The organism is Paucibacter sp. M5-1 (assembly GCF_027498415.2).
GTDB lineage: Bacteria > Pseudomonadota > Gammaproteobacteria > Burkholderiales > Burkholderiaceae_C > Roseateles_E.
Genome location: NZ_JAPZLM020000001.1, coordinates 4,355,633 through 4,465,619 on the forward strand (window position 1 = coordinate 4,355,633; position 109,987 = coordinate 4,465,619).

Below are 109,987 nucleotides of genomic sequence, written 5' to 3' on the forward strand. Positions count from 1 at the left end.
CAGCAGCGCGGCGCGCTGCGACAGCAGGCGCGGGATGCACAGCACGCCCAGCAGATAGCCCAGCACCATGAAGCCCATGGTGTAGGAAGTCAGCACCGCGAAGTTGGGCACGCCCAGCTGCTGGCCGTACAGGCCTATGGTGTCGCCGGCGATCACCTCGACGCCGACATAGGCGAACAGTGCCAGCGCGCCCAGCACCACCTGGGGGAACTGGAACACGCCGCGCTGCACCCGGGCCGGCTCGTCGCGACCCTCGTCCAGCACCGGCTCGCGCAGCGCCGAGAAGTGGATGATGGCGGTGAACAGCGCCAGCGCGCCGGCCATCACCAGATAGGGCCGCAGCAGGCGGGCGGACAGCTCCACCCGCAGCGCCTCGCGCCCGGCCTCGTCCAGTGCGGCCAGGGCTGCGTCGGAGTACTGGCCGACGCCGGACAGCACCAGGGCCGAGAACACCAGCGGCACGATGATGCCGGCGCCCTTGTTGAACAGGCCCATGATGCTGATGCGCATGGCCGCGCTCTCGCGCGGGCCGATGCAGACGATGTAGGGGTTGATCGCGGTCTGCATCAGCGTCATGCCGCTGGCCAGCGTGAACAGGGCCGCGAGGAAGACGCCGTAATGGCGGCTTTGCGCCGCCGGGATGAATAGCAGCGCGCCCAGCGCCATCACGGCCAGGCCCAGGCTCATGCCGTTCTTGTAGCCGATGCGGCCCAGGATGGCGGCCGAGGGCAGGGCCATCACCGTGTAGGCGATGTAGAAGGCGAAGGTGACCCACAGGGCCTGGAAGTTGTTGAGATCGCAGACCAGCTTCAGAAACGGGATCAGCGAGCCGTTCAGCCAGGTGACGAAACCGAGGACGAAGAACATCAGGCCGATGAAGAGCATGGGCAGCAGCACCTGGCCGCGCGAGGCGGCCGCTGCAGGAATGGGTCGGTTCATGGTGTGTGTCATCCCGGCTCTCAGAACTTCGCGCGCAGGCCGATGCTGTAGCGGGCCCCGTTCTCGTAGACGCCGATCGGCAGGCCGTCGGCGGTGTTGGCGCGTATCACCTCGTTGTTGATGTTGACGGCCGAGGCGTACAGCGCGAGCTTGGGGCTAATGTCCCAGCTGGCCGAGGCGTCCCACTGGCCATAGTCGCCGTTGACGACCTGGCCGCCCATCTGCACATCGCCATAGCTCTTGGAGCGATAGTTGTAAGAGACGCGCAGGCTGATGCCGTGGCGCTCGTAGTAGCCGCTGATATTGAACTGGTCGCGCGAGTTGCCCAGCACGTTCAGGCGCGGCTGGCCCGCCACTGCGCCGGCCTTGGCATCGGTGAAGGTGTAGTTGACGACCGTGCCGAAGCCGCTCTGGCCGAAGGGCTGCTGCCACTGCAGCTCGATGCCCTTGATGTCGGCGCCGTTGTCGGCGTTGTAGGGGCGCTCCACCGTCAGGGTCTCGCCGCCGACCTGCTCCTGCTTCGAGGCCTTGTAGGTGAAGGTGTCGAGCCGCTTGACGAAGAAGGTGGCCGAGGCCAGCGCGGCGTCGGCGTAGTACCACTCGGCGCCAATCTCGGCCTGCTTGGCATGCACCGGCTTGAGCAGCGGGTTGCCGGCATAGGCACGGCTCAGCACGGTGCCGTCGCGGCGCATGCCGGGGCTCAGCAGGTCGAAGGTCTGGCGCGCCATCGTCCGGGCCACGGCGCCGCGCAGCATCACATCCTTGCGCAGCTGGTAGACCAGGTTCAGATTGGGCAAGGCGTCGGTGTAGTTGTGCTCGACCCGGGTCGGCGTGAAGCTGCCGCCGGCGCCGCCGAGAAAGCCTTCCGAGCTCTGCGCGGTGCGGACCAGGCGCAGGCCCACGTCGCCGCGCCATTTGTCCAGGCCGAAATCCGCCTTCACATAGGCCGCGCTGATGCGCTCATGGATCTTGTAGTTCTCATTGGGTACGTCCTTGTAGACCATGGCCTTGTCGAACATCGGGATGCCCTTGCTCGCCACCAGGCCGTCGTCATACCAGGCGTACTGGGTCAGCGCGCCAGGGTGGCCGGCCTGCTGGCTCAGGTGCGGCGAGGCGCCGCTGGACAGCTCGGCCAGCGAGAACGACTGCCAGCCGGCCGAGCCCGGCCCGGCCGTGCCCTGGATGCGGCTGTTGCGCAGCGTGTTGTCGCGCAGCTTCAGGCCCACTTTGATGGTGTGCAGCAGGCTGTTGTCGAACTCCCAGCTCAGATCTCCCTGGGCATAGTTCTCCTTGCTCTCCATGCGGCGGATTCGGTCGTCGCCGGCCTTCAGGGTCAGCGCCTTCGGATCCAGCGGATTGATGTCCAGGTACTTGACGCCGTATTTGTCGGGGCCCAGATCGAGCTGCACCCGGGTGTCGCCCTCCATCCAGAAGTGGCGGTCATGCGAGCTGCCGCCTTCGCTGGAGGTCGTGCCGAGCTGGCCGTGCAGCTTCCAGTTGCCGCCCTGGTAGTTGCCGTCGAGATCGGCCACGCGCGACTTGATATAGGACTTGCGATAGATAGGCTCGAACGAAACGCCGGTCTTCGGCCCCACCGTGCCGCCCACCAGGGCCTTGGAGCCGTCCGACACGCTGATGAACTTCGGGTCGGTGACGGCGATGCGGCCGTTCACCGCCAGGCCGCCGGCCTGCCACAGATAGTTCTGGTTGTTGTTGTCCATCTTCATGTCTGAATCCATCAGATTCAGCACCAGATCGGTGGCCGGGTTGGGCCGGAACTGCAGCGACAGATTGGTGGTGGTGCGGCGGCGATCCTGGCGGAAGATGGCCGAGCCGCCGCCCCAGGGCGCGTAGGCGGTGGTGATGGCGCCGTTCTGGTCGACCACCTCGTACTTGCCGTCGGGGAACATCTCCAGGCCGTCGCGGCGCATATGGCGGCGCTGGCTGCTGATGGCCAGCAGCACGCCGAAGCTGCGGTCCTCGTTCTGCCAGTTCAAGAGGCCGGACAGCTGCGGATCGGTCTTGCCCGGCAGCTTGCTGTGCATGGCCTCGGCGGCGGCCTGCAGCGTCAGGCGCTGCTTGAAGTCCAGCGGACGGCGCGTCTTGACGATCACCAGGCCGCCGATGCTGCCCTCGTCGAGGTCGGCCGAGGGGCTTTTGTAGACATCGAGGCTGCCGACGATCTCGGACGGCAGCACGTCGTAGTTGAAGCTGCGGGTCTGTGGTTCATTGAGCCACCACTCGGACGAGGCGACGGCCTGCCCGTTGAGCTGGGTCATATTGAGATTCTTGTCGGTGCCGCGCACGAAGATGGCCTTGCCCTCGCCCCAGATGCGGTCCACCGAGATGCCGGGCACGCGCTGCAGCGAATCGGCCACGTTCTTGTCGGGGAACTTGCCGACATCCTCGGCACTGATCGAGTCGACGATATTGAGCGACTCGCGCTTCTCGGCCAGATTGCGCTTGAGCGTCGCGCGCACGCCGGTGATCTCCACCGTGTCCAGCTTCTCCTTGGCCTCGGTGCCGGCCGGCTCCTGGCTCTGGGCAGTGGCTGTGGCGGCCAGCGTGCCGAGGACCAGGGTGATCAGCGTGGGGAGGACTTGCCGACGGAACTGCGGCTTGACGATGGCTTGGGACACGGGCTTGCTCCTGATGTTTTCATTGGGGGCGGTTCGGAGCGGCCAATCTAACGGCGCCAGCCCGCTTCGGCGCACGGCGTTGCCTTTTGTTGGACTACATTGCGGCGGGCTTACAAAGACGCAAGATGAAGTCTTGTGACCGAGGAGCAGCGCCGGCGGCGCCGGCTAGCCAGCGCTGGCGGCGGTCTGCGCGGCGAAGAGCTGCCGGCCGATCTCGTGCGCCAGGCTGAGCCGGACGCCGGCGTCCTCGCCCGCGTTCGGCAGCAGCAGTTCGGAGCGAGTCACGGTGGCACCGCAGTAGTCGAAGATGCCGTGCTCGATCTGTGTCTTCATCGCTTCGGCATAGCCATGGCGTGCATAGGTGCGCGCATCGGCACCGCCAAGCGCAACCAGATGTACCGGCAGGCGCTGCAGCAGCTTGCTGACCCCGCCTTGCGGGTCGGCATCGTAGGCCCAGCCGTTCGCGAACACCCGATCGATCCAGCCCTTCAGCAGCGCCGGCATCGACCACCAGAACACCGGATAGACCAGCACCAGTGCGTCCGCCCTGTCGATGCGCCGCTGTTCGGCCGCCACATCGGCGGGCGGCGCGGCTTCGCGGTCATGCACCGCGAAGTCCGCCGCGCCGAAGCGCGGATCGAAACCCTCGATCACAAGGTCGGCCACCTCGGCCGTGTCAGCCGGGTCTGCGGCGCGGATGCCCTGGGCAATGCGGGCCGCCACCGCGTGGGTCAGCGAGCCGGGTTTGGGATGGGCGGTCACAATCAAGGCGTGCATCAGTTTTATATACTACTGGTATGTACCAATGGTATGTTACTGATGGTAGGTTTCATGTCAAGCACAGTGAAGAAAGCAGTCCCGCCCGTGTCACCTGAGGAGCCGCGCCGACGCCTGGCGCGCGAGGAACGCTATCGTCAGCTGATGGACGCGGCCCGGCAACTGGTCCGGGAGGAGGGCACGCAGGCGCTGACCCTGGGTCGCCTCGCGGAGCGATCGGGGGTGACGAAGCCGGTGGTCTACGACCATTTCGGCGCGCTCCCCGGGCTGCTGAGTGCACTCTATCTGGAGTTTGCGGCCCGCCAGACCGCGTTGATGAATGCAGCGCTGGCGGCGAGCCGGCCGACCTTGCGGGACAAGGCGGCCGTTATCGCGGCCTCCTATGTGGGTTGCTTCATCGGCCAGGGCCGTGAGCTTCCCGGCGTGATTGCCGCCCTCGACAGCACGCCGGAGCTGCAGAAGGTCAAGCGCGAGTGCGAGCTGGCCTTCATGAGCGTCTGCGAGTCGGAGCTGGCGCCGTTCGCTGCGCCGCGCACGATAGCTGCCGCCAGCCTGTGGGGTGTGCTCGGCGCCGCCGAAGCCCTGTCGACCGCCGCCACCGAAGGCGTGCTGAGCGCCGCGCAGGCCGAGGATGAGTTGCGCCAGTTGCTGGTCGACATCGTTGGACGCAGTCGGCGGTCGACGGGCTAGCGCAACCGCTTTAGCGTGTTCTTGTCGAGCGGCGTGTCGCGCCGCTCCTCGACGCGGTGGTCCACCAGCTTCTCGTAGGTGTGCAACTGATGCTGGTCGGTCTTCTTCAGCGCGCGGGTCAGCTGGCCCTCGGTCGCCTCGATCAAGGTCGTGACCGTGTTGCGGTCCTGGATCTTGTTGAGGTCGTAGTTGCCGCTTCGGGTGTCCAGCATGCCGCCGGTGCGCGATTTCTTGGCATGCGCATCCAGCTTCTCACTCTGCGTCTGGGTGATGGACCTGTCGTCGGCGGCGCCGTGTCGGCGCAGCGTGGTCTTCTGGCTGAGCTGGTAGTCGGCGCGACCGGCCTCGGTGACGGCGCCCGCCGGGTTGCTTCTCTCGAAGTCGCCGCCGAAACTGGCCTGGAAATCCATCAAGCCGCTGAGCAGGGGCTGCACCTGCCGCTCCAGCGCCGGGCTCAAGGCCTCGGCCCGGGACGCCACCTGGCTGGGTGGCTGCGCATGCAGCTGGGTGAAAGCGTTCTTGAACAGGGCTACCAGCGCGGCGTCGGCGCGGCTGCGCTGCGCGGCGGCATCGAACTGCTGCAGATGCTGCTGAATCGCGGACTGCCGCTGCTGCGCGCTGCCCCGACCCACGGGCGTGTTCATATCGAGATCCACTGCGATCTCGCCCGCCTTGCCCGCCAGCGCCAGCGTCTTGCGGTCCGTCCCCAGATGCAGCGCGAACGAAGCCAGGGCTTGCGAGGGCTTGGGGTTGCTGACCCTGAGATCCACGCTGGTCAGCGCGCTGCTGTCGTAGTCCATCAGCCCGGCCAGATCCAGCTTGAGCGCGCCGGCTTGGCCCAGGCCGTCCAGCGCCTTGTCCAGACCCTCGGCGAGCCGGGCCAAGGCCTCGCGCTCCGCCTTGCTCAGCGGGCCCGAGCTGCCGATCTCGACCTGAAGGCCGCTGCGGCCTTCATGCTCGCTCGTGGCGATCTTCAGCGCCACGGTCTGCCCCGAGAGGGTCCGTATCTTCAGGCTGACCTGGGCTGCGTCTGCGCCATCCAGCGCCGGGGCCGCGAGGGCGCTCGTGCGATCTGTGGCCATCGCGTCGGCCGCAGGCGGTGCCGAATCATCGACCAGGGTCTGGCGATAGTCCGACTGCGTGCTGGCGAGGTGTGACAGCAGTGCGCCGCCCAGCCCGCTCCAGCGCCCGGCCAATCCGCCGGCACTGCCATTGCGCGCCATCAGGCTGCTGATGGCGTCTTGCTGCGGCGAAGCCCAGGACCGGGTCGTCGCGAACGGCGCTTCGTCGACAGCCCTGGGTTTGGCATAGACCACCGTGGCGGCGGCCGCAGCGTCCAGTGTCACCCGTGTGGACGCTGGCGAGGCACTGCTCTCTACCGCCACGGCGGTGGGCCGGGCCGGCGTTGTCGTGCGCACGGGGCTGAGGTGTTGCGTCGGCAGGCTCAAGCCCGCTGAGCTGATGCGTGTCATTCGAGTCGGAGTCTCCCTGATTGTTATGGGTCTGCGGCGCGGCGCGGACCTTGTCTGCTGTATCGGCAGCGCTTTGCAAATCTGGAGTACCGCGCCGGCTCGGTCGCCAGGGTATCCCCCAGCAACGCTGCCTTTGCAAAGTTGTAGGATGACCTGATGAATTTCAGCTTCTTCCCATCGTGTCACTGAACGCCGCAGCGCACAGTGCGCCACGGCTGCAGGCCAGCCGCCTGTCCGACCGCCTCGCCGCCTTGCTGGCCGGGCAGATCGAGGCTGGCAGCCTGGCGCCAGGCGCCCGGCTGCCGACCGAGCAGCAGCTCAGCGAACTGCATGGCGTGTCGCGCACCGTGGTGCGCGAGGCGGTGCATCAGCTGAAGTCGCAGGGTCTCCTGATCTCGCGCCAGGGCTCGGGCGTCTATGTCGCGCCGCCGGCCGCCAACAAGCCGCTGGCCTTTGATCCGACGGTGCTGGAGTCGCTGCAGGCGGTGGCACAGATCGTCGAGGTGCGACGCGCGCTGGAAGGCGAGATCGCGGCGCTGGCGGCCGAGCGGGCCTCGCGGGCCCAGATTGCGGCGATACGCAAGGCCTTGCAGGCCATCGAGGTGGCCGTGGCCGCCGGTGGTGACGGGGTCGATCAAGACCTGGCCCTGCACCGCGCGATCGCCGAGGCCTCGGGCAATCCGCAGTTCGGCCGCCTGCTCGGCTTTCTGGAGCAGTATCTGCGCGAGGCGATGCGGGTCACGCGCGGCAATGAGGCGCGCCACCGCGGCTTTGCCGAGGCAGTGCGCCAGGAGCACAGCGCCCTGGTCGAGGCAATCGCGGCGCGCGATGCGCTGACGGCGCGGCGCGTGGCCACCGGCCATATGGAACAGGCGGCGAGGCGACTCGAGATCGCCGGCGTGCTGAAAGCCGGCAAGTCAACAAAGGCAAAGCAATGACGGCAGCACAGACAACAAGCGCGAAGACCCTGGGTGTGATCGGTCTGGGCTCGATGGGCTTCGGCGCGGCCGTATCGGCGCTGCGGCGCGGCGTGCCGACCTGGGGCCTGGATCTGACCGCCGCCGCGCGCGAGCGCTTCGCGGCCGAGGGCGGCTCGGCCACCGAGTCGCTGGCCGAGCTGGCCGCGCACTGCGATGTGGTCGTGGTGCTGGTGGTCAACGCCGTGCAGACCGAGCAGCTGCTGTTCGGCCATGGGACGGCCAAGGGCTTGAGCGAGCTGCTGAAGCCTGGCTCGGTGGTGGTCAGCTCGGCCACGGTCGACCCGACGCTGCCGCCGCTGTGGGAAGCACGCCTGGCCGAGCGCGGCCTGTGGCTGATCGACGGCCCGGTCTCGGGCGGCGCGAAGAAGGCGGCCGAGGGCCAGATGACGGTGATGGCCTCGGGCAAGCCCGAGGCTTTTGCGGCGGCCGGCGCGGCGCTGGACGCGATCGCCGGCAAGGTCTACCGGCTCGGCGACAAGGCCGGCGTCGGCTCCACCGTCAAGATGGTCAATCAGCATCTGGCCGGCGTGCATATCGCGGCGGCCTGCGAGGCGATGGCGCTGGGCATGCGGGCCGGCGCCGATCCGCGCCAGCTCTACGAAGTGATCTGCAACTCGGCCGGCAGCAGCTGGATGTTCCAGAACCGCGTGCCCCATATCCTCGATGGTGACTACCGGCCACTGTCGGCCGTCAATATCTTCATCAAGGACCTGGGCATCGTGCTGGACGCGGCGCGCAAGCTGCACTTCCCGCTGCCGCTGGCGGCCCAGGCCCACCAGCTCTATCTGGCCACCGCCGCCGCCGGCCATGGCGCCGAGGACGATGCGGCGGTGATCAAGTTCTATGCCGAACTGGCCGATATCGAGCTGCCGAAGGCGAGCGCATGAGGGCGCAACGCAGCAGCATCGTGCTCGGTGTGATCGCCGATGACTTCACCGGTGCGACCGATGTGGCCAGCATGCTGGTGCGCGCCGGCATGCGCACGCTGCAGCTGATCGGCGTGCCGGGCGAGGGCGATGCTCTGCCCGAGGCGGATGCGGTGGTCATCGCGCTGAAGTCGCGCACCACGCCGGCCGCCGAGGCGGTGGCCGAGTCGCTGGCGGCCTTGCGCTGGTTGCAGGCCGCCGGCGCGCGCCAGTTCTATTTCAAATACTGCTCCACTTTCGACTCCACCGCGGCCGGCAATATCGGCCCGGTGACCGAGGCGCTGATGGCGGCGCTGGGCACCGACTTCGCGATCGCCTGCCCGGCCTTCCCGGAGAACGGCCGCACGGTGTTCCGTGGCCATCTCTTCGTGGCCGACCAGCTACTCAGCGACTCGGCCATGCGCGATCACCCGTTGACGCCGATGCGGGATGCGAACCTGGTGCGCGTGCTGCAGCAGCAGGCGCCGCAGTCCCGCGTGGGCCTGCTGCGCTACGACAGCATCGCCCGGGGCGTGGCCGCGACGCGCGAGCGCATCGCGGCGCTGCGCGGCGAGGGCGTGCGCCTGGCCGTCGCCGATGCGATCGGCAACGAGGACCTGCGCGTGCTGGCCCAGGCCTGCGACGATCTGCCCTTGATCACCGCCGGCTCCGGCGTCGCGCTGGGCTTGCCCGAGGTCTATGCCGCGCGTGGCTGGCTCCAGCCCGATGCCGGCGCGGCCGTGTTGCCGGCGGTCGGCGGCGCGGCGGCGGTGCTGTCGGGCTCCTGCTCGGCGGCGACTAATGCGCAAGTCTGTCACTGGCTTGGTGATGGACGTCCGGGCTTCCAGATCGATGCGCTGGCATTGGCTGCCGGCGAAGCGCAAGCCGAGCAAGCCCTGGCCTGGGCGGCCCGGCAACCCGATCCGGTGCTGATCTATGCGACGGCGGAGCCCGCCGATGTGAAGGCGGTGCAAGAGGCCCTGGGCGTGGCGCGGGCCGGTCAGCTGGTCGAGCACTGTCTGGCCCAGATCGCGCAGGGCCTGGTCGAGCGTGGCGGCGTGCGCCGCCTGGTGGTGGCCGGCGGCGAGACCTCGGGCGCGGTGGTGCAGGCCCTGGGTGTGCGCTCGCTGCGCATCGGCGCGACGATTGATCCGGGCGTGCCCTGGACGCAGGCCGAGGGCCGGGCGCTGTTGCTGGCGCTGAAGTCCGGCAATTTCGGCAGCGTCGATTTCTTTGCCAAGGCGCTGGGGATGGTGAGCTGATGATGGACAGCTTGCGCACCGAGATCTGCCGCGTCGGCCGCTCGCTGTTTGAGCGCGGCTATGTGCATGCGACGGCCGGCAATATCAGCGTGCGCCTGCCCGATGAGCAGGGCTTTCTGATCACACCCACCGACGCCTGCCTGGGCTTTCTGAATCCGCAAGACCTGGCCCTGGTGGCGCTGGATGGTCAGCAGCTGTCCGGCGCGCGTGCCAGCAAGACCCTGGCGCTGCACCGGCGCATCTATGAGGCCGAGCCGCAGGCAGGCTGCGTGATCCACACGCACAGCAGCCATCTGGTGGCGCTGAGCCTGGCCGGCGTCTGGCGCGAGCAGGACATCCTGCCGCCGATCACGCCTTATTACGTGATGAAGGTCGGCCATGTGCCGCTGATCCGCTACCACCGGCCCGGCGACCCGGCCGCAGCCGAGGCCGCCGCCGCCGCGATCCTGCGGGCCCAGCGCAGCGGTGCACCGATTCGCGCACTGCTGATGGATCGGCTGGGTCCCAATGTCTGGCACGACTCGCCGGCCCAGGCGATGGCGGTGCTGGAAGAGCTGGAAGAGACCGCCCGGCTGTGGCTGATCAGTGATCCGAAGCCGGCACCGCTGAGCGATCAGCAGATCGACGAGCTGCGCCAGCATTTCGGCGCGCGCTGGTAAGAAGGAAAAACACATGCCCCGTTTCGCCGCCAATCTATCGATGATGTACACGGAGCATGATTTTCTCGACCGCTTCGCGGCGGCCGCGCACGATGGCTTCAAGGCGGTCGAGTACCTGTTTCCCTATGCCTTCGAGCGCGCCGAGCTGGCCGCGCGGCTGCGCGATGCCGGCTTGCGCCAGGTGCTGTTCAATGCCCCGCCCGGCGACTTCGAGGCCGGCGAACGCGGCATCGCGGCGCTGCCCGGCCGTGAGGACGAATTCCGGCGCGGCTTTGTCGAGCAGGCCCTGCCCTATGCCGAGGCCCTGGCCTGTCCGCGCATCCATGTGATGGCCGGCCTGCGCTCGGCCGGTGCCGTGCGCGAGACCTATCTGGCCAATCTGGCCTGGGCGGCCGGGCAGGCGAGGGCGCAAGGCCTTGAGGTGCTGATCGAGCCGATCAACACCCGCGACATTCCCGGCTATTTTTTGAACCGCCAGGACGAGGCCCATGCGCTGATCGCCGAGATCGGCGCGCCGAATCTGAAGCTGCAGATGGACCTCTATCACTGCCAGATCGTCGAGGGTGATCTGGCGACGAAGCTGCGCCGGTACCTGGTGCCCGGCGGTGCGGTGGGCCACATCCAGATCGCCGGCGTGCCGGATCGACACGAGCCCGATCTCGGCGAGCTGAACTATCCCTGGCTGTTCGCGCTGCTCGACGAGCTGGGCTACGCCGGCCATGTCGGCGCCGAGTACCGGCCGCGGGCAGGGACCTCGGCGGGCCTCGGCTGGTTCGCCCCCTACAAGGATTCCCAATCATGAAGCTCTTGATCACCGGCGGCGCCGGCTTCCTCGGCGCGCGCCTGGCGCGCACGCTGCTGGCGCGCGGCAGCCTGGCCGGCCAGCCCATCAGCGCGTTGGTGCTGGCCGATCTGTTCCCGCCGCCGGCCGATCTACTGGCCGATGCGCGCGTGCAGGCCCGCACCGGTGCCTTGCTCGATCAGTGCGCGGCGCTGGGTGCGGAGGGCTTCGACGGTGTGTTCCATCTGGCCTCGGCCGTGTCGGCCGAGTGCGAGGCCGATTTCGAGCTGGGCCTGCGCTCCAATCTCGACACGACCCGGGCCCTGCTCGACGCGCTGCGGGCGGCGCAGAAGCCGGCGCGCCTGGTGTTCGCCAGCTCGGTCGCGGTGTTCGGCTCCGACCCGGCGCTGCCGCTGCCGGCCGTGGTGCGCGACGACACCCTGCCGACGCCGCAGTCTTCTTATGGCATCCACAAATTCATCTGCGAGCAGCTGGTGGCCGACTACAGCCGCAAGGGCTTCATCGATGGCCGCACGGCGCGGCTGATGACGGTGTCGGTGCGGCCGGGCCGGCCCAATGGGGCGGCTTCCGGCTTTCTGTCGGCCATCATCCGCGAGCCCTTGGCGGGCCTGGACGCGGTCTGCCCGGTGGCGCCGGACACGGCGATTGCGCTGGCCTCGCCGGCCACCACCATTGACGGGCTGATCAAGGTCTATGAAGCCAGCCGCGAGGATTTCGGCGGCCGCACCGCCTTGAACCTGCCGGCGCTGACCGTCACCGTGCAGCAGATGCTGGACGCGCTGGCCACGGTGGCCGGGCCCGAGGCGGTGGCCCGCGTCAGCTTCCGGCCCGATGCCGGCGTGGCCCGCATGGTGGGCGGTTGGCCGGCCCGCTTCGAGTCGCCGCGCCAGGCGCGGCTGGGGCTCGCCCCCGACAGCGATTTTCTCAGCATCGTCAGGCAGTACCTGCAGGACAACCCCGCCGCCGTCAGCGTGCCGCTGCGGCTCTGACTTCCATTTCTTCAACCCTTCGCCATAGAAAAACAGGAGACAAACCATGACAAAGAACGCTATCCAAGGGGCCGCCCTGGCCCTCATCGCCATGACCGCCCTCACCGGCGCGGCCTCGGCCCAGACCGTGCTGAAGATCGGCTACGCGACCAGCAAGGAATCGCATTACGGCGTCGGCTCGACCGCCTTCTGCGACGAGATCGAGAAGGGCACGCAGGGTCGCTACAAATGCCAGCAGTTCCCCAGCTCGGCGCTGGGCGGCGAGCGTGAGCAGATCGAGGCGGTGCAGCTGGGCACGCAGGACCTGACCAACACCTCGACCGGCCCGCTGGGCAACTTCCTGCCCGAGGCCAAGATCTTCGACATCCCCTTCCTGTTCCGCGACTACAACCACGCGCGCCACACGATGGACGGACCCATCGGCCAGGACGTGCTGAAGAAGCTGCAGGGCAAGGGCCTGATCGGCCTGGCCTGGACCGAGAACGGCTTCCGCCACATGACCAATAGCAAGCGCGCCATCGTGCAGGCCAGCGACGCGTCGGGCCTGAAGCTGCGCACGATGGAGAACAAGGTGCATATGGAGGGCTACAAGACCTTCGGCCTGCTGCCCACGCCGATGCCCTTCCCGGAGCTGTTCACCGCGCTGCAGCAGGGCACGGTCGACGGTCAGGAGAACCCGATCCCGGTGATCCTGTCGTCCAAGTTCTCGCAGGTGCAAAAGCATCTGTCGCTGACCGGCCACGTCTACTCGCCGGCCGTGCTGCTGCTGTCGCCGACGGTCTGGAACAAGCTCAACGACGCTGACAAGAAGGTCTTCATGGAAGCGGCCGCCAAGGGCGCTGCGGCGCAGCGCAAAAAGGTCAACGACGACGAGAACAGCGGCATCGCCCAGCTGAAGAAGGACGGCATGCAGGTGGTCGAGAAGGTCGATGGCGACAGCTTCCGCAAGGCGGTGGCCCCGGCCTATGCCGGCTTCGCCAAGGAATTCGGCGCCGACAAGATCGCCGCCATCCAGGCCGTCAAGTAAATCCTCAGCCCGGCGCGCCCACACGGGCGCGCCCCAGGAGTCGTGATGCGTGAAATCTTGTTGGCGGTGGACCGCCGGCTGAGCAATCTGTCCCTGCATGTGGCCTGTGTGCTGCTGGCCGTGATCAGCTGCCTGGGGATGTGGCAGGTGGTGTCGCGTTTCGTGCTGTCCCAGCCCTCGACCTGGACCGAGGAGGCCATGCGCCGCCTCTTGATCTGGTGCGTGATGCTGGGCGTGGTCGTGGCCTTCCGGCGCGGCGCGCTGGTGTCGGTGGACCTGATGCTGCGCCTGAGCAAGGGAGCCTGGCGGCATGTCGTGCGCGTGGTGATCACCGTCAGCTCGCTGACCTTTCTGGGCGTGCTGCTGTGGTTCGGTATCGATCTGGCCTGGCGTGTGCGCTTCCAGACCTTTGCCAGCATGGAGATCTCGATGGCCTGGGCCTATGCGGCGCTGCCGGTGGGCGCCGCGCTGGCCATCGTCGCGGTGCTGGCCCAGCACCTGGATCCGATCAATGAAGAGCTGGAATTGGCTCAATAAGACTACAGGTTCCGCATCATGTCCCTGACTCTGATGATCACGATGCTGCTGGCCTTTGCCTTCAGCATCTCCATTGCCGTGGCCATCGGCGGCTCGGCGATGCTGGGCATCGCGCTGTTCGATCCCGACAAGCTGGTGCTCGCACCGAAGGAGATGTTCACCGCGATCGACAAGTTCCCGCTGGCGGCCGTGCCCTTCTTCATCCTGGCCGGCAATCTGATGGAGAACGGCGGCATCTCGCGCCGCCTGGTCGAGTTCGCCAAGTCGCTGGTGGGCGGCGTGCAGGGCGGCCTGCCGATGACCTGCGTGCTGACCTGCATGATCTTCGCGGCGGTGTCGGGCTCCTCGGTGGCCACCACCTTCGCGATCGGCGCCATCCTGATTCCGGCGCTGATCAAGCATGGCTATCCGCGCGAGTACGCGGCGGCGCTGCAGGCCACCTCGGCCGAGCTGGGCGTCATCATCCCGCCCTCGATTCCGATGATTCTGTTCGGCGTCTCGGCCGAGGTCTCGATCGGCGAGCTCTTCATTGCCGGCATCGGCCCGGGCCTGCTGATCGGCGGCGTGCTGATGCTGTTTGTGCATCTGTACTGCCGCTGGAAGGGCTGGGGCCTGCAGGACGGCGATGGCCGGCTGGGCGTCGGCGCGGCCACCTTGCAGGCCGGCTGGGCGCTCCTGATGCCCGTCATCATCCTGGGCGGCATCTATGGCGGCATCTTCACGCCCACCGAGGCCTCGGTGGTGGCGGTGTTCTATGCGCTGATCGTCGGCCTGCTGATCCACCGCGAGCTCAGCCTGAAGGACCTGATCCCGGTGTTCCGCAAATCGGTGATCTCCAGCGCGGTGATCATGTTCATCATCGCCAACGCCGGCCTGTTCGCCTATCTGGTCACGCGCGCCGGCATTCCCGAGGCGCTGGGCACCTGGCTGACCGAGGTGCTGAAGTCGCCGATGTGGTTCCTCTTGGGCGTCAATGCCGCGTTGTTCGTGATCGGCATGTTCATCGAGACCTCGGCCGCCATCATCGTGCTGGCGCCCATCCTGGTGCCGGTGGCCGTGCACTTCGGCGTGGACCCGGTGCACTTCGGGATGATCATGGTCGTCAACCTGGCACTCGGCATGATCACGCCGCCCTTCGGCGTCAATCTGTTCGCGGCCTGCACGGTGGCCAGGATCTCGCTGGACCGCATCGTCAAGTACCTGCTGCCCTTTGTGCTGGTCATCATCGGCTGCCTGATGCTGATCACCTATCTACCGCCGATCAGCCTGGCGCTGCGCGATCTGGTCTATGCGCCGGCGGCCGTCGTGGCGCCGCAGCCGGCACCGGCCATCGGGCCGCAGTAGGCGGCAAGGGTTTTCCACGGTGTTGCGATGATGTGCTCATCATACCATCAGGCCACAACAAGCCTGGAGACATGAGATGAGCACTGGCACCACCATCGCGCTGTTCGGCGCCGGCGGCAAGATGGGCTACCGCCTGAGCCGCAATCTGATCGGCTCGGCCTACGAGGTGCGCCATGTCGAGCCCGGCGCCGGCGGTCGCCAGCGGCTCAAGGACGAACTGGGCATCGCCTGCGTCTCGGCCGAGGCCGCGCTGGACGGGGCCGAGGTCGTGATCCTGGCCGTGCCCGACACCTTGATCGGCAAGCTCTCGCACGAGATCGCGCCGCTGCTCAAGCCCGGCACGATGGTGATGACCTTGGACGCCGCCGCGCCCTTCGCCGGCCATCTGCCCGAGCGGCCCGATCTGGTCTATTTCGTCGCCCATCCCTGCCATCCCCCGATCTTCAACGACGAGAGCACGCCCGAGGGCCGGCGCGATTTCTTCGGCGGCCTGCATGCCAAGCAGTCGGTGGTCAGCGCGCTGATGCAGGGGACCGATGGTGACTTCGCGCTGGGCGAGGACATCGCCAAGACCATTTACGCCCCCATCCTGCGCTCCTACCGGCTGAGCGTCGAGCAAATGGCGCTGCTGGAGCCGGGCCTGTCCGAGACCGTCTGCGCGACCCTGCTGGACGTGATGCGCGAGGGCATGGACGAGGTCGTCAAGCGCGGCGTGCCGGCCGAGGCGGCGCGCGACTTCCTTTTGGGCCATATGACCATCCTCGCGGCAGTGATCTTCAAGGAGATCCCGGGCCAGTTCTCCGACGCCTGCAACAAGGCCATCGCCTTCGGCAAGCCGCGATTGATGCGCGAGGACTGGAAGGGCGTGTTCGATCGCCCCGAGATCGCCGACAGCATCCAGCGCATCACCTGATGACGCCACGCCCCTACACAACGGAGACAGCCATGCAAACAAAGCAACACCGTCTTTGCCGCGCCACCCTGCTGGCGGCCCTCGCCGTCCTGACTGGCACGGCCGGTGCACAAACCGTGCTGAAGATCGGCTACACGCCGGCCAAGGATTCGCACTACTGGGTCGGCTCGGTGGCCTTCTGCGACGAGGTCGAGAAGGGCACGCAGGGCCGCTACAAATGCCAGCAGTTTCCGAACTCGGCGCTGGGCGGCGAGCGCGAGCAGATCGAGGCGGTGCAACTGGGCACGCAGGATCTCGTGAACGCCTCGACTGGCGCACTCGGCAACTTCGTGCCCGAGACCAAGATCGTTGACATCCCCTTTCTGTTTCGCGACTACGAGCATGCGCGGCACACGATGGACGGCCCCATCGGCCAGGACCTGCTGAAGAAGATGCAGGCCAAGGGCTTGATCGGCCTGGCCTGGACCGAAAACGGCTTCCGCCACATGACCAATAACAAGCGCCCCATCATGACGGCCGGCGACGCGGCCGGCCTGAAGGTGCGCACGATGGAGAACAAGGTCCATATGGACGGCTACAAGACCTTCGGTCTGCTGCCCACGCCGATGGCCTTTCCCGAGCTGTTCACCGCGCTGCAGCAGGGCACGGTCGACGGGCAGGAGAACCCGATCCCGGTGATCCTGTCGGCCAAGTTCGCCCAGGTGCAGAAGTACCTGTCGCTGACCGGCCATGTCTACTCGCCGGCCGTGATCATCGTGTCGCCCAATGTCTGGAACAAGCTCTCCGAGGCCGACAAGAAGGTCTTCGTCGCGGCCGCCCAGGTGGGTGCGATCGCGCAGCGCAAAAAGGTCAACGAGGACGAGGCCACCGGCATCGCCCAGCTGCGCAAGGACGGCATGCAGGTGATCGAGAAGGTCGATGGCGAGAGCTTCCGCAAGGCGGTGGCGCCGGCCTATGCGGCCTTCGCGAAAGAGTTCGGTGCCGACAAGATCGCAGCGATCCAGGCGGTGCGTTGATGATGGACCTGAAGCCCCAACTCAATCTGATCGCCGGCGAGCATGGCGCCGCCTTCTCGGGTCTGCGCATCGACGTGCTGGACCCGTCCGATGGCCGGGTCTTCACCAGCCTGCCGCGCAGCGATGCGCGCGATATCGATGCCGCAGTGCAGGCGGCGCGCGCCGCCTTCCACGGCGCCTGGGGCCGCTGCACGGCTACCGAGCGCGGCCGCATCCTGACGAAGCTGTCGGCACTGATCCTGCAGCACCATGAGGAGTTGTCGCTGCTGGAGTGCGCCGACACCGGCAAGCCTATCCAGCAGGCCAAGGCCGACATCACCGCCTGCGCGCGCTACTTCGAGTACTACGGCGGCGCGGCCGACAAGCTGCATGGCGAGAGCATTCCCTATGCGGCCGGCAGCACCGTGATCGCCGTGCGCGTGCCGCATGGCGTGACCGGCCACATCATCCCCTGGAACTACCCGGCGCAGATCTTCGGTCGCTCGGTCGGCGGCGCGCTGGCGGCCGGCAATGCCTGCGTCGTCAAGCCGGCCGAGGATGCCTGCCTGAGCCCGCTGCGCATTGCCGCGCTGGCGCTGCAGGCTGGCCTGCCGGCTGGTGCCCTGAACATCGTCTGCGGGCTGGGCGTCGAGGCCGGCGCCGCGCTGGCCGCCCATACCGGCATCAACCACATCTCCTTCACCGGCTCGCCGCAGACCGGCACCGCAGTGGCCCAGGCCGCTGCGGCCAACCATGTGCCGGTGACCCTGGAGCTGGGCGGCAAGTCGCCGCAACTCCTGTTCGCCGATGCCGATCTGGACAAGGCCCTGCCGGTGGTGGTCAACGCCATCGTGCAGAACGCCGGCCAGACCTGCGCGGCCGGCAGCCGCGTGCTGATCGAGCGCAGCATCTACGACACGGTGATCGCGCAGCTGAAGGCGCGCTTCGAGGCGCTGACGACCGGTGCCGGCAAGACCGGCCCCGACTGCGGCCCGCTGATCAACCGCCGCCAGCTGGACCGCGTGTCCGCGATGATCGATGCGGCGCTGGCCGACGGCATCCAGCTCGCGGCCCGCGCCAAGCTGGCCGCCGATGCGCCGGCCGGCGGTTTCTACTTCCCGCCCATGCTCTTGAACGCCGTGCCCAGCGAACACCCGGTCGCGCAGATGGAGGTTTTCGGTCCGGTGCTGGCGGCCTTTGCCTTCGACAGCGAGGACGAGGCGATTGAGTTGGCCAACGGCACGCCCTTCGGCCTGACCGCCGCGGTCTGGACCCGCGACGGCGCGCGCCAGCTGCGTGCCGCGCACCGCATCGAGGCCGGCCAGGTCTTTGTCAACAACTACGGCGCCGGCGGCGGCATCGAGCTGCCCTTCGGCGGCATGAAGCATTCGGGTTATGGCCGCGAGAAAGCCTTTGAGGGGCTGCGCAGCTTCACGACCATCAAGACCATTGCCATCCAACACGGCTGAGGAGACTTAGAGATGAGCGAAACCAAGAAACTGCAGGACCGCGTGGCCATCGTGACCGGGGCCGGCGGCGGCTTCGGCGAGGGCATTGCCAAGCTCTTCGCCGAGCTGGGTGCCAAGGTGGTCGTGGCCGACTGGCGCTTCGATGCGGCCGAGAAGGTGGCCGCGGAGATCGAGGCGGCCGGTGGCAAGGCCATCCCCGTGCATGCCGATGTGACGAAGAACGAGTCGGTCGCTGCGATGGTGGCCGCCACCGTCCAGCACTATGGCCGCGTCGACATCCTGATCAACAACGCCGGCACCACGCACAAGAACCAGCCGATGCTGGAGGTCGACGAGGCGACCTTCGACCGCGTCTACGCGACCAATGTGAAAAGCATCTATCTGGGCGCGATCCACACCGTGCCGCTGTTCAAGAAGCAGCGCCGCGGCGTCATCATCAATATCGCGTCGACCGCAGGCCTGCGCCCGCGGCCAGGCCTGTCCTGGTACAGCGGTACCAAGGGCGCGGCGATCACGCTGACCAAGGGCATGGCGATCGAGCTGGCGCCCGAGGGCATACGCGTCTGCGCGATCAATCCGGTGATGGGGGCGACCGGCCTGATCCAGGACTTCCTGCCCGGCGAGGACAGCGAGGCCACGCGGGCCAAGATCATCGCGACCATCCCAATGGGCCGCATGTCGACCCCGCTGGACATCGCCAAGGCCACGGCCTTTCTGGCCAGCGACGACGCGGAGTTCATCACCGGCGTCGCGCTCGAAGTGGATGGCGGCCGCTGCATCTGATGAGCGGTGAACGCATCCACGCCAGCTACTGGCTGGAGACCGGCGATGACCCGCGCCGCGCGGCCGAGGTCATCGCCGGCGAGCAGTCCAGCGGCACTTTTCTCGCGCTGGCGGCCGAGACGCCGGCGCTGAAGGCGCGGGCCGGCGCGCGAGTCGAGCAGCTGGAGGTCATCGATACCAGCGATCAGCCCAGCCTGCCCGGCGGCATGCCGAGCAAGCGCTACACCCGCTGCAAGCTGGAACTGTCTTGGCCGCTGGAGAACCTCGGCCCCTCGCTGCCGAATCTGATCGCGACGATTGCCGGCAATCTGTTCGAGCTGCGCCAGGTCTCGGGTCTGCGCATCACCGATCTGCGGCTGCCGCCGGCCTTTGCCGCCGCCTATGCCGGCCCGGCCTTCGGCATCGCCGGCACGCGGGCGCTGGCCGGGGTGCCGACCGGGCCGCTGATCGGCACCATCATCAAGCCCAGCGTGGGGCTGAACCCCGAGGAGACGGCCGAGCAGGTGCGCCAGCTGGTGGCCGGCGGCATCGACTTCATCAAGGACGACGAGCTGCAGGCCGATGGCCCGCATTGCCCCTTCGAGGAGCGGGTGCGCGCGGTGATGGCCGTCGTCAACGCGGCCGCCGACAAGCTCGGCCGCAAGCCCATGGTGGCCTTCAATCTGAGCGGTGATCTGGACCAGATGCGGCGCCGCCATGATCTCGTGCAATCGCTCGGCGGCAGCTGCGTGATGGTCAGCCTCAATGCGGTGGGCCTGGTCGGCCTGACCGAGCTGCGCCGCCATGCCCAGCTGCCAATCCACGGCCACCGCGCCGGCTGGGGCTGGCTGAGCCGCTGCCCGGCGCTGGGCTGGGACTATGCGCCCTGGCAGCAGATCCAGCGCTTGGCCGGTGCCGACCATCTGCATGTCAACGGCCTGGCCAACAAGTTCAGCGAGCCCGACGACAGCGTGATCGCGGCCGCGCGCGCGGTGCTGCAGCCGCTGTTTGAGCGGGCGGCTATGGCCGCGATGCCGGTCTTCAGCTCGGGCCAGACCGGGCTGCAGGCACCCGGCACCTATGCGGCGCTGGGCACGGCCGATCTGATCCACGCCGCCGGCGGCGGCATCTTCGGCCATCCCGGCGGCATCGCGGCCGGCGTCACCGCCTTCCGCCAGGCCTGGGCCGCGGCGATGGCCGGCACGCCCTTGCAGGACCATGCCCGCGAGCACGCCGAGCTGCGCGAGGCGCTGGGCTTCTGGTGAGCGTGATGGATGCAGGCAAGACCTGGCCCCCGGGCCTGCTGCTGAGCTATTACGGCGACGATTTCACCGGCTCCACCGATGTGATGGAGGCCTTCACCGCCGCCGGTGTGCCGACGCTGCTGTTCCTGCGCCCGCCCACGCACGAGTGGCTGCAGCGCTTTCCGGGCCTGCGCTGCGTGGGCCTGGCCGGCCAGTCGCGCGGGCAGAGCCCCTCCTGGATGAATGCGAACCTGCCGGCCGCTTTCGCCAGCCTGGCCGCGCTCGGTGCACCGCTGCTGCAGTACAAGATCTGCTCGACCTTCGACTCCTCGCCCGCGGTCGGCTCGATAGGCCGCGCGATCGATCTCGGTGTGCCGCTGATGCCCCAGGGCCGCTGGTCGCCGATGGTGGTCGGTGCGCCGCGTCTGGCGCGCTACCAGGTCTTCGGGAATCTGTTCGCGGCCGTCAACGGTGTCGGCCACCGGCTGGACCGCCACCCGACCATGTCGCGCCATCCGGTCACGCCGATGGCCGAGTCCGATCTGCGCTTGCATCTGAGCGCGCAGACGCCCCGACGCATCGAGCTGGTCGATATGGTGCGGCTGCGCCAGGGGGCGGATCTGCAAAGCCTGCTGGGAGAGGACGTGCCGGTCGTGCTGATCGATGTGCTGGATGAGGAGACCCTGGCCGAGGCCGGCCGGCTGATCTGGCAGCGGCGCGGCGCGGGGCTGTTCAGTGCCTCGTCCTCGGGCCTGCAGTACGCGCTGGCCGCGCACTGGCGCCGCGAGGGCTTGCTGCCGGCCCAGCCAGGGCTGCCGGTGGCCGCGCCGGTGGACCGCATCGCGGTGGTCAGCGGCAGCTGCTCGCCGGTCACCGCGGCGCAGATCGCGCGGGCCGCTCAGCAGGGCTTTGCCTGCGAGCGGCTGGACCTGCCGCGCCTGCTGGCCTGGCCCGAGGCCGAGATCGAGCGCGCCGTGGCCGCCGCGCTCACGGCACTGGCCGAGGGGCAGAGCCCGCTGGTCTATTCGGCCACCGGCCCGGACGATCCGGCCGTGCTCAGCTCCGATGCCACAGCCGCCGAGCAGGTGGGCCGCGGCCTGGCCGCGCTGATGCGCCGGCTGCTGGACCGCGCGCCCCAGCGCCTGACGCGCATCGCGGTGGCCGGCGGCGACAGCTCGGGCGCGGTGGCCAGCGCGCTGGATATCGCGGCCTTGAGCGTGGTGGCAGGTCTTGCCCCCGGTGCGCCGCTGTGCCGCGCCTGGTCGGACCACAGCGCACGCGATGGCTTGGAGATCGTGCTGAAGGGCGGCCAGATGGGCGGCGCCGACTTCTTCGCCGATGTGCGGCAGGGCAAGAGCAGGCATGTGTTAACTTCCGCCGCGCCATGACAGCCGCCGAATCCCCCATCCACCGTCGAAAGCTCTATCAGGAGGTGCTGGACCGCCTGATGGAGCGCATCCGCAGCGGCGAGATCGCGCCCGGTGCGCAGCTGCCGGCCGAGCGCGAGCTGATGGAGTTCTACGGCGTCGGCCGGCCGGCGGTGCGCGAGGCCCTGCAGGCGCTGGAGCGCTCGGGCATTGTCGAGATCAGCCATGGCGAGCGGGCTCGCGTTGTCGTGCCGACGGCCGGCAGCCTGATCGAGCAGATCGCCGGCGGCGCCCGTCACCTGCTGCATATGCAGCCGGACAGCCTGGAACATCTGAAGGAAGCGCGCATCTTTCTGGAGACCGGCATGGCCCGCCTGGCCGCCGAGCGGGCGACCGAGGACGACATCGCCCGGCTGCGCCAGCGCCTGGACGAGCACCGCGCCTCGATGGCCAATCTCGGCAAGTTTCTCGAGTTCGATATGGCCTTTCATCGCGAGATCGCCCGCATCAGCGGCAACCCGATCTTCCCGGCGATTGTCGAGGCCTTGTTTGGTTGGGCCAGCGAGTACTACCAGCCCCTGGTGCGCGCGCCGGGTGCCGAGGAGCTGACCTTGAGCGAGCACCGGCGCATCGTCGAGGCGATTGCCGCCCGCCAACCGGCCGCCGCCGAGCAGGCGATGCGCGAGCACCTGACGCGGGCCAATGCGCTGTATCGCCAGCTTGGCGTGGCCGGCAAGCCGCAGCGATGAGCATGATGTCGCCGCTGCAACAAGAATGGACCCTGCTGCAAACGCAGCACGAGCAATACGAACGCGGCGCGCTGCTGATCAAGCTGGCCGGCGTCGCGCTGTTCGCGCTCGGTCTGGCCTGGCGGATCGGCCCGCATTGGCTGGGCCTGGTGGCGCTGCTGCTGTGGGGGCAGGAGGCGATGCTGAAGACCTACCAGGCCCGTATCGGCGCGCGCCTGCTGCGCGTCGAGCAAGGCCTGCTGCCGGCTGCCGCGGCGGATCGGCAAGCGCTGGCGGCCTTCCAACTGCACAGTGAGTGGGCCGCGTCCCGGCCCGGCGGGCTGGCCCTGCTGGGCGGCTATGCGCGCAGCGCCTGCAAGCCGACCGTGGCCTTTCCGCACGCGCTGCTGCTGCTGGCCAGCCTCGCGCTGAGCCTGCGCTGAAAGCCTGCTGCCCGCTTGCGGGCCTGTTGCATGATGGTGGCCTCGTGTCCTGGAGCCTCCTCATGCCCCGATCCCGCAGCGCCAATGCCGTCCGCCTGGAATTTGCCTCGGCCTCCCTGGTCCACACCAATCTCTCCGGCGCGGCCTTCAGCGGCGATTTTCTGTGGGTCGCCGGCGATGAGGCCTGCGGGGTGGACCGGCTGCGTCGGCTCGAGCCGGTCGGGGCCGAGCGGCTGCGCTTCGGCGAGGCCCGCGATTTTCCGCTGGCCGACTTGCTGGACCTGCCCGGCGCTGCCGACGAGGAGGCCGATCTGGAGGGCCTGGCCGTGGTGGACGACTGGCTCTGGCTGGTCGGCTCGCACGGGCTCAAGCGCAAGAACATCAAACCCGGGCGCGACGATGCCGAAAATGCCAAGCGCCTGGCCAAGCTCTCGCTCGACGGCAACCGGCGCCTGCTGGCCCGGGTGCCTATCGAGGCGGGTGCCGATGGCTCGCCCTGCCTGGTGCGCGAGGCTCGCGATGGCCGTCGCGCGCAGCGCCTGAAGGGCGATGCCGAAGGCAATCAGCTGAGCCGGCTGCTGGCCGATGACCCGCATATCGGCCCTTTCATGGCCATTCCGGGCAAGGACAACGGCTTCGATATCGAGGGCCTGGCGATTGCCGGCCAGCGCCTGCTGCTGGGCCTGCGCGGCCCGGTGCTGCGCGGCTGGTCGGCGCTGCTGGAGATCGAGGTCGAGGCGCGTGGCGAGCAGCTGCGGCTGCTGCCCCTGGACGAGCAGGGCAGACTGTACCGCAAGCACTTCCTGCAGTTGCAGGGGCTGGGCGTGCGCGATCTGCATTTCAGCGGCGACGACCTCTACATCCTCGCCGGGCCGACCATGGTGCTGGACGGGGAGATCCGCCTGTTTCTATGGCCCAGCGCGCGCGTCGCGCTGGCGGCCAACAGTGCGCCGGTACGCTTCGAGGCGACCGCGCTGAGCGAAGCCATCACCTTGCCCCATGGCCAGGGCTGCAACCGTGCCGAAGCGCTGTGCGCCGTGCCGCCGGAGCTGCTGGCGGGCAAGCCCGGCTGGCTGGTGCTCTACGACGCGCCGGGCGAGGACCGCCGCGACGGCGAGCTGACGGTGTTCGGCGACCTGCTGCGGCGCGCCTGAACCGCTCAGGCCTTGGGGTAGAGAATCATCTGCGTGCAGCGGAAGACCGCCAGGGTCTTGCCGCTGTCGCGATGCTTGACGACGGCGTCCCAGACCTGGGTCGTGCGGCCCAGGTGCACGCCGGTGGCCTGGCAGTCCAGCATGCCCTCGCGCGCCGTGCCCAGATGGTTGGACTTCAGCTCGACGGTGGTGAAGTTCTGCGCGCCCTCGGGCAGGCTGGCGATGCAGCCATAGCCACAGGCGGTGTCGGCCAGGGTCACGAGGCTGCCTGCATGCAGATAGCCGTTGGGCGCCATCAGGTGCGGGGCCACGGCCAGCTCGGCGCTGACCGCGCCCGGCGCGACGGCGGTGATCACGATGCCCAGATGGCCGGGCAGCTTGCCTTCGCCGCGTTGATTGAAGTGCTCGGGGGTGGGCGTCATCGCAGAGTGATCCTGTGGGCGGTCGGGAGCGCCATTGTGCCGCCCGACCGGTCTTTTTACTTGGCGCCCACCGTCACCCAGCGCACTTCCAGCCAGTTGTCAGGGCGGTGTACCACCGAGACATGGCTGCGCGCTGCCCACGGGATGAACTGGCGGTGCAGCGGGATGTAGTGGACCTGCTCGGCCTGGCGCTTGAAGACCTGCTTGATCAGGGCCTTGCGCTTGTCGGCGTCGGGTTCGACGCTGGAGGCGGCGGCCAGCGCGTCGAGTTCGTCGTCCTTGAAGTTGCCGCGGTTGTACTCGCCGACGCCCTTCTCGCCGCGGTTGCGGTAGTGCGAGGTGAAGATGCTCTCGGGGTCGGTGATCGAGCCGCCCCAGCCGAACAGATAGATCGAGGTGTCGAGCTTCTCGACCTTGTTGAAGAACTGTGCCTTCGGTTGGGCCAGCACCTTGGTCTTGATGCCGATCTTGGCCCATTGCGAGGCCAGGGTCACGCAGATGCGCTCGTCGTTGACATAGCGGTTGTTGGGGCAATCGAGCTGCACCTCGAAGCCCTGCGGGTAGCCGGCCTCGGCCAGCAGCTTCTTCGCGGCCTCGGCGTCAAAGGGCAGGCGGCGCTCGATCTCGGGGTCGTTGAAGCTGCCCAGCGGCGAGGGCACGACCGCGCCGGTGGGCGCGGCCTGGCCGTTCATCAGCTTGGTCTTGATGGTCTCGATGTCGATGGCCTGATAGAGCGCGCGCCGCACGCGCTGGTCCTTCAGCGGGTTCTTGCCCTTGACGCTGCTGTAGAGCAGCTCGTCGCGGCCCTGGTCCAGGCCGAGAAAGATGATGCGGTTCTCGGGGCCGTTGATGACCTTGACGCCGGGCGTGACGGCCAGCTTCTCCAGATCGCGCGGCGAGGGGTCGAGCACGAAATCGACCTCGCCCGAGACCAGCGCGGCGGTGCGGGTCGCGTCGCTCTTGATCGGCGTGTAGACGATCTCCTGCACATTGCCCTCGATCTTGCCCCAGTAGGCCGGGTTGCGCTTGTAGACCGTCTTGTTGTCCGGCGCGCGGCTGACCAGCTGGAAAGGGCCGGTGCCATTGGTGTTGAAGGCGGCGTAGCTCTCTTCCTTGTTCGCGAAGTCCTGGGTCTTGGTGGCCTTGTTGGCCTCGGCCCAGCCCTTGCTCATGATGTAGAGCGTGTTGATGTGCTCCAGAAAGATCGGGTTGACCTTGGGCAGATTGAATTCGACGGTCAGCTCATCGATCTTGCGGGCCGTGCCCAGCGTATTGGCATAGACGGCGATCTGCGAGCTGGGCTGCTTGGCCCGCTCCAGCGAGAACACCACATCGTCGGCCGTCAGTGCCCGGCCGTCATGGAACTTGACGCCCGGGCGCAGCTTGAAGGTCCATTTCAGCGGGCCGTTCTGCTTCCATTCGGTGGCCAGTTGGGGCACCAGGTTCAGCTGCTTGTCGCGCGCGATCAGGAATTCATAGACCTGGCCGTTGAACACATTGGTCAGCGACTCGTTCTGCGCATAGGGGTCCAGGGTCAGCGGATCGCCAGCGCCGGCCCAGCGCAGGGTCTGGGCCTGGGACAGCAGGGCGGCGCTCAGCAGGCTCAGCGCCAGCAAGGTCTTCTTGGTCAACACAGCTCCTATGAATATCGGTCAGCCAGTCTACGCAGAGCCGCCGGCCCGCATGCGCGCAATGCCTATTTGCTTATTCGCATAGCGCGCAAAGCGGCTTGGCGGGGCGTCATCGGCCGGTCGAGAAGCTCACCGATACTCGGGGTCTTCCGTCATACCCTAGAGTGCAAGGAATCCCATTGCGCTCCGACAGACCCTGCATGACCTTTGCTGTCCGCCTCCTTTTCTCCAGGCTTGTGCTGAGTGTTTCGGCCTTGTTGTTCCCCCTGCTGGCCGCCGCCCAGGGGGCGGTCGTCACCACCGAGCAGGTGCGCGCCGAATTGGTGGCCCATGCGCCCGAGGGCCTGGAGCCCGGCAAGCCGGCCTGGCTGGGCCTCTTGATCAAGCATCAGCCGCACTGGCACACCTACTGGCGCAATCCCGGCGACTCCGGCCTGCCGACGCGGATGGACTGGCAACTGCCGGCCGGGGTCACGGTCGGCGAGATCCAGTGGCCGACGCCGCAGCGCCTGCCGGTCGGCCCGCTGGTCAATTACGGCTACGAGGGCGAGCTGCTGCTGGCCGTGCCGCTGACCATAGGCCCCGAGTTCAAGGGCGGCAGCCTGAAGCTGCAGATGCTGGCCGATTGGCTGGTCTGCAAGGAGGTGTGCATTCCGGAGTCGGGCGAGTTTTCGCTGGAGCTGCCGGCCGCCGCCGCGACGGCCGGCCATGCGGCGCAGTTCGAGCGCGCCCGCGCCGGTCTGCCGCAGGCGCTGCAGGCGCGCATCGCGGCCGCGGTCGAGGGGCCGCAGCTAGCCCTGCGCATCGACGGTCTGCCGGCCGCCTGGCGCGGCCGCGAGCTGCAGGCCTTCCCCGAGGAGGCCGGTGTGTTCGACCACGCCGCCGCGCCGACCCTGCAATGGGAGGGCGAAGTGCTGAAGCTGCGCCTGCCGCTGTCGGCCCAGCGCAGCGAAAGCCCGGCGGCTCTGCAACTGGTGCTGCGTCCGGCCGGTGAACCTGGCGCGCGCTTGGCCTATGCCGTCGCGGCCTGGCCGGCCGGCGTGGCCGCCGCGCCCGCGCCGGCGCTGCAGCCGGTCACGGCCGTGCCCGAAGAGGAGCCCAAGTCGGTCGGCCTGGCCCTGCTGCTGGCCTTTGCCGGCGGCCTGCTGCTGAATCTGATGCCTTGCGTGTTCCCGGTGCTGTCGCTGAAGGTGCTGGGCTTTGCCCAGCATGCGACAGATCGGCGGGTGCTGGTGGCCGGGGGCCTGGCCTACACGGCTGGCGTGGTCCTGAGTTTTCTGGCGCTGGCCGGCCTGCTGCTGGCGCTGCGCGCCGGCGGGGCCCAGCTGGGCTGGGGCTTTCAGCTGCAGTCGCCTGGCTTTGTCGCGGCGTTGGCCCTGCTGTTCGGCGTGATCGGGCTGAACCTGCTGGGCGTGTTCGAGTTCCGCGCCGTGCTGCCGGGCAATCTGGCCGGCCTGCGCGCCGCCAACCCGGTGCTGGACCATGGCCTGACCGGCGTGCTGGCGGTGGCTGTGGCCTCGCCCTGCACCGCGCCCTTCATGGGCGTGGCGCTGGGCGCAGCGCTGACCCTGCCGACCTGGCAGGCGCTGGCCGTGTTTGCCGCGCTGGGCCTGGGCATGGCCGCGCCCTATCTGGCCGCCAGCCTGTGGCCGGGCCTGGCGCGTGCGCTGCCGCGGCCGGGCGCCTGGATGCGGCATTTCAAGGTGCTGATGGCCTTCCCGATGTTCGCCACCGTGCTGTGGCTGCTGTGGGTGCTGGGCCAGCAGGTCGGCATCGACGGTGCGGTGGCCCTGCTGGGCGTGCTGCTGGCGCTGGCGCTGGCGGCCTGGGTGTTCAGTGCGCCGGACCTGGCACGGCGCGGCCGCCAGATCCTCGGCACGCTGTCGCTGGCCCTGGTGGCCGCGACCGCGCTGTGGGCCTGGCCGGCGCTGCGCGAGCCGCCGCCTGCGGCCTCGGCCGAGGCGGCTGCGCAGGGTTGGCAGGCCTGGTCGCCGGAGCGGGTGCAGGCCGCCCAGGCGGCCGGTCAGCCCGTGCTGGTGGACTTCACCGCCGCCTGGTGTGTGACCTGCCAGTTCAACAAGCGCACCACGCTGGCCGACAGCCAGCTGCTGGCCGATATGCAGGCCAAGAATGTGCTGCTGCTGCGCGCCGACTGGACCCGCCGCGATGCCGCGATCACGCAGGCGCTGCGCAGCCTGGGCCGCAGCGGCGTGCCGGTCTACGCCGTCTATCTGCCGGGCGCGGCCGCGCCGCAGCTGCTGCCCGAGATCCTCAGCCTCGCGACTGTTCGTGAGGCGCTTTCACTCTGACCCTCAACCCTTGATGGAGGTTTGCATGATGATGAAGATCTCGAGAAAGACCTGGATCGCCACTTTGCTGAGCGCTGCCTCGCTGGCCCAGGCCGCGGCCGTGGTCGGCCAGCCGGCGCCGGCCTTCAGCATCAGCGACAGCCAGGGCAAGACGGTCAGCCTGGCCGACTACAAGGGCAAGCATGTGGTGCTGGAATGGATCAACCCCGGCTGCCCCTTCGTCAAGAAGCATTACGACAGCGGCAATATGCCGGCCACGCAGAAGAGCGCGGCCGACAAGGGCGTGGTCTGGCTGGCGGTCAGCTCGACCGCCAAATCGGCCAGCGACTATCTGCCGCCGCCGCAGCTGGAGGCCTGGCTGACGAGCAAGCAGGCGGCGCCCAAGGCCACCTTGATGGATGACGACGGCAAGCTGGGCCGTGCCTACGGTGCCCGCACGACACCGCATATGTACGTCATCGATCCGGCCGGCACCCTGGTCTACGCCGGCGCGATCGACAGCAAGCCCACGGCCAACCCGGCCGATATCAAGACCGCGACCAACTACGTCAGCCAGGCCCTCGGCGAGACCCTGGCCGGCAAGCCAGTCAGCCGGCCGAACTCGACGGCCTACGGCTGCACGATCAAGTACGCCAGCTGATCAGGCCTTGTCGGCGCGCGGGCCGCGCGGACGCTCGCCACGCGGCGGCCCACGGCGGTCGCCGGGGCGTTGGTTCGGACGCTGATCCGGGCGTTGGCCGGGGCGAGCCTCGGGGCGACCCTCGGAACGATTGGCGCGCCGCGCCTGGTCTTCGATGGCCTCTTGCCTGGCGATCTCCAGCAGCCCGTCCAGCTCCTCGTCGGCCACGCCCTTGAGCGCGCAGAAGTTGGCGCGGGTCAGCGTGGTGATCTGGAAGTCGTGCAGCAGGCCGGCGCGGTTGCGGCGCTGCTGCAGCTCGAGCTCGCGGCGCTCCTCATTGAGGCTGCGGCGGCGCGCCAGCTCGGTGATGGCGGCCTCGCGGTGCTCGTCGGCCAGTTCGCCGGCCGGTTGGCCGTCGAGGTCGAAGCGGTGCGTGGCCTTGCTCAGCGCGATCAGATAGGCGGTGCCGCCGGTATAGCGGCGCAGAAAGGCCGACAGCAGCTGCTTGCTGAACTGGCCCGGCGCGCGCTCCTGGATGTCGGCCTGGATGCGCAGCTTCAGCGGCTTGACCGGACCGTCGAACAGCGCCGGGAACTGGGTCTTCAGCGCCTGGGCGCAGGCGGCCGGGGACATGGTGCCGGCTTCGGCGGGCTGAGGTGACGGGGTGGACGACATAGAGCGGTCAGCAATCAACAGGAAAGGGCTGGATTGTGCCTGCTGCGCGGCCGCTCAGGCGCAAACGCGGTTGCGACCACTTTGCTTGGCCTGGTAGAGCAGGGTGTCGGCCTGCTTCATGCCGGCGCTCCACTGCGGATGCTGGGCGATATCGCAGACGCCCAGACTGGCCGTGACCGCCAGCCCGGGTGCGATCAGGGCCCAGTCATGGTTGGCGATGGCCTGGCGCAGACGCTCGCAGATCAGCACGGCATCGTCCAGGCCGACCCCGTCCAGCGCGATCAGGAATTCCTCGCCGCCATAGCGGGCGGCCAGGTCCTGGCTGCGGCAGTGCGCCTGCAACAGCCGGCTCAGCTGGCGCAGCACCTGATCGCCGATGCTGTGCGAGAAGGCATCGTTGACCCGCTTGAAATGGTCGAGGTCGATCAGGGCCACGCACAGCGCACTGCCGGCACGGCGCGCGGCTTCGTGGCGCAGGTTCAGATAGGCATCGAGGCGGCGCCGGTTCGCCAGGCCGGTCAGCGCGTCTTCCATCGCGTCGCGGCCCAGGGCCTCGGCCCGCTGCGTCAGCTCCTGATTGGCCTGCAGCAAGGCCTGGGCGTTCTGGCGCGCCGTCGCGGCCTCGGCCAGCGCGCGCTCGGTCTCCAGCCGCACCGACAGCACGCGGGCGCGCTGCTGAGCGCTGTCCAGCGCCATTTCGCCACGCAGCGCATGAAAGCGCTTGTAAAGCCGCAGCGCCTCGGCGAACTCCTGCTGCTGCTCGGCCATCGCCGAGGCCAGCTCGTACAAGCTCACCAGCTGATTCTTGGCGCCGGCCGCCTCGCCGATCTCCAGGCCCTCGGCGGCAAGCCGGCGCGCCAGCGTCAGCTCGCCGGCCTCGCGGTACATGCGCGCCAGATACTGGGCCCGCTGCACCTTGCCGGCCTGGTCCTTGCGCGCGGCCGCCAGCTGCTGCTGCAGCTCGAAGGCCTCGATGGCCTGCTGCTGCCGGCCCAGCAAGGCCAGCGCGGAGCCCTGGTTGCTGCGTATCACCACCTGCACATGCTGCATGCCGGCCGCGACGGCAATCTGCAAGGCCTGCTCATTGAGCACCAGCGAGCGTTCCAGCGCGGCCCGCGCGGCCTCGGTCTGCTGTTTGTTCAGCAGGGTCTCGCCATGCTCGAGCTCGCGCCCGGCCAGATTGGTGCGCGAAATCGCGCGCATGCGTGGCACGCCGCTGTGCTCGGCCAGGGCCATCGCGCGCTGATGCCACGCGATCGAGGCCTCGTCATTGCCCAGCTCGCCATAGACGATGCCCAGCTGGTTGTGGGCGTCGAACAGCAGCTCGCTATCGCCGCCCTGGGCCAGCGAGCGCATCGCCTCTTCGAGATCGACCAGGGCCTGGTTGTTGTCGCCGACGCTCCAGCTGACCCGTGCCGCCGCGATCCGGGCGCGCGCCTGCAGCTGCGCGTCGTCCAGGCCCTGGCTCAAGGTCAGCGCGCTGACGGCATGGGCGGCGGCGAGGTTGTGCTCACCCTGGCGCTGGGCTGCATGGGCCAGCCAGACATGGGCCTGCGCCTCGGCCGGCAGGTCGGCGGCGGCCGTAGCGTGGCTCAGCAGCTCCGCGGCCAGCTGACGGCATTGCTCCCAGTTCTCGGCCGTGTAGGCGGCCTGCGTCGAGCGCAGCAAGGCATACAGGGCAGGGTCCGGCGCGGCCATGGGCAAAAGAGTCGGCGAAGTGGACGCTGATGATAGGCGCCGCCGGCGCAGCGCCGGGGCGGCGCGGCCGTCAAAAAGTCTCAGGCCGTGTCATCTTTGGGTTTGACGCAGGCCGGTTTGCAGACCAGCTCGGTGCGGCCCAGCACACGCTTGGATTGCAGGCTGCTGGGCGGGCGGTGTTTGCCGCATTTGAAGCAGGAGCGTGTATGACCGCTGCCGAGGAAGGGCGAACCGCCCAGTTTGGACTCATAGCGCAGCCCGTTGTCGCTGACGCTGGTGTAGGTGTCTTTGCTCATCTGTGGTGGCCCGCTCCAAGCCGGCCAGGTCCATGGTGGATCCTGGCTTGATTACCTCTGACTTCTCACAACCCTCCAGCACATAGTAGGGCCCGGCGAGCCCGGCGGCTACCTCGCTTGCCCAGGGGTGATGTCATAAACCACCAATATCTGTGCGATTGGCGGCGGTGCCTGGGCGGATTTCGGGACAATCGGCGCTCCCAGAATGCGAGAGTCATGGCCAAACTGTTTTTCCGATATGCGGCGATGAACGCCGGCAAGTCCACCGCGCTGCTGCAGGTGGCGCACAACTACGAGGAGCGCGGCCACCGCGTGCGCATCTTCACCTCGCAGGTGGATGACCGCTACGGGCGGGGTTTCGTGACCTCGCGGCTGGGGCCGCAGCGCGCGGCCGAGCTGTTCGGCGCCGAGACCGACTTCCTGGCCGAGAACGCGGCGCAGCCGGGCGTGGCCTGTCTGCTGGTCGATGAGGCGCAGTTCCTCGCCAAGGCCCAGGTCTGGGCCCTGCACGAGTTGGCCCATGTCCACAATGTGCCGGTGATCTGCTACGGCTTGCGGACCGATTTCCGCGGCGAGCTGTTCAGCGGTTCGGCGGCGCTGCTGGCGCTGGCCGACGAGATGGACGAGATGAAGACGATTTGCGACTGCGGTCGCAAGGCGACGATGAATGCGCGGCTCGACGCCGAGAACCGCCGCATCACCGAGGGCGCGCAGGTCGAGATCGGCGGCAACGCCCGCTACCGGGCGGTCTGCGGGCGCTGCTTCCGGCTGACGGCGTGAGCGCGGGGCTCAGCCCTTGCTGAGTTGCTCGTCCAGTTCCTTGCAGCTGGGCGCGCAGACCGGCTGCGACTTGCCGAGGAGCTTCTTGGATTTCAGCATCGCCCGAGGGCGGTGCTTGCCGCACAGAAAGCACGACATGGTGGCCGCGCCGAAGGAGGAGGTCGCCGCAAACGGCGAGCCCGGTGCTTTAGAGCGGTAACGCAGACCATCTGCTTCGATGGTCGTTTTAGTACTGTCCTTGGCCACGCTGGTCCTGGGTAGTAAGAGAAAGGAATGCTCGCGACGGCGGGCGGCAAGCCGCTATTTTCGTCGATCTGGCCGTCACGCCCTGAGGGCGCTATTTTCCATCATGTGCGGGCCCTCCGGTGAAGAGTCGGGAAAGCACGGTATCGGCGCGGTGGCGGCTGCCTAGAATCGCGCCGATGGCCGCCCCCGACGATGCTCCCGCCACGACCACCGGCCCGACCGCCAGCGACTGCCTGGCCCAGGCCCAGCGCCATCTGTCCGAGGGGCGTTTGCGCGAGGCCCAGGCCCTGGGAGAGCGCGCCCAGCAGCTGACGCGGCGCAGCGCCGATCTGCGCGGCGAGGCCGCTGCGGTGCTGCTGATGGCCCAGGCCGAGCTGATGGGCTCGAATGTGCGCCAGGCCTGGCGCAGCAGCCGCAGTGCCGCCCAGCTGTTCCGGCGCGCCGCCGACGAGGCCGGCGAAGCCCGCGCGCTGGCGCTGAACGCCAATGCCTGCAGCACCCTGGGCCATGGCGAGGAGGCCTTGGAGGTGGCGCTGCGCAGCACCGCGCTGGCCGATCGCAGCGGCGATCTGCGCCTGCGCGTGCTCAGCCACAACTATCTGGCCGTCGCGCTGATGTGGAACGCCGATTTCGACGCGGCCGACGCCGCCTTCGAACGCACCTGTGCGCTCGCGGTGGGCCTGGGCGATGACCTCACCGCTCGCTGGCAGCCGCTGGGTAACCGCTGCACCAGCGAGCTGTTCCGACAGTTCGGCCGCCGCCATCTGCAGGGCGAGGCGATTTCGCTGGAGCGCTTGGAGCAGCTGCTGGAGCCGGCGCGTGCGCTCGGGCCGCTGCGCCAGGGCGCAATGCTCAACGGCGCATCGCCGGTGATCGCGATGCTGATCGCCGAGTGGCTGGAGGGTTTCGCGGCCTGCTGGTCGGGCCGGCTGGAGCCGGCACGGCGCCATCTGCAGCGCAGCTTCGAGCGGGTGCGCCAGCTGCGCTACTCGCCCTGGTTGCATGCCACCGTGATGTGGTTGCGCAGCGAGATCGCCTGGGCGGCCGGCCAGTGGGAGGAGGCCAGCCAGGCGGCCAACGAGATGATTGCAATCGCCACCCTGGTCGAGAGCGAGAGCCTGGCGGTGCGCGGCCATGAGCTGGCCGCCCAGGTCTATGCGGCCCAGGGCCTGCACCATCAGGCGGTCGATGAGCTGATGGCGCTGCGCCGGCGCGAGCAGGCGATCCGCGCCGAGAGCCTGGCGCACCGCAAGCAGGTCTTGCAGGAGTCGCTGCTCCTCAGCTCCCGCTGAAGCGGGGTGCGCGCTTGGCCTGCCAGGCGGCGACGCCCTCGGCCAGGTCGGCCGAGGCATTGGCGCGCTCGATATCGGCGCGCAGCGCGTCGGCGTCGAGGCGGCCCTCGGCGATCGCGTTCAGATGTTGCTTCATGCTCAGCAGGGCCAGCGGCGCCATGCCGAGCAGGCGTTCGCACAGCGCGGCGCTGGCGGCGCTCAGGGCCGCGCCGTCGTCCAGCAGCTCGTCGAGAAAGCCGCAGTCATGCATGGCCTGGGCATCCAGGGTCTGGCCGGCCAGCAACACGCGCTTGGCGACCTGCAGGCCCAGACGCGAGACATAGCGCTGCAAGCCGCCGCGATAGAAGTGCAGGCCCAGCCGCGCTGCCGGCACGAACATCTCGCTGCTGCGCACGCCCAGGCGGAAGTCGCAGGCCAGGGCCAGATCGGTGGCGCCGCCGTAGATGCCACCCTGGATCGCGGCAATGGTGATCGGGCGGGCGGCCTCCCAGTCATTGCTGAGCGCCTCGAACAGCGCACCGGCATCGACGCCGGGCACCGCAGCGATATTGAAGCCGCTGCAGAAGTGCCGGCCCTGGGCATCGAGCAGCAGCACGCGGATCGCCGGGTCGGCATTGATCTGGCGCAGCTGTTCGCGCAGGGTCTGCAGATCGATCAGCTCCAGCCGGTTGGCGACCTGGGGGCGGCGCAGCGTGATGCGGGCGAGGGGGCCATCGATCTTCAGCAGGGGGCTGTGGGCGGGCATGGTGAGGCTTTTCTGTTGCGGCTTCGGGAAGGCGCGAGTCTAGGGCGCTGATCGCCCGATGTCCCAGCATGGTGCTGGGGTAAGCACCAATCGCCCCGGCTTGGGGCCTTGTTTGCACGCGGTGCGGGCAGGACGCTGCCCACTTTTGACACAGTGGCCAGCAGGGTAAAAGTAATTTCGACCGACTGGTCGGACGAAAGTTTGCCATTTGTCAATGCGGCCTCGCACTAGGACTCCACTAGGGGTTTTTGTTTAGAGTGCGCCGAGACAGCCCAGCCCGGGCGCAGGTGGTGTGTTGATGGACTTCACGATTGCAAGCATCCTGATGCTGGACGGAGTGACCAACGGGGCGATCTACGCGCTCCTTGCCTTGGCCACGGTGCTGGTTTTTGCGGTCACCCGCATCATCTTCATCCCGCAGGGCGAGTTCGTCGCCTATGGCGCGCTGACGATGGCCGGTCTGCAGCTGGGCCACACGCCCGGCACGATCTGGTTCCTGCTGGCCATGGCGCTGGCGGTGGCGCTGCTGGACCTGGTGGCCGGCCTGCGCGCCGGCAAGCCGGCGGCCAGGCTGCTGCTGGCGGTGCTGCGCGCGGCGGCGCTGCCGGTGGCGATTGCGCTGTTCGCGCTCTGGGCCGCGCCGCAGAAGCTGGCGCTGGGCTGGCAGGCGCTGCTGACCCTGGCCATCGTGACGCCGATGGGCCCGCTGGTCTACCGCCTGGCCTACCAGTCGCTGGCCGATGCCTCGGTGCTGGTGCTGCTGATCGTCTCGGTGGGCGTGCACTTCGCGCTGACCGGCCTGGGCCTGGTGTTCTTCGGCCCCGAGGGCTCGACCAACCCGAGCTTCTGGGATGCCAGCTTCGAGCTGGGCCCGCTGACCTTGTCGGGCCAGACCCTGATCATCATCATGAGTGCGGCCTCGCTGATCGTGCTGCTGTGGCTGTTCTTCGAGCACAGCCTCTACGGCAAGGCCTTGCGGGCCACGGCGGTGAACCGCCTGGGTGCGCGGCTGATGGGCATCTCCAGCACCAGCGCCGGCCAGCTGTCCTTTCTGATGGCGGCCTTCATCGGCGCGCTGTCTGGCCTCTTGATCAGCACGACGACGACGATCAACTACGACAGCGGCTTCCTGATCGGCTTGAAGGGCTTTGTTGCGGCGGTGTTCGCCGGCCTGGCCAGCTATCCGGCCGCGGCGGTCGGCGCGCTGCTGGTGGGCCTGCTGGAATCGTTCAGCTCCTTCTGGGCCAGCGCCTTCAAGGAGGTGATCGTGTTCACCTCCATCCTGCCGGTGCTGCTGTGGCGCTCGCTGCGCGATCCGCACAAAGACGAAGAATGAAGAAGAAGTGAGCCCCACGATGCAAGCGCGCAAACTCCTCCCGCTGGCGGGCCTGGCCCTGCTGATCGTCCTGCCCCTGCTGCCGGTGCCCGAGTACTGGATCACGCAGATGAACTACATCGGCCTGTTCGCGCTGGTGGCGCTGGGCCTGGTGCTGCTGACCGGGGTGGGCGGGCTGACCTCCTTCGGCCAGGCGGCCTTTGTCGGCCTGGGCGCCTACACGACGGCGGTGCTGAGCACCGTCTACGCCACTTCGCCCTGGCTGGCCCTGCTCGTGGCCCTGGGCGTCACGGTCGTCGTGGCCCTGGTGCTGGCCCTGCTGACCCTGCGCATGTCGGGCCACTACCTGCCGCTGGCGACGATTGCCTGGGCGCTGAGCCTGAACTACCTGATGGGCAATATGGAGTTCCTCGGCAAGTACGACGGCATCCAGGGCCTGCCGGCGCTGGAGCTGTTCGGCTGGAGCCTGCGCGAGGGCCGGGCGATCTATTTCCTGATCTGGGCCTTCGCCATCCTGGCCGCGCTGGCGGTGCGTAATCTGCTGGATTCGCGGCCCGGCCGCGCGATCCGCGCGCTCAATGGCGCGACGACGATGGCCGAGGCCATGGGCGTCTCGACCTTTCGCTACAAGGTCCAGATCTTCGTGATCGCGGCGCTGCTGGCCGCCGTCTCGGGCTGGCTGTTCGCGCATTTCCAGCGCACCGTGAACCCCAGCCCCTTCGCGCTGAAGATGGGCATCGAGTATTTGTTCATGGCCGTGGTCGGCGGGGTCGGCACGGTCTGGGGTGCTTTCATCGGCGCCGGCATCGTCAAGATCATCGAGGACCAGCTGAAGGAAGTGCTGCCGGCCCTGCTGGGCAGCAGCGGCAACTTCGAGATCATCGTGCTGGGCGTGGTGCTGGTGCTGATGCTGAAGTACGCGCCCAAGGGCTTGTGGCCCTATGTGACCGGCTTTGCCACGCGCTGGCTGCCGGCCGCCGAGCGCGAGCGTGACTGGGCCGACGCCGCCCCGCTGGCCGCACGGCCCAAGCCGCAGGCGGGCGAGCTGCTGCTCGATGTCGACAAGGTGCGCAAGCAGTTCGGCGGCCTGGTCGCCGTCAACGATGTGAGCTTCCAGATACGGGCCGGAGAGATCGTCGGCCTGATCGGCCCGAACGGTGCCGGCAAGTCCACCACCTTCAATCTAATCACCGGCGTGCTGTCGCTGACCAGCGGCGGCGTGAGCTTCCGGGGCCAGGCCATCGGCGGCCAGGCCTCGCGCGAGATCGCGCGGCGCGGCATGTCGCGCACCTTCCAGCACGTCAAGATGATTGCCGACATGACGGTGCTGGAGAACGTCGCGCTGGGCGGCTATCTGCGCAGCAGCAGTGGCGCGGCGCGCGCGATGCTGCGTCTGGACCGCGACGAGGAGCGCCGCCTGTTCAAGGAGGCCGAGGCGCAGCTGAGCCGCATCGGCATGGCCGGCCAGATGCACGAGCTGGCCGGCAATCTGGCGCTGGGCCCGCAGCGCCTGATGGAGATCGCCCGCGCGCTGTGCACCGACCCGGCTTTGCTGCTGCTCGACGAGCCGGCCGCCGGCCTGCGCCACAAGGAGAAGCAGGCGCTGGGCGAGGTGCTGCGCCAGCTCAAGCGCGAGGGCATGAGCATCCTGCTGGTGGAGCACGATATGGAGTTCGTGATGGGGCTGACCGATCGCATCGTCGTGATGGAGTTCGGCACCAAGCTGATCGAGGGCACCCCCGACGAGGTGCAGGCCAGCCCCGCAGTGCGCGCGGCGTATCTGGGAACGGAGCATTGAGATGGCCAACGATTTGCTGAACATCACCAACCTGCACGCCGGCTACGGCCGCGCCGAGGTGCTGAGCGGGCTGAACCTGCGCCTGCCCCAGGGTTCGGTCGTCACCGTGATCGGCCCCAACGGCGCCGGCAAGAGCACCACGCTGAACGCGCTGATGGGCGTGCTGCCCGCCAAGGGTCAGGTCTTGTTCGACGGCGAGGACATCTCGACGCTGGGCCTGGAGGAGCGGGTCATGAAGGGCCTGGCCCTGGTGCCCGAGAAGCGCGAGCTGTTCACGACGATGAGCGTCGAGGACAATCTGGTGCTGGGCGGCTTCCGCCCGATGCGCCTGGGTCAGCGGGATTGGCGCGAGGGCCTGGAGAAGGTGTTCGAACTGTTCCCGCGCCTGAAGGAGCGCCGCGAGCAACTGGCCGGCACGCTGTCGGGCGGCGAACGCCAGATGCTGGCCGTCGGCCGCGCGCTGATGGCCCAACCCAAGGTGCTGATGCTGGACGAGCCCAGCCTGGGCCTGGCCCCGCTGATCGTCAAGGAGATCTTCCGCATCGTCGCGCGCCTGCGCGACACCGGCGTCTCCATCCTCTTGATCGAGCAGAACGCCCGCGCCGCGCTGGAAGTGGCCGACTACGGCTACGTGCTGGAAACCGGCGAGATCGGGCTCGAAGGCCCGGCCGCCGAACTGGCGCGCGATCCGCGGGTCATTGAGACCTATCTGGGGGCGGCGAAGAAGGTGGGGTGAGGCGGTTGCCGGATAAGCTTGGAGAAACTTGGAGGCAAGACTTGACCCCGGAGTAGTCTGGGCTGGGGAGTTTCTTTCATCTTCAGTCTGTACATGAAAGCATGGGTCACGAACTTGAGCTCGCAAGTCCCGAATCGGCAACTCAACGCATCGATTTCCAGGCTTGCTCTACTGGCATGCTTGTCCGTAGCGCTTCCAGCGGCTTGGTACATTGCTTCTAGAGCGTGGTTTGAATCTGGGAGTGGCTTCTGGTATTCCGTCTTCTGGCCGGAATCTGTCTGGGTCTTTGCGTGGCCTGCGGCCTCAGTTGCCGTGGCCTGGTGGTTCATCGGTCCCTGGCCAAGGCTCTCTGCGATAGGTTTGGTCAGTCTGTTTCTCGCCGTCTTTGGTGGCATGTTCGTAGGCTTTTTCCTGGGGCTCGCCTTTACTTGCTCATACATGAACAAATGCATGTAGTGCATCCCTCCTCAAAACCTACCCCCTGAACTTTCAGCTCAAGCATCGCCACGCCGCCGCCAACCCGCCACGGCCCGCAAGACCAGATGAGCCACCACAAAGCTCACCGCGATACCCAGCGCGTAGGCGCTCACGGCCAGTCCGCCACCGGCCTGATCGGGTCGCAGGAAGGGGTAGGGGTACCAGCCGGTGGCCGAGCCGCGCAGCATCACATAGCTCAGATAGAGGGCCGGGAACAGCAGGGTCAGACCCAGCGATCTCGCGCTGACCGCCAGGCCGTGGTCGGCGGTCGGTGGCCGCAGCCACCAGTCCAGCAGCAGTGCGCAAGGCATCAATGTGTGCAGCACGAAGTTGATCCAGGGCCGCAATGCGCCCAGATCCACATCGCGCAGCAGCACCGCGAACACCAAGCCCACCACCAGCATATTGGCGATGGAGCGGGCACGCAGCCCTTGCCAGCCCGGCCGTGTCGCCAGGCGGCCACCGTTCAGCAACTCGTCCAGCGCCAGCACCAGCAGCACGCTGGCCGCCAGCAGATTGGACAGATTGGTGAAGTAGCTGAAGAAGTTGACCAGGTCCATGCCCAGGCTCAGGCCTATTCGCAACTGCCAGGCGATGGCGCCCAGCGTGAGCAGCGCCAGGCCCAGGCGCAGCAGCCCCAGCGGTTTCGACGGGCTGATGTCGGGCTTGCGGCTTTGGGCTTGCATCGGCGGCTCCGGACATGGTCACTGGATGGATAGGCTCGGCGAGATGGTAGCGGGCGTGTCCCCATTGCTGCGCTTGGCAAGCGCGAAGGCCGCCTAAACTGAGCGTCCTGTGTTTGCTGGAGACGCATGATGGAATTGATCGGCATGCTGGACTCGCCCTATGTGCGGCGGGTCGCCATTTCGCTGCAGTTGCTGGGCCTGCCGTTCACGCATCGCTCGATCTCGGTGTTTCGCGGCTTCGCGGAATTCAGCGCCATCAATCCGGTGGTCAAGGCGCCCAGCCTGGTCTGCGATGACGGCACGGTGCTGATGGATTCCGGCCTGATCCTCGACTACGCCGAAGCCATGGCCGCTCCGGGGCTCAGCCTGATGCCCGCCGAGCTGGCCGCGCGCCGCCATGCGCTGCGCCTGATCGGCCTGGCGCTGGCGGGCTGCGAGAAGACCGTGCAGATCGTCTACGAGCGTGCGTTGCGCCCGAGCGAGAAGCAGCACGCACCCTGGGTCGAGCGCATCCAGGCTCAGGCGCGGGCCGCCTATGGCGCGCTGGAGGCCGAGCTGGCCCGCCAGCCGCTGCCCGCACCCGCCTCGGCGATGGATCAAGCCGGGCTGACCACGGCCGTGGTCTGGCACTTCACCCGCGAGCTGGTGCCCGAGCTGGCGCCAGCGGCGGACTTCCCCTTGCTGACGGCCTATTCGGCGGCGGCCGAACGGCTGCCCGCGTTCATCGCGGCGCCGCACAGTGACGCGACCTATCAGGGTTGAGGGGCCTCGCCCCGGCTGCGCTGACCGGTCGGCAGCAGTCAAACCTAAAACCCATGCCCATCGCCATCCTCGGTAACTCCGGCTCCGGCAAGTCCACGCTGGCTGCGGCGCTGGCCGCCGCTGGCGGTATGCCCTGCCTTGATCTGGACACCGTAGCCTGGGAGCCTGGGCAGATCGCGGTGCCGCGCCCGGAAGCGCTGGCGCGCGCCGAGGTCCGTGCCTTCTGTCGCGGCCATCCGAACTGGCTGGTCGAGGGCTGCTACACGACGCTGATCGAGGCGGCGCTGGAGTTCAGGCCCAGGCTTGTCTTCCTGAACCCGGGCCTGGAGGCCTGCCTGGCCAACTGCCGCGCGCGGCCGTGGGAGCCGCACAAGTACGCATCGCGGCAGGAGCAGGATGCCAAGCTTGGGTTTCTGCTGTCCTGGGTTGCCGACTACTACGCGCGCAGCGGCCCGCTGTCGCTTGCCACCCATGAGCGCTGCTTCGAGGCCTATGCCGGCCCAAAGCATGAGCTTCGCTCCTCGCCGACACTCGACCCGCTGGACCCTGAGTTGGCGGCGTGGGTGCGCTGACCGATTGAATTCGCCCAGTGAGCGTTGAGCTCGCCTTCAAGCCAGCACTCCGCCCCATCTTGAAAAACGTCGCCGCGCTGCCATCTGAGCCTTGTCAGGGCGACGACTCGCCGCCCAGCCCTACGAGGTCCCATCCATGGCCATCGCCACAAGCCGTATCGAGAACCTGATCGCGATGACGCAGCTGCTGGAGCGCGTCGACGCCAACCCCGCCCTGGTCGGCGCCGCGCAGTACCGCAAGCTGGTGCAGACCGTGCAGGCGCTGATAGACGCCGACGATCTGCCGGGCGACGCGCTGCTGGCAGTGCTGCGCGCCAGCCCGGCGGCGGCCCAGCTGTACGAGAACCTGCATTACGAGCGCTCGGGCCTGTCGCAGTCGCCGCTGGAGCTGGCGATAGCCTCGGAGCTGAGTGCCCGCCGGCTGCTGAGCCGGCTGCAACAAAACAGCCGCGACGCTCAGCAGGGCTTGGTGCCACCCTCGAACATGGCCTGAGCCCGCTGCCGGACCTGCTCCGGCGTCGGATCCTCGATGTGGGTGGAGATCATCCACTGGTGGCCGAAGGGGTCGGTGATGCTGCCGCTGCGGTCGCCCCAGAACTGGTCGGCCACCGGCATGACCAGGGTGGCGCCGGCCGCCAGCGCCCGTGCCACCGCCGCATCGACATCGGGCACATAGGCCACCACGCTGCTGCCGGTGCCGCCCACCGACAGGGGGCTCAGCGCCTGGTACTCGGGCCGCTCCTCGGTCAGCATGAAGCGGGCCGGGCCGACGCTCAGCTCGGCATGCATGGGCTTGCCGTCCGGCGCATCGAGCCGGAACACCACGCTGGCACCGAGCACCTGCTGGTAGAAGCCAATCGCGTCGGCCGCGCCGCGTATCACCAGATAGGGAATCGCGCCGCGCGATTCGGGCACCGGCTCGATCTTGGGCGCGGCCAGCTCGGCGCGCAGCCGGTCTTCCTGCGCGCGCAGCTCCGGCGTGTACTCGGCGCCGAAATCCTCGGCCTCGAAGATCTGGCGCAGCTCGATCTCGCTGTTCTCGCCCATCGGCGTGGGGCAGCGCTTGGCCCATTCGATGGCTTCCTCGCGCGACTTGACCTGCCAGATCCAGAAGCCGGCGACCAGCTCCTCGGTCTCGGCGAACGGCCCGTCGATCACCGAGCGCTCTGTGCCCGAGAAGCGCACCCGCGCGCCCTTGCTGCTGGGGTGCAGACCCTCGCCGGACAGCAGCACGCCGGCCTTGACCAGCGCTTCGTTGAAATTGCCCATTTCGGTCAGCAGCTGCTCGCTGGGCATCTGGCCGGCTTCGCTGTTCTTGTCGGCCTTGATCAAAACCATGAATCGCATCTCGTCTCTCCTTGAGGTGGTGGTTGGCTACATTCCCACGACGAGGCAAGGCTAGACAATTCGACATGCCGTCCCAAAAGTTTTTTGAACAAGGCAGACCGGGGTGGACGACACCGACCTTGCGGTAGGCGCTAGCTGCGGCGCATGCGCCGGGCCGCCAGACCGAACAGCGCCTCAAACAGTAGGGCCAGCGCGGCCGAGGGCAGGGCGCCGGCCAGCAGCAGGTCCTTGTCGTTCAGCGCCAGGCCGGTGACGATGCGCTCGCCATAGCCGCCGGCGCCGATGAAGGCGGCAATCGTCGCGGTGCCGACCGCGATGCTGGTGGCGGTGCGCACACCGGCCACCAGGGTCGGCAGCGCCAGCGGCAGCTCGATCAGGCGCAGGCGCTGCAGCGTGGTGAAGCCCAAGGCGGTGCCGGCCAGGCGCAGGCCTTGCGGCACCTCGGCCAGCCCCACGCAGGTGTTGCGCATGATGGGCAGCAGCGCATATAGCGTCAGCGCCAGCAGGGCAGGCAGCGCGCCGATGCGGTCGACCCAGGAGATCAGCACTGCCAGCAGGGCCAGCGAGGGGATGGTCTGCAGCAGCCCGCTGGCGCCCAGCACCAGGGCGCGCGGCCCCGCATGCGGCGCCACCGCGATCGCCAGCGGCACGCCGATCAGCACCGCCAGCGCGACCGAGGCCAGCACCAGGGCCAGGTGTTGCCCGGTCAGCCGGGCCAGGTCGGGGCCGAAGAGCTTGGCCCAAAAGCCCGCGGCTTTGACCGCGTCGCTCGCGCCGCCGGCTAGGTGCTGGCGGGCAATCGCCTCGAAGCCCTGGCCCTGCAACTCGGCCTTGGCATTCAGCGCGATCATGGTCTTCTCATTGATGCCGCCGGCCAGGCGCTGCAGCGCGGCCCAGGCGGCCGGGAAGCGCTGCGGCACATCGAGCCGGTACAGCAGCAGCGCGTCGTAGCGCGGGAAGTAGCCGGCGTCGTCGGCCAGCACGGTCAGGCCGAGGTGGGTTATCTTGGCGTCGGTCGTGTAGATGTCGATCACATCGATCTGGCCGGCCGTCACCGCGTCATAGGCCAGGCCATGGTCCAGGCCGCTGGGTTGTTGTGCCAGGCCATAGCGCTGCGCCAGGCCGCGCCAGCCGTCGGCGCGGCCGATGAACTCATTGCTCAGGCCCAGGCGCAAGCTCGGGTGGCGGGACAGATCGGACAGTGTGGCGATGCCCAGGCGGCGCGCGGTCTCGGCCTTCATCGCAAGCGCATAGCCGTTGTTGAAGCCCAGCGGCACGGCCACGCCCAGGCCCAGCGGCTTGAGCTGCGCATTCATCGCCGCCAGCGAGGCCGAGGGTTGCGCGTTCTTCAGGATCTCCTGGTCTATCGTGCCGACATACTCGGGATAGAGATCGATGCTACCGGCGCGCAGTGCGGCATAGACGATGGCAGTGTTGCCCAGGCCCGGCTTGAGCTCGACGCTCGCATGCGGCCGGGCCGTCTGGGCCAGCACTTCGGCCAGGATGTAAGCCTCGGTGAAGCGCTTGGAGCCTATGCGCAGCGGCTCCTGGGCCGAGGCCGCGAAGCCGAGGAGAAATAGCAACAGGGCGAGCAGCGCGCGGGGTCCGGTCATGCGGCCAGCATCGGCGATGCCGGGAGCAGGGTCAAGTCTTGTCCGGCAGGAATAGCGCGATCGGCGCCGGCTGCAGCGGCGCGCGCTGGCCGCGTGCGTCCCAGCCCATCAGCTGCTGGGTGATAGGACCGCAGACGCGGCCCTGGCAGGCCCCCATGCCGCAACGGGTCTGCAGCTTGGCATCGCGCCAGCCGCGCTGCGCCTTCAGCGCACCGAAGGACACATCCTCGCAGCGGCAGACCAGGGTCTTGGCCTCGGCCAGCTGCAGCAGCTCGGGCCGCAAGGCAAAGCTGCTGGCCAGGCGACGTGCGAAGCGCTGGGCCTGGCGGTGGGCGGCCTGCAGCGGCTGTCCGTCCTGGCCCAGCATCTGCAGCGCCGCCAGTTCGCCCTCGACCAGGGCCTTGTCGGCCCCGCCGATGCCGGTGCATTCGCCGGCCGCCCAGACCTGCGGCAGCGAAGTCCGCAGCTGTGCATCGACCGCGATGGCGCCGTCCTCGACGCGGCCGCCCAGCAGCTCGGCCAGCTCGGTATTGGGCAGCAGGCCGAAGCCGACACCCAAGGCGTCGCAGGCCAGCTGCTGCTCGCTGTGGCCATCGCTGATCACGACGGCTTCGAGCTTGTCGTTGCCGATCGCGCGCCGCACCCAGTGGCCGCTGCGGTAGCGGCCGCGCAGCCGCCAGCCCAGGCCGGCGGCCTGGCCCAGCCGGGCGGCGTCCAGGCCGGCGGCAAAGCCCAGCAGCGCGGCGCGCGAGGCCTGCTCGGCGACCAGCAGCAGATCGGCACCGGCCGCGCGGGCCGTGTCGGCGGCGGCCAGCAGCAGCGGGCCCGAACCGGCCAGCACCAGGCGCCGGCCGGCGATCGGCCAACCGTTCTTGATCAGCGCCTGCAGGCCGCCGGCCCCATGCACGCCGGGCAGTGTCCAGCCGGGGAAGGGCAGAAAACGCTCGCGGGCGCCCAGCGCCAGCAGCAGCTGTGGCGCGCGCAGCCACAACCCGCGCTGCGCCAGCGTGTCGTGCAGCAGCAGGCGCTGCGGGCCATCGGCGTCGACCACCGCATGGCCGGCCAGCCGCTGCAGCAGCGGGCTGGCCTCAGCCTCATCCAGCGCACGAGCCCAGCGCGGCGGCAGGCCGGCGCGCCAGATCTGGCCGCCGGGCCGGGCGCCCTGATCGACCCAGGCCACGCGCCGGCCGGCCGCGATCAGGCGGCAGACGGCGGCGATGCCGGCCGGGCCGGCGCCCACGACGGTGATATCGGCGTCCAGCGTCCTGTTCATCATGTCGTTGCGATCACCATGCCGGCGCTGGCCGGGCTCATGCAGGCCAGCCGGTCGGTGACGCCGTCTATCGTGACCCGGCATTCCTGGCATTGCCCCATGCCACAGAAGGCGGCGCGCGGCTGGCCGCTGACCGAGTGGCGCGTGGCGCTCAGGCCGGCATGGGCCAGCGCGGCCGCCACGCTACAGCCGGCCTGCACCGCATGGGGCTGGCCATTGATCTGCAAGACGATCTTGTTACTCATCACAGCAGGCGCGCCGGCGCAAAGGGCGCGGCGTTCAACAGGGTGGACTGGCCCAGGCTCAGCTGGGCCAGCAGCTCGGCCGTGGCCAGCGAGGTCGTGATGCCCAGGCCCTCATGGCCGCAGGCCAGCCAGACCCGCGGGTGTTCGGGGTGGGCGCCGATCAGCGGCTGTCCATCGCGGCTGGCCGGGCGCAGGCCGGTCCAGCAGCGCAGCAGGCTCAGCGCGGCCAGCTCGGGCAGATAGTCGCAGGCCAGGGCCAGCATCGCTTCGAGCATGGCGCGATCCAGCGCCGCATCGCTGCGGCCGATCTGGCGCGAGGAGCCGATCAAGAGCTGGCCGTCGGGGCGCGGCTGCACATTAAAGGACACCGTGTCCTGGTCGGCCAGATGGGCCTTCTTGATATAGCCGAGCTCGACCAGCTGGTGAGCGACGCGCGGCGTACTGCGTTGCGTGATCGCCAGCTGGCCCTTCTTGGGCAGCAGCCAGCCCGGCGGCAGCCAGCGCTGGCTGGCCAGGCCGGCCGTCAGCACGATGAGGCCGCCCCAGAGCCGCCGGCCGTCGGCCAGGCTCAGGCTTTGGCCGTCCAGTCCGATGACCTCGCCGCTGATCAGCTCACAGCCCTGCAGCCAGTGGGCTGCGACCTTGGGCGGGTAGACGCGGCCGTCGCCCGGCACGCGCAGCGCGCCGGCCAGGCCGGGGCGCAGCATAGGCTCCAGCCGCGCCAGCGTGGCGCCGTCTATCAGCTCGGCCGCGATGCCGCGTGCCGCGTACCAGGCCTGCTTGCGCCCGGCCAGTGCCAGCTCCTGATCGTCGGCGGCCAGCCACAGCGTGCCGCAGTGTCCATGCTCGACCTGGGCGGCATGGCCGGCGCTCTCGTCCAGCCAGTCCTGCCACAGCCGCATCGAACGCTGGCTCAGCGCGAACTCGGGATCGTTGCCGCCGGCCTCGTCGTCGACCACCAGCAGATGGCCCATCGAGGCCGCTGTCGCACCACCACCGACCGCGCCGGACTCGATCACGGCCACGCTGAGCCCCTGGCGCGCAAACTCGCGCGCGCAGGCCGCGCCGACGATGCCGGCGCCGACGATCAGCACATCGGCCCGACGGGTGCTGGCGACGGCGGCCTTCAGGCGATGCCCCAGGCGAAGGGGTCGCCGCCCTGGAACACCAGGCTGGCATCCAGGTTCACATGGGCGCGGCCATGGATGGTGGGCAGGACCTGGCCCGGCTCACCGCTCTGGTAGCTGGCGGCAAACACGCTGCCGATCACGCTCTCCTGCTGCCAGAGCGCGCCGGGCGCCAGCTTGCCGTCGGCCGCCAGGCAGGCGATCTTGGCGCTGGTGCCGGTGCCGCAGGGGCTGCGGTCGTAGGCCTTGCCGGGGCACAGCACGAAGTTGCGGCCGTTGTGGGCCGGGTCGGCTGGCGGGCCCAGCAGCTCGATATGGTCGATCTCGGCGCCACCGGCGCCGCTGACGCCCTGGCGCGGCAACTCCTGGCGCAGCGCCCAGGCGAAGTCGGTCAGCGCCTCGACCGAGGCCAGCTCCAGGCTCAGGCCATGGTCTTCGCACAGAAAGAACCAGTTGCCGCCCCAGGCGACATCGCCGTGCACGGTCTTGCCGGCGATGCGCACGGCCACCCGCTTGGCATGGCGCCAGGCCGGCACATTGGCGATGCTGACGCTGCCGTCTTGATGCAGTCGCGCCGTGATCCGGCCCACCGGGGTCTCGATCCGGTGCTCGCCGGGCTGGATGCGGCCCAGCCAGGCCAGGGTCGCGACCAGGCCGATGCTGCCGTGGCCGCACATGCCCAGATAGCCGACGTTGTTGAAGAAGATCACGCCGGCCGTGCTGTCGCTCAGCTCGGGCTCGCACAGTAGTGCGCCTACCATCACGTCCGAGCCGCGCGGCTCCATCACGACGGCGCGGCGCCAGGCATCGTGCTCGCTGCGAAAGCGCTGCAGCCGTTCGGCCATGCTGCCGCGGCCGAGATCGGGGCCGCCGCTGACGATCAGCCGGGTCGGTTCGCCACCGGTGTGGGAGTCAACAATGCGAGTCGTGCTCATTCGATCACCGCCTGGGCAAACTGGCGCAGATAGTCCATCAAGGCGTCGCTGGCCTGTGCGGCCTGCTCGCCGTCGCCGCCCGCAATGGCCTGGGCCAGCAGCAGATGGCGGCGTGCGCCCTCCTTGATATCTCCCTGGTGCTGGTAGGCATACCAGAAGCGCCGGCACTGGATCACCATGGGCACGACGGCGGCTACCGCGAAGGGGTTGCGGCAGGCCGCGTGGTTGACCCGGTCCAGCGCCTGATCGGCATCCATATAGGCGGCCAGATCGTCGTCCTCGCCGGCCTTGACCATGCTGCGGGCACAGGCCAGCAGGTCCTCGCGCTGGGCCGGTGTGGCGCGCCGGGCCGAGGTCGCGGCGATCAGGCGCTCCAGCACCCGGCGCGCCTCGACCAGGTCCAGATGCTCGGCCAGCCAGATATCGCTGACCCGCAGGCCGCGCCGCGGCAGCTGCACGATCAGGCCGTTGGAGACCAGGCGCATCAGCGCCTCGCGGGTGGGCGTGCGGCCCAGGCCGGTGCGCTCGATCAGCTCGGCCTCGACGATAGGGGCGCCGGGCTTGAGCACCAGGGTGGCGATCATCGATTCGAGCGCGTCATAGGCCTGGTCGGCCACGCGGCGTTTATGGTCTTGCTCGGGAGCGTCGTTGCTGTCGGTCATGGCGCCATCATCGCAGGCCGCTAGGCTCTGGCCAGCAGGGTTTGCATTTAATATATTTGTAGAATATTTTTTGAATTCCGGCTTGTCAACCCCATCTCGCCTGCGGTGGGTGGCCGCCCCGGGTGGCCGCATACAATCCGCAGTTCTTCCGTCCGCCAAGGGCGGCTTTCACCAAAGGGATTCCGACGTGTTTATTTCCAACGCTTTTGCCCAAGCCGCCCCGGCCGCTGCCGCCGGTAGCACCGAGTCCAGCTTGCTGAGCATGCTGCCGCTGGTGCTGATGTTTGTGGTGCTGTACTTCGTGATGATTCGCCCGCAGATGAAGCGTCAGAAGGAGCACAAGGCCATGATCGAGGCCCTGGCCAAGGGCGATGAGATCGTCACCTCGGGCGGTCTGCTGGGCAAGGTGTCCAAGCTCGGCGACAGCTTCGTGACCCTGGAAGTGGCCACCGGCGTCGAGCTGCAGATCCAGCGCGGCGCGGTCGTCCAGGTGCTGCCCAAGGGCACCGTCAAGTAATCCTGCTGCCAGGGGCGCGGCGCCGTCGGCGCAGGCCCCCAACCCATAGCCCGGCGCCATGATGGTGCCGGGTTCGCTTCAGGCGCTGACGCTGACTCGGCCTGAGAGGACGCACCATGAATCGTTATCCGCTGTGGAAGTACGCGATCCTTGTGATCGCGATGCTGATCGGCTTCATCTACACGCTGCCGAATTTCTTCGGCGAGGTGCCGGCCGTCCAGGTCTCCAGCGCCAAGGTCACCGTCAAGCTCGATGCCTCGATGGAGTCGCGGGTCGAGCAGGCGCTGAGCGCCGCCGGGATCAAGGCCGACTTCGTCGAGTTCGAGGGCAATTCGGTCAAGGCCCGCTTTGACAGCACCGATACGCAGCTGAAGGCCAAGGACGCGATCAGCAAGGCGCTGAACCCGGATGCGAATGACCCGAGCTATATCGTCGCGCTGAACCTGCTGTCGCGCTCGCCGCGCTGGCTGTCCAATCTGCATGCCTTCCCGATGTATCTGGGCCTGGATCTGCGCGGCGGCGTGCACTTCCTGATGCAGGTCGACATGAAGGCGGCGCTGACCAAGAAGGCCGAGTCGCTGACCGGCGACGTGCGCACCCTGCTGCGCGACAAGAACATCCGCCATGCCGGCATCAGCCGCGATGGCAATACCGTGGTGCTGGCCTTCCGCGATGCGGCGGCCATGACGGCGGCGCGTACCCTGCTGAGCGACCAGATCACCGATGTGCAATGGACCCCCGGCCAGAACGGCGACCAGCCGACGCTGACCGGCGCGCTGAAGCCGCAGGCCCTGGTGCAGGTGCAGGAAACCGCGCTGAAGCAGAACATCACCACCTTGCACAACCGCGTCAACGAGCTCGGCACCTCCGAGCCGGTGATCCAGCAGCAAGGGCTGGACCGCATCGTCGTGCAGCTGCCCGGCGTGCAGGACACGGCGCGCGCCAAGGACATCATCGGCCGCACCGCGACGCTGGAACTGCGCATGGTGGACGACAGCGCCGAGGCCCAGGCGGCCGTGGCCGGCAGCGGCCCGGTGCCCTTCGGCACCGAGCGCTATATCGACCGCGGTTTCGGCCCCATCATCGTCAAGCGTCAGGTGGTCATCACCGGCGACAACCTGGTCGACGCCCAGGCCGGTTTCGACGAGAACCAGCAGCCCGCCGTGCATCTGAACCTGGACGCCAAGGGCGCGCGGGTGATGAAGGACGTGACGCGCGAGAACATCGGCAAGCGCATGGCCATCCTGCTGTTCGAGAAGGGCAAGGGCGAGGTCGTGACCGCACCGGTGATCCGTGGCGAACTGGGTTCGCGCATGCAGATCTCGGGCGCGATGACCACGACCGAAGCCAGCGACACGGCCCTGCTGCTGCGCGCCGGCTCGCTGGCCGCGCCGATGGAGATCATCGAAGAGAAGACCATAGGCCCGACCCTGGGTGCCGAGAACATCGCCAAGGGCCTGGCCTCGGTGCTCTGGGGCTTTGTCGCGGTGGCCGTGTTCATGTGCATCTACTACGCACTGTTCGGCGTGTTCTCCTCGCTGGCCCTGGCTTTCAACCTGCTGCTGCTGATCGCGGTGCTGTCGATGCTGCAGGCCACGCTGAGCCTGCCGGGCATGGCCGCCATCGCGCTGGTGCTGGGCATGGCGATCGACTCCAACGTGCTGATCAATGAGCGGGTGCGCGAGGAGCTGCGCGCCGGCGCCGCGCCGCAGGCCGCCATCCATGCCGGCTACGAGCGCGCCTGGGCGACCATCTTCGACTCCAATGTGACGACCCTGATCGCCGGTATCGCGCTGCTGGCCTTCGGCTCCGGCCCGGTCAAGGGCTTCGCGGTGGTGCACTGCCTGGGCATCCTGACCTCGATGTTCTCGTCGGTGGTGTTCTCGCGCGGCCTGGTCAATCTCTGGTATGGCCGCCAGAAGAAGCTCAAGTCCGTCTCTATCGGTCAGATCTGGAAGCCCGAGGCCGACGCGCCCAAGGCCTGAGGAAACTAGTCATGGAACTGTTCCGCATCAAACGGGATATCCCGTTCATGAAGCACGCGTTGCTGCTCAACGCGATCTCCTTCATCACCTTCGCCCTCGCGGTGTTCTTCCTGGTCACCCGCGGCCTGCATTTCTCGATCGAGTTCACCGGCGGTTCGGTGGTCGAGGTCGAATATGCGCAGACGGCCAATCTGGAGAAGACCCGCCACACCGTCGAGGCCATGGGCTTCGGCGAGGTGCAGGTGCAGAACTTCGGCACCTCGCGCGATGTGATGATCCGCCTGCCGCTGCGCGGCGACGTCAAGCAGACCGAGCAGGTCGGCCTGGTGTTCGACGCCTTGTGCAAGGCCGAGAGCGGCACCGTCTCGCAGCGTGACATCGTCACCGACAAGGGCGAGTCGATCAGCAAGCAGGTCTGCCTGACCGCCGCGCAGGCCGAGCCGATCAAGCTTTCGCGCTCCGAGGTCGTCGGCCCGGCGGTGGGCGCCGAGCTGGCGCAGGACGCCGCGCTGGCGCTGACCTTCACCGTGGTCGGCATCATGATCTACCTGGCGCTGCGCTTCGAATGGAAGTTCGCGGTGGCCGGCATCATTGCCAATCTGCACGACGTCATCATCATCCTGGGCTTCTTCGCCTTCTTCCAGTGGGAGTTCTCGCTGACGGTGCTGGCGGCCCTGCTGGCGGTGCTGGGCTACTCGGTCAACGAGTCGGTGGTGATCTTCGACCGGGTGCGCGAGGTGTTCCGCAAGTTCCGCAAGCTGAACACCCACGAGGTCATCGACCACGCGATCACCAGCACCACCAGCCGCACCATCATCACCCACGGCTCGACGCAGCTGATGGTGCTGTCGATGCTGATCTTCGGCGGCCCCTCGCTGCACTATTTCGCGGTGGCGCTGACCATCGGCATCTGCTTCGGCATCTACTCCTCGGTCTTCGTGGCCGCAGCGATTGCGATGTGGCTGGGCATCAAGCGCGAAGACCTGGTCAAGACCCCGGTCAACAAGGAAGATCCTGACGATCCGAACGCCGGAGCGGTGGTGTAGAGTCATTTGCACCATCTGCCTGAATCCCTGACGCCTTCATGACCGACGCCGCCCGCAACAAAGCCTTGGCTTCGCAAGCGCGGCATGTCTATCTGGAGGCCCTGGTGCGCGGCCTCGCGCCGGTGGCCGGCGTGCTCAACGAGGCCGCCCAGCAGTTGCTGCTGCTGCCGGCCGAGTACGCGGTGATGGTGGCGCGCCGTGACGGCGTGGCCGCCTGGATGCGCCATGGCCCGGCCTGGCAGAGCGCCTTTGTCGCCGGCCTGCGCCACGCGGTCTCGCATGGCGTGGCCGAGGCCCGGCAGGCGATGGGGCGCGCCAGCCAGTCCGGTCCTCTCTCCCTGGTGGACGACGACACGATAGAGCGCGAGATCATCGGCTCGCGGCTGTCGCTGGCGATGATGGACAAGGCCTCGTGGGAGTTCACCGACCTGCGCACCCGCATGCATCAGCTGGAGCAGCTCGACGAGCTGCCGGCCCACGATTTGCTGCGCGCCCCGGTGGTGGCCGGCCTGGCGCTCGATGCCTGGTATCGCAGCGGGCTCAGCCCTTCGGAATGGCAGATGCTCAAGAGCACGCTGCATGCCGAGTTCTCGCTGCTGCTGGGCGAGGCCTATCACGAGACCAATCGCTGGCTGATTCAGCAGGGCGTGCTGCCCGAGGTCGATCTGCGGCCTTTCATCCGTCGTGCCGGCAACAGTGCTGCCACGGCCCACCGGCCGTCGACACGCCAGGAGCTCAGCGGCGGCCATGAGGAGACGCGCTATATGGCGCGCCAGGTCGCGCCGGTCGCCGCGCGCAGCCAGGCCAGCCGTGCGGCCGAGGAGGTGATGCAGCTCTTGCAGCGGGTGGTGGGCCGCCAGGTGCCGGGTTTTGCCGCCACGGTGTCGCCATCGGCCGGCTATCGGACCGTCTCGCCAGCGGGCGTCGCACCGTCGCGCCAGCCGGCGCCAGGCGCGGCGGGACGGCCCAGCCAGATGGGCAGCGCGTCGCCGCGCCTGGCGGCCGCGATCAATCATGCGCAGGAGGCCCTGCAGCGCCGCCCGGTCGCCGGCTCAGGCCCCGAGGCCGAGGCCCCGGCGCCGCAGCAGCTCGAAGAGATCAAGGCCCGCAACCAGGCTTTCAAGCAGGTACTCAAGCAGGCCGCCGACACGCCGGCCGAGCGCGCGACCATCGAGATCGTGGCCCTGCTGTTCCAGAGCATTCTGCAGGAGGAGCGCATCCCGGCCGCAGTGCGGGTCTGGTTTGCGCGGCTGCAGATGCCGGTGCTGCGGGTGGCGGTCAGCGAGCCCGATTTCTTTGCCGAGGCCGAGCATCCGGCGCGCGCGCTGATCGACCGCATGGGCTCCTGCGTGATGGGCTTCAACACCTCGGCCGGCAGCGGTGTCGGCGAGGCGCTGGAGCGCGAGATCAAGCGCATCGTCCAGGTCGTCGAGGCCTATCCGGATACCGGGCGGCGCGTGTTCCAGACCGTGCTGACCGAGTTCGAGAAGTTTCTGGACCACTATTTCGAGAACGAGAACCAGGCCTCGCGCAAGGGCGTGTCGCTGGCCCAGCAGGTCGAGCAGCGCGAGACGCTGGCGATCCAGTTCACGATCGAGCTGCGCAAGATGCTCAACGAGGTGCCGGTGCAGGACGGGGTGCGCGAGTTCCTGTTCCATGTCTGGGCCGATGTGCTGGCCGTCACAGCGGTGCGCAGCGGTGCCCAGTCGGACAACACCAAGGCGATGAAGCGGGCCGCCGCCGATCTGATCTGGTCGGCCAGCGCCAAGGTCTCGCGGGAAGAGCGCGCGGAAGTGATACGCCGGCTGCCGCCGCTGCTGAAGACCTTGCGCGACGGCATGGGCCATGCCGGCCTGCCGAGCGCCAAGCAGGACGAGCAGATCCGCGCGCTGAACAATTCGCTGGCGGCAGCCTTCACCGCCAAGACCGCCGCGATCCCGCGCGAGCGCCTGGACGAGTTGATGGACCAGCTGCAGGCGCTGGACGCGCTGCTGCCCGAGGCCGGCGGGCTGGAGATCAACGAATCGCTGGTGCGCGATCTGTCGGGCCACGAGACTGAGGACCTGGAAGTGGTGGCCGAGGGCGGCTCCAGCCCGACGCCGGCGATGCTGGCCTGGGCCAAGGAGCTGCAGGTCGGTGGCTGGTATATGTTGGACTACCGCGGCCGCAACGAGGCGGTGCAGCTGGCCTGGCGCGGCATGCGCCACCAGCTGACCTTGTTCGTGTCACCGAAGGGGCGCGGCGTGCTGTTCCAGCTGAGCCGGCTGGCAGCCTTCCTGCAAGCCGGCCTGCTGTTGCCGGCCCAGGATGAGGCGCTGACGGTCAAGGCCACGCGCAATGCGCTGGCCAAGCTGGATGTGGATCCGACGAGATTGCTGAGTTGATTGCGGGTCAGACCGCCCGCGCAAGGCGCGTAGCTCTGACCCCAACTGATTGAGCGGGTCAGTGGATTAACCGGTCTTCCGGCGCGACGAAGAGCTCGTCCAGGATCAGCGCATCGGGTTCCTCGCCCAGGCTCCAGAACACCATCAGCACGATGATCTTCAGGTCTTCGAGATCCATCGGGGCGCCAGGAATGGCCATCGCGCGGTCGATCACCATCTCGCGCATCGGCGGCGGCAGCACGCCGGCGGACTCCAGAAAGCTGACGAAACCGACCGAGGGCTCGCCCAGATGGTCCAGTTCGTCGACCGAATAGACCCGCTGGCTCAGCGCGCCCTGCTCGCCGTGATGAGACTCAGCCGCCTCGGCCAGACCGTCCAGCCAGGACAGGGCTTCCTGGATTTCGTCGCTCTCGAAGCCTACGGCCGACAATTTGCGCGTCAGCTGGGCGTGATCGGGGCAGGCGTCGGGCCGCCAGTAGGTTTCGTAGAGATAGACGAGCACGTCAAACATGAATCGACTATAACCCAGGCCCCCAAAGCCCTGGCGCGCGAAACCGGGGCCGAAAACCCGCTTATGCGGCAGATATGGACCGAATATGGGCCGATTCAGGCCTGGCTTTGGCGCTGGAACAGCTGGCCCGGCAGCCGGGCCACGGCACCGCTGAGCTCCAGTTCCAGCAGCAGGGCATTGAGCTGGGCGGCCGACCAGCCCCCGCGCGCCTGCAGCGCGTCCAGACTGACCGGCTCATAGCCCATCGCGGCCAGCAGCAGGCCCGTCTCGCCGTCTGGCTCGGGCGGGTCGGTCGGCCGTTCATCCCGGAGGCTGCCTCTGGGCACCGGCGTGGCGCGCGAGGGCCGCAGCTCTTCGAGCACATCTTCGGCGCGCTCGACCAGCTTGGCGCCCTGGCGCAGCAGCTCGTGGCAGCCCTTGCTTTGCGGTGCGTGGATGGAACCGGGCACGGCAAACACCTCGCGGCCGGCTTCGGCGGCCAGCCGGGCGGTGATCAGCGAACCCGAGCGCGGCGCCGCCTCGACCACCAGGCAGCCGCGCGCCAGCCCGGCGATGATGCGGTTGCGGCGCGGGAAATTGGCCGGCAGCGGCGGTGTGCCCAGCGAATATTCGCTCAGCAGCAGGCCGCGCTCGGCGATCTCGTCGGCCAGGCGTTGGTGGCTGCTCGGGTAGATCTGGTCCAGCCCGGTGCCCAGCACGGCGATGGTGGCGGCGGGGCTTTTCAGCGCGCCGGCATGGGCGGCGCCGTCTATGCCCAGAGCCAGGCCTGAGACCACGGTCAGCCCCGCCTGGCCCAGGGCCAGCGCGAGATCGTGGGCATTGTCCCGGCCTTGCGGCGTCGGTCTGCGGCTGCCGACGATGGCCAGGGACTCGGCCGCCAGCAGCTCGCGCCGGCCGATCAGATAGAGCAGCAGCGGCGGGTCGGCGGTTTGCAGCAGGGCCGGTGGGTAGTCGGCATCGCCAAGCACCAGCACATCGCGGCGCGCACCGCCCTGCAGCCAGGCCCAGGTACGGTCGATCAGGCCGAGCAGCTCAGCGCTGGGCTCGCCCAGCGCCTGGGCCGGCCCGGCGGCGACGAACTGCCGCCGGGTGAGGGCGGTGGCGCCGATCACGGCCTGCGGCGAGCCCAGGCCGGCCAGCAGCCGGCGCGCGCTCTCCAGGCCCAGCCCCGGCGTTTCCAGCAGTTGCAGCCAGGCGGCCAGTTCGCTGCGCTCCATCTGCGCGTCCTGACCGGGGTTGCCCGCGCTAGGGCTGGGTGAAGCGGTCGCCGGCCGAGACCGGGTCCTGTACCGAGATGATCAGCGCATAGGAGACGCGCTGATAGACCTGGAACACGAACAGCACGCCATGGCGCTCGTCAGGCAGTTTGATGTCCTCGCGCTTCTCGCCGGTGCGGTCCACCATGCGACGGCCGTCGCGCCACAGCGCCAGCACATGGCCGCGCTCCATGCCGTCACGGGCACCGCGGTTCAGCGCAACGATCTGGTTCTGGCCGGCATTCAGCGCGTCGCCGTAGATCGAGACGATCTGGCCCGAGATCGGATTGGCCGGCGCATGCGGCACGTAGCGCGCAAAGCTGCGCTGCGGCACTGGCGAGAGCCGGTCGCCGACGCCAATCTCCTGGCGCGTGGTCTTGATCACCAGGGTGGCCGGGATCACATCGACCTTGCCGTCGGCCAGCTGGCGGTTCTCGGCCGGGCGGCTCAGCTCGGCCGTGCCCAGATAGGGTGCCTCGTAGCCAAGGATCTCGCGCGTGGTCGGGTCGCGCAGCGGCACGGTGTTGCGGAACACCCGGTAGTCGGTGGCCTGGCTGAGGTCGCCGCGCGCATAGGCCAGATCGCCCTTGGCCAGCAGCACATGGCCTTCCTGGGTCGCGACGATGCGCGGCGCACGCGCCAGCTCGTCGCTGTCGAACACCACGGCATCGGTCAGAAAGGGTTCGATCAGGTGCTGCGGGATCGCGGTGATCGGGTTCTCGTCATGCCGGCTGGAGCGGATCTGCGGCGAGAGCTTGACGGTGCCGCCATCGCCCGCGCCGGCGCCGCGCGCCAGCTGCAGGCTGGCGCGGCCATTGCTCTTGACCAGCAGCAAGACCTGACCCGGGTAGATCAGGTGCGGGTTGCTGATCTGGTCGCGGTTCATGCCCCAGAGCTCGGGCCAGCGCCAGGGGCTGGTCAGAAAAAGCTTGGAGATGTCCCACAAGGTGTCGCCGGGCTTGACGGTGTGGCTGTCCGGCGCATTGGGCGAGAGCTCCGACAGCGGCACGCCGGCCTGGGCCACGCGCGCGGCGGTCTGGCGCTGATCGGCGGTGATGGGGTAGTTGGTGGCCGAGGCGGAAAGGCCGACCAGGCTCAGGACCAGCGCCGTCAGGCAGCTGGCAGGGTGGGGGAGTTGGGGCCGCCTCTGGGTCATCAAGAAATCTCCCGCGCCTTCTGCCTCGCAGCGCGGCGCTGTCTCAGCTAAAAAATGTTCGGCATTCACACCGAATGGACCGCTTCAAGCGGGTATTGCTCAAGATCGGCGAAAATCCGCTTGGCTTGAGACGATTTTGCCCCCAATCAGGGGTGGTCGCAATGAAAGCGTCCGGTGCCCTGATGCTCTTGCACGCTCTTACAAACAGGCGTTGTGCGTTGTCCACAGCCCGGGCCGCTTCTCTAACATCGAAGAGGCGGCCGTAAACCTTGAAGAAGTCCATGGCGATACTGAATATCCTGAGATACCCCGATGCCCGTCTGCACACGGTGGCCAAGCCGGTCGCCGAGGTCGATGAGCGCATCCGCACCCTGGTCGACGATATGTTGGAGACCATGTATGCGGCCGAAGGCGTGGGCTTGGCCGCGACCCAGGTCGATGTGCATGAGCGCGTCATCGTGATGGACACCTCGGATGGCCGCGACGAGCCGCGCGTGCTGATCAACCCCGAGCTGGTCGCCTATAGCGATGGCTGGGTCGAGGGCGAGGAGGGTTGCCTGTCGGTGCCGGCCATTTATGACAAGGTGCCGCGCCATGCCAAGGTCACCGTGCGGGCGCTGGGCCGCGATGGCCATCCTTATGAGTTCGAGGCCGAGGGCCTGCTGGCCGTCTGCGTCCAGCACGAGATGGATCATCTGATGGGCAAGGTCTTTGTCGAGTATCTGAGCCCGCTCAAGCGTGAGCGCATCAAGAGCAAGCTGGTCAAGAAGGCGCGCGAAGAGCAGTCGCGGCGTCGTTGAGGCGGTCCATGCGCGTCGTCTTCGCCGGAACCCCCGAGTTTGCCAAACAAGCGCTGGCCTGCCTGCGGGCGGCCGGTCACGAGATCCCGCTGGTGCTGAGCCAGCCCGACCGGCCGGCCGGCCGCGGCATGAAGCTGCAGGCCTCGCCGGTCAAGCAGTTCGCCGTCGAGCATGGCATTGCGGTGGCCCAGCCGCGCAGCCTGCGCCTGGACGGCAAATATCCGGAGGAGGCGGCCGCCGCGCGCCAGGCCTTGCTGGATGCGCGGCCCGATGTGATGGTGGTGGCCGCCTATGGCCTGATCCTGCCGCAATGGGTGCTGGACCTGCCGCGCCTCGGTTGCCTGAACATCCACGCCTCGCTGCTGCCGCGCTGGCGTGGCGCCGCGCCCATCCACCGTGCGATCGAGGCCGGCGATGCTCGGACCGGCATCACCATCATGCAGATGGATGCGGGCCTGGATACCGGCGACATGCTGCTGGTCGAGGCCCTGGACATCGCGCCGCAGGAGAGCACCGCAACCCTGCATGACCGCCTGGCAGCGCAGGGCGGGCGCCTGATCGTCGACGCGCTGCAGCTGGCGGAGCAGGGGGCCTTGCGGCCGGTGGTGCAGCCGGCCGAGGGTGTCTGCTATGCCCACAAGATCGAGAAGGCCGAGGGCCTGATCGACTGGACCGAGCCGGCCGCGCAGATCGAGCGCCGGCTGCGCGCTTTCGATCCCTTCCCCGGTGGCCAGGCCCAGCTGGACGGCGAAATCCTGAAATGCTGGCGCGCCGAACTGGCGGAACGGCCTCGGGGCCATGGCCAGCCCGGCGAAGTGCTGGCGGCCGATGAGCGCGGCCTGCTGGTGGCCTGTGGCGAGCAGGCCCTGCGCCTGACCGAGTTGCAGCGCGCCGGTGGCAAGCGCCTGCCGGCCCAGGCCTTTTTGCAGGCCCGGCCGGTCGCAGTGGGCAGCCGTTTCATCACGCCGGCGGCTTGAATTTCGGGGTGGACACCCCATCTGCTGTCCACAAAGGAGTTCGACGACATGTTCAATCTGATGAAGACCGCCATCCTGATGGCCGCCATCACCGCCCTCTTCATGGCCATCGGCGCCATGCTGGGTGGACAGAGCGGCATGTTGCTGGCCCTGGCCGTGGCCGTGGCGATGAATTTCTTCAGCTACTGGTTCTCGGACAAGATGGTGCTGAAGATGTACAACGCGCAGCAGGTCGACGAGACCTCGGCGCCGCAGTTCTACGCCATGGTGCGCGAGCTGGCCGCCAAGGCCCAGCTGCCCATGCCCAAGGTCTACATCATCCGCGAGGATGCGCCCAATGCATTTGCAACCGGTCGCAACCCCGAGAACGCTGCCGTGGCCGCGACGACCGGCATCATGCGCGTGCTCAGCGAGCGTGAGCTGCGCGGCGTGATGGCGCACGAGCTGGCCCATGTGAAGCACCGCGACATCCTGATCAGCACGGTCAGCGCGACGATGGCCGGTGCGATCTCGATGCTGGCCAATTTCGCGATGTTCTTCGGCGGGCGCGACAGCGAGGGCCGGCCGGCCAACCCCATCGTCAGCATCCTGGTGATGATTCTGGCGCCCATCGCCGCTAGCGTGATCCAGATGGCCATCAGCCGCGCCCGCGAGTTCGAGGCCGACCGCGGCGGTGCCGAGATCTCCGGCGACCCGCAGGCCCTGGCCTCGGCGCTGGAGAAGATCCAGCGCTATGCCAAGGGCATCCCGATGGAGGCGGCCGAGCGCCACCCCGAGACCGCCCAGATGATGATCATGAACCCGCTGTCCGCCGGCGGTATCAGGGGCTTGTTCAGTACCCACCCGGCCACCGAGGAGCGGGTTGCCCGCTTGCTGGGAATGGCCCGGCGCTGAGCGCGGTGAGCGTGGGCTGGGGCTCAAGACCTGGCCCCAGCGGCCGATAATGGGGCGATGAAGGCCTTTCTCTCCCTCTCTCCCGTGTTACTTGCCGCCCTCTTGCTGGCCGGCTGCGAGCAGCTGGGCATCGAAGACCCGGCCAAGGCCGCCGCCAACAAGGAGGCCGAGGGCAAGGCCATAGGCAGCGCCTGCCGCCATGCGATGCGCGCGATCGAGGATTGCTATCTGCTCAATCCCAAGGCGCAGAAGGCGGCGGTGTTTGCGGGCTGGCGCGAGATGGACGAGTACATGCGCGAGAACAAGCTCGAGGGCGTGGCGCCGGTCGTGCCGCGCCCCGGCGCGGCCAAGCCGGCCGATGACGCCGATGTCGAGACCGAGCCCAAAGGCGCGTCTCGCGAGGCGAGCCGCCCCGCAGCATCGCGCTGAGCCGCAGCTGGCGGTTTTTGAATTGCAGTTGGTCGCGTTGCGCTGGGTCGGCGTGCCGGGCTGAGCCATGATGGCGTCACTGCAATCCACAACGAGGAGAACCCCGTCATGAATACCCAACGTCGCCGCCTTGCTGTGGCTGTCATCGCGCTGTCTGGTCTGACCGCCCTGAGTCCGGCCCAGGCCTGGGATTGGACCTTCGGCAGCGGCGAGCGCGTCAAGGGCTCGGGCGAGGCGGCAAGCGAAAAGCGCAGCCCCGGCAACTTCGATGCCATCACGCTGAGTGGCGAGTTCAAGGTGGTGGTGCGGCAGGCCGCGACCGAGTCGGTCGAGATCCGGGCCGACAAGAATCTGCTGCCGCTGATCGAGACCCAGCTGGTCGGCAGCACGCTGGAGGTCCGGACCAAGAAGGGCTATCGCCTGTCCGGCACGATGCCCATCCAGGTCAATGTCGATATCGGCGCCTTGCGCTCGCTGGCGGTCAACGGCTCCGGCGACATCCGGGTCGAGACGATGAAGACGCCGCAGCTCGATGCCAGCATCTCAGGCTCCGGCGATGTGCGCTTTGCCGAGCTGTTCAGCGAGCGGGTCGGTTTCAAGGTCTCGGGCTCGGGCGATATCCTGGCCAAGGGGCGCATCAACAGCCTGGCGGTCTCGGTGGCCGGCAGCGGCGACGTCAAAGCCTCCGAGTTGGTGGCCGACGAGGTCAAGGTCAGTATTGCCGGCTCCGGCGATGTCCAGGTCCAGGCCAACAAGCAGCTCAAGGTCAGCATCGCCGGCTCCGGCGATGTGCGCTATCTCGGATCGCCCGAGATCAGCAGCTCGGTGGCGGGCAGCGGCTCGATCAAGCGCCTGGGCAACTGACGCTATACGCACAGGGCGGCGACCTGCCGCCCGGCTTGCGCCGACAATCGGCCGATGCGGTCTGTTGTCTCCCCCTATCTGGCGCTGACGCGCGACCCCGAGTTTCGCCGCGGCGCGCGCGAGATGATGGGCATCACGCTGGGCATCTCGGCCTGGGGCCTGGTCACCGGCGTGGCCATGGTCAAGAGTGGGCTGTCGGTCTGGATGGCCTTGCTGATGAGTCTGGTGGTGTTCGCCGGCAGCTCGCAGCTGGCCTCGCTGCCGCTGATCGCGGCCGGCGCGCCGCTGTGGGTGCTGTGGGCCACGGCCTTCTGCGTCAATCTGCGCTTCGTGATCTTCAGCACCCAGTGGCGCATGTATTTCGGCCATCTGCCGCGAGCCCGGCGCATGAAGATCGCCTATTTCGCCGCCGACCTGAACTATGTCGCCTTCCTGAAACGCTTTCCCGACGGCAAGCCCGCGCCCGAGCAGGAGCCCTATTTCTGGGGCGGGGTGGCGCTGAACTGGTGCGCCTGGCAGATCCCGTCGATCGCCGGCATCCTCCTGGCCAACCATGTGCCGACCGAGTGGGGCCTGGGCTTTGCCGGTGTGCTGGCCCTCTTGGGCCTGTCCTACTCGCTGCTGAAGGACCGCAACACCTGGGTCACGGCCGCAGTGGCCGGCTGCGCGGCGGTGGCGGCCTATGCCTTGCCATTGCGCCTGAACATCATCGTGGCGATCGCGGTGGCGGTGGCGGTGGGCCTGATGATGGAGAAGTGGTTGCCGCAAGGGGCGCAAGGGGGGAAGCAAGCATGAACTGGTGGGAGACCACGCTGGCCATCCTGGGCATGGGGGCCATCACCTTGCTGACGCGCTCCTTCTTCCTGATCCCGAAGAACGAGCTGCCCTTGCCGGACTGGCTCAAGCAGGGCCTGCGCTATGCGCCGCTGGCCGCGCTGGCGGCCGTCATCGTGCCGGAGATCGTGATGAGCCAGGGCGAGCTGATCTCGACCTGGAAAGACGCCAGGCTCTATGCCACGGCCGTCGGCACCGCCTATTTCTTCTGGAAGGGCGGCATCCTCGGCACCATCATCAGCGGCACGGTGGTGATGCTGGCGCTTCGGATCGGCTTGGGTTGGTAAGCTTCGGCTTGATTCCAACCACCAAGCTCCCTCCCATGAACGTTTTGCGTTTTTCCGATCTGGTCGCCGCCGGCAAGGTGTCCGGCCAGCGCGTCTTCATCCGTGCCGACCTCAATGTGCCGCAGGACGATGCCGGCCACATCACCGAGGACACCCGCATCCGCGCGTCCATCCCCTGCATCGAGCTGGCGCTGAAGGCCGGCGCCGCGGTGATGGTGACCTCGCATCTGGGCCGCCCGACCGAGGGCGAGTTCAAGCCCGAGGATTCGCTGGCGCCTATCGCCCGGCGCATGGGCGAGCTGATGGGCCGCGAGATCGCTGTCGTGGTCGACTGGGTCGACGGTGTCACCGTTGCGCCGGGCCAGCTCGTGCTGTTGGAAAACTGCCGCGTCAACAAGGGTGAGAAGAAGAACAACGAAGAGCTGGCCCGGAAGATGGCCAAGCTCTGCGACATCTATGTCAACGACGCCTTCGGCACCGCCCACCGGGCCGAGGGCACGACCTATGGCATCGCCCAGTTCGCGCCCATCGCCTGCGCCGGCCCGCTGCTGGCGGCCGAGATCGACGCGATCAGCAAGGCCCTGGCCCAACCGAAGCGCCCGCTGGTTGCCATCGTCGCCGGCTCCAAGGTCTCGACCAAGCTGACCATCCTGAAAGCGTTGTCCGACAAGGTCGACGGCCTGATCGTCGGCGGCGGCATCGCCAACACCTTCATGCTGGCAGCCGGGCTGAAGATCGGCAAGTCGCTGGCCGAGCCCGACCTGGTCGGTGAGGCCAAGGCCGTGATCGATGCGATGAGCGCGCGCGGCGCGGCCGTGCCCATCCCGGTCGACGTGGTGACGGCCAAGCGCTTTGCCGCCGATGCCGAGGCCACCGTCAAGGCCGCCACCGAGGTGGCCGACGATGACCTGATCCTGGACATCGGCCCGAAGACCGCCGCCATCCTGGCCGCGCAGCTGAAGGCGGCCGGCACCGTCGTCTGGAACGGACCGGTCGGCGTGTTCGAGTTCGACGCCTTTGCCGGCGGTACCGAGGCGATTGCTCGCGCGATTGCCGAGTCCAGCGCCTTCAGCATCGCCGGTGGCGGCGACACCCTGGCCGCGATCGCCAAATACGGCATCGACAAGGACGTGGGCTATATCTCTACCGGCGGCGGCGCCTTCCTGGAGGTGCTGGAGGGCAAGACCTTGCCGGCCTTCGAGATCCTGAGCCGGCGCGCGCAAGGGTGACTGCTCACCCTTGCGCTGGCTGGCGAAGGACCGGTCGCATGCTTGCGACCGGGCTGGCCAAGCGCGCAGCAGGCTGATATGAACAAGGGGCTTCGGCCCCTTTCTTGATGGTGGCTTCATTGCCATCTTTGCATGCCAGTTAAAACACTCGGCATCGGCATGCGTGGCGAACAGGAGTAATCTCACCGGCCCTACAAGAGGAGACCTGGATGAGCAAAACCCTGTCGCCGGCCGAGGCTGCTTTGCGTGAAGCCGCGCTCGAATACCACCGCAGCCCGACGCGCGGCAAGATCTCGGTCACGCCCACCAAGGCCCTGTCCAACCAGCGCGATCTGTCGCTGGCCTATTCGCCCGGCGTGGCCTATCCCTGCCTGGACATCGAGCAAGACCCGACCCTGGCGGCCGAGTACACCTCGCGCGGCAATCTGGTCGGCGTGATCACCAATGGCACGGCGGTGCTGGGCCTGGGCGATATCGGCCCGCTGGCGGCCAAGCCGGTGATGGAGGGCAAGGGCTGCCTGTTCAAGAAGTTCGCCGGCATCGATGTGTTCGATATCGAACTGGCCGAGCGCGACCCGGACAAGCTGGTCGAGATCATCGCGGCGATGGAGCCGACACTGGGTGGTGTCAATCTGGAAGACATCAAGGCGCCGGAGTGCTTCTATATCGAGAAGAAGCTGCGCGAGCGCATGAACATCCCGGTCTTCCATGACGACCAGCACGGCACGGCCATCATCAGCGCAGCGGCCCTGCTCAATGGCCTGGAGCTGGTGGGCAAGGACATTGCGAAGGTCAAGCTGGTGACTTCGGGCGCCGGTGCGGCGGCGATCGCCTGCCTGGATGTGATGGTGGGTCTGGGCGTGGCGCGCCAGAACATCTTCGTCGTCGACTCCAAGGGCGTGATCCGCGAGGGCCGGGGCGACAAGCTTGACGAGAGCAAGCAGCGCTACTGCCAGCAGACCGAGGCCAAGACGTTGGCCGATGTGGTGGCCGGCGCTGATGTCTTCCTCGGCTGCTCGGCCCCCGGCGTGCTGACGGCCGAGATGGTCAAGACCATGGCCGAGCGGCCGATCATCCTGGCCCTGGCCAATCCCGAGCCCGAGATACGGCCCGAGCTGGCCAAGGCCGTGCGGCCCGACTGCATCATCGCCACCGGCCGTTCGGACTATCCGAACCAGGTCAACAACGTCCTGTGCTTCCCCTATATCTTTCGCGGTGCGCTGGACTGCGGCGCGACCAAGATCACCGAGGCCATGAAGCTGGCCTGCGTGCGCGAGATCGCCGATCTGGCCAAGGCCGAGACCAGCGACGAGGTGGCGGCCGCCTATGCCGGCGAGGAACTGGCCTTCGGCCCCGACTACCTGATCCCCAAGCCCTTCGATGCCCGCCTGATTCTGCGCATCGCGCCGGCGGTGGCGCGGGCGGCCGAGGCCTCGGGGGTGGCGACCCGGCCGATCCAGGATCTGGACGCTTACCGCCAGGAGTTGTCGCGCTTTGTCTACCAGACCGGCATGTTCATGCGGCCGGTGTTTGCGGCTGCCAAGGCCAATCCGGCGCGGGTTATCTACGCCGAGGGCGAGGATGAGCGGGTGCTGCGCGCGGTGCAGGTGGCGCTGGACGAGGGCCTGGTCAAGCCGACCCTGATCGGCCGCCCTGAGGTGATCGCAATGCGCATCCAGCGCGCCGGCCTGCGCCTGCAGCTGGGCGGCGATGTCGCGGTGATTGACCCCGAGAACGATGCGCGCTTCCGCCAGTACTGGGAGGCCTATCACCAGATCATGGGTCGGCGCGGCTTCACGCCCGAGGCGGCCAAGGCGGCGGTGCGGCGCTCCAACACCACCATAGGCGCGCTGGCCATCAAGCTGGGCGATGCCGACGCGATGATCTGCGGCATGGTGGGTCGTTTCGACAGTCATCTGGAACATGTCTCCGAGCTGATCGGCCTGAAGCCCGGTGCCCGAAGCTTTGCGACGATGAATGCGGTGATGCTGGAGAAGCAGACCCTGTTCATCACCGACACATTTGTCAACGACAGCCCCGACGCCGAACAGCTGGCCGAGATCGCTGCGATGGCGGCCGAGGAGGTGCAGCGTTTCGGCCTGCCGCCCAAGCTGGCCTTTGTCTCGCATTCGATGTTCGGCTCCAGCAAGCGGCCCTCGGCCGTCAAGATGCGGCGCGCCCACGAGCTGTTCGCGGCCGCCCATCCGGAGATCGAGAGCGACGGCGAGATGCACGGCGATGCGGCGCTCAGCGAGGCGGTGCGCCAGACCTTCCTGCCCGACAGCAAGCTCAAGGGCGCGGCCAATCTGCTGGTGCTGCCGACGCTGGATGCCGCCAACATCCTCTTCAATGTGCTGAAGATCAGCGCCGGCCAGGGCGTCACGGTCGGGCCCATCCTCTTGGGAGCGGCCGCGCCGGTGCACATCCTGACGCCCTCGGCCACGGTGCGGCGCATCGTCAATATGACGGCGCTGGCTGTTGCGGATGTGCTCGCGGCGAAGGGATGAAACCGCGTGAAACCATTGCTGGCGTCCTGATGCGGCCCATAATCGCTCGCCTGTAACTTAATTCCAGCGAGACCGCTTCATCATGACCCGTGCCACCAAGATCGTCGCCACCCTGGGGCCTGCCTCCTCGTCGCCCGAAGTGCTGGAGCGCATGATCCGGGCCGGCGTCGATGTCGTGCGGCTGAACTTCTCGCACGGCAAGGCGCAGGACCATATCGACCGCGCCCGCCTGGTGCGCGAGGCGGCCCGGGCGGCCGGCAAGCAGGTCGCCATCATGGCCGATCTGCAAGGCCCGAAGATCCGCGTCGGCAAGTTCGAGCACGGCAAGATCGAGCTGGTCAACGGCACGCCCTTCATCCTCGATGCCGACCGCGTCGAGCTCGGCAACGAGCAGGCCGTGGGCCTGGACTACAAGGAGCTGCCGCGCGATGTGAAACCGGGCGACACCCTCTTGCTCAACGACGGCCTGCTGGTGCTGACGGTCGAGGCCGTCAAGGGTGCGGCGGTGCACACCATCGTCAAGGTCGGCGGCGAGCTGTCCAATAACAAGGGCATCAACAAGCAGGGCGGCGGCCTGACCGCGCCGGCGCTGACCGGCAAGGACATGGAGGACATCAAGACGGCGATGAGCTTCCAGGCCGAATATGTGGCGGTCAGCTTCCCGAAGAACGCCACCGATATGGAGATGGCGCGCCAGCTCTGCAATGTGGCCGGCGAGCCCTATCGCCACAAGCCGGGCCTGATCGCCAAGATCGAGCGCTCCGAGGCGATCCCTCATCTGGAAGCCATCCTGAAGGCCAGCGACGGCATCATGGTGGCGCGCGGCGACCTGGCGGTCGAGGTCGGCAATGCCGCCGTGCCGGCGCTGCAAAAGCGCATGATCAAGCTGGCCCGCGAGCTCGACAAGGTGGCGATCACCGCGACGCAGATGATGGAGTCGATGATCGTCAACCCGGTGCCGACCCGCGCCGAGGTGTCCGACGTGGCCAACGCGGTGCTGGACGGCACCGACGCGGTGATGCTGAGCGCCGAGACGGCCGCCGGCAAATACCCGGTCGAGACCATCGAGCAGATGGCCGCGATCGCGCTGGAAGCCGAGCGCGCCGAGTTCGTCAGCCTGGACACCGATTTCGCCGGCCGTCAGTTCGGCCGCATTGACCAGAGCATTGCGATGGGCGCACTATTCACCGCCTACCATCTGGGTTGCAAGGCCATCGTCGCGCTGACCGAATCGGGCTCGACCGCGCTGTGGATGAGCCGCCACCGCATCCAGGTGCCGATCTTCGCGCTGACGACGCAGGAGCTCAGCCAGAGCAAGATGTGCCTGTACCGCAATGTGCGGCCGCTGCTAATGCCGCGCTTCGATGACCGCGACGCGGCGCTGGCGGCGGCCGAGCGCCTGCTGGTGGAGCAGGGCGCGCTGATGCCCGGCGACACCTATGCGATCACCTGTGGCGAGCCGATGGGCTATCCGGGCGGCACCAATATGCTGAAGGTGTGTCGCGTCGGCTGATCAGCCGTTCTGCGCGCTCTTGACCAGGGCCGCGATGCGCGGCGTCATATGGGTGGGCAGCAGCTCCACCTCCTTGTGCGCCCGCGCGAACACGCGGAACAGCTCGTCGGCAAAGCCATGGCCGACATCGGCCACGCCGTCGAAGCTGATCTCGGCGCGCTTGAACATCGGCAGCCTGGCGGCCACGCGTCGCGCCTGTGCGCGTGAGTCCAGCGGCTGACCCGGGCCGGCCAGGAGCCGCAAGGCAATCGTCGTTTGGTCGAACTCGATGCCATCGCCCGCCGTGCTCCAGGCTTCCAGCACCTGATCGAGCGTGCGCTTGGTGTCCAGCGCGATGGCCATATAGATCGAGCTGCCCTGGCGCGGCAGCGGGCGGCCCCGCTGCCAGCCGGTCGACTCCCAGGCGCGGCGCTGGAAGGCGGTGTTGTTGGCATGGATGTCGAACACATCGGCCAGCTGCGAGCTGAAGAACAGGCCGCGGCCGGTGTGCTGCTCGGGCTGGCTGGTCAGCCGTCCCTTTGAGAGTTCGAGCATCGCGTGCTGGGCATCGGCGATATCGAAAGCCGAACAGATCTTGTCGAACACGCCGCAGCCGTCGTCCGAGACCAGCAGCTGCACATGGCTGGGGGTCTGGCGCAGCGAGACGGTCACGCTGGAGCCGCCGCTGTGGTCGGCCGCGTTATTGACCAGCTCGGTGAATCCATGCTGGATCATCCGGGCCACCTGGGGCGGTAGATCGAAATTGGGGGCGAAGTCGCGCTGCCAGGGCAGGTCCTCCTGCAGGCCGTGCAGCGTGTAGCTGCGCGCCACCTGGCGCAGCAGGCCGGGGGCATAGACCGGGCGGCGGCTCGTGCCGCTGCGCGTCAGCCAGTGGGCGTCGACCAGGCGGCGCAGCGCGGCCTGCACCGCGCGGCGGCTCGCGCCGGTGCGCTCCTCCACATGGGCGACCAGATCATGCGAGTGCTCGCGCGCGGCGGCGCTGATCCAGAGGGTCAGGTGGTCGATGGCTAGGCGTGTCATGGCAGGGCTCCCACCCCAGTGTGCCCCGGCCGCCCCGCGCAGCATGCGGCGAAATAGGCCCGAAAACACCGTGCCGAGCCTAGCGGCAGGCCTGGTCAGCCGCAAGCGCGCTTGTACCGACCCGTATCCAGGGGGCATGGGCGCCGTGGCGATGGGGCGCCGTTAGAATCGGTCGCAGTTACGGCGCGGTTACTTTGGGCCGCGCCCGCAAGAATTCTTCAACTTCAGCGAGGATCTTCCTCATGGCTCTCGTCTCCATGCGTCAGTTGCTGGACCATGCCGCCGAACACGGCTACGGCATCCCGGCCTTCAACGTCAACAACCTCGAGCAGGTCCAGGCCGTGATGGCCGCCGCCGACGAGGTCGGTGCGCCCGTGATCCTGCAGGCCTCGGCCGGCGCCCGCAAATACGCCGGCGAGGCCTTCATCAAGCACCTGATCCAGGCGGCCGTCGAGGCCTACCCGCACATCCCGCTGGTGATGCACCAGGACCACGGCACCAGCCCCAAGGTCTGCGAGGGCGCGATCAATCTGGGCTTTGGCTCGGTGATGATGGACGGCTCGCTGATGGAGGACGGCAAGACCCCGGCCTCCTTCGAGTACAACATGGAGGTGACCCGCAAGGTCGTCGAGATGTCGCACAAGGTCGGCGTCACCGTCGAGGGTGAGCTGGGCTGCCTGGGCAATCTGGAAACCGGCGAGGCCGGCGAGGAAGACGGCATCGGCGCCGAGGGCAAGCTGGACCACAGCCAGATGCTGACCGACCCCGAGGAAGCCGCCGTCTTCGTCAAGGCCACCCAGCTGGACGCGCTGGCCATCGCCATCGGCACCAGCCACGGCGCCTACAAGTTCTCGCGCAAGCCCACCGGCGACATCCTGGCGATCGGCCGCGTCAAGGAAATCCACAAGCGCATTCCCAATACCCATCTGGTGATGCACGGCTCGTCGAGCGTGCCGCAGGAGCTGCTGGCCATCATCAACCAGTACGGCGGCAAGATGAAGGAGACCTTCGGCGTGCCGGTCGAGGAGATCCAGGAAGCCATCAAGCACGGCGTGCGCAAGATCAATATCGACACCGACATCCGTCTGGCGATGACCGGTGCGGTGCGCAAGTTCCTGGCCGAGAACCCCGACAAGTTCGATGCCCGCGAATGGCTGAAGCCGGCCCGCGAGGCCGCCAAGCTGGTCTGCAAGGCGCGCTATCTGGAATTCGGCTGCGAGGGCCAGGCCGGCAAGATCAAGCCGCGCAGCCTGGTCGACATTGCCGCCGCCTACGCGCGCGGCGAGCTGAACCAGGTCGTCCAGTAAGCCCGGGTCGGCGCCCCGCCCGTGCGAAGCCCGCCTCGGCGGGCTTTTTAACGTCCTAAAATCCGGCCCTTGCTCAGGAAACCCCCACCATGACCGCTGCCCTGCTCGAATCCTCGCTGACCTCGCTCCCCCTGATCGCCCGCGGCAAGGTGCGCGAAAACTATGCGGTGGGCGCGGATCGCATCCTGATGATCGCCAGCGACCGGCTGTCGGCTTTCGACGTCATCATGGGCGAGCCCATCCCCGGCAAGGGCGCGCTGCTGACGCAGATGGCGCTGTTCTGGTTCGACAAGCTGGACGGCATCGTACCCAACCACCTGACCGGCGAGGACCCGCTGTCCGCGGTCAGCAGCGCGGCCGAGAAAGCCCAGGTCCAGGACCGCGCCATGCTGGTCAAGCGCCTGAAGCCGCTGCCGGTCGAGGCGGTGGTGCGTGGCTATCTGGCCGGCAGCGGCTGGGCCGAATATCAGAAGAATGGCCAGGTCTGCGGCGTCGCGCTGCCGGCCGGTCTGCAGAACGCCTCCAAGCTGCCCGCACCGATCTTCACGCCGGCCACCAAGGCCGAGATGGGTGATCACGACGAGAACATCAGCTTCGAGCGCATGGTCGAGATCATCGGGGCCGACCTGGCCACCCGCGTGCGCGACATCTCCATCCAACTCTACCAGCGCGCCGCCGACTATGCGCTGACCAAGGGCATCATCATTGCGGATACGAAATTCGAGTTCGGCCTCGATGCCGATGGCACGCTGACCCTGATGGACGAGGTCTTGACGCCCGACTCCTCGCGCTACTGGCCGATCGAGAGCTATGCGGTGGGCATCAACCCGCCCAGCTACGACAAGCAGTTCGTGCGCGACTGGCTGGAGCAGGCCACGGTCGATGGCAAGCCTTGGGGCAAGACCGCGCCGGCCCCAGCCCTGCCGGCCGAGGTGATCGCCAAGACCGCCGCCAAGTACCGCGAGGCGCTGGAGCGCCTGACGCGCTGAGCCCCGCTCATGATCCCCGCCAAATCCCGCCTGCTGAGGCAGCTGGACACCCAGATCGCCACGGCCCCCAGCCAGCTGCAGTCCGCCGGCCTGCGCGCCCAGCGCGCCGTGCTGCTGGCCCGCCATGGCCAACTGGCCGAGGCCCGCGAGGAGCTGACGGCGCTGCACCAACTCTCGTTCCAGCATCCGAATTCGCAGCTGGGTGCCTGGCTGCATTTCGCCGAAGGGCTGATGAGCTACTTCACCGACTTCGGCAGTGCGGCGCGGGACAAGATCCAGCGCGCCCAGGCGATCGCCAGGCTGGCCGAGCTCAAGGAGGTCGAGGCGCTGGCCGCGGCCTGGCTGTGCCATCTGGCCTATGTGCGGCATGACATCGAGGCGCTGATCGGCCATGCCCAGGCCTGCCTGGAGCTGGCCGCGCCCGATCACCATGCGGCACGCGTGCGGGTCGCCATCGCGCTGGGCCTGGCCCATCACTTTGCCAACCAGCCCGAGGCCGCCCAGGCCTGGTACGGCCAGGCGCGCCAGCATGCCTCGGCCGAGGGCGACGACGCCAGCCAGTCGGCCCTGATGTACAACATGGCCGAGATGCGCACCGCCCATGTGCGGCGCGAGAGCCTGGCCCATCCGAGCCGGCCGGTGCCCGAGCTGCTGCTGGGGGCCGATTCGATCAAGCATTACGACGCGGCCGTCGGCGGCTCGGCGATGGCCGAGCTGACGCCGGTGCTGCGCGCCCAGGTGCTGACGGTGCAGGGCGAGTTCGCCCAGGCGCAGGCGCTGTACGAGCAGCATCTGCCGCAGGCCATGTCCAAGGGGTTGACCCGGCTGGGCAGCAGTCTGCTGGCCGATCTGGCCTGGTGTCGCTGCAATCTGGGTCAGCGCGAGCATGCCTTGCAGCAGGCGCGCGAGGCCGAGATCGAGCTGGACCCGGCCTGCGATGTCGACGACCGGGCCGCCACCCACAGCCGGCTGGCCCAGGTCTACGGCCTGCTCGGTGACGCTGCGGCCGCCGAGCGCCATGCCGCCAGTGCGGCGGCCGAATGGGCCGAGTTTGCGGCCCAGCAGCAGGCCTGGGCCCGGGCGCTCAAAGGCGCCGGGCTGTCCCGACCGGCTTAGAACAAGGCCATGCTGAGCTTGCGGCGGTACTGATCCAGCAGCGGGTCGCTGGGCGGCACCACCGCCTTGCCGGACAGCTCCAGCGTGCCCTTGGCCTCGGCGCCGGGCTGGACCTTGGGCGCCGGCTTGGTCAGCAGCTCCAGGATGGCGACATAGCTCTTGCGCGCGGCCTCGCCGTTCCAGGCCTTGTCGCGCATGATGATTTCCAGCAGCTCGTCCATCGCCTCGGTGAAGCGCTGGCCGGCCAGATGGGTGCGGGCCAGCGTGTAGCGGGCCTCGAAATCGCGCTTGTTGGCGGCAATCGCCGACTGCAGGGCCGCGACATCGGCACCGGCCGTCTGCTCGATGGCCGCCAGCCACTGGCCCAGTGCGGCGAAGCGGGCATGCGGGGTGATGGTGTCAGCGGCCTGGGCGGCCACCGGCGCGAACGCGGCCTTGGCATCCTGCAGCAGGCCCAGCTCCAGCAAGGCCTTGATGTAGTCGTAGCGTGCGGTCTCGTTGGCCGGATCGGTCTCGACCGCCTGCTGCAGCTTGGTCAGTGCCGACTCCAGATCACCCTCGGCCAGCAGCTCCTCGGCCTCGGCCAGGTCGGCCTCGGCTTCCAGCATCTCGCCGCTGGGCACATGCTTGTCGAGGAACTCGCGGATCTGCGCCTCGGGGATGGCGCCGACAAAACCGTCGACCGGCTGGCCGCCGACGAACATCACGCAAAACGGGATCGAGCGCACGCCGAAGGCCTGGCTCAGCTGGCTGGAGATCTCGGGCTGCTCGTCGCTGTTGAGCTTGGTCAGCTTGAAACGCCCGGCGTAGGCGACTTCGAGCTTCTCCAGCACCGGACCCAGGCTTTTGCAGGGGCCGCACCAGGGCGCCCAGATGTCCAGCAGCACGGGCTGCTGCATCGAGGCCTGCAGCAGTTCGGTTTCGAAATTCTGTATGGTGATGTCGGTCATGGTCTCTAGCGGCGCGGGCTTGTTCGGGAGCAGGTGGCGGCAGCCGCCTACAATTCAAGGTTTTCCAGCCTATGGAGCGAGCCGTGCCGAACATGCCAGTCAGCGCCTCCCCCCTGGTCGGCGTGGTGATGGGCTCCAGCAGCGACTGGGAGACCATGAAACACGCTGCCGACATTCTCGCCGAGTTCGGTGTCCCTTTCGAGGCGCAGGTGGTGTCCGCCCACCGCATGCCCGACGATATGTTTGCCTATGCCGAGGCCGCGCAAGCCCGCGGCCTGCGCGCCATCATTGCCGGCGCCGGCGGCGCCGCCCATCTGCCGGGCATGCTGGCGGCCAAGACCCTCGTGCCGGTGCTGGGCGTGCCGGTGGCCAGCCGTCATCTGCAGGGCGTCGATTCGCTGCACTCCATCGTGCAGATGCCCAAGGGCATTCCGGTCGCGACCTTTGCGATCGGCACCGCCGGCGCCGGCAATGCCGCGCTGTTCGCGGTGGCGATGCTGGCGGCCGAGCAGCCGGGCCTGCGCGAGCAGCTGCAGGCCTACCGCCTGCGCCAGACCGAGCATGCGCGCGGCATGAGCAAGGACCTGGTCTGATGGCCGAGATCTTGCAACCCGGCGCGACGCTCGGGGTGATGGGCGGCGGCCAGCTGGGCCGCATGTTTGTCCATGCGGCGCAGAGCCTGGGCTACCGCACCGTGGTGCTGGACCCCGATGCCGACAGCCCGGCCGGGGCCGTGGCCCATGAGCACATCCGCGCCGACTATCTGGACGAGGCCGGCCTGGCCCGGCTGGCCGAGGTCTGCGACGCGATCAGCACCGAGTTCGAGAACGTGCCCGCGGCCGCGCTGCAGCGGCTGGCGCAGACGCGCTTTGTCGCGCCGGCCGGCGCTTGTGTGGCGATCTGCCAGGATCGTGCCGACGAGAAAGCCCATTTCCAGGCCAGCGGCGTGGCTTGCGCGCCCTATACCGTGCTGCGTAGCGAGGCCGATCTGGCGGCGGTGGCCGACAGCCTGCTGCCCGGCATCGTCAAGACCGCGCGCATGGGCTATGACGGCAAGGGCCAGATCCGTGTCAAGACCCGTACCGAGCTGCTCGCCGCCTGGGATGAGTTGAAGCGCGTGCCCTGCGTGCTGGAACAGATGTTGCCGCTGGCGTTGGAGCTGTCGGTCATCGTCGCCCGCAATGCCCAGGGCCAGATCGTGCACTTCCCGGTGCAGCAGAACCTGCACCGCGACGGCATCCTGGCTGTCACCGAGGTGCCGGCCCCGAGCGCCAGCGCCGCGCTGCAGCTCCAGGCCGCCACCTCGGCGGCGCGCATCGCCGAGGCGATGGCCTATGTGGGCGTGCTGTGCATCGAGTTCTTTGTGCTGCAGGACGGACGTCTGGTCGTCAACGAGATGGCGCCGCGCCCGCACAACTCGGGCCACTACACGATGAATGCCTGCGATGTCTCGCAGTTCGAGCTGCAGGTCCGCGCGCTTGCCGGCCTGCCCTTGAACACGCCGCGCCTGCATTCGCCGACCGTGATGCTGAATCTGCTGGGCGATCTGTGGTTCCTGCCCGATGGCAAGGAGCGCGCGCCCGACTGGGCCGCCGTGCTGGCCATCCCCGGCACGCATCTGCATCTGTATGGCAAGGCCAGCGCCAGGCCCGGCCGCAAGATGGGCCATCTGAACATCACCGCAGCCACGCCCGAGCTGGCCCGCAGCCATGCCCAGCAGGCCGCCGCGATCCTGGGTCTGCCCACCGATTGGTGACCGCCTTGTTACTCTACGGATCCGACCCCGCCGACATCGCCCGTGCCGCCCGCCATCTGGCCGAGGGCGAGCTGCTGGCCCTGCCGACCGAAACGGTCTATGGCCTGGGTGCGCGCGCCGATGACGACGCTGCGGTGGCCAAGATCTTTGCCGCCAAGGGCCGGCCCAGCGATCACCCGCTGATCGTCCATGTGCTGGAAGCGGCCGATGCGGCGGATTTCGCGGCCCAGCTGCCGCCGGTGGCGCAGCGCCTGATGGCGGCTTTCTGGCCCGGCCCGCTGACCTTGATACTGCCGCGCGCGCCCGGTGTCGGCGCAGCGGCGGCCGGCGGCCAGTCCAGCATCGGCCTGCGCTGCCCGGCCCACCCGGTGGCGCGGGCGCTGCTGGCCGAGGCCAAGGCGCTCGGTGTGCACGGCGTGGCCGCGCCCAGCGCGAACCGCTTCGGCCGCGTCAGCCCGACCCGCGCCTCCCATGTCGAGAGCGAGTTCGAGGGCCAGGTCTGGGTGCTGGACGGCGGTGATTGCGCGGTCGGCATCGAGTCCAGCATCGTCGACTGCAGCCGTGCCCATCCGGTGCTGCTGCGCCCCGGCGTGCTGACGCCGGCCCAGATCGAGGCGGCCGCCGGCGAGCCGCTGCGGGCGCCCGATGCCCAGGCGCCGCGCGCCTCGGGCACCTTGGCGGCCCACTATGCGCCCAGCGCCGTGGTCCGCCTGCTCGATGCCGCCACCCTGGCCCAGCGTCTGGGCCAGCAACAATGGCCGGCGGGGCTGGCGGTATATTCGCGGACGCTGAGCCCGGTGCCCGGTCCGCTATGGCGGACCATGCCGGGCGATGCGGCGGCAGCGGCTCAGCAGCTGTTTGCCGTGCTGCGGGAGCTGGACGATGCCGGTGCCGGCGAGATCTGGATCGAGCTGCCGCCCCCCGATGTCGAATGGGACGGTGTGCGCGACCGGCTGTCGCGTGCGGCGGCGGCGTTCGAGTCCTGAGTTGAAGAGCAAGTTAGTCATGCCTGGAGTGTTCATGAAGATGTTGAAGCAAGCTGCGCACCGCCGCACGCTATTGGCCACGGCGGCCCTGGTGGCCGCGACCCTGGTGGCCGGCTGCGGTGGCGGCGGCGGGCAGATCGAGCCCTTTGCTCCCAAGCGCATCATGGCCTTCGGCGACGAGGCCAGCGTGATCACGACCGAGGGCAAGAAGTACACGATCAATGCGGTCGACGCCACCACCAGCGCGCTGCAGTGCGCCAACAACCCGATCTGGATCCAGTCGCTGGCCGCGACCTTCGGCCTGGTGTTTGCCGAATGCAACCCGACCAACCAGACGGTACCGACCGGCAAGATCTATGCCCAGCCCGGCGCCACCGTGGCCGGTGTGAAGGCGCAGCTGGATACCTTCTTCGCCAGCGGCGGCTTCAACAGCAAGGACCTGGTGTCAGTGTTGGCCGGTGCCAACGATGTGCTGGAGCTGTATCGCCAGTACCCCCAGCAGGGCGCCGACACGCTGAAGGCCCAGGCCCGCGAGCGCGGGCGTGAGCTGGCCAACCAGGTCAACCGCATCGCCAATGCGAACGGCCGCGTCGTCGTCGCGACCCTGCCGGACATGGGCACCACGCCTTTTGCGCTGACCGAGCGGGCCAACAAGCCCGATACCGACCGCGCCAAGCTGCTCAGCGAGCTGACGACCGAGTTCAACACCCAGATGCGCATCACGCTGATCGATGACGGTCGCCTGATCGGCCTGGTGCTGATCAACGAGGAGGTGGAGCGCATCGTCCGCTTCAACACCAGCTATGGCTTTGCCAATGTGACCGAGGCGGCCTGCCTGGCCACCGCGCCGGCGCCGGAGTGCAATACCAAGACCCTGGTCACCAATGCCAGCGGCGACACCTGGCTGTGGGCCACCAGCACCTTGATGAGCCCGGCCGGCCAGTCGCGCCTGGGTTCGATGGCGGTCAGCCGCGCGGTCAACAACCCCTTCTGATCAGGGGGCGCGGCGGTCCAGGTCCTGGACCGTCCACTGCAGCAAGGCGTCGAGGGCGCCGCGCGCCGCCGACGCGCGCGGGTGGTTGATCAGCGCCACCAGCACATAGCGCCGGCCCGAATCGGCCAGCACATAGCCGCCCAGCGCCACCACATCGCGCAGCGAGCCGGTCTTCAGGTGCGCGCGGCCGGCGGCCGCACCGAAGCGGGCGGCCCCGCCGCGCGTCAGCGTGCCGTCGGCGCCGGCCACCGGCAGCGAGGCCATGAACTCCGGCATCACTGGGCTGGCATGGGCCAGCTGCAGCAGCCGCCCCAGCTGCCGAGCGCTCAGGCGCTGCTCGCGCGACAGACCCGAGCCGTTCTCCAGCACAAAGGCCGAGTCCCCGAGCCTGGCCGACAGCCACAGGCGCAGCCGCTCCTGGGCGGCCGCCGGCGTGCCGCCGGCCAGGCTCAGCCACAGCATCTCGCTCATCAGATTGGCGCTGTACTTGTTGATGTCGCGCACCACCTCGGCCAGCGGCGGCGAGGCAAAGCTGAAGCTCGGTGGCGTGGCAGGGGCCACACCGGCCCTGACCTCGCCGAGCAAGCCGCCACCCATCTCGCGCCACATCGCGGCGATCAGCCGGGCGTTGTAGCTGGCCGGGTCGGTATCGGCCAGCGGCCAGGACAGCTCGCCGCAGCTGGCCGGATAGCTGCCGGCAAAGCCCAGCGGCTGCCCCGCCTGCCATTGCAGGCGCAGCGCGCCGCGCCAGTCGCCGCAGGCCCCGTCCTTTTGCAGCGGCACGCTGGCGGGCGCGGGCAGAGGCACATCGCTGGCGATCCAGGCCAGGCCGCGCGCCGGATCGGGCCGGAAGCTCAGCGTCTGGCTCTTGTAGTTCAGCAGCAGGGCCTCGGGCTGCACATTGCCGGGGCGCCAGGGCTCGCCGTCGAAATCGGCCGGCGTCAGCGGGCTCGGTGCGAAGCCGCTGTTGTCCAGCAGGATATGGCCGCGGATCTCGCGCACACCCTGGGCCCGCACCCGCTGCAGCAGCAACCACAGCCGCTCGCGCACCAGCTTGGGGTCGCCGACCCCCTTGATCACCAGATCGCCCTCCAGCACCCCGGTCTCCGGCCGCAGCCGGCCCTGCAGCCAGACCGGGGTCTGCCAGGTCCAGGCCGGCCCGAGCATCTCCAGCGCCGCCAGCGTGGTGCCCAGCTTCATCAGCGAGGCCGGGTTCATCGCCTGATCGGCCTGCCAGGCCAGGCGCGGCGAGCCGGCACCGAGCTCCTGGATCCAGACGGCCAGGGCCTCGGGCGGCAGCTGGGCTTGACGCAGGATCTGGCCGACGCCGGCCGGCAGCGGCGCCGGCTGGGCCGGGGCAGACGCGGGGCCGACAAGCCCCGCAACAAGGCTCAGAACAAGGGGCAGGGCTCGCATGGCGGCGATGATCGCACGGCTACACTTGCCGCATGACTGTGTTGCTGGCCCTGGATAGTTCGACCGAAAGCATGGCGCTGGCCCTGTCCGGCCCGCAAGGACGCTGGTTTTTCGAGGGTGCCGGCGGTGCCCAGGCCTCGGCGCGGCTGGTGCCCGAGCTGATGGCACTGCTGGCCGGTGCCGGCCTGCGCCTGGCCGATGTCGATGCGATCGCTTTTGGCAGCGGCCCGGGCGCCTTCACCGGCCTGCGCACCGCCTGCGCGGTGGCCCAGGGCCTGGCGTTCGGCGCGGCCAAGCCGGTGCTGTCGCTGGACAGCCTGATGCTGGTGGCCGAGGACGCCCGCCAGCAGGCCGGCGGCATGCTGGCCCAGGTCTGGGTCGCGATGGACGCCCGCATGGGTGAGATCTATGCCGGCGCCTATGCGCATGACGGCCGGCATTGGCGGGTCGAGAGCGCGCCGGCGCTGTACAGCCCGGCCGCGCTGCTGGCCCAATGGCGCGAGCCGCCGGCGGCCCTGTGCGGCAGTGCGATCGCGGTTTTTCCCGAGCTGCAAGGCCTGGCCGTGCAGGCCTGGCCGCAGAGCCGCTCGCGCGCGCAGGCACTGCCGGCGCTGGCCGAGCAGGCCTGGGCCCAGGGCCTGCTGCTGGACCCGGCCGAGGCGATGCCGCTCTATGTGCGTGACAAGGTGGCGCAAACCACCGAGGAGCGCCTGGCCGCTCGCGCCGCATCATGATGCGGGGCGAAGTGATGAGCCCGGTGGGCAGCCGCCTGCAGGCGATGCAGGCCGGCGATGTCGAGGCGGTGCTGGCGATCGAGCAGCGCGCCTACGAGTTCCCCTGGTCGCGCGGCAATTTCATCGACTCGCTGTCGGCCGGCTACCTCGCCCAGGTGCTGCGTGCTGCCGACGGTAGCGTGCTCGGCTATTTCCTCGCGATGCAAGGGGTCGATGAGTTGCATCTGCTCAATATCACCGTGCTGCCCGAGTGCCAGGGCCAGGGCCTGGCCCGGCTGATGCTGGATGCCTTGCAGGCGCTGGCGCGCGAGCATGGCGGCGCGCAGATCTGGCTGGAGGTGCGGCAGGGCAACGAGCGGGCGCGGCGTGTCTATGCCCGCTACGGTTTCGCCGAGGTCGGCCTGCGCCGCGCCTACTACCCGGCCGCCGAAGGCCGGCGCGAGGACGCGGTGCTGATGAGCTTGCGGCTGGCGGAGGGCGCGGCATGAGCTGGAGCGAACGTCAGCAGGCGATGCTGGAGGCGATGGGGCTGCGGGTCTGGACCGCGCCGCCCGTGCCCGAGCCCGAACCGACGGCACCCGAGCCTGCGCTGGCCAAGGTCGAAGCGCCGGCGCCGGTCCGGGTCGCCAGCGTCCTGCCGCAGATCGTGGTGCCTGCGCTGCCCGCCGAGCTGCCTCGGGCGCCGGCCGCGGCGGGCGCGGTGGCGGCCATGGATTGGACGCAGCTGCGCGAGGCCGTGGCCGGCTGCCGCGCCTGCGGGCTGTGCGAAGGGCGCAAGCACACGGTCTTCGGCGTCGGCCATGAGCGCGCGCACTGGATGGTGGTCGGCGAGGCGCCGGGCGAGCAGGAGGATCTGCAGGGTGAGCCCTTTGTCGGTCAGGCCGGCAAGCTGCTGGACAGCATGCTGCGCGCCATCGGCCTGACGCGTGCCGACGGGCCGCCCGAGAAACAGGTCTTCATCGCCAACACCTTGAAGTGTCGGCCGCCGCGCAACCGCAATCCCGAGCCCGAGGAGCTGGCGCAGTGCGAGCCCTATCTGAATCGCCAGATCGCGCTGGTGCAGCCGCGCATCATCCTGGCGATGGGGCGCTTTGCCGTGCAGTCGCTGCTGCGCAGCAGCGAGCCGATCGGCCGGCTGCGCGGGCGGGTGCACGAGTACCAGGGTGTGCCGCTGATCGTCACCTACCACCCGGCCTATCTGCTGCGCAATCTGGTCGACAAGGCGCGGGCCTGGGAAGATTTGTGTCTGGCCATGGACGTTCTTCAGCGCAAGACCTGACCCCCTGGGTTATAAAACAAGGGCCACGAGGAGACGCATGAAGCCCGCCGCCGCTGCCATCGACGAGTCCACCCGGGCCAGCTGGGAGCGGCTGCCATGTCCCGTGGCCGTGGTCGATGCGCAGGGCCGGGTGCTCGGCGCGAACGGGCTGTTCGCCGGCCTGAGGACGGCACCGGGCTGGGACTGGCTGGATGTCGAGTCGCGCGACGAGCTGCAGCTGGCCTGGCAGCGCCCGGCCGATTTCGAGCTGGAGCTGGCGCGCGCGCCGGGCCCCGGCTGGCTGGTCTGCCGCTCGCGCTGGGACGCCGCGCTGCAAGCCCATATCAGTGTCTGGCAGGACCTGCTCAGCAGCAAGGCGGCCGAGCAGGCCGCGCAGCTGCGGCTGCTGGCCGACCATGTGCCGGCGCTGATCGCGCTGTATGACGCGGTGACCCACCGCTGCCTGTTTGCCAACCGCGAATACGCCCATGCTTTCGGCTTCACCGAGCGTTCGGTGCTGGGCCTGACCTTTGCCGAGGTGATAGGCCCGGAGGCGGCCCAGCGCATCCAGCCCTATGTGGAACGGGTGCTGCGCGACAAGCAGCCGGCCCAGTACGAGCGCCAGTTGCTCGGACCGGACGGCCGGCCGCGCTGGATCGAGGTGCAGCTGATTCCGCATCTGGACGCTCAGGGCCATTCGCTGGCCAGCTTTGTGCAGATCCTCGACATCACCAAGTACCGGCTGGCCGAGGCGGCGGTGCGCGAGTCCGAGGCACGGCTGGACAAGTTCATGCAGGCCTCGATGGAGGGCATCCTGTTTCACCGCGACGGCATCATCACCGATGCCAATCCGCCGCTGTGCGATCTGGTCGGCTACAGCCTGGAGGAGCTGGTCGGCCGGCCGGCGCTGGATTTCGTCGCGACCGACGAACTGCAGAAGGTCGGCCGGGTGATGAGCGAGGGCCGGGAGCTGCGTTACGAAAGTGCGGTGATGCATCGCGACGGCACACGCATCCCGGTGGAGTTCATCGTGCGCACCCTGGTGCGTGATGGCGAGCGCCTGCGCATGAGCATCGTGCGCGATATCCGCGAGCAGCTGGCGGCGCAGTCGCGCATCCACCATCTGGCCCATCACGACAATCTGACCGGCCTGCTGAACCGCGCTGCCTTCATGGAGCGCCTGGTGCCGGCGATGCAGCGCGCCGAGCGAGGTGGGCAGCGCCTGGCCCTGCTGTTCATCGACCTGGACAATTTCAAGCGCGTCAACGATTCGCTGGGTCATCTGGAAGGTGACAAGGTGCTGGTGACGGTAGCCCGGCGCATCTGCGACTGCCTGCGTGCCAGCGATCTGGTGGCGCGCTTCGGCGGCGACGAGTTTGTCGTGCTGCTGGACGATATCCATCAGCGCGACGATGTGCTGGTGGTGCTGATGGCCCTGCTGTCGGTGGTCGAGGTGCCGGTCAGCGTCAACGGGCGCGACCTCTTCGTGACGCCCTCGATCGGCATCGCCGTCTACCCCGAGCATGGCGACAGTGCCGAGGAGCTGATCCAGCATGCCGATACCGCGATGTATCTGGCCAAGTCCGATGGCCGGGCCAGCTACCGCTATTTCGAGCCGGCGATGGCGGCGCGCGCCTATGCCGATCTGGTGCTGGAGAGCGAGCTCAGCGAGGGCCTGGCGCGCGGCGAGTTCCGCCTTCACTACCAGCCCCAGGTCGATGCGCGCGACGGCCGCCTGGTCGGCGCCGAGGCCTTGCTGCGCTGGCAGCATCCGCAGCGCGGCCTGCTGAGCCCGGACGCCTTCATCGGCGTGGCCGAGCGGCATCGGCTGATGGTGCCGCTGGGCGAGTGGGTGATGCGCGAGGCGGCCAGGCAGTCGCGGCTGTGGCATCAAAGCGGTGTCGCGGCGGTGCCGATCGCGGTCAATCTCTCGGCCATGCAGTTTCGGCTCGAGCGCTTTGCCGATACCGTGCGTCAGGTGCTGGCCGAGGCCGGCGTGCCGGGCGCGTGGCTGGAGCTGGAGCTGACCGAGCGCATGCTGATGGACGATATCGGCACGGCCCCGGCCACGCTGACCGCGCTGCGCGCGCTGGGCCTGTCGATCTCGGTCGACGATTTCGGCACCGGCTACACCTCGCTGGCTCATCTGACCCAGCTGCCGCTGGACAAGCTGAAGATCGACCAGGGCTTTGTCGCCAAGCTGCCCGGCGATGCCGGTGCGCTGGCCATCACCCGCGCCATTGTGCAGATGGCCCAGGGCCTGGGCCTGCGGGTCGGTGCCGAGGGCGTGCGCAGCCGCGCGCAATGGCAACTGCTGGCGGACTGGGGCTGTGATGATTTGCAGGGCGAGCTGATCGCCGCCTCGATGTCGGCCGAGCAGTTCGAGGCCTGGCTGCACAGCCGCCAGAGCGCCCTTCCTACAATGGCGCAATGACAGCGCATGAAGGCAGGCCCACCCCCCTGCAGACCCTGATTCGCGAAGCCGTCGCCGAGGCCGGCGGCTGGCTGGGCTTCGACGACTTCATGGCCCTGGCCCTGTATGCGCCGGGCCTGGGCTATTACAGCGGCGCGCGGCAGAAGTTCGGCGCGATGCCCGCCGATGGTTCAGACTTCGTCACCGCGCCCGAGCTGTCGCCCTTGTTCGGCCGGGCGCTGGCCGCCCAGCTCGAGCAGGCGCTGACGGCCACCGCCACCGACACCGTGTTCGAGTTCGGCGCCGGCAGCGGCGCGCTGGCGGCGCAGCTGCTGCAGGCCTTGGGCGAGCGCGTGGCGCGCTACTGCATCGTCGACCTGTCCGGCTCGCTGCGCGCGCGCCAGGCCGAACGCCTGGCCGCCTGGGGCGACAAGGTGCAGTGGCTGGACGCGCTGCCCGAGCGCTTTGCCGGCGTGGTGGTCGGTAACGAGGTGCTGGACGCGATGCCGGTGCAGCTGATGCGCTTCGATGGCCAGCAGTGGCTGGAGCGCGGTGTCATCTGGACGGGGGCAGGTTTGGCCTGGGGCGAGCGCGAAACCGGGCTGAGCCTGCCGGCCGAGGTGGCCAATGACCCCTACCCCGGCGGCTATCTGACCGAGCTGCACGCGCAGGCCGAGGGCTTTGTGCGCACGCTGGCCGCCGGCCTGCAGCGCGGCGCGATCTTTCTGATCGACTACGGTTTTCCCGAGCGCGAGTACTACCACCCGCAGCGCGCCGGCGGCACCGTGATGTGCCATCACCAGCACCGCGTCGATGCCGATCCGCTGGCCCTGGTCGGCGAGAAGGACATCACCGCCCATGTCAATTTCACCGGCATCGCGCTGGCCGGGCAGGACGCCGGCCTGACCGTGCTGGGCTACACCAGCCAGGCCAACTTCCTGATCAACTGCGGCCTGACGGCGCTGCTCTGCGAGGCCGACCTGGCCGGCCGCGCGATGGCGCACCGGTTGATCGCCGAGCATGAGATGGGCGAGCTGTTCAAGGTGATCGGCTTCGTCGCGGGCGAGAGCTTCGAGGCCCTCGGCTTCGCGGCGGGCGACCGCTCGCACATGCTCTGAGCGAAGCCCCGCCTCAGATCGGGGGCAGTGCTTGCAGCGCCTGCAGGCGCGCGGCCTGCACCGCGCGGCCGATCGCTGGGCCGGTCTTGCCGGCCGCCAGTGCGGCGGCGCTGACGGCGCCCAGATCGAGGGCCTGCAGCGTCTGCAGATCGCGCTGCAGCAGCGGCCGCTGCGGGTAGGGCCTGTCCTCCAGCCCGAGCCGGCCGCGCGCATCGCACTCGCAGGCCAGCAGCAGCTGCTCGAAGCGCTCGGGCCGGCGCCAGGCATCGCAGCGCTCCAGCAGGCGCAGCCGGGCCTCCGGGCCGAAACCTCCGCTCTGGTGCACATGGGTGTGCTCGCGCGCCATCAACTCGGCCAGCTCGCGGCAGTCGGTCGGCACCCGCCAGCGCTCGCTCAAGGCGCGGGCCAGCGGCACACCGCGGCCCTCGTGGCCGATATGGCGGGGCAGGGCCTCGACCGGCGTCAGCCCCTTGCCCAGGTCATGGCAGAGGCTGGCATAGCGCACCGGCAGCGGCGCCGCGAGCCGGGCACAGGTGTCGAGCACCATCAGCAGATGCACGCCGGTATCGATCTCCGGGTGATGGGCCTCGGGCTGCGGCACGCCGAACAGCCGCTCGATCTCGGGCGCCAGCCGCGCCAGCGCGCCGGCCTCGCGCAGCACCGCCAGCATGCGCGAGGGGCGCTCCTCCATCAGCCCGCGCGACAGCTCCTGCCAGACCCGCTCGGCCACCAGCGCATCGACCTCGCCGGCCGCCACCATGCGGCGCATCAGTGCCATGGTTTGCGGCGCCACGGTGAAGTCGGGCAAGCGGGCCGCGAAGCGCGCCAGCCGCAGGATGCGTACCGGGTCCTCGGCAAAGGCCTCGGAGACATGGCGCAGCACCTTGTCGGCCAGATCCTGACGGCCGCCATAGGGGTCGACGAGGGCGCCGGCCTCGTCCTCGGCCATCGCATTGATCGTCAGATCGCGCCGTGCCAGGTCTTGCTCCAGCGTGACATCGGGCGCGGCATGGAAGGCGAAGCCGTGATAGCCGGGCGCGGTCTTGCGCTCGGTGCGAGCCAGCGCGTACTCCTGATGGGTCTGCGGGTGCAGAAAGACCGGGAAGTCGCGCCCCACCTGCAGATAGCCCTGGTCCAGCATCTGGGCCGGGCTGGCGCCGACCACGACCCAGTCGATGTCCGAGACCGGCCGGCCCAGCAGAGCGTCGCGCACCGCGCCGCCGACACGAAAAGTTTTCATCCGGCCATCTTAGGTCGGCGCCCGCCCCCCGCGAAAAGGGGGTTCAATTTAGGGGGGTGTCCGGCTACATTCGTGCCCGAGACCTAGGGGAATTCCCTGGGTTACAAGGCCGCGAGGCCCAAGAACATCCAGAGGGATTCATGAAAATCAAAGCAATTGTTGCTGCCGCATTGCTGGCAGTGGGTGGTGTCGCTTCCGCAGCCGATACCAATTGGGGCAACCATGACGCCTTCGAAATCGGCTTCAATGCTGGCACTGGTGCGGGCAGCCTGATCAGCGACAAGTACAGCTTCAGCCTGGCCAGCACGGCCGGCGTGCTGGCGGTGGCGGTGTCCAACGACGGCGGCATCCTCAACCTGGCCGAAGGTCTGGTCACGCTGTTCAAGGTCGGCGAGGCCGCGGCGCTGGGCTCGTTCAGCTTCGATTCGGCGGCCGTCAACTACTCGTTCGGCTCGCTGGCCGCTGGCGAGTATTTCTACACGGTGTCGGCCAAGGTGGCCCCCGGTGCCCTGGCTGGCACCTATCAGCTGAACTCGCAACTGGCCCCGGTGCCGGAACCCGAGACCTATGCCCTGATGCTGGCCGGTCTGGCCGCAGTGGGCTTTGTGGCTCGCCGCCGCAGTATCAAGGCCTGAGTTTTCTCGGCCATATGAGAAGGGCGCCAGTGGCGCCCTTTTTTCATGTCCGCGCGCTGCGGTAGGGTTCCTCGAAGTCTAGAAAATCCTGCTCCGCCAGCGCGTCGCTGATCCAGTCGGCGACGCCGGGCGCCTGGCGCACGCGCTGGGCATAGGCGGCGCTGGCGGGCGACAGCGGCAGGCCGTAGCTGTGGATGCGCATCACCACCGGCGCGAAATAGGCGTCGATGGCGCCGAACTCGCCGAACAGGAAGGGGCCGCCGCTGGCCGCCAGCTGTTCGCTCCAGATCGCATCGATGCGGGCCAGATCGGCGCGCACCTGGGGCTGCTCGGCCAGCAGGCGGGTGCCGACCTCGGGCAGGCTCGCTTCGATATTCATCGGGCAGTTCTGGCGCAAGGCGCCAAAGCCGGCGTGCATCTCGGCGCAGAGGCTGCGGGCACGGCTGCGCTGTCTTACATCGCGCGGCCAGATCGGCAGCTCGGGATGGCGCTCGGCGATGTGCTCGGCGATCGCCAAGGTGTCCCAGACAGCGAAGCCTTCGTCCTCGATCAGCACCGGCACCTTGCCGGTCGGCGTGTAGCGGGCCAGCTCGCGGTAGAAGTCCGAGCCGGGCGCGAAGTCAAAGCGCAGCTTGCGTTCCTCGAAGGGGATGCCGAAGGCCTTCAGCAGCACCCAGGGGCGCATGGACCAGGAGGAGTAGTTCTTGTTGCCGATGATCAGATGCATTGGGGGTTTCCTCGTCAAAACCCCGTCATCCTAAGCGGCGCCATGCGTCTCGTGGGTGAGGCTTGCGCAAGGGATTGATGCGCCCGCCGCACGCGAACGGCGCGCCAGGATCTCAGCGTCCGGCGCCGGCACGCCAGCGGTCCAGCCGCGCCAGGCCCAGCCCGCTGCCCAGATAGGTCGGCACGATGGCGGAGGCCGCATGAGCCTGGATGCCCAGCTCGGCCAGGCCCGGCAACTGGCCGCCGGCCACATTGGGCAGCTGCATCGAGGCCAGGTTGTCGCGCGACATCAGCGGCTCGCCGGGCAGCAGCTCCAGCGCGACGGCCTGCAACCAGGCCAGCGGCCCGGGCAGCGGCAGGATGGGGCGGGCATGGCCGACACAGCGCCCGGCCAGCCGCACCAGCTCGGCCAGGCTGGCCACCTGGGGGCCAGCCAGCTCATAGGTCTGGCCCACCGTGTCGGCGTCGACCACACAGCGCACGATGGCGGCCGCCACATCCTCGACCCAGACCGGCTGGAAGCGCGCCTTGGCGCCGGCCAGCGGCAGCAGCGGGAACAGCGTCTGCAGCCGCGCGAACAGGTTCAGGAAGCGATCACCCTGGCCGAAGATCACCGAGGGCCGCAGCAGGGTCAGATCCAGGCCCTGCATCTGCGCGGCGGTCTGCAGCGCGGCCTCGCCATGGGCCTTGGAGCGCAGATAGCGCGAGGGCGCCTGGTCCGACACGCCCAGCGCGCTGACATGGATCAGCCGGCGCACGCCGCTGGCCCGGCAGGCCGCCGCCAGGCGCTGCGGCAGCTCCACATGCACATGCTGGAAGGCCGCCTCGCTGCCTTGCAGGATGGCGACCAGATTGATCACCGCATCCTGCTGAGCCAGCAGCGCGCGCAGCTGCGCCTCGTCGAACAGATCGGCCTGCAGCACCGTCAGCCCCGGCAGCGACTGCACCGCCTGGGCCGCACGCAGGCGCCGGGTCGGCACGGTGATGCGGGCGGCGCCGCCAAACTCGCGCACCAGCTGCTCGCAGACCGAGCGGCCGACAAAGCCGCTGCCGCCGAGGACCAACACGCGAGGATTGCCGGTGCTCATGGCAGGTCCTGATTGATGGGCGCAGCGCCGGCCGGGCCGATCAGTCGGCCCAGGCGCGAGCGCAGATCGGGCGGCTCGGTGCCCAGCAAGGCGGCGTAGATGGTCGCGTTGGAGAGCACGCGCTTGACATAGTCGCGGGTCTCGTGGAACGGGATGTTCTCGGCCCAGATCGCGGCATCCAGCGGCGGCCCCTGGCGCCAGCGGCGCGGGCGCGAGGGGCCGGCGTTGTAGGCGGCGGCAGCCATCGCCATCGAGCCGCCGAAATCATCGAGCACCAGCTTCAGGTAGCGGGTGCCTATGCGCAGATTGAAATCGCGGTCGGTCAGCAGCTCGGGCCGGTAGTCGATGCCGACCTTCTTGGCGGTCCAGCGCGCGGTGCCGGGCATCACCTGCATCAGGCCCGAGGCGCCGACATGGGAACGCGCATCGCTGACAAAGCGCGACTCCTGGCGGATCAGACCATAGACGTAGGCCGGGTCCAGCCCGATCTCGCGAGTCTGCGCCAGCAGCTCGTTGCGATAGGGTGTCGGAAAGCGCTGGGCCAGATCGATCTCGCCGCGGCTGCGCTCGCTGGTGTTGATGCAGCGGTCCCAGACCTCGCGGTCGCAGGCGATCTGTGCGGCGGCCAGCAGCTCTCGGTCGCCCATGCCGCGCAGGCTGAAGTTCCACTCGCGCACCCCTTCGCCGCGCAGCCCGGCCGCGATCAGCGCCAGCGCCCGGCTCAGGCCCGGGTGGTTCAGGGCCTGGGCCTTCTCGGCCGCGCTCAGCGCCAGCGGGGTGGGCGGCAGCGCGGTGCGCTGGCCCAGCTCCTCGGCCGCCAGCTTGCCGTAAAAGCTCAGCGGCGAGGCCAGGCCCTGCAGCAGGCGCTGGGCCTCGGCCTGCTTGGCGGCGGCGCTGCTCTGCTTGAGCGCACGTGCCTTCCAGAACTGCCAGGTCGGGTCCTGCTGCTCGGCAGCGCTCATGAGCTCGATCGCGCGCAGCAGCAGGGCCGGGCGGCCCGCGCCGTCATCGGCGCGCAAGGCCGCGCGGGCGGCCCGCGCCAGGGTTTCGTCGCTCCACTCGGGCGCCTTCCTGCCCTGCAGCTTCAACGCCTTGTCGTAGTAGTCGGCCGCCTCGGGCTGCAGCTTGAAGGCGGCCGAGCGACCGATCTGGGCCCAGACCCAGGCCGCCAGCTCGTGCGGCAGTTGGCGCTCCCAGCGCTTGTTCATGAACTCGGCTGTCACCTCGGCGTCGTTGGCGGCGCTGCGTATCAGGGCCAGCGTGGTCAGCTCGTCCTGCTGGCGGTTGCTCGCGGCGGCCTTGCGGGTCAGGTAGCGGCCGGCGCTGTCGAGCAAGGCCTTGACCTCGGCCTCGACCGGCTTGCCCAGCAGCCGGGCGGCCGCCTGCATCGCCTGCGGCCGGCCGGCCTCGGCCGACAGGCGCAGCTTGAGCCAGACATCCTCGGTGTCCAGGCGCTTGGCCTCATACAGTGCGCCGGCCATCAGCTGGCAGCCGTCGTCGGCATCGCGCTGCGCCAGCCAGGCTGAGCGGGCCGCCACGCGCACATCGCGGCCGGCCAGATGCTCGGTCAGCAGCGCATAGCAGCTGACCTGGCGGTCGTCATTCATCTTGAAGCGCGGATAGTCCTGCGCGAAGTTGGCCCAGTCGCGGCGCCGGCCCAGCTCCAGCAGCCAGTCGTTGCGCAGGCGGTCCTCGACATAGCTGCCTGGCCAGCGGGCGTAGAAGGCCTCCAGATCGCTCTGCTGCAAGTCCTTGAGCCGCAGGCCCAGCTCCCAGTAATCGATCCAGGGGGCCAGCGGGTACTGGCGTTCCAGCGCGCTGGCCTTCAGCGCGGCCAGGCGCTGCCCATCCCTGGCACGCAAGGCATCGCGGGCCTCGGTGATCAGCTCGGGTTTCGCGGTCGGCTGTGCAAGACTTGTCCCTGCCGCCAGGCCCAGCGCCATCAGCGCGGCCAGGGCCCGCCGCCCAGCTTCATATACTGCCAACAACATTCTTTCCTTCATCGGTGCTTCGGTGTCCCAGACTTCTACAGTACCCCATGAACGCGCCGCGCTGCGCACTCATTTGCTGGCCGCGCGTGCGCAATGGCTCGCTTCGACGCCCGGCCAGGCCGCCGCAGCCGCCTTGGCGCAGCGTCTGCGCGAGCTGCTGGAGCAGCTGGAGCCGCAATGCCTGGGCCTGTACTGGCCGCTGGACGGCGAATTTAACGCAGTGAGCGATCTGCTGGCCCATGCCTTGCCGGAGCCGCCGGTGCTGGCCCTGCCCTATGCCTACAAGGCCTCGCGCCGGATGGACTACCGGCGCTGGGACGGCAGCCCGCCGGCCTTGCAGGACGAATGCGGCATCGCCAGCTGCGCCGGCGCGCCGGTGCAGCCCGATGTGGTGCTGGTGCCCTGCGTGGGTTTCACCCGCGAAGGCTACCGCCTGGGCTACGGCGGCGGCTATTTCGACCGCTGGCTGGCCGCCCACCCAGGCGTGACCAGCGTGGGCCTGGCCTGGAGTTGCGGCGAGGCGAGCTTCGCCGTCGAGCCGCATGACCAGGCGCTGACCCTGGTGCTGACCGAGCACGAGGTGATCAGCCCCTGAGCTCTTCCGCCTCGCCGATATCGCGCCGCGACTGCGCGGCCTGCGCCAGTATCCAGTCGCTGAACTGCTGCACCTCGGGCCGGTGGCGGCCGTGGCGGGACAGCAGCAGCCAGTAGGCGTAAGGGCTGTCGAGCCGGCCCCCGGGGCCGAAGGGCTCGATCAGATCGCCTCGATGCAGCTGCTCGCTGACCAGGGCCAGCCGGGCCAGCGCCACCGCCTGGCCCGCCAGTGCCGCCTGCACCTGCTGGTAGGTGAAGTTCAGATACATCCAGCGCCGCGGCTGCAGGCCGCCCTGGCCGTGTTCGCGCAGCCAGCGCCGCCAGCTCAGGTATTCGGCGCTGGGGCGCTGGTCGTCCTCCTCGGCCAGCGTGTAGCGGGCCAGATCGGCCGCGCTGGCCAGCGGCGGCATCTCGCCCTGCGCGGCCTGGCGCGCCAGCCAGGGGCTGATCACCGGGGTCAGGGTCTCGCCGAACAGGCGCTGCGCCTCGCTGCGGTCGGCGAGCTGGCCCGGCGAGGCATAGCGCAGCGCGATGTCGACCTCGCTGTCGTCGAGCTCGACCACGGTATCGTGGGCCGAGACGCGGATGTCGATGTCCGGATGCTCGCGCTGGAAGGCCTCCAGCCGCGGGATCAGCCACAGCGAGGCAAAGGAGGCAAAGGTCGTCACGTTGACGACCTGGCGGCCGCGTGTCTGGCGGATCTGGCGCACCGTGCCGTCCAGCTTCTCCAGCACCGCGACGGCCGTGCCCTGCAGGGTGGCGCCATCGGCGGTCAGCTCGACATGGCGGGTGCCGCGCAAGAACAGCGTGCAGCCGATCTCCTCCTCCAGCGTGCGGATCTGGCGGCTGATGGCCGACTGGGTCAGGTAGAGCTCTTCGGCGGCGGCGCGAAAGCTCAGCAACCGGGCCACCGCCTCGAAGGCGCGCAGCGGACCGATCGACAGCGGACGTTGGCGGAGTGGCTTACTCATGAGCAAATGGTATCAATCCTGCGCGCTCATCTCATTGGACGGTGATTCGGGTAGTCCCTAGTATTCACCCATGCCAAGCAGCTGTTGCTGCCGCAGAGCCAGGGGAATCAATCATGAGCAAATTGCAATCCACAGTCGCACAAGCCCAGTTCTCGCAATCGGTCTGGTCGCTGCCGTCCGGCGAGGCCCTGAGCCTGGAGATCGGCCCCGGTGCGCGCGAGCTGAGCGTGGTCGAAGGCCGGGTCTGGCTGACCCAGGCCGGCAGCCTGCAGGACATCTGGCTGGAGCCGGGCCAGAGCGTGTCGCTGGCCTCGGGCAGCCAGATCGTGCTGGAAGCCTGGCCGAGCGCACAGTTTCAGCTGCTGGTGCCGCCCAGCGCCTGCCCGAGCCTGGCGCGTCGTGCCCGGCCGGCCGCAGCCACCAGCAGCGCGGCCTGGCTGAAGCCGGCCGGCCTGGCGACCGCCTGAGCCTTGCGCTATCGATAAACCCGCTCACGCGGCGGGTCGGGGCTCCCGCACAATCGCGGCACCGCAGCACTTGGATGGAGCCCCGCGTGGATGTCAATGATCGAGCCGCCCTGCGCCGCAAGCTGATTCAGGACCGGCTGGACCTGCCGGACCGCCTGGCGCTGGCCGAGCAGCTGCAAAGCGTGCTGCGGGTCTGGCTGGTGCGCCGCCGCGAGAGCACCATTGGCGCCTACTGGCCGATCAAGGGCGAGTTCGATCCGCTGCCGGCGCTGTACCGCTGGAGTGAGGCCGACCCCCAGCGCCGGATCGGCCTGCCGGTCGTCGACAAGGAACACGGCACGCTGCGCTTTCATGTCTGGTATCCCGGCTGCCCGATGGAGGAGGATGCCTACGGCATTCCCAAGCCCAAGGACACCGAGGTCTTCGAGCCGCAGCTGATGATCGTGCCCTGTCTGGGCTACGGCCCCTGCGGCCTGCGCCTGGGCTATGGCGGCGGTTTCATGGACCGCACCCTGGCCGGCCTGACGCCGCGCCCGGCCACCGCCGGTGTCGGCTATGCCCATGGTTTCCTGCCTCTGCTGAAGGCCGAGCCGACCGATATGCCGGTCGACGCGATGCTGACCGAGGAGGGCGTGGTCTGGGATGTGAACGGCTGATCGACAGACAATTCGCAGATGAATGATTCCTCCTACGCCCAACACCTGTCCCGCCTGCAAGCGCAGGCCGAGAGCGCGCTGGCCCGCAGCGGCTTCGATGCCTTGCTGATCGCCGCCGGCATCGAGAAGTACGCTTTTCTCGACGACCGGCCCTATCTGTTCCAGCCCAATCCGCATTTCAAGCACTGGCTGCCGCTGACCGCGCATCCGCACAGCTGGCTGCTGGTGCGCCCGGGCCACAAGCCGCGCCTGGTGTATTACCAGCCCGATGATTTCTGGCATGTGCCGCCGGCCGACCCCAGCGGCGAATGGTTACCCCATGTCGAGCTGTGCGTGATCGGCCGGCCCGAAGACGCGCTGGCGCATCTGCGCGTGCCGGGCCGGCTGGCCATCATCGGCGAGGCCGATGCGGCGCTGGAGGGCCTGGTGCCCAACAATCCTGCGGCGCTGCTGAACATGCTGCACTGGCAGCGTGCGGTGAAGAGCGGCTACGAGCTGGAACAGATGCGCGCCGCTTCGCGCCGTGCGGTGCCGGCCCATCGGGCCGCCAAGGCCGCCTTCGAGGCCGGCGCCTCGGAGCTGGACATCCACCGCGCCTATCTGGCCGCCAGCGGCCATACCGACCGTGACCTGCCCTACAGCAATATCGTCGCGCTCAACGAGCACGGCGCGGTGCTGCACTACCAGTATCAAGACCCGACCCCGCCGGCCCAGTCACGCTCGCTGTTGATCGATGCCGGCGCCCAGGTCAATGGCTACGCCTCGGACATCACGCGCACCTGGAGCGGCCGCGACGAGTATTTCGACGCCTTGCTGGCGGCGATGGAGGCGGCCCAGCTGGCCCTGGTCGACGAGGTGCGTGCCAGCGTCGACTACCGCGACATCCATCTGAGCACGCACCGCCGCATCGCCGCCATCCTGGCCGAGCAGGGCATCGTCCGCATGAGTGCCGAGGCCCTGGTCGAGCAGCACGTCACCAGCACCTTCTTCCCGCACGGCATCGGCCATCTGCTGGGCCTGCAGGTGCACGACATCGGCGGTTTCATGGCCGATGACAGCGGCGCGCTCGCGCCCAAGCCCGAGGGCCATCCCTATCTGCGCCTGACGCGCCGGCTCGAGCCCGGCATGGTGGTGACGATAGAGCCGGGGCTCTACTTCATCCCCACCCTGCTCGACAAGCTGCGCGCTACGCCGGCCGGCAGCGCGGTCAACTGGAGCCTGGTCGAGCACCTGGCCCGCTTCGGCGGCGTGCGCATCGAGGACGATGTGGTCTGCCGCAGCGACGGCGCGCCGGAGAACTTGACGCGGGATGCGTTTGCGGTGGTGGGGTGATGGAGGGTGGGGCGCGACTGCAAGAGGCTGGTTGCGGAAGTTCACCAGCGGCTGCTTTGCGGCGGTACGGTGCCAGGCAGAGAATCCAAGGGGCTACGTACGGCGCCGCCACCCACCTTGAGGACATGGGTGTAGATCATGGTGGTCGCGACATCAGAATGACCGAGCAAGTCCTGGACTGTTCGAATGTCGTAGCCTGATTGCAGGAGATGCGTAGCGAACGAGTGCCGCAGCGTGTGCGGCGACACCGGCTTGGTCACGCCGGCGGCCTTGGCCGCGCGCTTGAACACCCGCTGGAAGGTCTGGTCATACATGTGATGCCGACGAACAATCCCGCTGCGCGGGACGACCGAGTGATGGTCCTGGGGGAACCCCAGAACCACGCCCAGGAAGCACCTGCACGCGGATACTTTCGGTCCAAGGCATCCGGCATCTCGACGCCGCCTCGCCCATCTTGTTGATCCTGCTGCCACGCGGCATGAGCCTGGGTCAGTTGCTCACGCAGACCTCGCGCAAGCGACTCCGGCAGCATCACGACCCGATCCTTCGCCCCCTTGCCCTCTCGGACGATGATGGCACCGTGCGAGAAGTCCACGTCCTTGACGCGCAAGCGCAGGCCTTCGGTGATGCGCATGCCTGTGCCGTACAGCAACTGCCCGAAGAGCTTCCACTCCGGTGCGAGGCCGGACAGCACGGCCGCCACCTCCTCGCGTGACATGACCACCGGCAGGCGTCGTTTTGGACGCGGTCGACCGATCTCCGACATCCAGGGCAGTTGAACCTCGAGCACCTTCCCATAGAGAAACAGCAGAGCCGACAGGGCTTGTCGGTGCGTGGCGGGCGCGACCTGACGCTCGCTGGCCAGCCAGGCCAGGAAAGCCTCGACATCCGCACCGCTGAGCTCGCGTGGATGGCGCAGGCCTGATGTCGGACGAAGGCTCGGACCCAGAACACATAGGCATCCTCTGTACTGCGGCTGTAGTGCAGGAAGCGGATGCGTTCGCGGACCTGGTCCAACAGCCGTGGGGACTTCAGCGGCGGAAGGTCAGCCAAGCCGAGCGCGGGGCGCAGTGCCCTGCGCTCGACCTCCCCAATCGGTGCGATAGACGCAGCATTCATGTGCAGCTCCAATGCACAAAGCTGCGGCTACGTGGGTTGCTACCGAGCAATCCAGCAGGAAATGCAGCTCAGAATCTGGGTGACGTGTCTGGCCGTTATTTAATACTGTTGTTTTGTACAGCATATGTCGCGCAAAGCTAGGCTGCAAGCCGCTTCCAGGCCAGTCGTATCGAACATGTTATGGAGACAGGGTGCCAAGTTATGCGGCATGGCTGTCCGCATATAACCAAGTTAGCCCTCAAATAGCAATGTGCTCCACATCCACAATTGCATTTTTGGTTCTTGCGATTTCGTTCGCAGTCGCGTTCGGCTACAACGCACTCGTCCAAACCAGATTCATGCGTCGCCTCGAGGAGGCGCATCCGTTGGTTTGGGTCGAGCTCGGCCAACGGAAGGTGATTACGGAGGATGCTGATCGAACGCTGGCCGCAGCCCAGTTCTACCTATTGGCTGGCGAATACAAATCAGTGAACGACTCGGTCTTGGTACGGCTTGGACAGCGGGCGGTTGCAGCGTTTTACATTGGCATTGCAGTTGCGATCGCAATGTTTATTGCCGCTGGCCTTGCTGGCGGCTCAGCGATTTCAGAGTGCAGGAGTATGTTTTGGTAGGTTTGCTAGCGGTCGTTTGTGTGCAGGTACTGAGGGCTAACCGGACGCTCGATCCGACCCGCGACGGCACGCCGCTGCAGGCCTTCATTTCATTTTTGACCTTCCGCGGCATGCCGTCGCGGTCGGCTCAGCTTCAGCGTTGGACGTCACCGGAGATGTGCCGTGTGTGCAAGCGTTGTTGAACTGGAGCTGTGGTCTCGGCCAGGGGCTTCTGCAGCGCCGTTCGACGGTAAGGTAGTCGCAGCTCGCTGCAGGAGCGCCACCGGTCTTTCGGAGGAAATTGTTCTTGGCCTCAACTTCGTGCCGGACATTGCCGATGTCGATGCCCTTCGGGCAGCAGTTGCGTCCGGTGAACTAAGGCGCGATGACTTTGCGCTCTTTTGCGAAGAACGCGGCCTCGACTTTTCCTTAGACGATGCGCAATCTGCTGCTGCGTTTCTTGCGTACGCAAAGGGTCAGCCTCTTGCTTGGCTTCACGTCCCTGCAGAGCCGGCCGGTCTCAGAATGGCGTCTGCGTTGGCCGGCTGGGCATTGCGAAACGGCATGGAACTAAAAGATGGAGCCCGCACCTATGAACCGCTTACCGAATCCCAAATCTGTGGCCTATGGGAATAGTGACGCCCAACCCTGCAATGCAGCGGACCTGCGCCAGCTACGCTGGCTGGTCCGCTGATCTTTGACGTTGGGCATCAAGCGGCCGCAATACGCTACGCACATGAATCACATCGACGCAAAGTTCAGCCCGATCAGTGACGAGGCTCGATCCGAGCTAGCGGATCTCCGCTCGTTCGTTTCAGGTCTTGTGTTGCGCTTCCTACCTGGCTGCGATCTTCTTCAAACCGCCGATGACTTTGGAACGCTGCAGCAGCTCTGTGATGTAGATGCAATGCGAGATGCGAACTACGGGGCCTGGGTTGCCGTTGGCGTTGCGTTTGGAGACGCACTCATCAGCTTTATTCCAGGTCTTGCTTGGTGCATGGAATCTGACCAATACGGTACAAATGCAGCACTACGCTTTCAGCAGTCGGGCTTGTCGATCGCAGTGCTCAGCATCTTTTGGAAGCGAGTTGAACGCGGCGAGGCGATCGATGTTCGACATCTTGCGAATGAGCTAAGCAACATCGTGGCGAATCATGATGCCCAACCCATTGCTGCAGCGGACGGCTACGCCGCCCGCTGAGCGCGCACGTTGAGCAACATGAAATCAGCGGCACCACTCGCCCTTCTTATTGGACTTGTCACGATCGGTTGCTCGGATGCCGGTAGTGTGAGCAAGTCCATTGGTCGCATCGTGCGCGAGCAGAACGCGCAGGAGTTACGGTTAACTGCGGCGACGCCGTTTCAATGGGACAAGGTCTACTTCTTTCACCCGTACACGCCTCGCTCAACGATCTGCGAATCGCTGAGCGTTCAGGTCAAGTATTGCGAGCGGATAGTTCCCAAGGAATCGAAAGACGACGGGGTCATGTCCCTGGCCTTTCTTTCAGGTGCGCGTGTCGTCCACTACGAGCTACACGCTCGTTGGAATGGCGACTTCACACCGGTGCCAGCGAATCAGGCGATTTCATCGGAGGCTGCGGTGTTTCAAGTGGTTCCATCAGGCACGGCGGTTGATGGATCGGCATGGTTGACGCTCGTGCCGAAATGACGCTCAACCCTTCACTGCAGCGGACGGCTCCGCCGCCCGCTGAGCTTTCACGTTGAGCAGCAGCCAAATGCACGTCCAAGATCCCGAGATCCTGCCCAACCTGCGCCTCTCCTGCTTCTCGGCCGTGGGCGACGGCATGCATGTGGAAGTTTCGCGGCCGGATGGTATGCCTTCACCCGACCCGCTGATGACGTTCCGGGAAGACGAAGAGTTGGGCATGCAGGTGGTCCTGCATGGATCTGACCACGACGTCGTGTTCTCGTTGGCGGAGCTGCAGCGCGCCATCGCATTCGCCGCAAGCGAAGTACATCGAGAATCGTTCTATGAATGAGGCAAGGCTATTGCTCAACCCTTTGCTGCAGCGGACGGCTACGCCGCCCGCTGAGCGCGAACGTTAGGGCTCAAGAGAAGAGACTGATGACTTCCACGAATGCGCAATCTGAGTTCTATGGAGTTCGGGTGCTGATCAAGCACCCGTCGTGGTCTGTCGCTGCAATCTCGAAGCGCCTTACCGAGGAGCCGGATTGCTCGTGGAGCGTAGGTGATCGCGGAAAGACTGAAACGATGTGGTCGCGTGAGTCCTACACAACGGGTAAGAGGTACTTCTTTGATGAGGTGCGAGACGTCCTTGATTGGATCCAAACCAAAGAGGAGTTCGCTGAGGAACTCCATGCAACGGGAGGGAGCCTGGCTGTCATCGTCAATCTGCCCGGTGCAGTGAACTTGGGCTGTACGCTTGAGCCGGAGGCTATGGGCCTGGCCGCCCAACTTCATGTGAGCGTGGGCGTAGAGGTATTTCCGAACATGAGGCATCCAGATGCGAAAAGAATTGAGCCCTAACCAGTTGCTCGAGCCGACTCGCGTCGGCAAGCCGCCGCTCGCGGCTCAGCTTCAACGTTATGTCGCTTGAATCACCGCCGCGCATTCGCGTTGACTTCAACGAACTCGTCGGCTCGGGGCTGGTGCTGCTCTCGAAGACCGATCGTGTCGAATGTGACGATGGAAGAGAAGTCATGCTGGAGGCCGGACTGGCGGTAATCGCGTTTGAGCGCAACGCGTATGGCGATGGCACAGCCGAGTACCTGTACGTTAGCGGGCATGCGGAACGGAACGATCCGACGATCAATGGTGAATGGACGCGCAACGCACTGTGGTGCTGCAGATTTGTCGGCGGTGTCCAGTCCTCGGAATCGAGAACATGAGCAAACTGACTTGGTGCCCCGTTGCGCAGCGACATAACCCTTCGCTCCAGCGGACGGCTTCGCCGTCCGCTGAGCTTGCACGTTGGGCATCATGAAAACCCACAGCACGATTGAAGAACGAGTCGAGTACGGAATCGAAGCGATTCCTGAAGACCAGATGGTGACGGTGTCGCTGCGGGACCTTAAATACGTCCACGCGCTGTTGGGAGAGTTTGTTTCGTTTTTCCATCAGTCTGCGCACACAGAGACTCTTGATCAGGTGCGCAGCTTCGTTGGGAACAAAGATGCTGGCGCGCTGCATGTGCTGTGGGAGGCCTACTATCAACGGATGAGCAGAATGGTCGCGCCGCTCGCGCTCCAGCACGATGACGGTCGCTTCGACCATCCGCTGCCACCGGACTTCTACGAGGGCCGGTCATGAGGCCCAACCTTTTGCTGCAGCGGACGGCTACGCCGCCCGCTGAGCGCGAACGTTGGGCCTCAAAAACATGAAGTGGCGCGAGCCTTGGCGTAACACGCTACGTCGACAAGAACCCTGGAAACTCGCAACGTGGGCGCACTGCCGCACTGCGATGATCTTGACAGTCGTCTTGTTCGCAATCGGCGTCTTTCGCGCCTTTACGAGCGATACGCCGCTGTCCGACTTGATTGCGCGCGCCTGGGTGGCGCCTACTTTTGGAATCGGACTGACGCTGCTACTCAGCGTCATTCATTGGTTTAGTCCTCTGACAGTGGACTCAGGCCCTCGCGGCATCGTTCGATCAAAAGGCGACGCGCTTGGTCTTGTTCCGTGGCGGTCGATTCGTTCTTATCGAATCTACGAACTGGAGGGTGAGCGCGTCCTTGAATTGTCCGTCACTTACTCGACCGAGCTTGAGCGCTTCTATCTTGCCGAGAAAGTCGATGCGACAGCAATCCTGCAAGAGTTACGGACCAATGTGCCTGTTGAGGCCCAACCGGTCATTGCAGCGGACACCTCCGTCGCCCGCTGAATTTCAACGTTAGGCCTCAATGTTCACCTTTCCCACTCTTCGCAGCACGCTGTTCTTCATGGCAGTTTGGGGTGTATTTCTTGCTGGGGCTGCCTCGGTCACAAGCCCCAGCGGTGCAACGGTTCTTAGCGGCGCACTGCTGGGTGCGTTTGCCGGTTTCGTGGAATCGCAGGCCCTTCGCGCTCTGCCAGTTGGCCTTTCAAATTCAACTGCAGACTTCCCGGCGCGTCGAAGCGCCTTCCTCGCCACGTTGCCAGGGAAGCTTTTCCTTGGCGCCCAACTGCTCAGCGTTTTAGCCTTGATTGCCATCGCCGTTTTTCAAAGGTCGACATCGGCTATTGTCGCTATTCCAGCGTTTGGCCTCGCTCGCCACGTTCTCGCCTTGTTTGCTCACACGCGCCCCAATCGGAGTAAGCGCGCCAATGAGGCCTAACCACTCCTTGCAGCCGACTCCGGCCGGCTGAACTTAAACGTTGGTCCGCCTCATTGACCTTGCCGCCCAGTCCAGCGAATCTCTAGCCCGCTGCAGGAATAATCTGAGGTGCATCTATGGAGTACAACAACGCGAAATTGCAGGATGCGGTGCTCGCGCTACTCGGTGCATTCGAGTTCGACAACGGCCGTGTCTGGAAACGATATGACTTCTCGGTCATGGACGATCTCCATAAACAAGGACTGATCACAGACCCTAGAGGGCACCGAGAGTCAGTGCACTTGACCGAAGCAGGTCGACTAAAAGCCAAGACTTTGGCCGAACAATTCTTTGGAGCTGGATCGGTTCGGTAGCAACTCTCCATGTCAGCTTCGCGGCTGGCTATCGGCCCCCGCAGATGTCTGCTCCCGCTGCACACCTTCCGCCCGCTACTACGGCGCCGGCTTCAGGCTGGTCATAGCCATCCGCTGACCACGGTCCGAGCGACCGCTGCGTTCGCCACCCGACCAGGGGCAGTCCCGCCGACCGCATCTGATCCGCTCTTTTCGGTCAGATTCTGAGCCTGGGTTTTGGGCGTTGGGCTTGGCACAGTCTGGCCTGAAAGCGAGGTCCGATCATGAGTCCGTTCCGGTATGTGCGAATGGTGTTGTGGAGCTTCATCGGCATTGGCGGCGGTGCACCACGCCGGGAGCTGGCCGAGGCGAAGCCGCTGGCGCTGATCGGCGTGGCCGTGCTGCTGGCCGCACTGTTCGGGCTGACGCTCTGGGGGCTGGCGAACCTGGCAGTCTCCGCATGGGAATAGCAGCCACGAAGCGCCTGCTTCCTTCTTGCCCGTCTTCTGCGCGATGAAGATCTTCGCCATCAAGTGGCATTGCGACCAAGAGAAGAAGAAAGAGAAGAAGAAATAGCGAAAGCGGCGGACCGTGCGCGTCGAGCTCGGGCGTGACAAGCCGGGGCAACTTCCGCTCCTGCCCGGGGCCGTGGCATGCGGCTAGAGGAGAATCACGGTCTGGACTGCCCGATGGGCGAGACAGCCTCTCCCTCTCTACGGCTGCTGCCGTCAGATCGCTCATGACCGACGCCCTTCTTCAATACACGACCTTGCCGCAGTGGCCCAAGGCTTACCCGGCCAGCGGCGCCAGCGCCACGCTGAAATTCCTCAACGAAGATTTCATCGTGACCGAGCTGCCGCTGCAGCTGCCCTCCGGTGCGGGCGAACACATCTGGCTGGACATCGAAAAGAACGGTGCCAACACCGCCTTCATCGCCAAAGCGCTGGCCGAGGCCGCTGGCGTGCAGGAATGGGACGTGGGCTATGCCGGCCTCAAGGACCGCTACGCCATCACCCGTCAGTGGTTCAGCATCTATCTGCCGAAGGGCGAGACGCCCGACCTGACCCTGCTTCAGCACCCGGAATTCAAGGTGCTGAGTCAGAGCCGGCACGTGAAAAAGCTGCGCCCCGGTGATCTGCAGGGCAACCGGTTCCGCATCGTGCTGCGTGAGGTGAGTGGCGACCCCAATGCCATTCAGGCCATCGAGGCCAATCTTCAGGCCGCTGCGGCGCGTGGCGTGCCCAACTACTTCGGCGCTCAGCGTTTCGGCCATGACGGCGGCAACATCGAGCAGGGCCGGGCCATGCTGGCGCGTGAGATCCGTGTGCGCAACCCGAAGAAAAAGGGCCTCTACCTGTCGGCGCTGCGCTCCTTCGTTTTCAATGAGGTGCTGGCGCTGCGCATCCAGCAGGGGCTCTGGGGCCAGACCTTGCCCGGTGATGTGATGGACGAGGCGGGACTGCCCACCGGACCGCTCTGGGGACGGGGCCGCGTGATCACCACCGATCAGGCGCAGGCCCTGGAAATGGGCGTGGCCGAACGTCACGCCGGCTTGTGCAACGGCATGGAGCACGCCGGTCTGGACCAGGAACGCCGCGCCCTGGTGGCCAGACCGGTGGACCTGTCATGGGAATGGCCGCAAGCCGATCAACTGCTGCTCACCTTCTCTTTGCCCGCCGGGACTTACGCCACGTCCGTGCTGAACGAAATCCTCCACACCACGGAGCCTGAGCGGCACACCGAGTCTGCGGCTGCCGAATGACGGTGCCCTCACGGGGTTCGGCCGCTCATACCTTGGCGAGGAAGGCCGCCGCATCACCCGCTTCACATTTCCAGTCTGCGAAGACCCCGACCAGATTGCATTCCACGCAGTGGCAAGCGATGTAGTACCAGCGCACGTCATGTGTGCCCTCGTAGACGCAGACGCCGGACATCAGCTCGAACACCTCGTTCTCGCACACGCACTCGTGCGTCTCGGGCACGGCTTCTTCAACGTAGTCCGCGCTGTCGCCCATCAGGTGTTCCTGCCCGCAGTCGGTGCAGGTGCGGATGGCCACGCCGGCTGCTTCATCGGTCTGCAGCGCGAAGGTCCGGCACCCGCAATCGCATTTGGACGCGGCAAAACGGACGGCTTCATGGCGATTCGCAATGCTGTAGCTGCGCAGCTCGGCTTGGGTGTCGCCGGACGTCGTCCCGTACCAGAACTCGCCCTTCTTCGTCAGTGCCATTGATGCTGCTCCATTCTTCAAGGTGGGCTTCCCGGCAGGCCTGAGGCCAGGCTCGCCCCGATCATCCGGATTTTGCCTGGAGGCCCGGCGAATCGTCGTCCAGGGCCTCGCCACGGGTGGCGGCCGTCCGAAACTGACATGGGCTGAAGCGGGGGCCCTGCCTGAAGGTCGGCAGAAGAACCCGCACGCGTTAGTCTCTTCCCGCTGCAAAACCGTCCCGCAGCTCTGCAGCGACGGTGCACTCACCGATGGCGCAGCGCCGCGATCAGCCCGTCGCAGGCTGCTTCCACCAAATCCAGCACCTCCTCGAACCCTGTGTCGCCGCCGTAGTAGGGGTCGGGCACATGAGGGCTGCCGGCGAGCGGGGCGTAGTCCATCAGCAGCTTCAACCGGTGCCGCTGGGCCGGCGGGCACAGGCGCTCGGCGAGGGCGAGGTTGTCGCCGTCCATCGCCAGCACGAGGTCGAAGTGCTCGAAGTCTGCCGCGACGAGTTGGCGGGCACGCAGCGCGCCCAGCTCATAGCCGCGTCGTGCGGCATGCTGCTGGCTGCGCGGGTCGGGCGGCGCGCCGATGTGATAGCCATGGGTGCCGGCGGAGTCCACCTCGATGTCCAGGCTTGCTGCCGCCAGCTTGGCGCGCATCACGCCCTCGGCGGTGGGGCTGCGGCAGATATTGCCCATGCAGAAAAAGAGGATGCGGTGAACGGACATCGGCAGGCCCCAGAAATGAAGTCTCAGGGCGCCGATTGTCCCTGGCTCACCCGTGCGGGCGAGCCTCACCGTTTTTTCTTCAGGGTGGGGGGCTTAGAAGCGCCAGCCCAGACCGACGCCGACCAGCAGCGGGTCGACCTTGAACTTGCCGGCCGACTGGCCGTGCGAGTAGACGGTGGTGTCGATCTGCACCTTTTTGACGTCGACGTTCAGGTAGAGGTTTTTGGCCAGCTCGATATCGGCGCCGACCTGCAGCGACAGGCCGTAGCTGTTCTTCTTGACGCTGGGGGCCAGCGCGGTGACCACGGCCGGCGCGAAGTTGACGCTGGAGAAGCGGGTGTAATTCAGGCCGGCGCCGATATAGGGGCGAAAGCTCGCGGTGGGTGCGAAGTGGTACTGCAGGCTCAAGGTCGGCGGCAGATGCTTGAGCGAGCCGATCTTGGCGCCACCGGCCTTCAGGTCGTGCTTTTGCGGATAGGTCAGGACCAGCTCGGCCGCGATATTGGGCGTGAAGAAATAGCTGATGTCGAGCTCGGGAATGGTCTTGTTGTTGATCGCCAGGCCCAGGCCGGTGCTGTCCTTATTGGCCGCGTCGAGATGCACGGCACGCACACGCACCAGCCAGGGCTCTTGCACGGCCTGGGCCTGGGCGGTGCCGGCCAGGCTGAGAGCGGCGAGGGTGGCGAGGACGAACTTCTTGGACGACATGTCAATAACTCCTTGTTGATGAGGCCTGCGTGGCCCCGATGAAGCTATTGGAGGCGTCTGCCCCGGCTCGACCCTTGATCTGACGCAAGCGAAAAAAAGCCCTCGCGAGGAGGGCCGGTGGAGTTTGCGCTGGCTCAAGCTTGTCAGCCGAGTCTGAGGCGTTTGCACAACTCCAGGGTCAGCGCCGACTGGTTCAGCGTATAGAAGTGGATGGCCGGCACGCCACCGGCAATCAGGCGCTCGCAGACCCGGGTCATCACATCCAGGCCGAAGGCGCGGATCGAGGCCGCGTCGTCCATATAGCCTTCCATCTTCAGCGCCACCCAGCGCGGGATCTCGATGCCGTCGCGCTGGGCGAACTGGGCGATGCGGGCGTAGTTGTGGAAGGGCATGATGCCCGGGATGATGGGGGCGTCCACACCCAGGGCCCGCACCTCGTCCACGAAGTTGAAATAGGCGTCGGGGTTGAAGAAGAACTGCGTGATCGCGGCGCTGGCGCCGGCGCGCATCTTGTCGGCGAAGTGCTGCAGATCGCGCGCCGCGTAGCGCTGCTGCGGGTGGTACTCGGGATAGGCCGCGACCTCGATCTTCCAGTCCGGTCCCTGGGTCTCGCGGATGAAGCGCACCAGCTCGGCCGCATAGCGGAACTCGCCGGCCGTGGCCGTGCCGCTGGGCAGGTCGCCGCGCAGCGCGACCACGCGGCGAATGTTCTGGGCCCGGTAGGTGGCCAGGATCTCGGCAATGTTCTCGCGCGTCGAGCCGACGCAGCTCAGATGCGGCGCGGCCTCATGGCCCATCGCCGCGATGTCCATCACGGTGGCCAGGGTCTTGTCGCGGGTGGAGCCGCCGGCGCCATAGGTGACGCTGAAGTACTGCGGCTGCAGGACGCTCAAGTCCTGCACCACGGTCTTCAGCTTCTCGGCGCCCACCGGCGTGTTGGGCGGGAAGAATTCGAAACTGACAGCGGTCGTCATGGTTGTTGTGCCCACAAGAAGAACTCTTTATTGCCATCACCCCCGGTGATGGCGCTCTCGAAATAGCCGCGCACCTGCCAGCCCAGCGCCGCTGCGGCCTCGCGCGCCCGGGTCTCCAGCAGCGGGTACTGGGCCGCATCGCGCACCAGGCCGCCGCGGCCCAGGGCCTTGGGCCCCAGCTCGAACTGCGGCTTGATCAGCAGCAAGACCTGACCCCCCGGCGCCAGCCAGGGCGCCAGGCGCGGCAGCTCGCCCAGCATTGAGATGAAGCTCAGGTCGCCGACGATCAGCGCAAAGCGCTGCGCCGGCTGGTACTGCCGCACATGCATGCCCTCGATGGCCTGCACTCGCGGGTCGCCCGCCAGGCCGGCATGCAGCTGGCCATGGCCGACATCGATGCCGACCACCTGCGCGGCGCCGCCTTTGAGCAGACAGTCGGTGAAGCCGCCGGTGCTCTGGCCGATGTCCAGCACAGTCAGCCCGCTGAGGGCCAGCCCGCTGGTCTTCAGCGCGCCTTCGAGCTTGAGCCCGCCGCGCGAGACATAGCGCAGCTCCGCGTCATCGGTGATGCGGAACTGCGCCGTCTCGGGGATGTCCTCGCCGGCCTTGCGGATGGCGACCCAGCCCTTGACGGAGGCCCATTCGGCCGCGCCGTTCTCGATCAGCCGCTGGGCGGCCGAGCGCGTCGGCGCCAGGCCTTGGGCGACGAGCAACTGATCCGCACGCATCGGCTCTCAGTAGCGGTAGGTGTCGGGCTTGAACGGGCCTTGCTTGGGCACGCCGATATAGGCGGCCTGCTCGTCCGTCAGCTCGCTGAGCTGGGCATTCAGCGTGACCAGCTGCAGGCGCGCGACCTTCTCGTCCAGGTGCTTGGGCAGCACATAGACCTTGCCGATGTCATAGGCGTCCTTGTGGGCGAACAGCTCGATCTGGGCGATGGTCTGATTCGCGAACGAGGAGCTCATCACATAGCTCGGGTGGCCCGTGCCGCAGCCCAGGTTCACCAGGCGGCCCTTGGCCAGCAGGATGATGCGCTTGCCGTCCGGGAAGATGACGTGATCGACCTGGGGCTTGATCTCTTCCCACTCGTACTTCTCGATCGAGGCGATGTCGATCTCGTTGTCGAAGTGGCCGATATTGCAGACGATGGCGTTGTGCTTCATCGCGGCCATGTGCTCGTGGCGGATCACACCCTTGTTGCCGGTCGTCGTCACGAAGATGTCGGCCTTGTCGGCGGCATATTCCATCGTCACGACGCGGTAGCCTTCCATCGCGGCCTGCAGCGCGCAGATCGGGTCGATCTCGGTGACCCAGACCTGGGCCGACAGCGCCCGCATGGCCTGGGCCGAGCCCTTGCCCACATCGCCATAGCCGGCGATCACGGCGATCTTGCCGGCGATCATCACGTCGGTGGCGCGCTTGATGCCGTCCACCAGCGACTCACGGCAGCCGTAGAGGTTGTCGAACTTGCTCTTGGTGACCGAGTCGTTGACATTGATCGCGCGGAACAGCAGCGAGCCCTTGGCGCTCATCTCCTTCAGGCGGTGCACGCCGGTGGTGGTTTCCTCGGTCACGCCGATGATCTCGGCGCTCTTGCGGGTGTACCAGGTGGGGTCCTGGGCGATCTTGGCCTTGATCGCGGCGAACAGGATGCGCTCCTCCTCGCTGCCCGGCTTGGCCAGCACCGACAGATCCTTCTCGGCCTTCTGGCCCAGGTGCATCAGCAGCGTCGCGTCGCCGCCATCGTCCAGGATCATGTTCGGGCCTTCGCCGGCCGTGCCCTTGGCGCCGAAGTCAAAGATGCGATGGGTGTAGTCCCAGTAGTCCTCCAGCGTCTCGCCCTTGTAGGCAAACACCGGCGTGCCGGCCGCCACCAGCGCGGCGGCGGCGTGGTCCTGGGTCGAGAAGATATTGCAGGAGGCCCAGCGCACCTCGGCGCCCAGCGCCTGCAGGGTCTCGACCAGCACGCCGGTCTGGATGGTCATGTGCAGGGAGCCGGTGATGCGCGCGCCCTTGAGCGGCTGGCTGGCGGCGTATTCCTTGCGGATGGCCATCAGCGCGGGCATCTCGCTCTCGGCGATGCTCAGTTCCTTGCGGCCCCAGGCGGCCAGGCTCAGGTCGGCGATATGGTATTGGTCAGCGGACAGCGTCGTCATTGCAAAAGCTCCTTCATGTTTGAAGCCGCAATGCCGGTGGGACGTCAGAGTCAAAAAACGGTCACCCACGCGAGACATTGCGGGTGAGCGCGGTTGCAGTGGTCTGAAGATCAACGCTTCAAGACAATCCGAGCCTGGCCTCAATGGGAGCTGAGGTTGCAACGCTCCTCGGAAGGCTCGAATTCTAGCCGCAAGCCGCACGGCTCTGGTGTGGAATAGCGCCGGGATTGACGACAATCCCGGCCCATGCAGCCTTTGAATCTTTGCCCCCCGGCGGCCTTGCGTGCCGTGCGCGGCGTGCTCACCGACATCGACGACACCCTGACCGCCGACGGCGCGATCGCTCCCGAGGCCTTGCGGGCGCTGCACGAGCTGCGCGCCGCCGGCCTGCCGGTCATCGCGATCACCGGCCGCCCGGCCGGCTGGAGCGAGCCCTTCGCGCTGGCTTGGCCGGTGGCCGCCATCGTGGCCGAGAACGGCTCGGTGATGTTGCGCAATGAGAGCGGCGCGCTGCGCCGCGATTTCAGTCAGGACGAGGCGACGCGCAGCGCCAACTTCGCCCGGCTGCAGGCCTGTGCGGCCGAGGTGCTGGCGCGCGTGCCGGGTGCCCGCCTGGCGACCGACAGCCCGGGGCGGCTGACCGATATCGCGATCGACCACAGCGAGTTCGCCCATCTGGCGCCGGCCCAGATCGCGCAGGCCTGCGCGGTGATGCGCGAGCATGGGCTGACCGCCACCGTCAGCTCCATCCACATCAACGGCTGGATCGGCGAGCACAGCAAATGGACCGCCGCTCAATGGGCGGTGCCGACCGCGCTGGGCCTGGACTTCGACGCGGGCGACTGGGTCTATGTCGGTGACTCGACCAATGACCAGCTGATGTTCGAGCGTGTGCCGCTGTCGGTCGGGGTGGCCAATATCGCGCGCTTCGTGCCGCAACTGCAGCGCTTGCCGGCCTATGTCACCGACGCCGAGCGCGGCCAGGGCTTCGCGGAGCTGGCTGCGGCCCTGCTGGCGGCGCACGGCGGATCCGGCCGATGAGTCACCGCCATCGTCTGCTGCTGGTCGAGGATGATGTCAAGCTGGCGGGCCTGATCGCCAGCTTCCTCGGCCAGCATGGTTTCGAGCTGCTGCTGGAGGAGCGCGGCGACCGCGCACTGGCCCGTTTCGAGCGCGAGCGCCCGGACCTGGTGCTGTTGGACCTGATGCTGCCGGGCCTGGACGGTCTGGCCGTGTGCCGAGAACTGCGCCGTCTGAAGGCCGACGTGCCGCTGCTGATGCTGACCGCGCGCGATGCGCTGGCAGACCAGGTGCTGGGCCTGGAGTCCGGTGCCGACGACTATGTACTCAAGCCGGTGGAGCCGATGCTGCTGCTGGCCCGCTTGCGCGCGCTGCTGCGTCGCCGCAGTGCCGACGCGGCAACCGTGCCGGCACCGCTGCGTCTGCTGGATGGAGCGCTGTCCCTGTGCGCGGCACGGCGCGAGGCCCATCTGGCCGACACGCCCCTGTTGCTCAGCACCCAGGAGTTCGAAATGCTGTGGGTGCTGGGCCGGCGCGCCGGCCAGGTGGTCTCGCGCGACGAGCTGCTGCAGGCGCTGCGCGGCCTGGAGTTCGATGGCCTGGACCGCAGCGTCGACCTCTGCATCAGCCGGCTGCGCCGCAAGCTGGGCGACACCGCACGCACACCGGCGCTGATCAAGACGGTCTGGGGCCGCGGCTACCTGCTGGTACCCTGAGTCGACACCATGCTGCGTTTCTACCTGCGCCTGTTGCTGCTGTTGCTGCTGGTCGGGGTGCTGGCCGTCTGGGGCGTTGGCCAGTGGTCGGAACGCCATTTCGGCCCCAGCACCCAGACCTATTTCCATGAGCTGACGCGCGGCATGGTCTACGAGCTGCGCGAGCGCCTGGCGCCGCTGCCGCCGGCGCAGCGCGGCGCCGCGCTGGCCGCGCTGCAGCCGCATCACGGCTGGCATCTGAGCCTGCGCCGCGGCGCGCCGGATGGGCTGCAGCCGGCCGAGCTGGCGAGCCTGGCGGTCGCTGGCTTTGTGGCACGCCAGGACTATGAGCTGCTGTTGATCCCGCTGGATGCAGACCGGACCGGCGACTGGCTGGAGCTGCGCTGGCCGACCGAGAAGGGGCCGGACAGCGGCATCTACCTGCTGCTGATCATCGTGCCTATCGTGCTCTCGACGGCCCTGGCCCTGCTGCTCTGGTCCGGCCTGCTGTGGCGCGATCTGCGCCGGCTGAGGCAGCAGTCGCAGCGCCTGGCCGATGGCGCGCTGGGCAGCCAGGTGAGCTTGTCGCGCTATTCCGAGCTGCGCGGTCTGGGCGAGCAGTTCAACACCATGAGCCGCGCGATGGCCGCGATGGTGGAGCAGCAGCGCGCGTTGACGCGTGCGGTCTCGCACGAACTGCGCACCCCGGTGGCGCGGCTGCTGTTCGAGCTGCAGCTGCTGCGTCAGGCGAGCGACGTGGCGCAACGCGAGGCCTTGATCGATGCGCTGCATGCCGATGTGGGCGAGCTCGACCGCCTGATCACCGAGTTGCTGAGCCTGGCCCAGCTGGAGCAGCGCGAGCAGGGCCCCGCGCCGAGCCGGCTGCTCGCCGGGCCCTGGTTGCAGGCCCTGCTGGCGCAGAGCGAGCGCGAGGCCGGGCGGCCCGAGCTGCGGTTCGAGCTGGCCTTGCCGCCGCAGGCGACCGAGCTGCTGCTGCACGAGCGCCTGCTCAAGCAGGCGCTGCTGAATCTGCTGCGCAATGCGACGCGGCATGCACGTTCGCAGGTCTGCCTGCGCCTGGAGACCCTGGACCAGGGCTGGCGCCTGAGCGTCGAGGACGACGGGCCAGGCATCCCGGCCGAGGCGCGCGAGCGCGTGCTGCAGCCCTTTGTGCGTCTGGACGAGGTCCGTGACCGCGCCAGCGGCGGCGTTGGCCTGGGGCTGTCGATCGCGCTGCGCGTTGCCCTGTGGCACGAGGGGCGGCTCTGGGTTGACAGCTCGGCCCTGGGCGGGGCGGCGCTGCGCCTGGAATGGCCGCAGCTGCCGGGCCGCTGATCCGGCCCGCCCGGCAACTGACGGCTACAACTTTCTACAGTCTCACCACAAGCCCTGCCGGACCTGCGGCGGCGCGCTTCCTAGCATGGACGCCAGTGTTCTCCACCGGTTCGCCATGCCCTCTCAAGACCTGACCCTCCCCCTGCCAGCCGGCTAGTGCCGCGCGGCCCGCCCGCGCCCTCCTGATCCTCTGCCATCCCGACCCGCTCCAGGCGGCGTCCCGGGAGGGGCTGTCTCACGCCCATTTTTCTTCTACGCGCCGATGTTCTCTCGTCATTCCTCGCTCTCCGTTCGTCATGCCTGCGCGGCCGCTGTCCTGTTCGCGCTGGGCGCCACTGCGGCGCAAGCCGACTCCGCTTACAGCCTGCACCTGGCTCAGGGCAAGACGTATCAACGCCTGACCCTCAACTGGGAAAGCCCCGTGCTGTGGTCGCGGCCGCTGGGCGAAACGGGACGGCTGGAGCTGGCGATGGAGCTGGGCCTGTCGGCCTGGCAGGCC

At 67.9% G+C, this 109,987-nt stretch carries 112 protein-coding genes, 2 pseudogenes and 1 riboswitch (2 of these 115 cut by a window edge); of the genes and pseudogenes, 76 read left to right on the forward strand and 38 right to left on the reverse strand.

All coding sequences use genetic code 11. The annotated features are described in order from the left end of the window. The 3 genes from gluP to O5M90_RS20675 form a co-directional block, all read right to left on the reverse strand. Nucleotides 1–939, reverse strand: the 5' portion of a protein-coding gene (gene gluP, locus O5M90_RS20665) for a glucose/galactose MFS transporter (protein WP_269838248.1). 390 nt of this gene lie to the left of the window's left edge; the window shows 939 of its 1,329 coding nt (coding positions 1–939); its start codon is at nt 937–939; the stop codon falls past the left edge of the window. A 20-nt stretch (nt 940–959) separates the two neighbouring features. After that, nucleotides 960–3,578, reverse strand: a complete 2,619-nt coding sequence (locus O5M90_RS20670; RefSeq protein ID WP_269838247.1) for a TonB-dependent receptor — start codon at nt 3,576–3,578, stop codon at nt 960–962. 165 nt (nt 3,579–3,743) lie between these two features. Then, nucleotides 3,744–4,355, reverse strand: a complete 612-nt coding sequence (locus O5M90_RS20675) for an NAD(P)H-dependent oxidoreductase (protein ID WP_269838246.1) — start codon at nt 4,353–4,355, stop codon at nt 3,744–3,746. Between the two features lie 54 nt (nt 4,356–4,409). Here O5M90_RS20675 and O5M90_RS20680 point away from each other — a divergent pair, with 54 nt between their 5' ends. After that, the gene (locus O5M90_RS20680; protein WP_269838245.1) at nt 4,410–5,045 is read left to right on the forward strand and encodes a TetR/AcrR family transcriptional regulator; all 636 of its coding nucleotides are present in this window, start codon (nt 4,410–4,412) and stop codon (nt 5,043–5,045) included. On the opposite strand, the gene O5M90_RS20685 is transcribed toward O5M90_RS20680, so the two are convergent. Further along, on the reverse strand, nt 5,042–6,463 hold the full coding sequence (locus tag O5M90_RS20685; protein ID WP_440402309.1) for a hypothetical protein: 1,422 nt from the start codon (nt 6,461–6,463) through the stop codon (nt 5,042–5,044). The two genes, O5M90_RS20680 and O5M90_RS20685, sit on opposite strands and share 4 nt — an antisense overlap. A 233-nt stretch (nt 6,464–6,696) precedes the next feature. Between O5M90_RS20685 and O5M90_RS20690 the strand changes: the two genes are divergently transcribed. From O5M90_RS20690 to O5M90_RS20775, 18 genes are all read left to right on the forward strand, one after another. Beyond that, on the forward strand, nt 6,697–7,455 hold the full coding sequence (locus O5M90_RS20690; RefSeq protein ID WP_269838243.1) for a FadR/GntR family transcriptional regulator: 759 nt from the start codon (nt 6,697–6,699) through the stop codon (nt 7,453–7,455). Beyond that, nucleotides 7,452–8,384 carry an L-threonate dehydrogenase gene (ltnD, locus tag O5M90_RS20695; protein ID WP_269838242.1) on the forward strand — a complete coding sequence of 311 codons (933 nt, stop codon included), beginning with the start codon at nt 7,452–7,454 and terminating at the stop codon, nt 8,382–8,384. The genes O5M90_RS20690 and ltnD overlap by 4 nt, the downstream gene beginning before the upstream one ends. Then, a complete protein-coding gene (otnK, locus tag O5M90_RS20700; protein WP_269838241.1) occupies nt 8,381–9,664 on the forward strand; it encodes a 3-oxo-tetronate kinase in 1,284 nt (427 codons plus the stop codon). Before ltnD ends, otnK begins: the two co-directional genes overlap by 4 nt. Then, nucleotides 9,661–10,323, forward strand: coding sequence for a class II aldolase/adducin family protein (locus O5M90_RS20705; protein ID WP_440402519.1), 663 nt, complete (start codon nt 9,661–9,663; stop codon nt 10,321–10,323). The genes otnK and O5M90_RS20705 overlap by 4 nt, the downstream gene beginning before the upstream one ends. A gap of 13 nt (nt 10,324–10,336) precedes the next feature. Continuing rightward, nucleotides 10,337–11,125 carry a 2-oxo-tetronate isomerase gene (otnI, locus tag O5M90_RS20710; protein ID WP_269838239.1) on the forward strand — a complete coding sequence of 263 codons (789 nt, stop codon included), beginning with the start codon at nt 10,337–10,339 and terminating at the stop codon, nt 11,123–11,125. After that, complete coding sequence (gene denD / locus O5M90_RS20715) at nt 11,122–12,114, forward strand: D-erythronate dehydrogenase (RefSeq protein WP_269838237.1); 993 nt, start codon at nt 11,122–11,124, stop codon at nt 12,112–12,114. The genes otnI and denD overlap by 4 nt, the downstream gene beginning before the upstream one ends. A 46-nt stretch (nt 12,115–12,160) precedes the next feature. Continuing rightward, complete coding sequence (locus tag O5M90_RS20720) at nt 12,161–13,141, forward strand: TRAP transporter substrate-binding protein (protein ID WP_440402311.1); 981 nt, start codon at nt 12,161–12,163, stop codon at nt 13,139–13,141. Between the two features lie 45 nt (nt 13,142–13,186). Beyond that, entirely contained in the window at nt 13,187–13,678 is a 492-nt protein-coding gene (locus O5M90_RS20725; protein WP_269838236.1) for a TRAP transporter small permease, read from the forward strand. Between the two features lie 18 nt (nt 13,679–13,696). Next, complete coding sequence (locus tag O5M90_RS20730) at nt 13,697–15,022, forward strand: TRAP transporter large permease (protein ID WP_269838235.1); 1,326 nt, start codon at nt 13,697–13,699, stop codon at nt 15,020–15,022. Between the two features lie 76 nt (nt 15,023–15,098). Next, entirely contained in the window at nt 15,099–15,935 is an 837-nt protein-coding gene (locus tag O5M90_RS20735) for a phosphogluconate dehydrogenase C-terminal domain-containing protein (RefSeq protein WP_269838234.1), read from the forward strand. Between the two features lie 32 nt (nt 15,936–15,967). Further along, the gene (locus O5M90_RS20740) at nt 15,968–16,951 is read left to right on the forward strand and encodes a TRAP transporter substrate-binding protein (RefSeq protein WP_269838233.1); all 984 of its coding nucleotides are present in this window, start codon (nt 15,968–15,970) and stop codon (nt 16,949–16,951) included. A gap of 8 nt (nt 16,952–16,959) precedes the next feature. Continuing rightward, nucleotides 16,960–18,399, forward strand: a complete 1,440-nt coding sequence (locus O5M90_RS20745) for an aldehyde dehydrogenase family protein (protein WP_440402520.1) — start codon at nt 16,960–16,962, stop codon at nt 18,397–18,399. Between the two features lie 12 nt (nt 18,400–18,411). Next, a complete protein-coding gene (locus tag O5M90_RS20750; RefSeq protein ID WP_269838231.1) occupies nt 18,412–19,182 on the forward strand; it encodes an SDR family oxidoreductase in 771 nt (256 codons plus the stop codon). Next, nucleotides 19,182–20,426: a ribulose-bisphosphate carboxylase large subunit family protein gene (locus tag O5M90_RS20755; RefSeq protein ID WP_269838230.1), complete on the forward strand. Its 1,245-nt coding sequence runs from the start codon at nt 19,182–19,184 to the stop codon at nt 20,424–20,426. Before O5M90_RS20750 ends, O5M90_RS20755 begins: the two co-directional genes overlap by 1 nt. Nucleotides 20,427–20,431: 5 nt before the next feature. Then, nucleotides 20,432–21,793 (forward strand): 3-oxo-isoapionate kinase OiaK, encoded by a 1,362-nt coding sequence (oiaK, locus tag O5M90_RS20760; RefSeq protein ID WP_269838229.1) that lies wholly within the window; start codon nt 20,432–20,434, stop codon nt 21,791–21,793. Beyond that, complete coding sequence (locus tag O5M90_RS20765; RefSeq protein WP_137944715.1) at nt 21,790–22,521, forward strand: transcriptional regulator NanR; 732 nt, start codon at nt 21,790–21,792, stop codon at nt 22,519–22,521. Before oiaK ends, O5M90_RS20765 begins: the two co-directional genes overlap by 4 nt. Continuing rightward, nucleotides 22,518–22,943: a hypothetical protein gene (locus O5M90_RS20770; protein ID WP_269838228.1), complete on the forward strand. Its 426-nt coding sequence runs from the start codon at nt 22,518–22,520 to the stop codon at nt 22,941–22,943. The genes O5M90_RS20765 and O5M90_RS20770 overlap by 4 nt, the downstream gene beginning before the upstream one ends. 62 nt (nt 22,944–23,005) lie before the next feature. Then, nucleotides 23,006–24,097, forward strand: coding sequence for a DUF3616 domain-containing protein (locus tag O5M90_RS20775; protein ID WP_269838227.1), 1,092 nt, complete (start codon nt 23,006–23,008; stop codon nt 24,095–24,097). A 5-nt stretch (nt 24,098–24,102) separates the two neighbouring features. Here O5M90_RS20775 and O5M90_RS20780 read toward each other — a convergent pair whose 3' ends face one another. Then, complete coding sequence (locus O5M90_RS20780; RefSeq protein WP_269838226.1) at nt 24,103–24,519, reverse strand: PaaI family thioesterase; 417 nt, start codon at nt 24,517–24,519, stop codon at nt 24,103–24,105. Between the two features lie 56 nt (nt 24,520–24,575). Next, nucleotides 24,576–26,150: an ABC transporter substrate-binding protein gene (locus O5M90_RS20785; protein ID WP_269838225.1), complete on the reverse strand. Its 1,575-nt coding sequence runs from the start codon at nt 26,148–26,150 to the stop codon at nt 24,576–24,578. 254 nt (nt 26,151–26,404) lie between these two features. Here O5M90_RS20785 and O5M90_RS20790 point away from each other — a divergent pair, with 254 nt between their 5' ends. After that, nucleotides 26,405–28,459, forward strand: coding sequence for a protein-disulfide reductase DsbD family protein (locus O5M90_RS20790; protein WP_332909452.1), 2,055 nt, complete (start codon nt 26,405–26,407; stop codon nt 28,457–28,459). A gap of 31 nt (nt 28,460–28,490) precedes the next feature. Continuing rightward, nucleotides 28,491–29,099 (forward strand): thioredoxin family protein, encoded by a 609-nt coding sequence (locus tag O5M90_RS20795; RefSeq protein WP_269838379.1) that lies wholly within the window; start codon nt 28,491–28,493, stop codon nt 29,097–29,099. On the opposite strand, the gene O5M90_RS20800 is transcribed toward O5M90_RS20795, so the two are convergent. The 3 genes from O5M90_RS20800 to O5M90_RS20810 form a co-directional block, all read right to left on the reverse strand. Beyond that, nucleotides 29,100–29,711 (reverse strand): ProQ/FinO family protein, encoded by a 612-nt coding sequence (locus tag O5M90_RS20800; protein WP_269838223.1) that lies wholly within the window; start codon nt 29,709–29,711, stop codon nt 29,100–29,102. It lies immediately after the preceding gene. A gap of 96 nt (nt 29,712–29,807) precedes the next feature. Continuing rightward, nucleotides 29,808–31,451: a diguanylate cyclase gene (locus O5M90_RS20805; RefSeq protein WP_269838222.1), complete on the reverse strand. Its 1,644-nt coding sequence runs from the start codon at nt 31,449–31,451 to the stop codon at nt 29,808–29,810. A gap of 80 nt (nt 31,452–31,531) precedes the next feature. After that, nucleotides 31,532–31,747 carry a hypothetical protein gene (locus O5M90_RS20810; RefSeq protein ID WP_137944707.1) on the reverse strand — a complete coding sequence of 72 codons (216 nt, stop codon included), beginning with the start codon at nt 31,745–31,747 and terminating at the stop codon, nt 31,532–31,534. A gap of 216 nt (nt 31,748–31,963) precedes the next feature. Here O5M90_RS20810 and O5M90_RS20815 point away from each other — a divergent pair, with 216 nt between their 5' ends. Next, a complete protein-coding gene (locus O5M90_RS20815; RefSeq protein ID WP_262971552.1) occupies nt 31,964–32,527 on the forward strand; it encodes a thymidine kinase in 564 nt (187 codons plus the stop codon). Nucleotides 32,528–32,536: 9 nt separating this feature from the next. On the opposite strand, the gene O5M90_RS20820 is transcribed toward O5M90_RS20815, so the two are convergent. Continuing rightward, a complete protein-coding gene (locus O5M90_RS20820) occupies nt 32,537–32,773 on the reverse strand; it encodes a hypothetical protein (RefSeq protein ID WP_102766008.1) in 237 nt (78 codons plus the stop codon). A 176-nt stretch (nt 32,774–32,949) separates the two neighbouring features. Here O5M90_RS20820 and O5M90_RS20825 point away from each other — a divergent pair, with 176 nt between their 5' ends. Next, a complete protein-coding gene (locus O5M90_RS20825) occupies nt 32,950–34,065 on the forward strand; it encodes a hypothetical protein (protein ID WP_262971551.1) in 1,116 nt (371 codons plus the stop codon). Here O5M90_RS20825 and O5M90_RS20830 read toward each other — a convergent pair. Next, nucleotides 34,052–34,810, reverse strand: coding sequence for an enoyl-CoA hydratase/isomerase family protein (locus O5M90_RS20830; protein ID WP_269838221.1), 759 nt, complete (start codon nt 34,808–34,810; stop codon nt 34,052–34,054). The two genes, O5M90_RS20825 and O5M90_RS20830, sit on opposite strands and share 14 nt — an antisense overlap. 298 nt (nt 34,811–35,108) lie before the next feature. Between O5M90_RS20830 and O5M90_RS20835 the strand changes: the two genes are divergently transcribed. From O5M90_RS20835 to O5M90_RS20845, 3 genes are read left to right on the forward strand one after another with little or no spacing between them, the layout of a single operon-like run. Then, nucleotides 35,109–36,146 carry a branched-chain amino acid ABC transporter permease gene (locus O5M90_RS20835; protein ID WP_137944703.1) on the forward strand — a complete coding sequence of 346 codons (1,038 nt, stop codon included), beginning with the start codon at nt 35,109–35,111 and terminating at the stop codon, nt 36,144–36,146. A 19-nt stretch (nt 36,147–36,165) separates the two neighbouring features. Further along, the gene (locus O5M90_RS20840; protein ID WP_137944702.1) at nt 36,166–37,944 is read left to right on the forward strand and encodes a branched-chain amino acid ABC transporter ATP-binding protein/permease; all 1,779 of its coding nucleotides are present in this window, start codon (nt 36,166–36,168) and stop codon (nt 37,942–37,944) included. 1 nt (nt 37,945) lies between these two features. Next, nucleotides 37,946–38,680 carry an ABC transporter ATP-binding protein gene (locus O5M90_RS20845; RefSeq protein ID WP_269838220.1) on the forward strand — a complete coding sequence of 245 codons (735 nt, stop codon included), beginning with the start codon at nt 37,946–37,948 and terminating at the stop codon, nt 38,678–38,680. Nucleotides 38,681–39,174: 494 nt separating this feature from the next. Here the strand turns inward: O5M90_RS20845 and O5M90_RS20850 are convergent, their stop codons facing one another. Beyond that, entirely contained in the window at nt 39,175–39,843 is a 669-nt protein-coding gene (locus O5M90_RS20850; RefSeq protein WP_262971548.1) for a Pr6Pr family membrane protein, read from the reverse strand. Between the two features lie 129 nt (nt 39,844–39,972). Here O5M90_RS20850 and O5M90_RS20855 point away from each other — a divergent pair, with 129 nt between their 5' ends. The 3 genes from O5M90_RS20855 (at nt 39,973) to O5M90_RS20865 (ending at nt 41,670) form a co-directional block, all read left to right on the forward strand. After that, nucleotides 39,973–40,605 (forward strand): glutathione S-transferase family protein, encoded by a 633-nt coding sequence (locus O5M90_RS20855; protein WP_262972383.1) that lies wholly within the window; start codon nt 39,973–39,975, stop codon nt 40,603–40,605. Between the two features lie 53 nt (nt 40,606–40,658). Beyond that, complete coding sequence (locus O5M90_RS20860) at nt 40,659–41,177, forward strand: hypothetical protein (RefSeq protein ID WP_269838219.1); 519 nt, start codon at nt 40,659–40,661, stop codon at nt 41,175–41,177. A 136-nt stretch (nt 41,178–41,313) separates the two neighbouring features. Next, complete coding sequence (locus O5M90_RS20865; protein WP_137944695.1) at nt 41,314–41,670, forward strand: hypothetical protein; 357 nt, start codon at nt 41,314–41,316, stop codon at nt 41,668–41,670. Here O5M90_RS20865 and O5M90_RS20870 read toward each other — a convergent pair. The 8 genes and pseudogenes from O5M90_RS20870 to O5M90_RS20905 all read right to left on the reverse strand — a co-directional run bounded on the left by O5M90_RS20870 (nt 41,634) and on the right by O5M90_RS20905 (nt 48,379). Next, nucleotides 41,634–42,092 carry a VOC family protein gene (locus O5M90_RS20870; protein WP_440402521.1) on the reverse strand — a complete coding sequence of 153 codons (459 nt, stop codon included), beginning with the start codon at nt 42,090–42,092 and terminating at the stop codon, nt 41,634–41,636. The genes O5M90_RS20865 and O5M90_RS20870 overlap by 37 nt on opposite strands. Before the next feature lie 18 nt (nt 42,093–42,110). Beyond that, nucleotides 42,111–42,524, reverse strand: a pseudogene (locus tag O5M90_RS20875) (YciI family protein); the annotation flags it as partial. Nucleotides 42,525–42,655: 131 nt separating this feature from the next. Further along, a complete protein-coding gene (locus tag O5M90_RS20880) occupies nt 42,656–44,137 on the reverse strand; it encodes a glycine betaine ABC transporter substrate-binding protein (protein ID WP_262971546.1) in 1,482 nt (493 codons plus the stop codon). A gap of 31 nt (nt 44,138–44,168) precedes the next feature. Further along, nucleotides 44,169–45,413: an FAD-dependent oxidoreductase gene (locus O5M90_RS20885; protein ID WP_269838218.1), complete on the reverse strand. Its 1,245-nt coding sequence runs from the start codon at nt 45,411–45,413 to the stop codon at nt 44,169–44,171. Next, the gene (locus tag O5M90_RS20890; RefSeq protein WP_269838217.1) at nt 45,410–45,655 is read right to left on the reverse strand and encodes a (2Fe-2S)-binding protein; all 246 of its coding nucleotides are present in this window, start codon (nt 45,653–45,655) and stop codon (nt 45,410–45,412) included. The genes O5M90_RS20885 and O5M90_RS20890 overlap by 4 nt, the downstream gene beginning before the upstream one ends. Continuing rightward, on the reverse strand, nt 45,655–46,749 hold the full coding sequence (locus tag O5M90_RS20895) for an NAD(P)/FAD-dependent oxidoreductase (RefSeq protein WP_262971544.1): 1,095 nt from the start codon (nt 46,747–46,749) through the stop codon (nt 45,655–45,657). The genes O5M90_RS20890 and O5M90_RS20895 overlap by 1 nt, the downstream gene beginning before the upstream one ends. A gap of 32 nt (nt 46,750–46,781) precedes the next feature. Next, entirely contained in the window at nt 46,782–47,717 is a 936-nt protein-coding gene (locus tag O5M90_RS20900) for a 4-hydroxyproline epimerase (protein WP_262971543.1), read from the reverse strand. Further along, nucleotides 47,714–48,379 carry a GntR family transcriptional regulator gene (locus tag O5M90_RS20905; RefSeq protein ID WP_137944689.1) on the reverse strand — a complete coding sequence of 222 codons (666 nt, stop codon included), beginning with the start codon at nt 48,377–48,379 and terminating at the stop codon, nt 47,714–47,716. The genes O5M90_RS20900 and O5M90_RS20905 overlap by 4 nt, the downstream gene beginning before the upstream one ends. Nucleotides 48,380–48,566: 187 nt before the next feature. Between O5M90_RS20905 and yajC the strand changes: the two genes are divergently transcribed. The 4 genes from yajC to O5M90_RS20925 all read left to right on the forward strand — a co-directional run bounded on the left by yajC (nt 48,567) and on the right by O5M90_RS20925 (nt 54,311). After that, nucleotides 48,567–48,896 carry a preprotein translocase subunit YajC gene (yajC, locus tag O5M90_RS20910; RefSeq protein ID WP_137944688.1) on the forward strand — a complete coding sequence of 110 codons (330 nt, stop codon included), beginning with the start codon at nt 48,567–48,569 and terminating at the stop codon, nt 48,894–48,896. 116 nt (nt 48,897–49,012) lie between these two features. Beyond that, nucleotides 49,013–50,881, forward strand: a complete 1,869-nt coding sequence (secD, locus tag O5M90_RS20915) for a protein translocase subunit SecD (protein ID WP_137944687.1) — start codon at nt 49,013–49,015, stop codon at nt 50,879–50,881. An 11-nt stretch (nt 50,882–50,892) separates the two neighbouring features. After that, nucleotides 50,893–51,927 (forward strand): protein translocase subunit SecF, encoded by a 1,035-nt coding sequence (gene secF / locus O5M90_RS20920; RefSeq protein ID WP_262971542.1) that lies wholly within the window; start codon nt 50,893–50,895, stop codon nt 51,925–51,927. A 38-nt stretch (nt 51,928–51,965) separates the two neighbouring features. Next, nucleotides 51,966–54,311 (forward strand): DUF1631 family protein, encoded by a 2,346-nt coding sequence (locus tag O5M90_RS20925; protein ID WP_269838216.1) that lies wholly within the window; start codon nt 51,966–51,968, stop codon nt 54,309–54,311. A 58-nt stretch (nt 54,312–54,369) separates the two neighbouring features. On the opposite strand, the gene O5M90_RS20930 is transcribed toward O5M90_RS20925, so the two are convergent. The 3 genes from O5M90_RS20930 to O5M90_RS20940 all read right to left on the reverse strand — a co-directional run bounded on the left by O5M90_RS20930 (nt 54,370) and on the right by O5M90_RS20940 (nt 57,234). Then, complete coding sequence (locus tag O5M90_RS20930) at nt 54,370–54,822, reverse strand: DUF494 family protein (RefSeq protein WP_137944684.1); 453 nt, start codon at nt 54,820–54,822, stop codon at nt 54,370–54,372. Nucleotides 54,823–54,917: 95 nt separating this feature from the next. Beyond that, nucleotides 54,918–56,039 (reverse strand): DNA-processing protein DprA, encoded by a 1,122-nt coding sequence (gene dprA, locus O5M90_RS20935; RefSeq protein ID WP_269838215.1) that lies wholly within the window; start codon nt 56,037–56,039, stop codon nt 54,918–54,920. Between the two features lie 28 nt (nt 56,040–56,067). After that, complete coding sequence (locus O5M90_RS20940; RefSeq protein ID WP_137944682.1) at nt 56,068–57,234, reverse strand: LysM peptidoglycan-binding domain-containing protein; 1,167 nt, start codon at nt 57,232–57,234, stop codon at nt 56,068–56,070. 281 nt (nt 57,235–57,515) lie between these two features. On the opposite strand from O5M90_RS20940, the gene def reads away from it, so the two are divergent. From def to pyk, 10 genes are all read left to right on the forward strand, one after another. Next, nucleotides 57,516–58,034 carry a peptide deformylase gene (def, locus tag O5M90_RS20945; protein ID WP_137944681.1) on the forward strand — a complete coding sequence of 173 codons (519 nt, stop codon included), beginning with the start codon at nt 57,516–57,518 and terminating at the stop codon, nt 58,032–58,034. 8 nt (nt 58,035–58,042) lie between these two features. Next, a complete protein-coding gene (fmt, locus tag O5M90_RS20950) occupies nt 58,043–59,011 on the forward strand; it encodes a methionyl-tRNA formyltransferase (RefSeq protein WP_269838214.1) in 969 nt (322 codons plus the stop codon). Between the two features lie 48 nt (nt 59,012–59,059). After that, nucleotides 59,060–59,905 (forward strand): zinc metalloprotease HtpX, encoded by an 846-nt coding sequence (htpX, locus tag O5M90_RS20955; protein WP_269838213.1) that lies wholly within the window; start codon nt 59,060–59,062, stop codon nt 59,903–59,905. Nucleotides 59,906–59,989: 84 nt separating this feature from the next. Further along, nucleotides 59,990–60,334, forward strand: coding sequence for a hypothetical protein (locus tag O5M90_RS20960; RefSeq protein WP_332909451.1), 345 nt, complete (start codon nt 59,990–59,992; stop codon nt 60,332–60,334). Between the two features lie 108 nt (nt 60,335–60,442). Then, the gene (locus O5M90_RS20965; protein ID WP_269838212.1) at nt 60,443–61,198 is read left to right on the forward strand and encodes a head GIN domain-containing protein; all 756 of its coding nucleotides are present in this window, start codon (nt 60,443–60,445) and stop codon (nt 61,196–61,198) included. Nucleotides 61,199–61,252: 54 nt separating this feature from the next. Next, the gene (locus O5M90_RS20970) at nt 61,253–61,993 is read left to right on the forward strand and encodes an AzlC family ABC transporter permease (protein WP_272647584.1); all 741 of its coding nucleotides are present in this window, start codon (nt 61,253–61,255) and stop codon (nt 61,991–61,993) included. Then, nucleotides 61,990–62,319, forward strand: coding sequence for an AzlD domain-containing protein (locus O5M90_RS20975; RefSeq protein WP_137944675.1), 330 nt, complete (start codon nt 61,990–61,992; stop codon nt 62,317–62,319). Before O5M90_RS20970 ends, O5M90_RS20975 begins: the two co-directional genes overlap by 4 nt. 35 nt (nt 62,320–62,354) lie before the next feature. Further along, nucleotides 62,355–63,548, forward strand: coding sequence for a phosphoglycerate kinase (locus tag O5M90_RS20980; protein ID WP_269838210.1), 1,194 nt, complete (start codon nt 62,355–62,357; stop codon nt 63,546–63,548). A gap of 209 nt (nt 63,549–63,757) precedes the next feature. Continuing rightward, the gene (locus tag O5M90_RS20985; RefSeq protein WP_269838209.1) at nt 63,758–66,055 is read left to right on the forward strand and encodes an NADP-dependent malic enzyme; all 2,298 of its coding nucleotides are present in this window, start codon (nt 63,758–63,760) and stop codon (nt 66,053–66,055) included. Between the two features lie 82 nt (nt 66,056–66,137). Continuing rightward, nucleotides 66,138–67,568, forward strand: coding sequence for a pyruvate kinase (gene pyk / locus O5M90_RS20990; RefSeq protein WP_262971535.1), 1,431 nt, complete (start codon nt 66,138–66,140; stop codon nt 67,566–67,568). On the opposite strand, the gene O5M90_RS20995 is transcribed toward pyk, so the two are convergent. Continuing rightward, entirely contained in the window at nt 67,569–68,588 is a 1,020-nt protein-coding gene (locus O5M90_RS20995) for an STAS-like domain-containing protein (protein ID WP_262971534.1), read from the reverse strand. A 242-nt stretch (nt 68,589–68,830) separates the two neighbouring features. Between O5M90_RS20995 and fba the strand changes: the two genes are divergently transcribed. The 3 genes from fba (at nt 68,831) to O5M90_RS21010 (ending at nt 72,000) form a co-directional block, all read left to right on the forward strand. Further along, entirely contained in the window at nt 68,831–69,895 is a 1,065-nt protein-coding gene (gene fba / locus O5M90_RS21000; protein WP_137944668.1) for a class II fructose-bisphosphate aldolase, read from the forward strand. Nucleotides 69,896–69,984: 89 nt separating this feature from the next. After that, entirely contained in the window at nt 69,985–70,884 is a 900-nt protein-coding gene (locus O5M90_RS21005; RefSeq protein WP_262971533.1) for a phosphoribosylaminoimidazolesuccinocarboxamide synthase, read from the forward strand. A gap of 9 nt (nt 70,885–70,893) precedes the next feature. Further along, on the forward strand, nt 70,894–72,000 hold the full coding sequence (locus O5M90_RS21010; protein ID WP_269838208.1) for a hypothetical protein: 1,107 nt from the start codon (nt 70,894–70,896) through the stop codon (nt 71,998–72,000). On the opposite strand, the gene O5M90_RS21015 is transcribed toward O5M90_RS21010, so the two are convergent. Beyond that, nucleotides 71,997–72,950: a tetratricopeptide repeat protein gene (locus O5M90_RS21015; RefSeq protein ID WP_269838207.1), complete on the reverse strand. Its 954-nt coding sequence runs from the start codon at nt 72,948–72,950 to the stop codon at nt 71,997–71,999. The genes O5M90_RS21010 and O5M90_RS21015 overlap by 4 nt on opposite strands. Before the next feature lie 92 nt (nt 72,951–73,042). Between O5M90_RS21015 and purE the strand changes: the two genes are divergently transcribed. Genes purE through O5M90_RS21035 form a run of 4 tightly spaced genes read left to right on the forward strand, consistent with a single transcriptional unit; the run spans nt 73,043 to nt 76,686 of the window. Continuing rightward, nucleotides 73,043–73,543, forward strand: a complete 501-nt coding sequence (gene purE, locus O5M90_RS21020; protein ID WP_272647595.1) for a 5-(carboxyamino)imidazole ribonucleotide mutase — start codon at nt 73,043–73,045, stop codon at nt 73,541–73,543. After that, entirely contained in the window at nt 73,543–74,706 is a 1,164-nt protein-coding gene (locus O5M90_RS21025; protein WP_269838206.1) for a 5-(carboxyamino)imidazole ribonucleotide synthase, read from the forward strand. Before purE ends, O5M90_RS21025 begins: the two co-directional genes overlap by 1 nt. Before the next feature lie 5 nt (nt 74,707–74,711). Next, nucleotides 74,712–75,692: an L-threonylcarbamoyladenylate synthase gene (locus tag O5M90_RS21030; protein ID WP_269838205.1), complete on the forward strand. Its 981-nt coding sequence runs from the start codon at nt 74,712–74,714 to the stop codon at nt 75,690–75,692. 34 nt (nt 75,693–75,726) lie between these two features. Further along, entirely contained in the window at nt 75,727–76,686 is a 960-nt protein-coding gene (locus tag O5M90_RS21035) for an SGNH/GDSL hydrolase family protein (protein WP_440402316.1), read from the forward strand. Here O5M90_RS21035 and dacB read toward each other — a convergent pair whose 3' ends face one another. Then, complete coding sequence (gene dacB, locus O5M90_RS21040) at nt 76,687–78,102, reverse strand: D-alanyl-D-alanine carboxypeptidase/D-alanyl-D-alanine endopeptidase (protein ID WP_137944661.1); 1,416 nt, start codon at nt 78,100–78,102, stop codon at nt 76,687–76,689. A 32-nt stretch (nt 78,103–78,134) separates the two neighbouring features. Between dacB and tsaB the strand changes: the two genes are divergently transcribed. From tsaB to O5M90_RS21065, 5 genes are read left to right on the forward strand one after another with little or no spacing between them, the layout of a single operon-like run. Beyond that, nucleotides 78,135–78,836, forward strand: a complete 702-nt coding sequence (gene tsaB, locus O5M90_RS21045; RefSeq protein ID WP_269838202.1) for a tRNA (adenosine(37)-N6)-threonylcarbamoyltransferase complex dimerization subunit type 1 TsaB — start codon at nt 78,135–78,137, stop codon at nt 78,834–78,836. After that, nucleotides 78,836–79,324: a ribosomal protein S18-alanine N-acetyltransferase gene (gene rimI / locus O5M90_RS21050; RefSeq protein WP_269838377.1), complete on the forward strand. Its 489-nt coding sequence runs from the start codon at nt 78,836–78,838 to the stop codon at nt 79,322–79,324. The genes tsaB and rimI overlap by 1 nt, the downstream gene beginning before the upstream one ends. Next, nucleotides 79,321–80,115, forward strand: a complete 795-nt coding sequence (locus O5M90_RS21055) for a uracil-DNA glycosylase (RefSeq protein ID WP_269838201.1) — start codon at nt 79,321–79,323, stop codon at nt 80,113–80,115. The genes rimI and O5M90_RS21055 overlap by 4 nt, the downstream gene beginning before the upstream one ends. A 37-nt stretch (nt 80,116–80,152) precedes the next feature. After that, nucleotides 80,153–82,528 carry an EAL domain-containing protein gene (locus tag O5M90_RS21060; RefSeq protein WP_269838200.1) on the forward strand — a complete coding sequence of 792 codons (2,376 nt, stop codon included), beginning with the start codon at nt 80,153–80,155 and terminating at the stop codon, nt 82,526–82,528. Further along, entirely contained in the window at nt 82,525–83,625 is a 1,101-nt protein-coding gene (locus tag O5M90_RS21065; protein WP_440402317.1) for a class I SAM-dependent methyltransferase, read from the forward strand. The genes O5M90_RS21060 and O5M90_RS21065 overlap by 4 nt, the downstream gene beginning before the upstream one ends. Before the next feature lie 13 nt (nt 83,626–83,638). Here O5M90_RS21065 and O5M90_RS21070 read toward each other — a convergent pair whose 3' ends face one another. Further along, nucleotides 83,639–84,865 carry a multifunctional CCA addition/repair protein gene (locus O5M90_RS21070; protein WP_269838198.1) on the reverse strand — a complete coding sequence of 409 codons (1,227 nt, stop codon included), beginning with the start codon at nt 84,863–84,865 and terminating at the stop codon, nt 83,639–83,641. 140 nt (nt 84,866–85,005) lie between these two features. On the opposite strand from O5M90_RS21070, the gene O5M90_RS21075 reads away from it, so the two are divergent. After that, the gene (locus O5M90_RS21075; RefSeq protein WP_269838197.1) at nt 85,006–85,500 is read left to right on the forward strand and encodes an FxDxF family PEP-CTERM protein; all 495 of its coding nucleotides are present in this window, start codon (nt 85,006–85,008) and stop codon (nt 85,498–85,500) included. A gap of 43 nt (nt 85,501–85,543) precedes the next feature. On the opposite strand, the gene O5M90_RS21080 is transcribed toward O5M90_RS21075, so the two are convergent. The 3 genes from O5M90_RS21080 to O5M90_RS21090 all read right to left on the reverse strand — a co-directional run bounded on the left by O5M90_RS21080 (nt 85,544) and on the right by O5M90_RS21090 (nt 89,305). Then, nucleotides 85,544–86,227: a glutathione S-transferase family protein gene (locus O5M90_RS21080; RefSeq protein WP_269838196.1), complete on the reverse strand. Its 684-nt coding sequence runs from the start codon at nt 86,225–86,227 to the stop codon at nt 85,544–85,546. A gap of 112 nt (nt 86,228–86,339) precedes the next feature. Then, nucleotides 86,340–87,314, reverse strand: a complete 975-nt coding sequence (locus O5M90_RS21085) for a complex I NDUFA9 subunit family protein (protein WP_269838195.1) — start codon at nt 87,312–87,314, stop codon at nt 86,340–86,342. After that, nucleotides 87,311–89,305, reverse strand: a complete 1,995-nt coding sequence (locus O5M90_RS21090; RefSeq protein WP_269838194.1) for a lytic transglycosylase domain-containing protein — start codon at nt 89,303–89,305, stop codon at nt 87,311–87,313. The genes O5M90_RS21085 and O5M90_RS21090 overlap by 4 nt, the downstream gene beginning before the upstream one ends. Nucleotides 89,306–89,327: 22 nt before the next feature. Between O5M90_RS21090 and O5M90_RS21095 the strand changes: the two genes are divergently transcribed. After that, complete coding sequence (locus tag O5M90_RS21095; RefSeq protein WP_269838193.1) at nt 89,328–89,900, forward strand: 5-formyltetrahydrofolate cyclo-ligase; 573 nt, start codon at nt 89,328–89,330, stop codon at nt 89,898–89,900. On the opposite strand, the gene O5M90_RS21100 is transcribed toward O5M90_RS21095, so the two are convergent. After that, nucleotides 89,890–90,870 carry a LysR substrate-binding domain-containing protein gene (locus tag O5M90_RS21100; protein WP_269838192.1) on the reverse strand — a complete coding sequence of 327 codons (981 nt, stop codon included), beginning with the start codon at nt 90,868–90,870 and terminating at the stop codon, nt 89,890–89,892. The genes O5M90_RS21095 and O5M90_RS21100 overlap by 11 nt on opposite strands. A 113-nt stretch (nt 90,871–90,983) precedes the next feature. Between O5M90_RS21100 and O5M90_RS21105 the strand changes: the two genes are divergently transcribed. From O5M90_RS21105 to pepQ, 3 genes are all read left to right on the forward strand, one after another. Continuing rightward, nucleotides 90,984–91,337 (forward strand): DUF2917 domain-containing protein, encoded by a 354-nt coding sequence (locus O5M90_RS21105; RefSeq protein WP_269838190.1) that lies wholly within the window; start codon nt 90,984–90,986, stop codon nt 91,335–91,337. An 86-nt stretch (nt 91,338–91,423) separates the two neighbouring features. Continuing rightward, a complete protein-coding gene (locus tag O5M90_RS21110; RefSeq protein ID WP_269838189.1) occupies nt 91,424–91,993 on the forward strand; it encodes a 5-formyltetrahydrofolate cyclo-ligase in 570 nt (189 codons plus the stop codon). A gap of 18 nt (nt 91,994–92,011) precedes the next feature. Further along, nucleotides 92,012–93,325, forward strand: a complete 1,314-nt coding sequence (gene pepQ / locus O5M90_RS21115; RefSeq protein ID WP_269838188.1) for a Xaa-Pro dipeptidase — start codon at nt 92,012–92,014, stop codon at nt 93,323–93,325. A gap of 41 nt (nt 93,326–93,366) precedes the next feature. Here the strand turns inward: pepQ and O5M90_RS21120 are convergent. Continuing rightward, a pseudogene (locus tag O5M90_RS21120) lies at nt 93,367–94,444 on the reverse strand (integron integrase). Between the two features lie 248 nt (nt 94,445–94,692). On the opposite strand from O5M90_RS21120, the gene O5M90_RS21125 reads away from it, so the two are divergent. From O5M90_RS21125 to truD, 12 genes are all read left to right on the forward strand, one after another. Then, nucleotides 94,693–95,055, forward strand: coding sequence for a hypothetical protein (locus O5M90_RS21125; protein ID WP_269838187.1), 363 nt, complete (start codon nt 94,693–94,695; stop codon nt 95,053–95,055). A 715-nt stretch (nt 95,056–95,770) separates the two neighbouring features. Next, the gene (locus O5M90_RS21130; RefSeq protein WP_269838186.1) at nt 95,771–96,235 is read left to right on the forward strand and encodes a DUF3806 domain-containing protein; all 465 of its coding nucleotides are present in this window, start codon (nt 95,771–95,773) and stop codon (nt 96,233–96,235) included. A gap of 9 nt (nt 96,236–96,244) precedes the next feature. Then, nucleotides 96,245–96,703, forward strand: coding sequence for a hypothetical protein (locus tag O5M90_RS21135; protein ID WP_269838185.1), 459 nt, complete (start codon nt 96,245–96,247; stop codon nt 96,701–96,703). Between the two features lie 52 nt (nt 96,704–96,755). Further along, nucleotides 96,756–97,034, forward strand: coding sequence for a hypothetical protein (locus O5M90_RS21140; RefSeq protein ID WP_269838184.1), 279 nt, complete (start codon nt 96,756–96,758; stop codon nt 97,032–97,034). An 86-nt stretch (nt 97,035–97,120) separates the two neighbouring features. Continuing rightward, nucleotides 97,121–97,543, forward strand: coding sequence for a hypothetical protein (locus O5M90_RS21145; protein WP_440402318.1), 423 nt, complete (start codon nt 97,121–97,123; stop codon nt 97,541–97,543). Nucleotides 97,544–97,602: 59 nt separating this feature from the next. Continuing rightward, complete coding sequence (locus O5M90_RS21150; protein ID WP_269838182.1) at nt 97,603–97,905, forward strand: hypothetical protein; 303 nt, start codon at nt 97,603–97,605, stop codon at nt 97,903–97,905. 91 nt (nt 97,906–97,996) lie between these two features. Next, complete coding sequence (locus tag O5M90_RS21155) at nt 97,997–98,326, forward strand: hypothetical protein (protein ID WP_269838181.1); 330 nt, start codon at nt 97,997–97,999, stop codon at nt 98,324–98,326. Between the two features lie 151 nt (nt 98,327–98,477). Further along, nucleotides 98,478–98,897, forward strand: a complete 420-nt coding sequence (locus O5M90_RS21160) for a hypothetical protein (protein ID WP_269838180.1) — start codon at nt 98,478–98,480, stop codon at nt 98,895–98,897. Between the two features lie 19 nt (nt 98,898–98,916). Next, nucleotides 98,917–99,330 carry a hypothetical protein gene (locus O5M90_RS21165; protein WP_269838179.1) on the forward strand — a complete coding sequence of 138 codons (414 nt, stop codon included), beginning with the start codon at nt 98,917–98,919 and terminating at the stop codon, nt 99,328–99,330. A gap of 116 nt (nt 99,331–99,446) precedes the next feature. Further along, on the forward strand, nt 99,447–99,683 hold the full coding sequence (locus O5M90_RS21170; protein WP_269838178.1) for a DUF6429 family protein: 237 nt from the start codon (nt 99,447–99,449) through the stop codon (nt 99,681–99,683). A 263-nt stretch (nt 99,684–99,946) separates the two neighbouring features. Next, on the forward strand, nt 99,947–100,132 hold the full coding sequence (locus O5M90_RS21175; RefSeq protein WP_269838177.1) for a DUF2970 domain-containing protein: 186 nt from the start codon (nt 99,947–99,949) through the stop codon (nt 100,130–100,132). 269 nt (nt 100,133–100,401) lie between these two features. Continuing rightward, the gene (gene truD / locus O5M90_RS21180) at nt 100,402–101,424 is read left to right on the forward strand and encodes a tRNA pseudouridine(13) synthase TruD (protein WP_269838176.1); all 1,023 of its coding nucleotides are present in this window, start codon (nt 100,402–100,404) and stop codon (nt 101,422–101,424) included. Between the two features lie 25 nt (nt 101,425–101,449). Here truD and O5M90_RS21185 read toward each other — a convergent pair whose 3' ends face one another. The 6 genes from O5M90_RS21185 to ahcY form a co-directional block, all read right to left on the reverse strand. Continuing rightward, complete coding sequence (locus O5M90_RS21185; RefSeq protein ID WP_269838175.1) at nt 101,450–101,890, reverse strand: hypothetical protein; 441 nt, start codon at nt 101,888–101,890, stop codon at nt 101,450–101,452. A 242-nt stretch (nt 101,891–102,132) separates the two neighbouring features. After that, on the reverse strand, nt 102,133–102,600 hold the full coding sequence (locus O5M90_RS21190; RefSeq protein WP_269838174.1) for a low molecular weight protein-tyrosine-phosphatase: 468 nt from the start codon (nt 102,598–102,600) through the stop codon (nt 102,133–102,135). 93 nt (nt 102,601–102,693) lie between these two features. Beyond that, nucleotides 102,694–103,308, reverse strand: coding sequence for an OmpW/AlkL family protein (locus tag O5M90_RS21195; RefSeq protein ID WP_269838173.1), 615 nt, complete (start codon nt 103,306–103,308; stop codon nt 102,694–102,696). Nucleotides 103,309–103,451: 143 nt separating this feature from the next. Beyond that, the gene (gene metF / locus O5M90_RS21200) at nt 103,452–104,282 is read right to left on the reverse strand and encodes a methylenetetrahydrofolate reductase [NAD(P)H] (protein ID WP_137944640.1); all 831 of its coding nucleotides are present in this window, start codon (nt 104,280–104,282) and stop codon (nt 103,452–103,454) included. Then, nucleotides 104,279–105,010, reverse strand: a complete 732-nt coding sequence (locus O5M90_RS21205; protein ID WP_269838172.1) for a TlyA family RNA methyltransferase — start codon at nt 105,008–105,010, stop codon at nt 104,279–104,281. The genes metF and O5M90_RS21205 overlap by 4 nt, the downstream gene beginning before the upstream one ends. A gap of 6 nt (nt 105,011–105,016) precedes the next feature. Then, nucleotides 105,017–106,438, reverse strand: a complete 1,422-nt coding sequence (ahcY, locus tag O5M90_RS21210; RefSeq protein WP_137944638.1) for an adenosylhomocysteinase — start codon at nt 106,436–106,438, stop codon at nt 105,017–105,019. Between the two features lie 78 nt (nt 106,439–106,516). Continuing rightward, a riboswitch (S-adenosyl-L-homocysteine riboswitch) is annotated at nt 106,517–106,614 on the reverse strand. Nucleotides 106,615–106,684: 70 nt separating this feature from the next. On the opposite strand from ahcY, the gene O5M90_RS21215 reads away from it, so the two are divergent. From O5M90_RS21215 to O5M90_RS21230, 4 genes are all read left to right on the forward strand, one after another. Then, a complete protein-coding gene (locus O5M90_RS21215) occupies nt 106,685–107,479 on the forward strand; it encodes an HAD-IIB family hydrolase (RefSeq protein WP_137944637.1) in 795 nt (264 codons plus the stop codon). Continuing rightward, complete coding sequence (locus O5M90_RS21220) at nt 107,476–108,174, forward strand: response regulator (RefSeq protein ID WP_269838171.1); 699 nt, start codon at nt 107,476–107,478, stop codon at nt 108,172–108,174. Before O5M90_RS21215 ends, O5M90_RS21220 begins: the two co-directional genes overlap by 4 nt. A gap of 9 nt (nt 108,175–108,183) precedes the next feature. Next, nucleotides 108,184–109,488, forward strand: coding sequence for an ATP-binding protein (locus O5M90_RS21225; RefSeq protein WP_269838170.1), 1,305 nt, complete (start codon nt 108,184–108,186; stop codon nt 109,486–109,488). A 262-nt stretch (nt 109,489–109,750) separates the two neighbouring features. After that, nucleotides 109,751–109,987, forward strand: the beginning of a protein-coding gene (locus O5M90_RS21230; RefSeq protein ID WP_269838169.1) for an acyloxyacyl hydrolase. It continues 306 nt past the right edge of the window; only the first 237 of its 543 coding nucleotides appear in the window; its start codon is at nt 109,751–109,753; the stop codon falls past the right edge of the window.

Excerpts from the sequence above, each read along its gene's own strand:
- O5M90_RS20675 (WP_269838246.1), bottom strand. The coding sequence starts at position 4,355 with ATGCACGCCTTGATTGTGACCGCCCATCCCAAACCCGGCTCGCTGACC.
- O5M90_RS20680 (WP_269838245.1), top strand. The coding sequence starts at position 4,410 with ATGTCAAGCACAGTGAAGAAAGCAGTCCCGCCCGTGTCACCTGAGGAG.
- ltnD (WP_269838242.1), top strand. The coding sequence starts at position 7,452 with ATGACGGCAGCACAGACAACAAGCGCGAAGACCCTGGGTGTGATCGGT.
- otnK (WP_269838241.1), top strand. The coding sequence starts at position 8,381 with ATGAGGGCGCAACGCAGCAGCATCGTGCTCGGTGTGATCGCCGATGAC.
- otnI (WP_269838239.1), top strand. The coding sequence starts at position 10,337 with ATGCCCCGTTTCGCCGCCAATCTATCGATGATGTACACGGAGCATGAT.
- denD (WP_269838237.1), top strand. The coding sequence starts at position 11,122 with ATGAAGCTCTTGATCACCGGCGGCGCCGGCTTCCTCGGCGCGCGCCTG.
- O5M90_RS20720 (WP_440402311.1), top strand. The coding sequence starts at position 12,161 with ATGACAAAGAACGCTATCCAAGGGGCCGCCCTGGCCCTCATCGCCATG.
- O5M90_RS20725 (WP_269838236.1), top strand. The coding sequence starts at position 13,187 with ATGCGTGAAATCTTGTTGGCGGTGGACCGCCGGCTGAGCAATCTGTCC.
- O5M90_RS20730 (WP_269838235.1), top strand. The coding sequence starts at position 13,697 with ATGTCCCTGACTCTGATGATCACGATGCTGCTGGCCTTTGCCTTCAGC.
- O5M90_RS20735 (WP_269838234.1), top strand. The coding sequence starts at position 15,099 with ATGAGCACTGGCACCACCATCGCGCTGTTCGGCGCCGGCGGCAAGATG.
- O5M90_RS20740 (WP_269838233.1), top strand. The coding sequence starts at position 15,968 with ATGCAAACAAAGCAACACCGTCTTTGCCGCGCCACCCTGCTGGCGGCC.
- O5M90_RS20750 (WP_269838231.1), top strand. The coding sequence starts at position 18,412 with ATGAGCGAAACCAAGAAACTGCAGGACCGCGTGGCCATCGTGACCGGG.
- O5M90_RS20755 (WP_269838230.1), top strand. The coding sequence starts at position 19,182 with ATGAGCGGTGAACGCATCCACGCCAGCTACTGGCTGGAGACCGGCGAT.
- oiaK (WP_269838229.1), top strand. The coding sequence starts at position 20,432 with ATGGATGCAGGCAAGACCTGGCCCCCGGGCCTGCTGCTGAGCTATTAC.
- O5M90_RS20765 (WP_137944715.1), top strand. The coding sequence starts at position 21,790 with ATGACAGCCGCCGAATCCCCCATCCACCGTCGAAAGCTCTATCAGGAG.
- O5M90_RS20770 (WP_269838228.1), top strand. The coding sequence starts at position 22,518 with ATGAGCATGATGTCGCCGCTGCAACAAGAATGGACCCTGCTGCAAACG.
- O5M90_RS20775 (WP_269838227.1), top strand. The coding sequence starts at position 23,006 with ATGCCCCGATCCCGCAGCGCCAATGCCGTCCGCCTGGAATTTGCCTCG.
- O5M90_RS20780 (WP_269838226.1), bottom strand. The coding sequence starts at position 24,519 with ATGACGCCCACCCCCGAGCACTTCAATCAACGCGGCGAAGGCAAGCTG.
- O5M90_RS20795 (WP_269838379.1), top strand. The coding sequence starts at position 28,491 with ATGAAGATCTCGAGAAAGACCTGGATCGCCACTTTGCTGAGCGCTGCC.
- O5M90_RS20800 (WP_269838223.1), bottom strand. The coding sequence starts at position 29,711 with ATGTCCCCGGCCGCCTGCGCCCAGGCGCTGAAGACCCAGTTCCCGGCG.
- O5M90_RS20805 (WP_269838222.1), bottom strand. The coding sequence starts at position 31,451 with ATGGCCGCGCCGGACCCTGCCCTGTATGCCTTGCTGCGCTCGACGCAG.
- O5M90_RS20810 (WP_137944707.1), bottom strand. The coding sequence starts at position 31,747 with ATGAGCAAAGACACCTACACCAGCGTCAGCGACAACGGGCTGCGCTAT.
- O5M90_RS20815 (WP_262971552.1), top strand. The coding sequence starts at position 31,964 with ATGGCCAAACTGTTTTTCCGATATGCGGCGATGAACGCCGGCAAGTCC.
- O5M90_RS20825 (WP_262971551.1), top strand. The coding sequence starts at position 32,950 with ATGGCCGCCCCCGACGATGCTCCCGCCACGACCACCGGCCCGACCGCC.
- O5M90_RS20830 (WP_269838221.1), bottom strand. The coding sequence starts at position 34,810 with ATGCCCGCCCACAGCCCCCTGCTGAAGATCGATGGCCCCCTCGCCCGC.
- O5M90_RS20835 (WP_137944703.1), top strand. The coding sequence starts at position 35,109 with ATGGACTTCACGATTGCAAGCATCCTGATGCTGGACGGAGTGACCAAC.
- O5M90_RS20840 (WP_137944702.1), top strand. The coding sequence starts at position 36,166 with ATGCAAGCGCGCAAACTCCTCCCGCTGGCGGGCCTGGCCCTGCTGATC.
- O5M90_RS20845 (WP_269838220.1), top strand. The coding sequence starts at position 37,946 with ATGGCCAACGATTTGCTGAACATCACCAACCTGCACGCCGGCTACGGC.
- O5M90_RS20850 (WP_262971548.1), bottom strand. The coding sequence starts at position 39,843 with ATGCAAGCCCAAAGCCGCAAGCCCGACATCAGCCCGTCGAAACCGCTG.
- O5M90_RS20855 (WP_262972383.1), top strand. The coding sequence starts at position 39,973 with ATGGAATTGATCGGCATGCTGGACTCGCCCTATGTGCGGCGGGTCGCC.
- O5M90_RS20860 (WP_269838219.1), top strand. The coding sequence starts at position 40,659 with ATGCCCATCGCCATCCTCGGTAACTCCGGCTCCGGCAAGTCCACGCTG.
- O5M90_RS20865 (WP_137944695.1), top strand. The coding sequence starts at position 41,314 with ATGGCCATCGCCACAAGCCGTATCGAGAACCTGATCGCGATGACGCAG.
- O5M90_RS20880 (WP_262971546.1), bottom strand. The coding sequence starts at position 44,137 with ATGACCGGACCCCGCGCGCTGCTCGCCCTGTTGCTATTTCTCCTCGGC.
- O5M90_RS20885 (WP_269838218.1), bottom strand. The coding sequence starts at position 45,413 with ATGATGAACAGGACGCTGGACGCCGATATCACCGTCGTGGGCGCCGGC.
- O5M90_RS20890 (WP_269838217.1), bottom strand. The coding sequence starts at position 45,655 with ATGAGTAACAAGATCGTCTTGCAGATCAATGGCCAGCCCCATGCGGTG.
- O5M90_RS20900 (WP_262971543.1), bottom strand. The coding sequence starts at position 47,717 with ATGAGCACGACTCGCATTGTTGACTCCCACACCGGTGGCGAACCGACC.
- O5M90_RS20905 (WP_137944689.1), bottom strand. The coding sequence starts at position 48,379 with ATGACCGACAGCAACGACGCTCCCGAGCAAGACCATAAACGCCGCGTG.
- secD (WP_137944687.1), top strand. The coding sequence starts at position 49,013 with ATGAATCGTTATCCGCTGTGGAAGTACGCGATCCTTGTGATCGCGATG.
- secF (WP_262971542.1), top strand. The coding sequence starts at position 50,893 with ATGGAACTGTTCCGCATCAAACGGGATATCCCGTTCATGAAGCACGCG.
- O5M90_RS20925 (WP_269838216.1), top strand. The coding sequence starts at position 51,966 with ATGACCGACGCCGCCCGCAACAAAGCCTTGGCTTCGCAAGCGCGGCAT.
- O5M90_RS20930 (WP_137944684.1), bottom strand. The coding sequence starts at position 54,822 with ATGTTTGACGTGCTCGTCTATCTCTACGAAACCTACTGGCGGCCCGAC.
- dprA (WP_269838215.1), bottom strand. The coding sequence starts at position 56,039 with ATGGAGCGCAGCGAACTGGCCGCCTGGCTGCAACTGCTGGAAACGCCG.
- O5M90_RS20940 (WP_137944682.1), bottom strand. The coding sequence starts at position 57,234 with ATGACCCAGAGGCGGCCCCAACTCCCCCACCCTGCCAGCTGCCTGACG.
- def (WP_137944681.1), top strand. The coding sequence starts at position 57,516 with ATGGCGATACTGAATATCCTGAGATACCCCGATGCCCGTCTGCACACG.
- fmt (WP_269838214.1), top strand. The coding sequence starts at position 58,043 with ATGCGCGTCGTCTTCGCCGGAACCCCCGAGTTTGCCAAACAAGCGCTG.
- htpX (WP_269838213.1), top strand. The coding sequence starts at position 59,060 with ATGTTCAATCTGATGAAGACCGCCATCCTGATGGCCGCCATCACCGCC.
- O5M90_RS20965 (WP_269838212.1), top strand. The coding sequence starts at position 60,443 with ATGAATACCCAACGTCGCCGCCTTGCTGTGGCTGTCATCGCGCTGTCT.
- O5M90_RS20970 (WP_272647584.1), top strand. The coding sequence starts at position 61,253 with ATGCGGTCTGTTGTCTCCCCCTATCTGGCGCTGACGCGCGACCCCGAG.
- O5M90_RS20975 (WP_137944675.1), top strand. The coding sequence starts at position 61,990 with ATGAACTGGTGGGAGACCACGCTGGCCATCCTGGGCATGGGGGCCATC.
- O5M90_RS20980 (WP_269838210.1), top strand. The coding sequence starts at position 62,355 with ATGAACGTTTTGCGTTTTTCCGATCTGGTCGCCGCCGGCAAGGTGTCC.
- O5M90_RS20985 (WP_269838209.1), top strand. The coding sequence starts at position 63,758 with ATGAGCAAAACCCTGTCGCCGGCCGAGGCTGCTTTGCGTGAAGCCGCG.
- pyk (WP_262971535.1), top strand. The coding sequence starts at position 66,138 with ATGACCCGTGCCACCAAGATCGTCGCCACCCTGGGGCCTGCCTCCTCG.
- O5M90_RS20995 (WP_262971534.1), bottom strand. The coding sequence starts at position 68,588 with ATGACACGCCTAGCCATCGACCACCTGACCCTCTGGATCAGCGCCGCC.
- fba (WP_137944668.1), top strand. The coding sequence starts at position 68,831 with ATGGCTCTCGTCTCCATGCGTCAGTTGCTGGACCATGCCGCCGAACAC.
- O5M90_RS21005 (WP_262971533.1), top strand. The coding sequence starts at position 69,985 with ATGACCGCTGCCCTGCTCGAATCCTCGCTGACCTCGCTCCCCCTGATC.
- O5M90_RS21010 (WP_269838208.1), top strand. The coding sequence starts at position 70,894 with ATGATCCCCGCCAAATCCCGCCTGCTGAGGCAGCTGGACACCCAGATC.
- O5M90_RS21015 (WP_269838207.1), bottom strand. The coding sequence starts at position 72,950 with ATGACCGACATCACCATACAGAATTTCGAAACCGAACTGCTGCAGGCC.
- purE (WP_272647595.1), top strand. The coding sequence starts at position 73,043 with ATGCCAGTCAGCGCCTCCCCCCTGGTCGGCGTGGTGATGGGCTCCAGC.
- O5M90_RS21025 (WP_269838206.1), top strand. The coding sequence starts at position 73,543 with ATGGCCGAGATCTTGCAACCCGGCGCGACGCTCGGGGTGATGGGCGGC.
- O5M90_RS21035 (WP_440402316.1), top strand. The coding sequence starts at position 75,727 with ATGAAGATGTTGAAGCAAGCTGCGCACCGCCGCACGCTATTGGCCACG.
- dacB (WP_137944661.1), bottom strand. The coding sequence starts at position 78,102 with ATGCGAGCCCTGCCCCTTGTTCTGAGCCTTGTTGCGGGGCTTGTCGGC.
- tsaB (WP_269838202.1), top strand. The coding sequence starts at position 78,135 with ATGACTGTGTTGCTGGCCCTGGATAGTTCGACCGAAAGCATGGCGCTG.
- rimI (WP_269838377.1), top strand. The coding sequence starts at position 78,836 with ATGCGGGGCGAAGTGATGAGCCCGGTGGGCAGCCGCCTGCAGGCGATG.
- O5M90_RS21055 (WP_269838201.1), top strand. The coding sequence starts at position 79,321 with ATGAGCTGGAGCGAACGTCAGCAGGCGATGCTGGAGGCGATGGGGCTG.
- O5M90_RS21060 (WP_269838200.1), top strand. The coding sequence starts at position 80,153 with ATGAAGCCCGCCGCCGCTGCCATCGACGAGTCCACCCGGGCCAGCTGG.
- O5M90_RS21065 (WP_440402317.1), top strand. The coding sequence starts at position 82,525 with ATGACAGCGCATGAAGGCAGGCCCACCCCCCTGCAGACCCTGATTCGC.
- O5M90_RS21070 (WP_269838198.1), bottom strand. The coding sequence starts at position 84,865 with ATGAAAACTTTTCGTGTCGGCGGCGCGGTGCGCGACGCTCTGCTGGGC.
- O5M90_RS21075 (WP_269838197.1), top strand. The coding sequence starts at position 85,006 with ATGAAAATCAAAGCAATTGTTGCTGCCGCATTGCTGGCAGTGGGTGGT.
- O5M90_RS21080 (WP_269838196.1), bottom strand. The coding sequence starts at position 86,227 with ATGCATCTGATCATCGGCAACAAGAACTACTCCTCCTGGTCCATGCGC.
- O5M90_RS21085 (WP_269838195.1), bottom strand. The coding sequence starts at position 87,314 with ATGAGCACCGGCAATCCTCGCGTGTTGGTCCTCGGCGGCAGCGGCTTT.
- O5M90_RS21090 (WP_269838194.1), bottom strand. The coding sequence starts at position 89,305 with ATGTTGTTGGCAGTATATGAAGCTGGGCGGCGGGCCCTGGCCGCGCTG.
- O5M90_RS21100 (WP_269838192.1), bottom strand. The coding sequence starts at position 90,870 with ATGAGTAAGCCACTCCGCCAACGTCCGCTGTCGATCGGTCCGCTGCGC.
- O5M90_RS21105 (WP_269838190.1), top strand. The coding sequence starts at position 90,984 with ATGAGCAAATTGCAATCCACAGTCGCACAAGCCCAGTTCTCGCAATCG.
- pepQ (WP_269838188.1), top strand. The coding sequence starts at position 92,012 with ATGAATGATTCCTCCTACGCCCAACACCTGTCCCGCCTGCAAGCGCAG.
- O5M90_RS21125 (WP_269838187.1), top strand. The coding sequence starts at position 94,693 with ATGTGCTCCACATCCACAATTGCATTTTTGGTTCTTGCGATTTCGTTC.
- O5M90_RS21130 (WP_269838186.1), top strand. The coding sequence starts at position 95,771 with ATGAATCACATCGACGCAAAGTTCAGCCCGATCAGTGACGAGGCTCGA.
- O5M90_RS21145 (WP_440402318.1), top strand. The coding sequence starts at position 97,121 with ATGACTTCCACGAATGCGCAATCTGAGTTCTATGGAGTTCGGGTGCTG.
- O5M90_RS21150 (WP_269838182.1), top strand. The coding sequence starts at position 97,603 with ATGTCGCTTGAATCACCGCCGCGCATTCGCGTTGACTTCAACGAACTC.
- O5M90_RS21155 (WP_269838181.1), top strand. The coding sequence starts at position 97,997 with ATGAAAACCCACAGCACGATTGAAGAACGAGTCGAGTACGGAATCGAA.
- O5M90_RS21160 (WP_269838180.1), top strand. The coding sequence starts at position 98,478 with ATGATCTTGACAGTCGTCTTGTTCGCAATCGGCGTCTTTCGCGCCTTT.
- O5M90_RS21165 (WP_269838179.1), top strand. The coding sequence starts at position 98,917 with ATGTTCACCTTTCCCACTCTTCGCAGCACGCTGTTCTTCATGGCAGTT.
- O5M90_RS21170 (WP_269838178.1), top strand. The coding sequence starts at position 99,447 with ATGGAGTACAACAACGCGAAATTGCAGGATGCGGTGCTCGCGCTACTC.
- O5M90_RS21175 (WP_269838177.1), top strand. The coding sequence starts at position 99,947 with ATGAGTCCGTTCCGGTATGTGCGAATGGTGTTGTGGAGCTTCATCGGC.
- truD (WP_269838176.1), top strand. The coding sequence starts at position 100,402 with ATGACCGACGCCCTTCTTCAATACACGACCTTGCCGCAGTGGCCCAAG.
- O5M90_RS21185 (WP_269838175.1), bottom strand. The coding sequence starts at position 101,890 with ATGGCACTGACGAAGAAGGGCGAGTTCTGGTACGGGACGACGTCCGGC.
- O5M90_RS21190 (WP_269838174.1), bottom strand. The coding sequence starts at position 102,600 with ATGTCCGTTCACCGCATCCTCTTTTTCTGCATGGGCAATATCTGCCGC.
- O5M90_RS21195 (WP_269838173.1), bottom strand. The coding sequence starts at position 103,308 with ATGTCGTCCAAGAAGTTCGTCCTCGCCACCCTCGCCGCTCTCAGCCTG.
- metF (WP_137944640.1), bottom strand. The coding sequence starts at position 104,282 with ATGACGACCGCTGTCAGTTTCGAATTCTTCCCGCCCAACACGCCGGTG.
- O5M90_RS21205 (WP_269838172.1), bottom strand. The coding sequence starts at position 105,010 with ATGCGTGCGGATCAGTTGCTCGTCGCCCAAGGCCTGGCGCCGACGCGC.
- ahcY (WP_137944638.1), bottom strand. The coding sequence starts at position 106,438 with ATGACGACGCTGTCCGCTGACCAATACCATATCGCCGACCTGAGCCTG.
- O5M90_RS21215 (WP_137944637.1), top strand. The coding sequence starts at position 106,685 with ATGCAGCCTTTGAATCTTTGCCCCCCGGCGGCCTTGCGTGCCGTGCGC.
- O5M90_RS21220 (WP_269838171.1), top strand. The coding sequence starts at position 107,476 with ATGAGTCACCGCCATCGTCTGCTGCTGGTCGAGGATGATGTCAAGCTG.
- O5M90_RS21225 (WP_269838170.1), top strand. The coding sequence starts at position 108,184 with ATGCTGCGTTTCTACCTGCGCCTGTTGCTGCTGTTGCTGCTGGTCGGG.